At 68.1% G+C, this 111,279-nt stretch carries 103 protein-coding genes and 1 tRNA gene (1 of these 104 running past the window's edge); 48 read left to right on the top strand and 56 right to left on the bottom strand.

What is annotated here, in order from left to right:
* Nucleotides 1–198 precede the first annotated feature (198 nt).
* Nucleotides 199–274: transfer RNA gene (locus tag ODI_RS12435), tRNA-Ala, on the bottom strand.
* Nucleotides 275–431: 157 nt separating this feature from the next.
* On the opposite strand from ODI_RS12435, the gene ODI_RS12430 reads away from it, so the two are divergent.
* Nucleotides 432–1,622: a DUF418 domain-containing protein gene (locus ODI_RS12430; RefSeq protein WP_067758808.1), complete on the top strand. Its 1,191-nt coding sequence runs from the start codon at nucleotides 432–434 to the stop codon at nucleotides 1,620–1,622.
* Here the strand turns inward: ODI_RS12430 and xth are convergent.
* Together xth and ODI_RS22300 are read right to left on the bottom strand one after the other, a co-directional pair.
* On the bottom strand, nucleotides 1,619–2,398 hold the full coding sequence (xth, locus tag ODI_RS12425; protein WP_067758810.1) for an exodeoxyribonuclease III: 780 nt from the start codon (nucleotides 2,396–2,398) through the stop codon (nucleotides 1,619–1,621). The two genes, ODI_RS12430 and xth, sit on opposite strands and share 4 nt — an antisense overlap.
* Before the next feature lie 79 nt (nucleotides 2,399–2,477).
* A complete protein-coding gene (locus ODI_RS22300; RefSeq protein WP_157929755.1) occupies nucleotides 2,478–2,621 on the bottom strand; it encodes a hypothetical protein in 144 nt (47 codons plus the stop codon).
* Nucleotides 2,622–2,702: 81 nt separating this feature from the next.
* On the opposite strand from ODI_RS22300, the gene ODI_RS12420 reads away from it, so the two are divergent.
* Nucleotides 2,703–3,623 (top strand): TIGR04222 domain-containing membrane protein, encoded by a 921-nt coding sequence (locus ODI_RS12420; protein ID WP_067758812.1) that lies wholly within the window; start codon nucleotides 2,703–2,705, stop codon nucleotides 3,621–3,623.
* Nucleotides 3,616–4,773 (top strand): DUF692 domain-containing protein, encoded by a 1,158-nt coding sequence (locus tag ODI_RS12415; RefSeq protein WP_157929754.1) that lies wholly within the window; start codon nucleotides 3,616–3,618, stop codon nucleotides 4,771–4,773. Before ODI_RS12420 ends, ODI_RS12415 begins: the two co-directional genes overlap by 8 nt.
* A gap of 12 nt (nucleotides 4,774–4,785) precedes the next feature.
* Here ODI_RS12415 and ODI_RS12410 read toward each other — a convergent pair whose 3' ends face one another.
* The gene (locus ODI_RS12410) at nucleotides 4,786–5,544 is read right to left on the bottom strand and encodes an SDR family oxidoreductase (protein ID WP_067758819.1); all 759 of its coding nucleotides are present in this window, start codon (nucleotides 5,542–5,544) and stop codon (nucleotides 4,786–4,788) included.
* Between the two features lie 146 nt (nucleotides 5,545–5,690).
* Between ODI_RS12410 and ODI_RS12405 the strand changes: the two genes are divergently transcribed.
* The gene (locus ODI_RS12405; RefSeq protein WP_067758825.1) at nucleotides 5,691–6,608 is read left to right on the top strand and encodes a LysR family transcriptional regulator; all 918 of its coding nucleotides are present in this window, start codon (nucleotides 5,691–5,693) and stop codon (nucleotides 6,606–6,608) included.
* On the opposite strand, the gene ODI_RS12400 is transcribed toward ODI_RS12405, so the two are convergent.
* From ODI_RS12400 to ODI_RS12375, 6 genes are read right to left on the bottom strand one after another with little or no spacing between them, the layout of a single operon-like run.
* Nucleotides 6,605–8,218, bottom strand: coding sequence for a dipeptide ABC transporter ATP-binding protein (locus ODI_RS12400; protein WP_067758828.1), 1,614 nt, complete (start codon nucleotides 8,216–8,218; stop codon nucleotides 6,605–6,607). The two genes, ODI_RS12405 and ODI_RS12400, sit on opposite strands and share 4 nt — an antisense overlap.
* Nucleotides 8,215–9,057: an ABC transporter permease gene (locus ODI_RS12395; RefSeq protein ID WP_067758830.1), complete on the bottom strand. Its 843-nt coding sequence runs from the start codon at nucleotides 9,055–9,057 to the stop codon at nucleotides 8,215–8,217. Before ODI_RS12395 ends, ODI_RS12400 begins: the two co-directional genes overlap by 4 nt.
* A complete protein-coding gene (locus ODI_RS12390) occupies nucleotides 9,054–10,031 on the bottom strand; it encodes an ABC transporter permease (RefSeq protein WP_098020903.1) in 978 nt (325 codons plus the stop codon). Before ODI_RS12390 ends, ODI_RS12395 begins: the two co-directional genes overlap by 4 nt.
* Nucleotides 10,028–11,644 carry an ABC transporter substrate-binding protein gene (locus ODI_RS12385; protein ID WP_067758832.1) on the bottom strand — a complete coding sequence of 539 codons (1,617 nt, stop codon included), beginning with the start codon at nucleotides 11,642–11,644 and terminating at the stop codon, nucleotides 10,028–10,030. The genes ODI_RS12390 and ODI_RS12385 overlap by 4 nt, the downstream gene beginning before the upstream one ends.
* A 52-nt stretch (nucleotides 11,645–11,696) precedes the next feature.
* A complete protein-coding gene (locus ODI_RS12380) occupies nucleotides 11,697–12,725 on the bottom strand; it encodes a pyridoxamine 5'-phosphate oxidase family protein (protein ID WP_067758835.1) in 1,029 nt (342 codons plus the stop codon).
* The gene (locus ODI_RS12375) at nucleotides 12,712–14,964 is read right to left on the bottom strand and encodes a rhodanese-like domain-containing protein (protein ID WP_067758838.1); all 2,253 of its coding nucleotides are present in this window, start codon (nucleotides 14,962–14,964) and stop codon (nucleotides 12,712–12,714) included. Before ODI_RS12375 ends, ODI_RS12380 begins: the two co-directional genes overlap by 14 nt.
* Before the next feature lie 69 nt (nucleotides 14,965–15,033).
* Here ODI_RS12375 and ODI_RS12370 point away from each other — a divergent pair, with 69 nt between their 5' ends.
* Nucleotides 15,034–15,687, top strand: coding sequence for a TetR/AcrR family transcriptional regulator (locus tag ODI_RS12370; RefSeq protein WP_067758840.1), 654 nt, complete (start codon nucleotides 15,034–15,036; stop codon nucleotides 15,685–15,687).
* Between the two features lie 53 nt (nucleotides 15,688–15,740).
* On the opposite strand, the gene ODI_RS12365 is transcribed toward ODI_RS12370, so the two are convergent.
* From ODI_RS12365 to ODI_RS12315, 11 genes are all read right to left on the bottom strand, one after another.
* Nucleotides 15,741–16,730 (bottom strand): Bug family tripartite tricarboxylate transporter substrate binding protein, encoded by a 990-nt coding sequence (locus tag ODI_RS12365; protein WP_067758843.1) that lies wholly within the window; start codon nucleotides 16,728–16,730, stop codon nucleotides 15,741–15,743.
* 135 nt (nucleotides 16,731–16,865) lie between these two features.
* Nucleotides 16,866–17,606: a thioesterase II family protein gene (locus ODI_RS12360; RefSeq protein WP_067758846.1), complete on the bottom strand. Its 741-nt coding sequence runs from the start codon at nucleotides 17,604–17,606 to the stop codon at nucleotides 16,866–16,868.
* Nucleotides 17,607–17,648: 42 nt separating this feature from the next.
* Nucleotides 17,649–18,461 (bottom strand): hypothetical protein, encoded by an 813-nt coding sequence (locus ODI_RS12355; RefSeq protein ID WP_067758849.1) that lies wholly within the window; start codon nucleotides 18,459–18,461, stop codon nucleotides 17,649–17,651.
* Between the two features lie 12 nt (nucleotides 18,462–18,473).
* Entirely contained in the window at nucleotides 18,474–20,039 is a 1,566-nt protein-coding gene (locus ODI_RS12350) for an alanine racemase (protein WP_067758852.1), read from the bottom strand.
* Between the two features lie 11 nt (nucleotides 20,040–20,050).
* Nucleotides 20,051–21,427, bottom strand: a complete 1,377-nt coding sequence (locus tag ODI_RS12345) for a preATP grasp domain-containing protein (protein ID WP_067758855.1) — start codon at nucleotides 21,425–21,427, stop codon at nucleotides 20,051–20,053.
* Nucleotides 21,424–22,383, bottom strand: coding sequence for a 3-oxoacyl-[acyl-carrier-protein] synthase III C-terminal domain-containing protein (locus ODI_RS12340; RefSeq protein ID WP_067758858.1), 960 nt, complete (start codon nucleotides 22,381–22,383; stop codon nucleotides 21,424–21,426). Before ODI_RS12340 ends, ODI_RS12345 begins: the two co-directional genes overlap by 4 nt.
* A 19-nt stretch (nucleotides 22,384–22,402) precedes the next feature.
* Nucleotides 22,403–23,224, bottom strand: coding sequence for a class I SAM-dependent methyltransferase (locus tag ODI_RS12335; RefSeq protein ID WP_067758861.1), 822 nt, complete (start codon nucleotides 23,222–23,224; stop codon nucleotides 22,403–22,405).
* An 18-nt stretch (nucleotides 23,225–23,242) separates the two neighbouring features.
* Nucleotides 23,243–23,482 (bottom strand): phosphopantetheine-binding protein, encoded by a 240-nt coding sequence (locus ODI_RS12330; RefSeq protein WP_082985491.1) that lies wholly within the window; start codon nucleotides 23,480–23,482, stop codon nucleotides 23,243–23,245.
* 10 nt (nucleotides 23,483–23,492) lie between these two features.
* Nucleotides 23,493–23,900 (bottom strand): holo-ACP synthase, encoded by a 408-nt coding sequence (locus tag ODI_RS12325; RefSeq protein ID WP_067758864.1) that lies wholly within the window; start codon nucleotides 23,898–23,900, stop codon nucleotides 23,493–23,495.
* Nucleotides 23,901–23,927: 27 nt separating this feature from the next.
* Nucleotides 23,928–25,505 carry an amino acid adenylation domain-containing protein gene (locus tag ODI_RS12320; protein WP_067758867.1) on the bottom strand — a complete coding sequence of 526 codons (1,578 nt, stop codon included), beginning with the start codon at nucleotides 25,503–25,505 and terminating at the stop codon, nucleotides 23,928–23,930.
* A 103-nt stretch (nucleotides 25,506–25,608) separates the two neighbouring features.
* The gene (locus ODI_RS12315; RefSeq protein WP_067758871.1) at nucleotides 25,609–26,484 is read right to left on the bottom strand and encodes a diiron oxygenase; all 876 of its coding nucleotides are present in this window, start codon (nucleotides 26,482–26,484) and stop codon (nucleotides 25,609–25,611) included.
* A 288-nt stretch (nucleotides 26,485–26,772) separates the two neighbouring features.
* On the opposite strand from ODI_RS12315, the gene ODI_RS12310 reads away from it, so the two are divergent.
* Nucleotides 26,773–28,230 carry an MFS transporter gene (locus tag ODI_RS12310; protein WP_067758874.1) on the top strand — a complete coding sequence of 486 codons (1,458 nt, stop codon included), beginning with the start codon at nucleotides 26,773–26,775 and terminating at the stop codon, nucleotides 28,228–28,230.
* Nucleotides 28,231–28,253: 23 nt separating this feature from the next.
* Here the strand turns inward: ODI_RS12310 and ODI_RS12305 are convergent, their stop codons facing one another.
* On the bottom strand, nucleotides 28,254–28,823 hold the full coding sequence (locus tag ODI_RS12305; protein ID WP_067758877.1) for an MgtC/SapB family protein: 570 nt from the start codon (nucleotides 28,821–28,823) through the stop codon (nucleotides 28,254–28,256).
* 57 nt (nucleotides 28,824–28,880) lie between these two features.
* On the bottom strand, nucleotides 28,881–31,166 hold the full coding sequence (locus tag ODI_RS12300) for a heavy metal translocating P-type ATPase (RefSeq protein WP_067758880.1): 2,286 nt from the start codon (nucleotides 31,164–31,166) through the stop codon (nucleotides 28,881–28,883).
* Nucleotides 31,167–31,254: 88 nt separating this feature from the next.
* Between ODI_RS12300 and cadR the strand changes: the two genes are divergently transcribed.
* Nucleotides 31,255–31,689 carry a Cd(II)/Pb(II)-responsive transcriptional regulator gene (gene cadR, locus ODI_RS12295; RefSeq protein WP_067758883.1) on the top strand — a complete coding sequence of 145 codons (435 nt, stop codon included), beginning with the start codon at nucleotides 31,255–31,257 and terminating at the stop codon, nucleotides 31,687–31,689.
* Nucleotides 31,690–31,744: 55 nt separating this feature from the next.
* Complete coding sequence (locus tag ODI_RS12290) at nucleotides 31,745–32,335, top strand: nitroreductase family protein (protein WP_408635945.1); 591 nt, start codon at nucleotides 31,745–31,747, stop codon at nucleotides 32,333–32,335.
* A gap of 47 nt (nucleotides 32,336–32,382) precedes the next feature.
* On the opposite strand, the gene cueR is transcribed toward ODI_RS12290, so the two are convergent.
* Together cueR and ODI_RS12280 are read right to left on the bottom strand one after the other, a co-directional pair.
* Entirely contained in the window at nucleotides 32,383–32,823 is a 441-nt protein-coding gene (cueR, locus tag ODI_RS12285) for a Cu(I)-responsive transcriptional regulator (protein ID WP_067758888.1), read from the bottom strand.
* On the bottom strand, nucleotides 32,820–35,123 hold the full coding sequence (locus ODI_RS12280) for a heavy metal translocating P-type ATPase (RefSeq protein ID WP_067758892.1): 2,304 nt from the start codon (nucleotides 35,121–35,123) through the stop codon (nucleotides 32,820–32,822). The genes cueR and ODI_RS12280 overlap by 4 nt, the downstream gene beginning before the upstream one ends.
* Nucleotides 35,124–35,378: 255 nt before the next feature.
* On the opposite strand from ODI_RS12280, the gene ODI_RS12275 reads away from it, so the two are divergent.
* Nucleotides 35,379–35,594 (top strand): heavy-metal-associated domain-containing protein, encoded by a 216-nt coding sequence (locus ODI_RS12275; RefSeq protein ID WP_067758895.1) that lies wholly within the window; start codon nucleotides 35,379–35,381, stop codon nucleotides 35,592–35,594.
* Nucleotides 35,595–35,632: 38 nt separating this feature from the next.
* Nucleotides 35,633–37,066: a dihydrolipoyl dehydrogenase gene (locus tag ODI_RS12270; protein ID WP_067758897.1), complete on the top strand. Its 1,434-nt coding sequence runs from the start codon at nucleotides 35,633–35,635 to the stop codon at nucleotides 37,064–37,066.
* 39 nt (nucleotides 37,067–37,105) lie between these two features.
* Here the strand turns inward: ODI_RS12270 and ODI_RS12265 are convergent, their stop codons facing one another.
* The 6 genes from ODI_RS12265 to ODI_RS12240 all read right to left on the bottom strand — a co-directional run bounded on the left by ODI_RS12265 (nucleotide 37,106) and on the right by ODI_RS12240 (nucleotide 43,592).
* Entirely contained in the window at nucleotides 37,106–37,354 is a 249-nt protein-coding gene (locus tag ODI_RS12265; protein ID WP_067758900.1) for a GlsB/YeaQ/YmgE family stress response membrane protein, read from the bottom strand.
* Nucleotides 37,355–37,497: 143 nt separating this feature from the next.
* Nucleotides 37,498–38,112: an SCO family protein gene (locus ODI_RS12260; RefSeq protein ID WP_067758902.1), complete on the bottom strand. Its 615-nt coding sequence runs from the start codon at nucleotides 38,110–38,112 to the stop codon at nucleotides 37,498–37,500.
* Between the two features lie 47 nt (nucleotides 38,113–38,159).
* Entirely contained in the window at nucleotides 38,160–40,223 is a 2,064-nt protein-coding gene (locus ODI_RS12255) for a M3 family metallopeptidase (protein WP_067758905.1), read from the bottom strand.
* Between the two features lie 125 nt (nucleotides 40,224–40,348).
* Complete coding sequence (gene folD, locus ODI_RS12250; RefSeq protein ID WP_067750157.1) at nucleotides 40,349–41,218, bottom strand: bifunctional methylenetetrahydrofolate dehydrogenase/methenyltetrahydrofolate cyclohydrolase FolD; 870 nt, start codon at nucleotides 41,216–41,218, stop codon at nucleotides 40,349–40,351.
* Nucleotides 41,215–41,841 carry a response regulator transcription factor gene (locus tag ODI_RS12245; protein ID WP_067750159.1) on the bottom strand — a complete coding sequence of 209 codons (627 nt, stop codon included), beginning with the start codon at nucleotides 41,839–41,841 and terminating at the stop codon, nucleotides 41,215–41,217. The genes folD and ODI_RS12245 overlap by 4 nt, the downstream gene beginning before the upstream one ends.
* Nucleotides 41,838–43,592, bottom strand: a complete 1,755-nt coding sequence (locus ODI_RS12240) for a PAS domain-containing sensor histidine kinase (RefSeq protein WP_067750161.1) — start codon at nucleotides 43,590–43,592, stop codon at nucleotides 41,838–41,840. The genes ODI_RS12245 and ODI_RS12240 overlap by 4 nt, the downstream gene beginning before the upstream one ends.
* Before the next feature lie 309 nt (nucleotides 43,593–43,901).
* Between ODI_RS12240 and aceE the strand changes: the two genes are divergently transcribed.
* From aceE to glnQ, 7 genes are all read left to right on the top strand, one after another.
* The gene (aceE, locus tag ODI_RS12235; protein WP_067750163.1) at nucleotides 43,902–46,613 is read left to right on the top strand and encodes a pyruvate dehydrogenase (acetyl-transferring), homodimeric type; all 2,712 of its coding nucleotides are present in this window, start codon (nucleotides 43,902–43,904) and stop codon (nucleotides 46,611–46,613) included.
* Nucleotides 46,614–46,624: 11 nt separating this feature from the next.
* Nucleotides 46,625–48,322 carry a dihydrolipoyllysine-residue acetyltransferase gene (gene aceF / locus ODI_RS12230; protein WP_067750165.1) on the top strand — a complete coding sequence of 566 codons (1,698 nt, stop codon included), beginning with the start codon at nucleotides 46,625–46,627 and terminating at the stop codon, nucleotides 48,320–48,322.
* A gap of 12 nt (nucleotides 48,323–48,334) precedes the next feature.
* The gene (gene lpdA, locus ODI_RS12225) at nucleotides 48,335–50,119 is read left to right on the top strand and encodes a dihydrolipoyl dehydrogenase (protein WP_067750167.1); all 1,785 of its coding nucleotides are present in this window, start codon (nucleotides 48,335–48,337) and stop codon (nucleotides 50,117–50,119) included.
* Between the two features lie 73 nt (nucleotides 50,120–50,192).
* Complete coding sequence (locus ODI_RS12220) at nucleotides 50,193–51,413, top strand: DNA polymerase Y family protein (protein ID WP_067750318.1); 1,221 nt, start codon at nucleotides 50,193–50,195, stop codon at nucleotides 51,411–51,413.
* Between the two features lie 131 nt (nucleotides 51,414–51,544).
* A complete protein-coding gene (gene glnH, locus ODI_RS12215; RefSeq protein ID WP_067750319.1) occupies nucleotides 51,545–52,297 on the top strand; it encodes a glutamine ABC transporter substrate-binding protein GlnH in 753 nt (250 codons plus the stop codon).
* 178 nt (nucleotides 52,298–52,475) lie between these two features.
* Entirely contained in the window at nucleotides 52,476–53,132 is a 657-nt protein-coding gene (gene glnP, locus ODI_RS12210) for a glutamine ABC transporter permease GlnP (protein WP_067750169.1), read from the top strand.
* On the top strand, nucleotides 53,129–53,857 hold the full coding sequence (gene glnQ / locus ODI_RS12205; protein WP_067750171.1) for a glutamine ABC transporter ATP-binding protein GlnQ: 729 nt from the start codon (nucleotides 53,129–53,131) through the stop codon (nucleotides 53,855–53,857). The genes glnP and glnQ overlap by 4 nt, the downstream gene beginning before the upstream one ends.
* Before the next feature lie 61 nt (nucleotides 53,858–53,918).
* Here glnQ and ODI_RS12200 read toward each other — a convergent pair whose 3' ends face one another.
* The 6 genes from ODI_RS12200 to gmk all read right to left on the bottom strand — a co-directional run bounded on the left by ODI_RS12200 (nucleotide 53,919) and on the right by gmk (nucleotide 61,439).
* A complete protein-coding gene (locus ODI_RS12200; RefSeq protein ID WP_067750320.1) occupies nucleotides 53,919–56,351 on the bottom strand; it encodes a TonB-dependent receptor domain-containing protein in 2,433 nt (810 codons plus the stop codon).
* A 134-nt stretch (nucleotides 56,352–56,485) separates the two neighbouring features.
* Entirely contained in the window at nucleotides 56,486–57,499 is a 1,014-nt protein-coding gene (locus tag ODI_RS12195; RefSeq protein ID WP_067750173.1) for a FecR domain-containing protein, read from the bottom strand.
* Nucleotides 57,499–58,008: a sigma-70 family RNA polymerase sigma factor gene (locus tag ODI_RS12190; protein WP_067750175.1), complete on the bottom strand. Its 510-nt coding sequence runs from the start codon at nucleotides 58,006–58,008 to the stop codon at nucleotides 57,499–57,501. Before ODI_RS12190 ends, ODI_RS12195 begins: the two co-directional genes overlap by 1 nt.
* A gap of 130 nt (nucleotides 58,009–58,138) precedes the next feature.
* A complete protein-coding gene (locus ODI_RS12185) occupies nucleotides 58,139–60,430 on the bottom strand; it encodes a RelA/SpoT family protein (protein ID WP_067750177.1) in 2,292 nt (763 codons plus the stop codon).
* A 25-nt stretch (nucleotides 60,431–60,455) separates the two neighbouring features.
* Nucleotides 60,456–60,659, bottom strand: coding sequence for a DNA-directed RNA polymerase subunit omega (rpoZ, locus tag ODI_RS12180; RefSeq protein WP_067750179.1), 204 nt, complete (start codon nucleotides 60,657–60,659; stop codon nucleotides 60,456–60,458).
* A 105-nt stretch (nucleotides 60,660–60,764) separates the two neighbouring features.
* Nucleotides 60,765–61,439, bottom strand: coding sequence for a guanylate kinase (gene gmk, locus ODI_RS12175; protein WP_074046763.1), 675 nt, complete (start codon nucleotides 61,437–61,439; stop codon nucleotides 60,765–60,767).
* A gap of 91 nt (nucleotides 61,440–61,530) precedes the next feature.
* On the opposite strand from gmk, the gene ODI_RS12170 reads away from it, so the two are divergent.
* On the top strand, nucleotides 61,531–62,391 hold the full coding sequence (locus tag ODI_RS12170) for a sulfurtransferase (RefSeq protein WP_067750181.1): 861 nt from the start codon (nucleotides 61,531–61,533) through the stop codon (nucleotides 62,389–62,391).
* 170 nt (nucleotides 62,392–62,561) lie between these two features.
* Nucleotides 62,562–63,320 (top strand): SDR family oxidoreductase, encoded by a 759-nt coding sequence (locus ODI_RS12165; protein ID WP_067750183.1) that lies wholly within the window; start codon nucleotides 62,562–62,564, stop codon nucleotides 63,318–63,320.
* A gap of 74 nt (nucleotides 63,321–63,394) precedes the next feature.
* Here the strand turns inward: ODI_RS12165 and ODI_RS12160 are convergent, their stop codons facing one another.
* On the bottom strand, nucleotides 63,395–64,039 hold the full coding sequence (locus tag ODI_RS12160; RefSeq protein WP_082985167.1) for a C40 family peptidase: 645 nt from the start codon (nucleotides 64,037–64,039) through the stop codon (nucleotides 63,395–63,397).
* Between the two features lie 484 nt (nucleotides 64,040–64,523).
* Between ODI_RS12160 and ODI_RS12155 the strand changes: the two genes are divergently transcribed.
* The 5 genes from ODI_RS12155 (at nucleotide 64,524) to ODI_RS12135 (ending at nucleotide 68,458) form a co-directional block, all read left to right on the top strand.
* The gene (locus tag ODI_RS12155; RefSeq protein WP_162292300.1) at nucleotides 64,524–65,204 is read left to right on the top strand and encodes a TonB family protein; all 681 of its coding nucleotides are present in this window, start codon (nucleotides 64,524–64,526) and stop codon (nucleotides 65,202–65,204) included.
* 27 nt (nucleotides 65,205–65,231) lie between these two features.
* On the top strand, nucleotides 65,232–65,738 hold the full coding sequence (locus tag ODI_RS12150) for an RNA polymerase sigma factor (protein ID WP_067750187.1): 507 nt from the start codon (nucleotides 65,232–65,234) through the stop codon (nucleotides 65,736–65,738).
* A 136-nt stretch (nucleotides 65,739–65,874) separates the two neighbouring features.
* A complete protein-coding gene (locus tag ODI_RS12145; protein ID WP_067750189.1) occupies nucleotides 65,875–66,867 on the top strand; it encodes a FecR family protein in 993 nt (330 codons plus the stop codon).
* Between the two features lie 284 nt (nucleotides 66,868–67,151).
* On the top strand, nucleotides 67,152–67,787 hold the full coding sequence (locus tag ODI_RS12140) for a transposase (RefSeq protein WP_067750191.1): 636 nt from the start codon (nucleotides 67,152–67,154) through the stop codon (nucleotides 67,785–67,787).
* Between the two features lie 110 nt (nucleotides 67,788–67,897).
* Complete coding sequence (locus ODI_RS12135; RefSeq protein ID WP_067750193.1) at nucleotides 67,898–68,458, top strand: hypothetical protein; 561 nt, start codon at nucleotides 67,898–67,900, stop codon at nucleotides 68,456–68,458.
* Between the two features lie 86 nt (nucleotides 68,459–68,544).
* Here ODI_RS12135 and ODI_RS12130 read toward each other — a convergent pair whose 3' ends face one another.
* From ODI_RS12130 to ODI_RS12120, 3 genes are all read right to left on the bottom strand, one after another.
* Nucleotides 68,545–69,513 carry a Bug family tripartite tricarboxylate transporter substrate binding protein gene (locus tag ODI_RS12130; RefSeq protein ID WP_067750195.1) on the bottom strand — a complete coding sequence of 323 codons (969 nt, stop codon included), beginning with the start codon at nucleotides 69,511–69,513 and terminating at the stop codon, nucleotides 68,545–68,547.
* 73 nt (nucleotides 69,514–69,586) lie between these two features.
* The gene (locus ODI_RS12125; RefSeq protein ID WP_067750197.1) at nucleotides 69,587–69,964 is read right to left on the bottom strand and encodes an AtuA-related protein; all 378 of its coding nucleotides are present in this window, start codon (nucleotides 69,962–69,964) and stop codon (nucleotides 69,587–69,589) included.
* Nucleotides 69,965–69,993: 29 nt separating this feature from the next.
* Nucleotides 69,994–71,355, bottom strand: coding sequence for an acyclic terpene utilization AtuA family protein (locus tag ODI_RS12120; RefSeq protein WP_067750199.1), 1,362 nt, complete (start codon nucleotides 71,353–71,355; stop codon nucleotides 69,994–69,996).
* Nucleotides 71,356–71,478: 123 nt separating this feature from the next.
* Between ODI_RS12120 and ODI_RS12115 the strand changes: the two genes are divergently transcribed.
* The 5 genes from ODI_RS12115 (at nucleotide 71,479) to ODI_RS12095 (ending at nucleotide 76,804) form a co-directional block, all read left to right on the top strand.
* Nucleotides 71,479–72,396 carry a LysR family transcriptional regulator gene (locus ODI_RS12115; protein ID WP_067750201.1) on the top strand — a complete coding sequence of 306 codons (918 nt, stop codon included), beginning with the start codon at nucleotides 71,479–71,481 and terminating at the stop codon, nucleotides 72,394–72,396.
* A gap of 65 nt (nucleotides 72,397–72,461) precedes the next feature.
* A complete protein-coding gene (locus ODI_RS12110; RefSeq protein WP_067750203.1) occupies nucleotides 72,462–72,848 on the top strand; it encodes a Rid family detoxifying hydrolase in 387 nt (128 codons plus the stop codon).
* Nucleotides 72,849–72,876: 28 nt separating this feature from the next.
* The gene (recG, locus tag ODI_RS12105) at nucleotides 72,877–75,117 is read left to right on the top strand and encodes an ATP-dependent DNA helicase RecG (protein WP_231968042.1); all 2,241 of its coding nucleotides are present in this window, start codon (nucleotides 72,877–72,879) and stop codon (nucleotides 75,115–75,117) included.
* Between the two features lie 42 nt (nucleotides 75,118–75,159).
* Complete coding sequence (locus tag ODI_RS12100) at nucleotides 75,160–76,113, top strand: LysR substrate-binding domain-containing protein (RefSeq protein ID WP_067750205.1); 954 nt, start codon at nucleotides 75,160–75,162, stop codon at nucleotides 76,111–76,113.
* A gap of 169 nt (nucleotides 76,114–76,282) precedes the next feature.
* Complete coding sequence (locus ODI_RS12095) at nucleotides 76,283–76,804, top strand: Dps family protein (protein WP_067750324.1); 522 nt, start codon at nucleotides 76,283–76,285, stop codon at nucleotides 76,802–76,804.
* Nucleotides 76,805–76,903: 99 nt separating this feature from the next.
* On the opposite strand, the gene ODI_RS12090 is transcribed toward ODI_RS12095, so the two are convergent.
* Complete coding sequence (locus ODI_RS12090) at nucleotides 76,904–77,449, bottom strand: methylated-DNA--[protein]-cysteine S-methyltransferase (RefSeq protein WP_074046764.1); 546 nt, start codon at nucleotides 77,447–77,449, stop codon at nucleotides 76,904–76,906.
* A 140-nt stretch (nucleotides 77,450–77,589) separates the two neighbouring features.
* Between ODI_RS12090 and ODI_RS12085 the strand changes: the two genes are divergently transcribed.
* A complete protein-coding gene (locus ODI_RS12085; RefSeq protein WP_067750327.1) occupies nucleotides 77,590–79,071 on the top strand; it encodes a DNA-3-methyladenine glycosylase 2 family protein in 1,482 nt (493 codons plus the stop codon).
* A gap of 53 nt (nucleotides 79,072–79,124) precedes the next feature.
* Here the strand turns inward: ODI_RS12085 and cysW are convergent, their stop codons facing one another.
* From cysW to ODI_RS12065, 4 genes are all read right to left on the bottom strand, one after another.
* Entirely contained in the window at nucleotides 79,125–79,991 is an 867-nt protein-coding gene (cysW, locus tag ODI_RS12080; RefSeq protein WP_067750207.1) for a sulfate ABC transporter permease subunit CysW, read from the bottom strand.
* 43 nt (nucleotides 79,992–80,034) lie between these two features.
* A complete protein-coding gene (gene cysT / locus ODI_RS12075) occupies nucleotides 80,035–80,877 on the bottom strand; it encodes a sulfate ABC transporter permease subunit CysT (protein ID WP_067750209.1) in 843 nt (280 codons plus the stop codon).
* A 98-nt stretch (nucleotides 80,878–80,975) separates the two neighbouring features.
* Nucleotides 80,976–81,992, bottom strand: coding sequence for a thiosulfate ABC transporter substrate-binding protein CysP (gene cysP, locus ODI_RS12070; RefSeq protein WP_067750211.1), 1,017 nt, complete (start codon nucleotides 81,990–81,992; stop codon nucleotides 80,976–80,978).
* A 77-nt stretch (nucleotides 81,993–82,069) separates the two neighbouring features.
* Nucleotides 82,070–82,675, bottom strand: coding sequence for an RBBP9/YdeN family alpha/beta hydrolase (locus ODI_RS12065; RefSeq protein ID WP_067750213.1), 606 nt, complete (start codon nucleotides 82,673–82,675; stop codon nucleotides 82,070–82,072).
* A 214-nt stretch (nucleotides 82,676–82,889) separates the two neighbouring features.
* On the opposite strand from ODI_RS12065, the gene ODI_RS12060 reads away from it, so the two are divergent.
* Nucleotides 82,890–84,005, top strand: coding sequence for a branched-chain amino acid ABC transporter substrate-binding protein (locus ODI_RS12060; protein ID WP_067750215.1), 1,116 nt, complete (start codon nucleotides 82,890–82,892; stop codon nucleotides 84,003–84,005).
* A gap of 100 nt (nucleotides 84,006–84,105) precedes the next feature.
* Here ODI_RS12060 and ODI_RS12055 read toward each other — a convergent pair whose 3' ends face one another.
* The 4 genes from ODI_RS12055 to ugpB form a co-directional block, all read right to left on the bottom strand.
* Nucleotides 84,106–85,194 carry a sn-glycerol-3-phosphate import ATP-binding protein UgpC gene (locus ODI_RS12055; RefSeq protein ID WP_067750217.1) on the bottom strand — a complete coding sequence of 363 codons (1,089 nt, stop codon included), beginning with the start codon at nucleotides 85,192–85,194 and terminating at the stop codon, nucleotides 84,106–84,108.
* Between the two features lie 10 nt (nucleotides 85,195–85,204).
* Nucleotides 85,205–86,053 (bottom strand): sn-glycerol-3-phosphate ABC transporter permease UgpE, encoded by an 849-nt coding sequence (gene ugpE / locus ODI_RS12050; RefSeq protein ID WP_067750219.1) that lies wholly within the window; start codon nucleotides 86,051–86,053, stop codon nucleotides 85,205–85,207.
* 7 nt (nucleotides 86,054–86,060) lie between these two features.
* A complete protein-coding gene (ugpA, locus tag ODI_RS12045) occupies nucleotides 86,061–86,942 on the bottom strand; it encodes a sn-glycerol-3-phosphate ABC transporter permease UgpA (RefSeq protein ID WP_067750222.1) in 882 nt (293 codons plus the stop codon).
* 129 nt (nucleotides 86,943–87,071) lie between these two features.
* Nucleotides 87,072–88,385 (bottom strand): sn-glycerol-3-phosphate ABC transporter substrate-binding protein UgpB, encoded by a 1,314-nt coding sequence (ugpB, locus tag ODI_RS12040; RefSeq protein ID WP_162292313.1) that lies wholly within the window; start codon nucleotides 88,383–88,385, stop codon nucleotides 87,072–87,074.
* Between the two features lie 221 nt (nucleotides 88,386–88,606).
* Between ugpB and ubiA the strand changes: the two genes are divergently transcribed.
* The 6 genes from ubiA (at nucleotide 88,607) to ubiT (ending at nucleotide 93,464) form a co-directional block, all read left to right on the top strand.
* Nucleotides 88,607–89,470 (top strand): 4-hydroxybenzoate octaprenyltransferase, encoded by an 864-nt coding sequence (ubiA, locus tag ODI_RS12035; protein WP_098021006.1) that lies wholly within the window; start codon nucleotides 88,607–88,609, stop codon nucleotides 89,468–89,470.
* A gap of 76 nt (nucleotides 89,471–89,546) precedes the next feature.
* Nucleotides 89,547–90,434, top strand: coding sequence for a pyrroline-5-carboxylate reductase (gene proC / locus ODI_RS12030; RefSeq protein ID WP_067750230.1), 888 nt, complete (start codon nucleotides 89,547–89,549; stop codon nucleotides 90,432–90,434).
* A complete protein-coding gene (locus ODI_RS12025; RefSeq protein WP_067750232.1) occupies nucleotides 90,434–91,009 on the top strand; it encodes a VUT family protein in 576 nt (191 codons plus the stop codon). The genes proC and ODI_RS12025 overlap by 1 nt, the downstream gene beginning before the upstream one ends.
* A 112-nt stretch (nucleotides 91,010–91,121) precedes the next feature.
* A complete protein-coding gene (gene ubiU, locus ODI_RS12020; RefSeq protein ID WP_067750234.1) occupies nucleotides 91,122–92,138 on the top strand; it encodes a ubiquinone anaerobic biosynthesis protein UbiU in 1,017 nt (338 codons plus the stop codon).
* A 4-nt stretch (nucleotides 92,139–92,142) separates the two neighbouring features.
* Nucleotides 92,143–93,036, top strand: coding sequence for a U32 family peptidase (locus tag ODI_RS12015; protein WP_067750235.1), 894 nt, complete (start codon nucleotides 92,143–92,145; stop codon nucleotides 93,034–93,036).
* The gene (gene ubiT / locus ODI_RS12010; RefSeq protein ID WP_067750237.1) at nucleotides 93,033–93,464 is read left to right on the top strand and encodes a ubiquinone anaerobic biosynthesis accessory factor UbiT; all 432 of its coding nucleotides are present in this window, start codon (nucleotides 93,033–93,035) and stop codon (nucleotides 93,462–93,464) included. The genes ODI_RS12015 and ubiT overlap by 4 nt, the downstream gene beginning before the upstream one ends.
* Before the next feature lie 11 nt (nucleotides 93,465–93,475).
* Here ubiT and ODI_RS12005 read toward each other — a convergent pair whose 3' ends face one another.
* From ODI_RS12005 to ODI_RS12000, 3 genes are all read right to left on the bottom strand, one after another.
* Entirely contained in the window at nucleotides 93,476–94,216 is a 741-nt protein-coding gene (locus ODI_RS12005) for an anaerobic ribonucleoside-triphosphate reductase activating protein (protein ID WP_082985170.1), read from the bottom strand.
* A 13-nt stretch (nucleotides 94,217–94,229) separates the two neighbouring features.
* Nucleotides 94,230–94,406, bottom strand: coding sequence for an anaerobic ribonucleoside-triphosphate reductase (gene nrdD / locus ODI_RS22295; RefSeq protein ID WP_074046765.1), 177 nt, complete (start codon nucleotides 94,404–94,406; stop codon nucleotides 94,230–94,232).
* 85 nt (nucleotides 94,407–94,491) lie between these two features.
* Nucleotides 94,492–96,294, bottom strand: coding sequence for a ribonucleoside triphosphate reductase (locus ODI_RS12000; protein WP_067750239.1), 1,803 nt, complete (start codon nucleotides 96,292–96,294; stop codon nucleotides 94,492–94,494).
* Nucleotides 96,295–96,765: 471 nt separating this feature from the next.
* Here ODI_RS12000 and ODI_RS11995 point away from each other — a divergent pair, with 471 nt between their 5' ends.
* The 5 genes from ODI_RS11995 to ODI_RS11975 all read left to right on the top strand — a co-directional run bounded on the left by ODI_RS11995 (nucleotide 96,766) and on the right by ODI_RS11975 (nucleotide 101,689).
* Nucleotides 96,766–97,881 (top strand): high-affinity branched-chain amino acid ABC transporter substrate-binding protein, encoded by a 1,116-nt coding sequence (locus tag ODI_RS11995; RefSeq protein WP_067750241.1) that lies wholly within the window; start codon nucleotides 96,766–96,768, stop codon nucleotides 97,879–97,881.
* Nucleotides 97,882–98,071: 190 nt separating this feature from the next.
* Nucleotides 98,072–98,998, top strand: coding sequence for a high-affinity branched-chain amino acid ABC transporter permease LivH (gene livH / locus ODI_RS11990; RefSeq protein ID WP_067750243.1), 927 nt, complete (start codon nucleotides 98,072–98,074; stop codon nucleotides 98,996–98,998).
* Nucleotides 98,998–100,224, top strand: coding sequence for a high-affinity branched-chain amino acid ABC transporter permease LivM (locus ODI_RS11985; RefSeq protein ID WP_067750245.1), 1,227 nt, complete (start codon nucleotides 98,998–99,000; stop codon nucleotides 100,222–100,224). Before livH ends, ODI_RS11985 begins: the two co-directional genes overlap by 1 nt.
* On the top strand, nucleotides 100,221–100,988 hold the full coding sequence (gene livG / locus ODI_RS11980) for a high-affinity branched-chain amino acid ABC transporter ATP-binding protein LivG (RefSeq protein WP_067750247.1): 768 nt from the start codon (nucleotides 100,221–100,223) through the stop codon (nucleotides 100,986–100,988). Before ODI_RS11985 ends, livG begins: the two co-directional genes overlap by 4 nt.
* Nucleotides 100,988–101,689, top strand: a complete 702-nt coding sequence (locus ODI_RS11975; protein ID WP_067750249.1) for an ABC transporter ATP-binding protein — start codon at nucleotides 100,988–100,990, stop codon at nucleotides 101,687–101,689. The genes livG and ODI_RS11975 overlap by 1 nt, the downstream gene beginning before the upstream one ends.
* 61 nt (nucleotides 101,690–101,750) lie before the next feature.
* Here ODI_RS11975 and ODI_RS11970 read toward each other — a convergent pair whose 3' ends face one another.
* Nucleotides 101,751–102,458 (bottom strand): glutathione S-transferase, encoded by a 708-nt coding sequence (locus ODI_RS11970; RefSeq protein WP_067750251.1) that lies wholly within the window; start codon nucleotides 102,456–102,458, stop codon nucleotides 101,751–101,753.
* A gap of 143 nt (nucleotides 102,459–102,601) precedes the next feature.
* Between ODI_RS11970 and ODI_RS11965 the strand changes: the two genes are divergently transcribed.
* Nucleotides 102,602–103,747, top strand: a complete 1,146-nt coding sequence (locus ODI_RS11965) for a PQQ-dependent sugar dehydrogenase (RefSeq protein WP_082985171.1) — start codon at nucleotides 102,602–102,604, stop codon at nucleotides 103,745–103,747.
* Between the two features lie 14 nt (nucleotides 103,748–103,761).
* Here the strand turns inward: ODI_RS11965 and ODI_RS11960 are convergent, their stop codons facing one another.
* On the bottom strand, nucleotides 103,762–104,652 hold the full coding sequence (locus tag ODI_RS11960; RefSeq protein ID WP_067750252.1) for a DMT family transporter: 891 nt from the start codon (nucleotides 104,650–104,652) through the stop codon (nucleotides 103,762–103,764).
* A gap of 357 nt (nucleotides 104,653–105,009) precedes the next feature.
* Between ODI_RS11960 and nirB the strand changes: the two genes are divergently transcribed.
* The 5 genes from nirB to epsC all read left to right on the top strand — a co-directional run bounded on the left by nirB (nucleotide 105,010) and on the right by epsC (nucleotide 111,071).
* A complete protein-coding gene (gene nirB / locus ODI_RS11955) occupies nucleotides 105,010–107,565 on the top strand; it encodes a nitrite reductase large subunit NirB (RefSeq protein WP_067750254.1) in 2,556 nt (851 codons plus the stop codon).
* Nucleotides 107,565–107,909: a nitrite reductase small subunit NirD gene (nirD, locus tag ODI_RS11950; RefSeq protein WP_067750256.1), complete on the top strand. Its 345-nt coding sequence runs from the start codon at nucleotides 107,565–107,567 to the stop codon at nucleotides 107,907–107,909. The genes nirB and nirD overlap by 1 nt, the downstream gene beginning before the upstream one ends.
* 13 nt (nucleotides 107,910–107,922) lie before the next feature.
* Nucleotides 107,923–108,696, top strand: a complete 774-nt coding sequence (cobA, locus tag ODI_RS11945; RefSeq protein WP_067750258.1) for a uroporphyrinogen-III C-methyltransferase — start codon at nucleotides 107,923–107,925, stop codon at nucleotides 108,694–108,696.
* A gap of 6 nt (nucleotides 108,697–108,702) precedes the next feature.
* A complete protein-coding gene (locus ODI_RS11940) occupies nucleotides 108,703–109,977 on the top strand; it encodes a nitrate regulatory protein (protein WP_067750262.1) in 1,275 nt (424 codons plus the stop codon).
* Between the two features lie 146 nt (nucleotides 109,978–110,123).
* Nucleotides 110,124–111,071 (top strand): serine O-acetyltransferase EpsC, encoded by a 948-nt coding sequence (gene epsC, locus ODI_RS11935; RefSeq protein ID WP_067750264.1) that lies wholly within the window; start codon nucleotides 110,124–110,126, stop codon nucleotides 111,069–111,071.
* Between the two features lie 86 nt (nucleotides 111,072–111,157).
* Here epsC and ODI_RS11930 read toward each other — a convergent pair whose 3' ends face one another.
* Nucleotides 111,158–111,279: the 3' end of a metal ABC transporter substrate-binding protein gene (locus tag ODI_RS11930; RefSeq protein ID WP_067750266.1), read on the bottom strand. Its footprint extends 859 nt past the window's final position; only the last 122 of its 981 coding nucleotides appear in the window; the start codon falls outside the window, past its right edge — the gene reads right to left on this strand; it ends in the stop codon at nucleotides 111,158–111,160.

The raw sequence follows: 111,279 nt of genomic DNA, 5'->3' as shown, positions 1-111,279 counted from the left end.
GGCCGCGGGGAATGTCACAAATCTGGGCGTGATGTGACAGGGGCTCAGCGGGAAGGGGAGGCTTGCCATGCAGGGACGCGGCCCGGCGCCGGCCATTCCTGGCTGTCAGCGATGGAAATAATTGCGGGCACTGGCAGCGGGGATGGAAAAAACAAAGGCGCCGCATTGGCATGCGGCGCCTTTCGTTTTCTGGAATTTTGGTGGAGCGGAGGAGGATCGAACTCCCGACCTTCGCATTGCGAACGCGACGCTCTCCCAGCTGAGCTACCGCCCCAAAGAAGCGAGATTCTAGCAGATTTCCTGTCCCTGGAAAGCGGTCATTCCCCGCCGACTTCGCAAACGGCGCATGGCCGGCTGCGGTAGCCTTGCGGCTGCGCAAAGGCGTCACCTCACAGACGCCTGGTGGCTGACTTCCTGCGACACGGCGACACATGACTTCTGCTGACTCCCGTCTTCCCACACTCGATGTCCTGCGCGGCTTTGCCCTCTTCGGCATCCTGCAGGTCAACATCATGCTGTTCGCGTCGGCGTATTACGGCCTGTCGGGCAGCGACGACGTCCCGCCCTGGGGCGTGCTGGTGTCGCTGGTCTTCGAGTTCAAGTTCTACCTGCTGTTCTCCTTCCTGTTCGGCTATGGCGTGGCCTTGCAGCTTGCCAGCCGGCAGGCGCGCGGACTGGCGGGGCCGGGCGCGATGCCGCGCCGCCTCATTGGCTTGTTCGTGCTGGGCGTGGCGCACGGCGTGCTGCTGTATCCCGGAGACATCCTGACCACCTATGCCGTGCTGGGCGCGTTGTTATTGGCCGCGCATGCTTGGCCAACGCGCCGCCGGGTGGGGGGGGCGGTGGTGCTGACGCTGGCCAGCGCCGCGCTGTGGCTCGGCATCGCGGCGCTGGCGTGGCAGTTCCCGGACATCGGCAAGGACACGGCGGTGTTCGACGAGGCGGAGGCGGCGCTGGCGGCCTACCGCGGCACGCCGATGTCGGTCATCACACAGAACGTGGAAACCCTGGGAGAGATGGCGTGGGTCATCCTGCTGGTGCAGGGGCCTGGGGCGTTCGCGATGTTCCTGTTGGGAACGGTGGCCGCGGCGCGCGGGCTGCTGGCCAGCGAGGACGCCTGGCGGGCCTGGCTGCCGCGTGCCTGCCGGCTGGGCCTGGCGGTGGGACTGCCCGGCGCCGTGTTCTACGCCTATACGGCGCACTTCCTGTCCGCGTCCCCCTGGGTCAGCGTGGGCCTGGCGGTGGCAATGGTGACCGCGCCATGCCTGACGCTGGGCTGGTCGGGGCTGGTGCTGATCGCGCTGGATCGCGCGCGGGGCCATGCCTGGGCGTTGCGCTTGTCGGCGTTGATGACGGCGGCCGGCCGCATGTCGCTGACGAACTACCTGGCGCAATCGCTCGCCTGCGCGTTCATCTTCCACGCCTACGGGCTGGCGCTGATCGACCGCGTGCCCCTGGCGCTGGCGGGAGGCCTGGGGCTGCTGATCTATGGCGCGCAGATGCTGGCCAGCCGGTGGTGGCTGCAACGCTACCGCCACGGCCCCGTGGAGTGGCTGTTGCGCGCCTGGACCCACGGCCAGTTGCCGCCCTGGCGCCTGCCCGCCAAGGCGCAGGGGGATTAGAACGTCAGCGTTGCGATGACAGGGGTGTGATCCGACGGCTGCGTGTTGCCGCGCGGGCCCTTGTCGATGTCGCAGGCCGTGCACACCTCGCGCAGCGGGTCCGACAGCAGGATGTGGTCGATGCGCAGGCCCGCGTTGCGGCGGAAACCCATCATCCGGTAATCCCACCAGCTGAAGGACTTGGGCGGCTGCTCGAAGAGGCGGAAGGCGTCCGACAGGCCCAGGCCGATCAACTGCTTCAACGCGTCGCGCTCGGGCGGCGAGACATGCACGCCGCCTTCCCACTTGGCCGGGTCGTGCACGTCCTCGTCGGCGGGCGCGATGTTGTAGTCGCCCAGCACCGCCAGCCGCGGGTAACGCGCAAGCTCGCTTTTCAGCCAGTCGCGCAGGGCCAGGAACCATTCCAGCTTGTAGACGTACTTGTCGCTGTCCAGGGCCTGGCCGTTAGGGCAATAGACGCAGACGACGCGCACGGGGCCGGCCGGCGAGGGCAGGGTGGTGGCGATGACGCGGCGCTGGATATCGGTGTAGTTGCCGATGTCGCGCGTGACGTCCTCGCCCGGCTCGCGCGACAGGATGGCCACGCCGTTATAGGTTTTCTGGCCGGTCCAGACCGCGTGATAGCCGATGTCGGTGAAGGCCTGCTGCGGGAACTTGTCGTCGGTGAGCTTGAGCTCCTGCAGGCCCAGCGCATCGACGGGGTTGTCGCGCAGCCAGTCCAGCACCTGCGGCAGGCGCACATTCAGGGAGTTCACGTTCCAGGTGGCTAGTTTCACGGCAGATCTCGGATCGGTGTGCCGCGCGCGTGTCGGCGCGCGCACGAAAAAGAAGTGGGCGGATTGTACCGGCGGCCAGTCAGGGGCCCTGCACGTGATGCAGCCACCACGGCGCCAGCCAGGCAACCAGTCCGCCGATCACCGCCGCCATCAGGCACGTGCTGGCCGGCAGGCCCAGCCATGCCGTGACCAGTCCGCCCGCCAGCGCGTGCCCTCGTTGCATGCGGATACACCCTGGGCGGCAACAGGCCCCGGGGCTTCAGTAACATCCTCCCCGACGCGTTTGCCATCCTGGAGCCTTCCCTTGCCCGCCAATCCGCTACTCTGGCCCGGTCCCACTTTTCTGGCCGCCTACCTGATGCTGGCCGTATTGGTGGTGCTCGGATTTCGCGTCTGGCTGAAGGAAAGGATGGCAAGACGCGCGGATCCGGCCCTGGAAGGCACCTTGCTGTCCGATCCCTATGCGCTGGCTTACCTGCGCGGCGGCGCGCAGGAGGTCGTGCGTGTCGCGGCTTTCATGCTGCTGGATCGCGAACTGCTCAAGGTGGATGCGCAACGCAAGGTGGTGGCTGCTCCCTTTGCCGACACGAGCGGCTTGCGGGAGATAGAGCGTCAGGTGCTGGCGCGTTTCCAGACGCCGACCAGCATGTTCACGTTCCTGGCGCAGCAGGCCTGGGCCGAGGACGTATGCAAGGATTATCGCGAGGGGCTTGTCCGTAGCGGCATGCTGAATGGTCCTGATCCGACCGTCAGCGCGGTGTACTGGGGACTGGTGGTGGCAATGGTGGGCCTGGCAATCGTCAAGGTCGCGCATGCGCTGGCCGAAGGGCGCAGCAACGTGTTGTTCCTGTCGGGGGCCGCCATCCTGTTCTGGGTCTTCCTGCGGCCCTGGCGTCGGCGCATGACACCGCGTGGCACGCAGGCCCTGCAGGAGCAGCAGGTGCTGATGGCCGGCCTGCGACGCGGCTCGCCCAAGCGCATGCGCCGCAACAAGGACGACGTGGTCTGGGTGGCTTCCGTCTTTGGCCTGGCGGGCCTGACCGTCACGGCCTTTCCTGCATTGGCCTATCTGGGCTACACCAGCGCCCCCGCGGGAGCGGGTGGGGCAGGCGCGTCCTCGGGAGGCAGCACCAGTTCGACCGGCTGCGGCGGCGGCAGTGCCGACAGCGGCAGCAGCAGCGGCGGCAGCGGATGTGGAGGTTGCGGAGGCGGTGGGGGTGACTGAGACAGGCGTCTCGCCTTTGCCTCGCCGCCGCGCCGCGGCGATCGACCGCGTGGGCATGGGCTGGCGGCCGGCGCTGGCGGCGGGCATCCAGCAGCATCGTGCGCGCATCGACGTGCTGGAAGTGATTGCCGACGACTGGTTCGACGCGCCCGCCGGAGACGTGCGCGCGCTGGCGAGCCTGGCCGCGCGCGTGCCGGTGGTGCTGCATGCGGTGGGCCTGGGATTGGCCTCCGCCCATCCCGTGGACAGTACGCGGCTGGCAGACATGGCGAGGCTCGTCGAGGCCGTGCGGCCCCTGGCCTGGTCGGAACACCTGGCGTTCGTGCGGGCCGATGGCATCGAGATCGGGCACTTGGCCGCGCCACCGCGCACGGCGGCAACCGTGGCCGGCACGCTGGAGAATCTATCCCGCGCGCGTGCCGTGGTGGGCAGCCTGCCCTGGCTGGAGAACATTGCGTCGCTGGTGGCGCCGCCCGCCAGCAGCCTGCCCGAAGCGGACTGGGTAAGCGCCATCCTGGCGGGCTCGGGCGCCCGCCTGCTGCTGGACCTGCACAACCTGTACGCCAACGCGCTCAACGCGGGACGGGATCCGATCACCGACCTGGAGGCCTTGCCGCTGGATCGCGTGGCCTGCGTGCACGTATCGGGCGGACGCTGGGTGGACGCGCCGGGCGCCAGCACGCGGCGCCTGCTGGATGACCACCTGCATGATCCGCCCGAGGCCATGACGGCCTTGCTGGCACACTTGGCGGCGCTGACGCCGCAGCCGCTGACGGTAATCCTGGAGCGCGATGGCAGGTATCCGGACATGGCCGTACTGCTGGATCAACTGGATGCCTTGCGTGCGGCCCTGGCCAGCGGCAGGGCGCAGGGCAGGGCCGCAGCAGCCCCGCCGCCTGGTGCTGGCGGCATCGGCGTGGCGCCGGACCTGCAGGCCGGGCAACGCCTGGAGTCCCTGTTGGCACGCGTCTATGGCGGCCACACGGATTGCCAGGATTTCCTGCGCGATCCGCAGGCGGCCGCGCTGGCAGCAGGCTGCGCGCCCGCCGATGCCGAGCAGTTGATGCGCATCGATCGCGACGGCCTGCTGCACGCCGTGCACAGCTTCGGCCACAAGCGCGCGGCGCGCGCCAGGCCGGCCAATCACTGATCCTGCATCGGTTCAGGCGAAACCGCCGTTGGCGCGCAGCACTTGCGAATTGACCCAGGCGGCATCGGGGCCCAGCAGGAAACTGACCACGCGGGCGATGTCCTCCGGTTGGCCCAGGCGTTGCAGCGGCGGCAGCTTGCGCAGGTGTTCGACCTGCGCATCCGTCTTGCCGGTCATGAAGAGCGCGGTTTCCACGGGACCCGGGGCCACGGCATTGACCGTGATGCCGCGGCCGCGCAGTTCCTGCGCCAGCACGCGCACCAGGCCTTCGACGCCCGCCTTGGACGCGATGTAGGCGCCATACCCCGGCGGCGACAAGGCGATGACGCTGGTGGACACCGCGACGATGCGTGCGCCCTGCGTCAGGCGGCGGGCGGCTTCGGCCAGCACGAGATAGGCGCCGCGCAGGTTCGCCGCGATGGTGCGGTCGAAGACCTCAAGCGTGTCGGGCGAGATGGGCGCGTTCTGCATGACGCCCGCATTGTGGACGACGGCATGCACCGGCCCCAGCGTGGCGCTTGCTTCGTCGAACAGCCGGGCGACGTCCGCGGGCTGCGCGACATCGGCCGGGATCGCCACGGCACGGCGGCCCAGGGCCTGGATGGCGGCGACGGTCTCGTCGGCGTCGGCGGCTCCGGCGCGATAGTTGACGGTGACGTCATGCCCATCGGCCGCCAGGCGCAGCGCGATGTCACGGCCGATACCCCGCGAGGCGCCGGTGACGAGCGCATGGCGGGCGGTGGTCAGGGTCTGGTCTGCGTGGACTTGCATGGGAAATCTCCAACTCGAAAGTAGTGGCGGCCCGAATGGAATGCCGCCATGAAAACCATGGACGCATCATGGCAGTTGCAGCCAGCTGGATAAAGCCATGAAAATTGGCTTGATAATTCAATCCAGAACAACAATCAGGCCGGAACATGGACCGTCTCGATACCTTGCAACTCTTCGTGCGCATTGTCGAACTGGGCAGCTTCACGCTGGCCGCCCAGGCGCAAGGCATTCCCCGCGCCACGGCCACGCATGCCATCAAGGCGCTGGAAACCCGGCTGGGCGCACGCCTGCTGGCGCGCACCACGCGCCAGGTCCGGCCCACGCTGGATGGCCAGGCCTTCCACGCGCGCTGCCTGCGGGTGCTGCAGGAACTGGACGATGCCGAGTCGGCCTTGCGTGCCACGGCCGAAAGCCCGCGCGGCACCTTGCGCCTGGATTTGCACGGTGTGCACGCCACCCACATCATCCTGCCGCGCATCGGCGAATTCCACGCGCGGCATCCGCGCATCGAACTCGTCATCAGTTGCGGCGACCGCCTGGTCGACCTGGTGGGCGAGGGCATCGACTGCGTGGTGCGGGCCGGCCAGCCACGCGACTCCACGCTGGTGGCGCGGCGCCTGGCCAACATGCCCGAGATCCTGTGCGCCAGCCCCGATTACCTGGCGCGCCACGGCACGCCGCAGCATCCCGACGAACTGCCCGCGCACCAGGCGGTGGGCTTCTTCTCGCGCGGCAATGCCAGCCGCTATCCCTTTTCCGTGTGGCGGGATGGCGAAATCGCCACCTTCGAGGCCTCGGGCTGGATGAGCGTGAGCGATGCCCACAGCTACACCGAGGCCGCCTTGGCCGGCTGCGGCCTCATCCAGGTGCCGCATTTTCGCGTGGCGCCGTTCCTGGAGGCGGGCACGCTGGTGCAGGTGCTGCCCCAGTGGCGCTGCCCGGAACTGCCCGTTTCCGTCCTGTATCCCTTTCATCGTCAGCTGGTGCCGCGGCTGAGGGTGTTCGTGGACTGGTTGACTGAAATCTACGCGGCGCGTTTCGGCCTGCCCCGAGCCTCGGACTAGGCCGCCACCCGCTTGTCCAGGGTATCCATCCAGGCCCGGCCGGGAATCGCCCGCAATAACTCGCGGGTATAGGCATGCGCGGGATGCCGCAGGAGGGTCGATGCATCGCCCTGCTCGACGATCCTGCCCGATTGCATGACGGCGATGCGCTCGCACAGCCTGGCTGCCACCCGCAGGTCGTGGGTGATGAAGAGCAGCGCCAGGCCATGGCGCGACTTCAAGTCCTCCAGCAGGCGCAGGATCTGTGCCTGGGTCGAGACGTCCAGCGCCGATACCGGTTCGTCCGCGACCAGCAGGCGAGGGCGCAGGGCCAGGGCGCGGGCAATGGCGATGCGTTGGCGCTGGCCGCCCGAGAACTCATGGGGGTAGCGGGACCCGTGCCGCGCATCCAGGCCGACCTGCTCCAGCCAGGCGCTGGCTTCTGCGCGGGCTTGCGCGGCGGGGACGCCTTGCGCGACAGGGCCTTGCGCAATGGCGTCCCGTACCCGGTGCCGCGGATTGAGCGAGGCATAGGGATCCTGGAACACCATTTGCACGGCGCGCCGGTGGCCGCGCCAGGCCTGTGGCGTCCAGGGCAAGGGCGTGCCGTCCAGGTGCAGCGTGCCGGCGTCCGCGGGCGTCAGTCCGACCAGCACACGGCCCAGCGTCGATTTGCCCGAGCCGGACTCTCCAACGACACCCAGGCTCTCGCCCGGATGGATGGCCAGGCTGACGTCGTCCAGTGCCAGCACGGACCTGCCGGCCTGGCCGCCGTAGCGCTTGCGCAGCCCGATGGCTTGCGCGACGGTCCGCCCCCCCGGCGGGCGGACCGGACGTTCCGCGGGGCGCGGCAACGCGGCGATGAGGCTGCGCGTGTAGGCGTGGGCGGGCCGTGCGAGTATCGCCTGCGCCGGCCCGCTTTCCACGATTTCCCCGTGGCGCATCACCACGATGCTGTCCGCGATATCCGCGACCACGCCGAAGTCGTGCGTGATGAAAAGCACGCCGATGCCGCGGCTGTCGCGCAAGGCGCGGATCAAGGCCAGGATCCGTGCCTGCGTGGTCACGTCCAGCGCGGTGGTCGGCTCGTCGGCGATGAGGATGTCCGGTGCGCGGGCCAGCGCCATCGCGATCATCACCCGTTGGCGCTGGCCGCCCGACAGTTGGAAGGGATAGGCGGTGGCCAGCGCAGCGGGGTCGGGCAGCCCGACATCGTCAAACAGGGCAAGCACCCGCGCCCGGCGGGCGCGGGCATCCAGGCGCACGCCCTGTGGGCCTGGCAGCCGCAGCGCCTCCTCGACCTGGTCTCCGACGCGCAGCACGGGGTTCAGCGCGCTCATGGGCTCCTGGAAGACCATGCCCAGCGCGCGGCCGCGGACGGCCTGCCACTGGCGGTTGTCGAGGCCGGCCAGTTCGCGGCCGTGATGGCGGATGCTGCCCGCCGCCAGGCGCAGCGACTCGGCGGGCAGCAGGCCCATCAACGCCTGCGCCGTCAGGGACTTGCCCGAGCCCGACTCCCCCACGACGCAGACGATTTCGCCGCGTGCGATGGACAGCGAGATGTCCCTGACCAGCGGGGCGCCCGCAAGCGTCTGGATGCACAGGCCGTTGACCGCGAGCAGCGCCGTCATGCTGGGGCTCCTGCGCCGCCGCGGCGCGGATCCAGCGCATCATTGAGCGCCTCGCCCACGAGATTGAGCGCGAGCACCGTCAGCAGGATGGCAAGCCCTGGAAAGACGCTCATCCACCAGGCATCGCGCAAGACGCTGCGCGAGGCGCCGATCAGGTAGCCCCAGGTCATCGTGTCCGGATCGCCCAGTCCCAGGAAGCTCAGCGCGGACTCCAGCAGGATGGCGCTGGCCACCATCATCGAGCCGGACACGATGATGGGCGCCAGGGCGTTGGGCAGGATCTGCGTCAGGATGACGCGGCCGGCGGATTGGCCCGCCAGCACGGCTGCCTGGACGAACTCGCGCTGGCGCAGGCTGAGGAATTCCGCGCGCACCAGCCGCGCCAGGCCCGGCCATGTCACCAGCGCGATGGCGCCGGTCACGGTGCCGAGGCTGGGGGTGAGGACGGCGACCACCACCACGGCGAGCAGGAAGCCGGGGATGGTCTGGAACACCTCGATGAGACCCACGATGCAGTGGTCCAGCCTGCCGCCGTGGTAGCCGGCGAGCGCACCGAGCCCCACGCCCAGTGTCATCGCGACGCCGGCCGAGACGGCGCCCAGCAGCAGCGTGGCGCGCGTGCCGTGCACGATGCCGGCGGCGACGTCGCGCCCCAGCATGTCCGAGCCCAGCGGCAGGCCCGGCGACAAGGGCGGCAGGAAAGGCCCCTCCACCATGTCCCAGGGGTTGCCGGGATACAGCCAGCGGGCGGCCAGCGCCAGCAGCAGCACGCCCGCCAGCAGCACGAGTCCCGCCGCGCCGCCCGGGTGCCGTCTGGAAAGGGCAAGCATCATCGTCATGTCAGTTCGATACGGGGATCGGCCAGGGTATAGAGGAGATCGGTCAACAGGTTGATCAGCACGACGAGCACGGAGGCGATCAGGAAGACCCCCAGCAGCAGGTTGTAGTCGCGCTGCATCAGCGCTTCATAGGCAAGCCGGCCGATGCCCGGCCAGGCGTAGACCGTCTCCACGACCAGCGAGCCGCCCACCAGGTTGCCGGCCTGGATGCCGGCATAGGTGATGAGCGGCAGCAGCGCATTGCGCAGCACGTGGCGCCGGGCGATGTCGCGCTCCGGCAGGCCCTTTGCCCGGGCGGTGCGCACGAAGTCCAGGCGCCGCACCGACAGCACGGAGGCGCGCGTCAGCCTGGCATAGACGGCCATGTGGAACAGCCCGAGCGTCAAGGCCGGCAGCAGGAGGTGGCGGCCGACGTCCAGGACGCGGGCCCAGCCGGTGTACCCCGCGCCGACGGTCTCGTAGCCGAAGGCGGGCAGCCACTGCCATTGCACCGAGAACACCAGCACCGCCATCAGCCCGATCCAGAAGAGCGGCGTGGCATAGGCCAGCAGCGCCAGCGTCATGACGGCGTTGTCGGTCCAGCGCCCCGCGCGCGCCGCCGCCGCCAGGCCCAGTCCCACCCCTGCGGCCAGGGCGAAGAGATACGCCGTGACGGTCAGGAGCAAGGTGGCGGGCAGGTGCGCCAGGATGAGCGCCAGCACGGGCGCCTGCTGGCGGTGCGACACGCCGAGGTCGCCCTGGGCGAGGCCCCACAGGTAGCTGCCCAGCTGGGCGGGCAGCGGGCGGTCCAGCCCCAGGTCCTGGCGCAACTGGGCAAGGGTGCCGGCATCGACGGCGCCGGACTGGCCGGCCAGGATCAGCGCCGGGTCGCCGGGCGCCGCGCGCACCAGGAAGAAATTCAGCAGGGCGATGCACGCCAGCACCAGCATGCTCTTGGCGATGCGATGCCGCAGGACCTTGCCCATGCCGGTCATGGTTCGGCCAGCCACGCGTCGCCGTAGGTGCCGTTGGCGCCCAGGCCGGTCACGATGGCGTCGCGCACGCGCCGGTCCAGCAAGGTGGTGTAGCTGGTCTCGGCAAGCCAGAGCACCGGCACGTCCTCGACCAGGATCTTCTGGATGCGGGAATACAGCGCCTGGCGGCGGGCCTCGTCGTTGCTGCGGGCGGCTTCCTCGAACAACGCATCCACCTCGGGATTGTTGTAGTGGGACGTGTTGCTGTACATGACGCCCTTGCGGATGTTGCTGCCCAGATAGGTGCGCGCAACCCCGATCGCGGGGTCGCCATACTGGAAGACGCCATTGGCGTGCACGTCGTAGTCCCAGTTCGACACGCGCGATATCACGCCGCCGAGGTCCAGGTTCTCGATCTCGACCTTGATGCCGACCTGCGACAGGTTCTGCCGGATGACCTCCGCGATGCGGCGCTGGAGTTCCCCGAAAGGCGACGGGATGAACCCGATGGTGATCCGCACGCCGTTGGCATCGGGCTTCAGGCCGATTTCGTCGAGCAAGGCGATGGCGCGCTTGGGATCGTAGGCATAGCGGCGCACGTCCGGGTCGTAATAGCGGGTGTTGCGGTGGATCGGCCCGGTCGGGACGACACCGGTGCCGAACATGATCTTCTCGGTGATGAATTCCCGGTTGATGGCGTGGGCCAGCGCCTGCCGGAAGCGCTTGTCATCGAAGGGCTTGCGCTGGGCGTTGAGCTCCAGGAAGTGCATGGACGACCAGTATTCATAGCCCTTGCGGGTGCTGGCGATGTGGGGCAGCGCCGCCACCCGGGCCAGGTCGGCGGGCTCGATGTCCTGGCCCACGGCCTGTTGCACGGTGCCTTGTTCGAGGGCGAGCCGGCGCGAGGCCGCATCCGGGATGACGCGATAGGTGATGCCATCCAGGTAGGGCTTGCCGGCCTGCCAGTAGTGCTCGTTGCGCACGAGCTCGATGTAGGCGCCGCGTTCCCAGCGCTTGAACTTGAACGGCCCGGTGCCGATGGGGGTGGCATTGTTGGGGTTCTGGGCCAGCGGCACGTCCGTGTCGTACAGGTGGCGCGGATAGATGGCCCCGCCGCCCAGGTCGAAGGCATACAGGAAGGCGGCGTAGGGCGCCTTGAGCCGGAAGACCACGGTATTGGCGTCCGGCGCCTCCAGCGTGGCGACATTGGCCATCAGACCGCGGGTGCGGGCATTGCCCGCCAGGACCTTCTGGTACGAGAACACGACGTCGTCGGCGCTGAAGGGACGCCCGTCGTGCCACGTCACGCCGCGCTGCAGGTGGAAGGTATAGGTCAGCCCGTCGGGCGAGACCTCCCAGCTGCGGGCCAGGCTGGGCAAGGGCTTCAGGTCGAAGGAATAGGTGAGCAGGCTTTCGTAGATCTTGCTGGCGACCAGCTGCGTGGGCGAGGACTGCTGCAACGCCACGGTCAGGTTGGGCGGCTCGGGCTGGACGATGGCGGTCAGCACGCCGCCGCGCCGCGGCGTCTCCGCGGCCTGGGAGGGATGGGAAGGCAGGAGCGTCAGCAGGGCCAGGGCCAAGGTCAGGCCGTGCAGGGTGCGCGCCAGGCGCTGCGTCATTTGGAAAGGCATCATGGCGTATCTCGGGGCGAAGGAAAATCAGCGGGGAACAGGATCGCGCAAGGCGCTACAGGGTGGTGTCGCGGGTACTGGCACGGTCCAGCAGCAACCAATCGGGCGGCAGCACCCCGGGGCGCAGCACGGCCTGCCGGGGGGCCAGGTGCACGACGGCATTGCGCCGCAGTCCCTCGTCCAGGCCGGCCTGCGCCGGCGCGGCGGGCGGGGGCGAAAGGTCCAGCGTGGCCAGGCCTTGCAATTGCAGGACCGCGCCGGTTTCGAAATCGGGCACCAGCAAGGCGCAGCGTCCGTCCACCAGCAGGTTTCCCAGCGTATTGAAGTAGGCGTTGCCGGTGTATTCGGGCCAGCTCAGGCGGCCATGCGCCAGGTTGAGGAAGCCCGGCCGCCCGCCTCGATGGGAGACGTCCATCCCCGAGGCCACCCGGGCGGGATCGTCGTCACGCGCCTGGTAGCTGCTGGCGATGAAGAAGGTGTCCGCTCGCGCGAGGAGGGCGCGGACGGCGGGGTCCTCGACGCTCGTGGCGATGGCCGCGGGCGGCTCGGCAGGCCCCGCGAGGCTCGGGCTCGCGGCACCCCGTGGCGATGCGCCCACGCCGTCCGCGCGCGGCCAGATGTACTGAGGACAGTTGTTGTAGGCCTGGGCCACCGCCAGTACCGTGCCTGGCGGCCCGCCATGGGCCAGGCGTCCGTTCACGCGGATCCGCCGTCGCGCCGCCAGGTCTATCCCCAGCACGCCGACCGCGGCGCCCGGGACCAGGGCAGGCAGCAGCGGGTCGTCTTCGCACGGCCGTGCGCGGATATGCAGCGTCGAGGCGTCCCGCGCGTCGACGAAGCCGGCCTGGCCCAGCAGGGCCGATGCCCAGGGCCAGCCCTGTGCGTCGCTGGCGGCCAGCAGCACGTAGCGCAAGGTTTGAAGAAAGGCCTGGTGCGGCGGCGCCAGCGCGGGCTGGATGGCGCGCACGCCGTTCTCGGCCACGCGCGCACGCGCGCCAAAGTGCGCCTGCAGCAGGCGCTCGCCGGGGTGGAAGACCTCGCCGTCCACGGGCGAGGGGACGTCGGCTGCCTCAGGCCAGGGCATGCCGGTCTCCCGTTCCCGCCCCGGGCGGCGCAGGCGCGCGCGCGGGGTCCCAGTCATCGTCGCCGGCATCGGCCAGCTGCCTGGGCAGGTCGGCTTCCCACGCCACGTATTCGGCAAACGCCGCCGCGCGCGCGGCCGCGTCGCGCAGGGTGTGCGGGCCGCGCCAGGCATCCTCGGTCCCCGGCAGGCTGGCGCCCTCGCTTTCCCCTGGACGGCCTTCGCGCCGCCAGCGGCGATTCCCGCCCAGCAGGGCCAGGACATCGGCATGGCCAGCGTCGCGCAGTTCCGCGGCAAGGGATTGGGCATGCGCGCTGTCGTCCGCGCTGAGCACGATGCGCAGGCCCGCGCCGTGTCCTTGCGCCAACCACGCGCGCAGACTGCCCAGCGTGGCATGGCGGGCGCCGGCGATGTGCCAGTCCTGGTAGTGGATGCTGCGGCCGACATCGAAGACGGCCGCGCCGCCGGCCGCCAGGCCAGCGGCAAGCGCGGCCGGGCCGATCCAGGGCGCGGCCTGGTCGTTCACGCGGCGTAGCGGCGCGAAATCGGCGCCGGCCTGCAACAGCGCGCGGGCATCCGGCCGCAACAGGGCCACATCGTGCCGGGCCCAGGCGGCCAGCCAGGCTGCGACATAGGGCGCGCGCACGCCGTCCCAGTCAACCAGCACGATGCGCGCGTTGCGCGCGGCGACCTGCGCATCCAGGGTGTGCAGCAACTGGCCGCCCGGCGCGTTGCGCCAGCCCGGCAGGTGGCCGGCCTCGAACTCGTCCGGCTCGCGGATGTCCAGCCGGTGCACCGGCCGCCAGGGTTCGGCCAGCCACGCCGCCACCGTCTGGGCCGAGACATAGGGCACGCCCGCACGCAGGCGCACCACATCCGCACGCGCGCACTGCGGATAGCTGGACGTGGCAGGCAACGCGAGCGCCTCGTCCTGGCCCACCGCCAGCGTGCCGCCGCTGCGTTCCCAGTCCATGGTGCCGTTGCGCAGGGCATGGACGGAATGGGGAAGTCCGGTGGCCAGCAGCGTCTGCGCGGCGATCAGGCTGCGCGCGCGTCCCGCGCAATGCACCACCAGGATTTCGCCCGGTGCGAGCGCCAGTGCCGGCACGCTCAAGGCCAGCGTGCCGGTGGGACAGTTGACCGAGCCCGGGATCGAATAGCGCCGGTACTCCTCGTGCGGACGCACATCCAGCAGGCGCACAGGGCGGCCCTCGGCCTGCCAGCGGCGGAACGTGGGCACGTCCACCTCCGGGATGGACAGCGCCAGGCGCGACAGTTCGGCCAGCGCCTTGCCCGGCACGTGCACACCCTGGTAGAGCGCAAGGCCGGCGGCCTGCCAGGCCCGCGTGCCGCCGCGCAGCACCGAAACGTTCGTGTAGCCCTGCCTGACCAGCCGGGCCGCGGCGGCGTGGGCCAGGTCCTGCGCTTCGTCTTCGTCGGCCACGACGATCAGCGTGCCCGGCGCGGGCAGCAGCACGGGCGCCAGCCAGGGCAGGCGGCCCAGCGGTGCATTCGAGGCCTGCATCAGATGGCCGCGGGCGTAGGCGGCTTCGTCGCGGACGTCCAGGACGGCGACGGGCTCGACACCTTGCAGCCAGGTGCGCAGCGCCTGGACCGAGACGACGGGATGGCGGATCTGGGTCGGGACGGGAACCGGGACGGGCACGCCGCCTTCGGGGCCGTCGAACTTGACCCGGTCCACCATCCGCTCCTGGCTCAAGCCATAGAAATGCAGGTGCAGCGCGGGGGTGTCGCCGACGATCTCGGTGGTGTGATAGGCCTCGGGCGCCAAGGTCACGGCGTCGCCGGGGCCGACCGTGACCGCGGCCTGTTCCGACAAGATGTAGCGGCCTGCTTCCGGCGCGGGGTGGCGCTGGTAGACCACGTTGCGCTCCAGGCCCCGGATGCCGGCGATGACGGCCCAGGTCGTGTGGTCGTGCGGCAACTGCTTGCGGCCGGGCAGGCTGGCCGAGACGTACAGGGCATGGCCGCCGTCGGGGTCTTCCGCCAGGCGATAGAAGGTCGTGGTCCGGGTGGGATCGGTCGGGAAGTCGGCCGCGGGAAAGAGCTCGGTGCGCAAGGCCAGGCGGGTGAGCAGGCGGGCCACTTCCGCCAGGTCAGCGGGACGCCCGTCGGGCGCGCGCGGCAAGTGGCGGGTGGCGGCGATCAGGTCGCGCACGGCGTCGCCCCGGCGCAGGGACAGCGCGCTCGACGTCAGGGGGGTGTCGGAAATCGCGGACATGGAAAATAGGGCCTGCTATGATGAAAAAAAACGTACAGACGACCTTATTGAAGGTCAGGAACAGCCACCATGACGACTGAAGAAACCGACGGCCGCCGCCTGCGCGGCGACCGTTCGCGGGCGCACATCCTGGATCACGCCATCGCGATCGCCTCGGTCGAGGGCCTCGAGGGCATCACCATCGGCCGCCTGGCCACCGAGGCGGGCGTCAGCAAAGGCAATATCACCGTGCTGTTTGGCGACAAGGAGTCGCTGCAGATCGCCACCTTCCTGCGCGTCATGGAACGGTTCCGCGAGGCGGTGGTGCTGCCGGCCGCGGCCAGGCGCACGCCGCTGGACCGCCTGCTTGCCTGGATCGACAACTGGTTTGATTTCGTGGAAGCCCGGGTGCTGCCCGGCGGATGTTTCCTGAACGCGGTCAGCAGTGAATACCGGGCGCGTCCAGGCAAGATCCGCGACACGATCAACAGCTACCGGCACGCCGGGCTGGCGCGCCTGCGCGAATGGATAGAGGCCGCGAAGGAAGCCGGCCAGCTGCTGCCCGATACCGACGTGCAGGCGCTGGCGTTTTCGCTCCTGGCTTACCAGACCTCTGCCAACGTCGCCTCGCTGATGGGCGACGATGCGCTTTTCAAGACCGCGCGCCTGCTGTCTCGCCAGCGGGTGCTGGCGCAAGCCGTGGCCGCGCCCCGCGGCCGCAGGCGCAAGCCGGCCATCGCCTGAAGCGGGCCCGCGGGCCGTCGCCGGCTGGCCGGCCAGGGGGAGCGCCGGCCGCATCAAAGATCCTGGATGGCGCGGCTGGCGACAATCCCGCGCCAACGCGTTTCCTCGGCGCTGACCAGCGCGCCGAACTGCAGGGGGTCCTGCGGGAGTTCGGCATACATCTGGCGGTATTTCTGCTGCACCTGGGCATTCGCCAAGGCCTCCTGCGTGGCGCGCCGCAAGGCCTGCAGCACGTCCTCGGGGGTGCCTGCGCGCGCGAAGAGTCCCGACCACGGCGTGACCACGGCCTGCGGATAGCCCGCCTCGGCCAGCGTGGGGACCTCGGGAAGCTCCGCCAGCCGCTGGTTCGAAACCGTGGCCAGCACGCGCAGCTTGCCGCCCTGGACCTGCGGCAGCGCCAACTGCACGCTGAGGAAGGCGAAATCCAGCTGCCCGCCCAGCAGGTCCACGACATAAGGGGGCGAGCCCTTGTACGGCGCCACGATGGCCTCGATGCCCGCGTCCTTCAGGAACAGGCTCAGTCCCAGATGCACCGAGCTGCCGACGCCCGGATGCGGGGTGGCAAGCCGGCCGGGCGCCTTGCGGGCCGCGGCCACCAGGTCTTCCAGCGAACGCCACGGCGAGTCTTCGCGCACCACGATCACGTTGGGCGGCGCGCCGAAGCTCGCGATGGGCAGGAAGTCGCCGGTGGCGAAGCGCGTCTGCGTATCGATGAGGGGATTGAGCACCACGAACATGGCGCCCGACAGCAGGGTGTAGCCGTCGGCGGCGGCCTCCTTGGCGGCCAAGGCGCCGATCGTGCCGTTGCCGCCGGGCTTGCTGTCGACGATCACGGGCACGCCCCATTGCTCGGACAACTGGTCGGCCAGGATGCGGGTGGCGATGCCGTTGGGACCGCTGGTGAGATAGGGAAGGACGATGCGTACCGGCTTGGAGGGAAAGACCGGATTGGCGCGCGCCGGCCGGGGCAGGACGGCGGCGCCGAGCAGGCTGGCGGCACCCAGGGAAAGGATGCGGCGGCGGGTGGGCTGGAAGCGGATCATGTGCGCGGGACGGGAAGGGGACGGGCCCGGCGAATCGCCAGGTGTGACAATGTCCGACGATACTAATCTATACGCACGATTGTTTATGTATTGTTTTGGAATAAAAACATTGCCGGCCCGCACGCGCCGACGCCCCTAACGCAAGGCCCGCGCGACGGCATCCAGGTTCTGGTCGATGAAGAAATGCCCGCCCTGGAAGTGCAGCAGGTCGAAGGCGCCGGCGGCGTGGGCGCGCCAGGCCAATGCCGCCGCTTCGTCGACATAGGGATCGGCATCCGACAGCAGGAAGCGCAACGGCGCGCGCAGGGCGGCGTCGGGTGGCCGGTGGTAGGCCACGTTCATCGTGTAGTCGTTGCGCACCCCCGCGATCAGGGCGTCGCGGAACTTGGGGCTGCGCAGGACCTCTGCCGGCACCCCCGCGCCGGCCTCGATGTTGCGCAGGATCACCGCGTCGCTCAGCGGAAGGGTGAAGCCCAGCGAGACCGAGGGCGCCCGCCTGCCCGAGACGCACACGAGCCGGGGGACGTGCCCGACGGCCTCCAGCTGCAGCGCGGCTTCGAAGGCCACCGCCGCGCCCATGCTGTGTCCGTAGAGGGTCAGGGGTGGCCCCGCCAGCAGGCCCGCCTGCGCCAGGTCCTCCACGATGTCGGCGGCGAGGTCCTCGATGGCGTGAGGCTCGGCTTCCTGCTTGCGGTCGCCCTTGCCGGGATACTGGACGGCCAGGCCCGCCAGGGTCCCGTCCAGATGTTCGAGCAGGCGCCTGCCGCTGGCGGCCGCAGCGCCCGCGTGGGGAAAGAAGACAAGGGCGCCGGCGGCGGACGCGTGGAAGCCTGCCGGTCTCAGGGAGCGGCTGGCGAGCAGGGCAGGGTCTGTCATCGCGTCCTCGCGAAAGACGGGGTAAGGGCAGGCATCAATGGATCAGTGGGCGGCCGTGGCCGGCGAGGCCAGCACGGCCAGGTGATAGTCTCCCGAGCCGGGGTCCGCGTCGGCCACGAGCACGCGTCGCACCGGCGGATCCAGCGCCGCCAGCGCGCTCCACACACCCGTGGTGTATTGGTCTGGACGCGCCCGTGTCACCGGCACGCCCAGCCCTTCCCAGGGCAAGGCATGCCCCAGGATCACGTGTTCGGGCGCGTCGCCGGGCGCTTGCGCCAGGATCTCGCGCACCAGGCTTTCCAGCGTGGCGGCATCCGGCGCGCGGCGCACGTGCAAGGGCAGATGCCGTCCGCCACCGCCGCTGCCGGTCAGCAGCAGCACGCCGGTATCCGCGAGGTTGCCGGCATCGACGCCGGGGCGCGAGGCGGGCAGGGTGGCCTGTTCCAGGATGAAGATCGCGGCGTCGCGATAAGGCGACTGTCCGGCGTAGGCCGCGGCGATCCGCAAGGCCACGAAGGGCGCGGCGATGCCTGTCTGCGACACGCCCAGGCAGAGCGTCTGCGTGCCGTTGCCATGCAGCAGGTGGTCGATGTAGGGCGCGACCGCCGTGAAGGGCAGCAGGTCGGGCAGGGCCTGGGCCACCAGGATGAGTTGCGGCTGGCGGGGCAAGGCCTCGGCCAGCAGCGCGTCCGCCAGGTCCTGGTGGGTGTGGAAGCTGCCGCGCGCAAGCAGCGTTTCATCCACCTGGCGGCCGTGACGGCCCAGCAGGTCCTGGTAAAGCGATTGGTTGACGCCCAGCCAGTCCGGTCGTGGACGGGCGGGCAGGCGCACGTGTCGGGCATGGACGATCTGCATGACGGGCTCCTTTCAGCCGCGCTGCGTTTCGGGCAGGCGCGCCTCGACGTAGTTGGCGACGGCACCCAGCGTTTCCAGGTCCTGCGCGGTGAGCGCGTCGGGGTCGACATCGATGCCGAATTCGCTCTCCAGCGCCACGAGGACTTCGAGGATGGAGATGGAGTCCAGGTTCAGGTCGTCGAAGACGCGGGTGCGCTCCGAGACCTCGCCTGTCTCCTGGCCGGTGACGCGCGAGATGACGGCGCCTAGGGTGTGCACGATGGTGGATCGGGTCATGGAAGCCTCGTCAGGTAAGGAAGGAAGGGAAGCAAACGGGGTCGCCAGCCGCTGCGGCGCGAGCACGTCCCGCGGCGTGTCGCGGCGGCGCACCAGGTGCGAGTCGCCGTTGCGCAGCAGGACCTCCGCCGGGAAGCCGTGGCCGAGGAAAAGGCCGGGCGAGGCGGACGGGCCGTAGGCGCCTGATCGCAGCACGGCCAGGAGGTCGCCAGGTTCGGGATCGGGAAGGGGGACCTTCCTGGCCAGCACGTCGCTGGGCGTGCACAAGGGGCCGGCAACCGTGACGGGCACCGTGGCACGGTCGCCCGCCGGCGCCAGCGACACCAGCGGAAAATCCCTCTTCAGCACGTTGCCGACACCCACGGCGCTCAGGTGGTGGTTGGTGCCGCCGTCGACGACCGCGTACACCTGCCCGCGCGAGGGTTTCGCATAGCGCACCCGGGTCAGGAACGCGCCGCTTTCGGCGGTCAGGTAGCGCCCCTGCTCGGTGATGATGCGGGTGGCGCCCCGGCCAGCCAGGAAGTGCCTGACGGTGTCCGACAACGCGGGCAGCAGCGCCCGGATGTCCAGGTCGGTCTCGTTGTCGTAATAGGCCACGCCGAAGCCGCCGCCGATGCCCACGATGTCGGCGGCCAGCCCGGTGGCGGCCTCGTAGGCATGCACCAGTTCGAACACCCGCTGCGTATTGGCGACGATCTCGGTGTAGTCCAGGAAACGGGTGCCGAAGAACACGTGCAGGCCGCGCGGGCGCAGCCATTGCAAGGCGCGCAAGGTGGCGGCGCTGGCCAGCACGGTCTCTTCGTCGATGCCGAATTGCCTGGGCTTGCCGCCCATGGACAGGCCGCGATGCCGGGCGCTGGCGGCCGGGTTGACCCGCAGCAGGATGTCCAGCGGCTGGCGGGCCGCCGCGGCATGCCGTTCCAGCGCGGCCAGTTCCTGCAGCGACTCGACGATGACCGCCAGGGGCCGCGACGCCACGCAGGCCCGCAACTCCTCGTCGCTCTTGCCTGGGCCGAGGAAGATGGTGTCCCTTGCGGCCACGCCCGCCCAGCGTGCCGTTTCCAGCTCGGCCAGCGACGAGACCTCGGCGCCCGCGCCCTCCCGGCCCAGCAGCGCGCACACGCTGACGTTCGGGTTGGCCTTCAAGGAGTAGTAGATCTCGACCTCGGGCGGCAGGCCCGCCCGCAGCTGGCGATAGCGGGCCGCGATGGCGTCGCCGTCGTACACGTAGAGCGGCGTGCCGTACTGTTCGACCAGGGCCAGGTAGGCCTGCCGTTGGCCGGGCGCAAGCGTGAGGTCCATGTGCGTCTCCTTCAATGCAGGGCGGGTTGCGGCACGCGCAGGTCCGACAGCGCGCGGGCGACGGCGTCCTGCAGCGCGTCCAGGGCCGCCGGATCGCGGCCGAAGAACAGGGTGTACAGCCGGCCGGCCCGCGTGCCTGGCGCATCGCCGCCGGCATTGGCGGTGCCAAAGCAGGTGATGAACAGTCCCGCGCCGTTCTCCGGCAGGCGGCCCAAGGGGCCCAGCACGTCGAGCAGGTGCGCGAACGACAGCGGTGCGTTCCCGGCGGGGACCGCAAGCTGGCGGCCGACAGCCTGGCCATCCGGCGCCAGGAAACGCTGCAGGGCGCGCTCCTGGTAGCTGGACAGGTTCAGGCGCGCATTGATCTCCACCACTGGGCGGACGCGCCCCTGCGCGTCGATCAGCGCATCCATGCCGGCCACGCCGAAATAGCCATCGGCATGGAGGGCCGCGCCCAGCTTGAGCGCCGCGGATTCGATATCCCGGTGCTGGGCGCTTGTCAGTCCGGCTGGAATGAGGTGGCCTTGCGGCGCGCCATGGTGGATCAGGGCCCGCTTGACGAAGTCGAAACTGACCGAGCCGTTACGCGCGATGGTGACCTGATAGGTCAGGTCGGCCTGCTTGTCCAGGAACCGTTCGACCAGCAGGTGCACGGTGCCATTGCCCGTGCGCTCGGCGCGGCGAGCCACCATGGCCTGCAGCGCGCGCGCCGCGGCGGGATCGCGCAGGACCAGCAGGCCACGGCCGGACACGCCGTAGGCATCCTTGACGATCAGCGGGAACGGTCCGGCGCCGCCGTGCAGGATGGCGTGCGCCAACTCGTCCACGGTGTGGCAATTGACGCCGGGAATCTCGCGCAACCCCAGTCTGTGTGCCAGGTCCCGGCTGTATTGCTTGCTGTTGACCCGCACGCAAACCTGGGCCGGCGGGCCGGCCAGCGGCAGGCCGGTGGCCTGTGCCAGCGCCTCGATCCCGTCGGAGACCCCCATCGGGGCAAGGTGCAGTCCGGCCTGCGCAAGCGCGCGCAGGCTGGCCAGCGCGGCCGGCGATTGCAGGATGCTGGCGACGGGCCCGAGCCCGTCAGGATCGGGCACCACCAGTTCCTTCGCCACCGGCAGGCCCGCGCGCGCCAGGTAGTCCAGGAAGCCGGCGTCGGCCGGCACGCTGGTGATGACGACGTCGCCGGGCTCGGCCAGCAGGAAACCCTGTTCCTGCAGGCGCCGCACCACCGCTGAGCTTTGCGCGAGTCCCTGGCCGGGGATGCCGGTGTGGCCCACGGCCCAGTCGCGCTCGACCTCGAAATTGCAGAGCCAGACCAGGCGCGCCTGGCTGTCGCCCGTGAGCGCGCGGCGCAGCGCGGCGATGCGGGAAGCGGGGGATCGGGTCATGGCGCCGTGCCTCCATGGGTCAGCACCATGGCGCCGAAGGTCGCGCCCAGGCCGACGGACGCCACGACGTAATGCCGCCCCGGCGCGAGCCTGCCGGCGTCGCGCAGCGTGGTGTAGTTCACGAAGGCGTCCGAGGCGTAGCAATGGCTGGTGCGCGCGATGTTGTCGAGGAAGAAGCATTCGGGGGGCAGGCCGATCGTCTTGATGACCTGCTTCCAGCTGATGGCGTTGACGTTGTGCGGAATGACCAGCGCGATCTCGTCGAGCGACAGCCCCGCTTCGTCGACGGCCTGGCGGATGACGCTGGCCAGCGCTTCCGGATAGGCCGCGCCAAACCCCCGGATGCCGTCCTCGTCCAGCAGCAGGCCGGCCGCGTAGCCGCCGTGGGTATGCACGGCGAAGGCACGCACCACGTCGCCCACGCCATCCCGGGAGACGAGGCAGGCCGCGCCTGCCTCGGCCATGATGGCGCTGTGGGGAATCAGCTGGATCTGGCTGCTGTAGGCCTGCTCGCCCGTGACGATGAGCGCGTGCTGGCCGGGCGATCCCTCCGCGGCAAGCAGCTTGCCGGCCAGGTCGACCGCGCCCAGGCTGCTGACACATGCCTGCTGTCCCAGCGCGAACGCTTCGGCGTGGAACAGGCCCAGCCGGTCACGGATCTGGCGCGCCAGATCCACATCGGGAGGCGCCACGGTCTGCATGGTGTGGGCATAGATCACGTAGCGGATGCTGGCCCGCGTGGCTGCGTCCAGCGCCGCCAGCAGGCGCCGCGGCGCGGGCAGCACGAGATCGTGGATGTCCTGGTCCGGGTCGAAATGCAGCGCGTCCAGGCCGTAGATCTTGCGGAACACCGCGATCTCGGTGGGACGCAGGCCCAGGCGGCCGGCCACCGCGTCGATCTTGATCGGCTCGCCGGCCAGGTGGCTCTCCACGCGTTCGATGGTGACGGTGCTCATGGCTGTTCCCCGTGCCGCGTCACGCCCGTTGCGCCGTGATCAGCCAATTGCGGGGCACGCCTCGCAAGGCGCGCTCGGCGGGGGGATAGGGCCAGTATCCTTCGCCCGCGCCGGGTTCGCCCGGCTGCGCCACGCGCGTGGCCTGCCAGCCGTTGTCGCGCAGGAACGCCTCGGGGTCGTCGGTGCCGAATTGCCAGGGCGTCCCGTCGCCGCGCAGGGTCTTGAGAAAGGATTGCGTGATGGGATGCACCAGCAGGGAGCGGCTGATCATGTCCGTGACGAGCTGGCTGCCCGGCGTGGATTGCTCGGCCAGCACGCGCAACAGGGTGGCCGCCTGCTGCTCGGTCAGGAAGAAGAAGAGGCCTTCGGCCACCCACAGCGTGGGCCGCGCGGCGTCGAAGCCGGCGGCCTTCAGCCTGGGCACCCAGTCGCCGGCAAGATCGGCGCCCACGTCCACGGTCGGGATCAGCCGTTTGGCCGAGTGGGCCTGCAAGGCCTGGTTCTTGAAGGTGAACAGGTCCACGTGATCGACTTCATAGAGCGTGGCGCCCTCGGGCCACGCCAGGCGGTAGGCGCGCGTGTCCATGCCGCTGGCCACCAGCACCACCTGCTCGATGGGCTCCCTGGCAAGGATGGCCAGGATCGCGTCGTCGACGAAGCGCGTGCGCAAGGCGACGTACTCGGCCACGGCCGTGCCGTCATAGCGCGACAGCAGCTCGAACCCCTTTTCGCCGGCCAGCAGGCGGGCATAGTCATCACGGAAACGCGCGCCGTCGCCCCGCTCGGACTCCAGGGCCCGGGCGGCCGCGGTCCATTGGGCCGTGTAAGAGACTTTCTCCATGTCGATGCTCCTTGCCGCTCAGAAATAGGTCTGCGCGATGGCGCGCAGCGTCTTCAGCTTTTCGAGGTCGAGGTTCTCGGGATCGACCTCCTGGCCGCTCGCTTCGCTGATGATGTAGATGAACTCGACGAAAGAGAGGGAATCGACCAGCCTGGCCTCGATCAGGTCCAGGTCGTCCGTGATCTCGACGCCTTCCTTGTTGCGGGATTCGAGCCAATGCCTGAGCTGCTCGATGCCTTGGGTGTGCACTGTCGTCATGAATCGTCCTTCAGGGAGGGGTGGGGAAAACGGAAGGGCCTGCCAGGCAGAACGCCACGGCCACGGCATAGTCGTGCTCATGGGTCAGGCTGACGGTGATGTCCTCGCCGATGCAGGCCGCGCTGGCAAGGCGGCGCGCCCGCCCAAAGAGCGCCACGCACGGGGCTTCGCCGTGCCGTCCCTGAACGTGGATGTCACGCCAGGGCAGCGGATGGCCGCGGCTCTGGAATGTCTTGAAGACCGCCTCCTTGATGGCAAGACGGCCGGCCACCGACACTGCATCCAGCTGGCCGGCGCGCCGGCAGGCCTGGATTTCGTCGGGACGCAGCATGCGCGCGACCGTGCTGCCGAACGCGGTGGCGATCATGTCCTTGACGCGGGAGACACTGACGAGGTCGACGCCGATACGTGGGTACATGCGAATCTTCCTGGTGGCCGCGGGCGTTCAGGCGACGGTCGCGAGCAGGCTGTTCACGTCCACCTTGCCGTTGCCGTTGAGCGGGAAGGTCTCGCCGGCCCAGACGATGACGTCGGGCAGCATGTAGTGGGGCAGGGTCCGCGCCAGCTCGCGCAGGACCTCCCGGTCGTCCCGGGGTTCGCCGGTCAGGAACGCGACGAGCTTGCGCTGCTGGTCGGTGCTGACGGGATTGCGCGTGTAGCGCACGACGGCATTGGGCGAGCCCGGCAGCCTGCGGATCGCACGCTCGATCTCCTCGAGTTCCACGCGATAGCCGTTGACCTTGACCTGATGGTCGAGCCGTCCCAGGTAGTGCACGATCCCCGTCTCGTCTTCGCTCACGAGGTCGCCGGTGCGGTAATAGACGCGCCAGGCACCGTCGGCGCCGGCCTTCAGGACATGGGCCGCCTCGCTCTTGGCCGGATCATCGAGATAGCCCGGGAACTGCTGCGGACCGGCAATGCACAGTTCGCCCTCCTGGCCCGGCCCGGCGGGCGTGCCGTCCTCCTGCAGCACCAGGTGGACGTGGCCCGCATGCACCTGGCCGATCGGCACGATGGGCCTGCCCGTGGGCGCAGCCGGCAGGGGGGAGGGCAGGCGGTAGGTGAAGCAGCTGATCGTGAGTTCGGTCGGGCCGTACAGGTTCGCGATCACGGATTGCGGCGCAGCTTGCGCCCAGGCGTGGGCGGCGTCCCAGGTCAGGGCCTCGCCGCAGAACAGGCTGATGCGCAGCGTGGGGAAGCTGCCGGGCTTCAGCAGCCTGTTGCGCTGCAGGATCTGCACTGCCGAGGGCACCGAGAACCAGACCGTGATGCCATGGCGCTTGAGGTATTGATACGGCGTGGCGGCATCCAGCGCCGACGGCACGCAGAATGCGCCGCCATGCCGCCAGGGAACGAAGAGGTCGAACACCGACAGGTCGAACGTGAGTTCGAAGTTCTGCGTGTGGCGGTCCGTTGCCTGGAAGTCGAATTGCTCGCCCAGCACCGTCAGGTAGTGCAGCACGCTGGCATGGCTGATCGGCACGCCCTTGGGGCGGCCCGTGCTGCCCGAGGTGAAGAGGATGTAGGCCGGTTTGGCGGGCGGGGTGCCAGCCTGCGCGGCGGCAAGGGCGGGAGGCAGCCAGCCCGGGCGCGCATCGTCCTCCTCGGGCGCGTCTTCCAGGCTGTCCAGTTCGAGGGGCGTGACCCCGGCAGGCAGCTCGGCCAGCAGGGCCTGCAGGGCGGCGGCGCTGGAGCGCTGGTAGACCAGGGCGGCGGCACCGGACGCCGCCAGGATCGCGGCATTGCGCGCGGCCGGATACACCGGGCTGACGGGGACATAGGTGCCCCCGGCATACAGCGTGGCCAGGACCGAGACATAGCTCCCCAGGCTGCGATCGGCGAAGATCGCGATGCGCGCGCCATCGCCGGCGACCTGGTGCAGGGTACGCGCCAGCCAGCGGGCCTTGCGGGCGAGGTCCGCATAGCGCACGGCGCCGCCGGACAGGAAGATCGCTTCGCGATCCGGATGCAGGGAGGCGGTCTGTTCGAACAGGGCCGCGAGATTGCTGGCGTGCTGGGTCATGATGGATACCTCTCGTGACTGGGGAGTGGGCCAGCCGCCACGCGCGGTCCGGCAGGTAAGGGGTTGCCGCGCACGCGGCCGCCAGGCGGCCGACGGCGCCGCCTCAAAGGAAATTGCTGTCGCTGATGGCGCCGATGCTCTCGAAGTAGCGCGCGGTGCGCTTGAACCATTGCTCGTGGTGGGGCCTGCGCTGGGGCGCGTTGCGCAGGTAGTTGCGCGTCTGCGCGGCCGAGGGCGCATCCGGACTGAGATGCACCCCCGCGTCGGCATAGGCGTGCGGGTTGTACATGAGCCCGACGAAGTGCAGGAATATCCGCCGTATCGTCGCGTCGATGCGCGACTGGGTCTCGGGCCAGTCCTCGGCCTCGTCCCTGATGGACGTCAGGACGTCCTTGATGATGTCGCGGCCGAATTTCACGTGGCGCGACTCATCCAGGTGGTGCTGCAGGTTGATCTCCCGCACGATGTCCGGCACCGAGGCGTTCTCGCCGACCTTGCGGTTGTAGTAGTCCACGAACTCCTCGAAGATCAGCGTGGACGAGAACATGTACAGGTCGTCCAGCAGCGGCGGCGTGCCCGCCTGGTCTTCCTTGTAGGCCAGCGTCTTGTAGATCTTGCCGCCATAGTCCTGGCAGAAGCGGGCGAAGAACCACATGTGCGCGTTCTCCTCGGCCAGGAAAATGTGCATGTACTCGGTGTAGTCCGCATAGCGCCGGGCGTACATCTTGCGGCAGACGAACTCGAGGGCATCCTTGATGCCGTGCACATTGAGGCTGTAGAAGTTGATGGCTTCCCACTTGCTCAAGGCGATCAGCTGCTGTTCGCTCAGCGTGCCGTGCAGGTCCGTGCCGTAGGTGGTCAGCAGGCTCTCGTCGCACCACAGCCGGTCCTCGGCGACGCGCTCAGGCCAGTCGAAACGCGTATAGACGTCGTACTGGCGTTCCTTAGACAGCCTTATCAGTTTTTCCAGGTCAGGCATGCGAATCTCTCAAGCATGGGAAGGTCACGAACTGCGTGAGTGCAACTATAAATACGAACGTACTTTTAATTTTAGATTCTTTGACGATGTAATTATCGTGATGTTTTATAAGATGGCACTGTCATTGACACATAACCTCCCGAGATTTTCGACCTTCGTATAGGGCGGCGGCAGCCCGCGTCGGTACGCCACCGCCACGCCATGTCACGCAACGCCACCGTGCACAGCCGTTGACCGACCTTTCCTTGAATCAGTACGATCGTGCTTATTCATGGGCAAGGAGGCGGCATGGGCATTTCAGACACGACCCGCGCGGGCGGGGCAGGGCGGGTGCGCGGGGACAGGCGCTGGCTGGCATTGGCGGTGCTGCTGACAGGCAATTTCGTGACGATCCTGGACCTGTTCATCGTCAACGTCGCGATTCCCAGCCTGCGCGCCGACCTGGCCGCCAGCGACGCCCAGGTGCAGCTGGTGCTGGTGGGCTATGCCGCTGCCTACGGAATCTGCCTGCTCAATGGCGCCAGGCTGGGAGACCTCTATGGCCGTCGCAACATCTTCCTGGCGGGCATGGCGATCTTCACGCTGGCCTCCCTGCTGTGCGGGCTGAGCCCGACGCCCGCCTGGCTGATCGGCAGTCGCATCCTGCAGGGGGTGGGCGCAGCGCTCCTGATGCCCCAGGTGCTGGCCAGCTTGCGCTTGCTGTTCCAGGGGGATGAGCGCCGGAAAGCGTTCGGCATCCTGGGCGCGGTACAGGGCATCGCCGCATCGCTGTCGCAGATCGCGGGGGGCTGGCTCATCGAGCATGCGCCGGCGGGCATGAGCTGGCGCATGGTGTTCCTGATCAACCTGCCCATCGGCCTGCTGGCGATCTGGGGCGCGCTGGCTTTCGTCCCGCAGGCGGCGCCCGCGGGGACGAAGCGGCTCGACCTGCCGGGCGCGGTGCTGAGCGCATTGGGCGTGGCGCTGGTGCTGGTGCCCGTCATGCTGGGGCGCGAAGCCGGCTGGCCGGCATGGTCCTGGGGCTTGCCGCTGGTGGGCGCCGGCCTGCTGGCCGCCTTCTGGCGCTACGAGACCGTGCTGCCGCGCCGTGGCGCCGCACCCATGTTCGACGTGACCTTGTTCGGCCAGCCTGGTTTCCTGGCGGGTGTGACGGCCATGTTCCTGCTGTATTCGGCCATCAGTTCATTCTTCCTGTCCCTGACCCTGCTGCTGCAGGCCGGGCTGGGGCTGGCGCCGCTGGCGGCGGGGCTGGTTTTCACGCCATCGGCCATCGCCTTCTTTGCCGGGTCGCTTTGCGGGCCCAGGTTGGCACGCCTGCTCGGCCCGCGTGCCTTGCTGGCGGGCTCGGCCGCCTTCGTCGCGGGGCTGGCCCTGTCGGCCTATGTCGGCGCCCGCGCCCCGCAAGCGCTGGATTGGATGGTCGTGGGCATCGTCATCAATGGTTTCGGCCAGGGCGTCGTCATTCCGCTCGCGCTGAACTTGCTGCTCGGGCGCGTGCGGGACGAGCAGGCCGGCACGGCATCGGGCACGATCAGCACGCTGCAGACCGTGGGCACCGCCGTGGGCGTGACGGTGGTGGGCGTGCTGTTCTTCGCGGCGCTGGCGCAGTCACCCTCGGCGGATGCCGTCGCCCACGGCCAGGCGCTGGCGTTTGCCACGCGCTACAACCTGCTTGCCGGCCTGGCCAGCCTTGCCCTGTTCGCCTGGGCGCTGCGCGTGCCCAAGCCTGTGCCCGGCACGCGCTAGGCGCCGCGACGCCCGCTCGTCTGTCAGTCGTCTGGCGCGACGGCGGAGGCAGGTGGCTTGCCTTCGCTGGCCAGGCGCAGTTGCTGGCTGGTTTCGTGTTCCCGCTGGCGGCGGGCGATGCGGCGTTCCAGGCGATGCAGCACATCAAGGATGAAGAGCGCCAGCAGCGTGCTGGCAATCGCCAGGATCTCGCGGCCCATGCCGGCGGCGATGCCCACCGCTGCCGTCAGCCAGATGCTGGCGGCCGTCGTCAGGCCGCGTACCTCATGGCCCTGGGCCTGTGACTTGATGATGGCGCCGGCCCCCAGGAAGCCGATGCCGGCGATGATGCCCTGCAACACGCGGCTCTGGTCGCCGACGTTCATGCCGCTGAGCGTGGGGGCCAGCACGAAGAGCGCCGCGCCCAGCGCCACCAGCATGTGGGTGCGCAGGCCCGCCGACTTGCCCTGGCTTTCCCGTTCGTAGCCGATCAGGCCGCCCAGCAGCACGGCCACGGACAGGCGCACGATGATGCGCACGGTATCGCCCAGGTCGTTGAAGTCGGAGAACTCCTGCTGGAGCGTGTCCAGGATCAGGGACCAGGCATCATTCATGGCGAGGGGCCCATGGCGGGCTTCCGGCAGGCCCAGTCGGGCGATGAACGCAGCGTATCAGGAAACCCTGGCGCGCAGGAGCCGCAGGCCGTTGGCCACCACGATGAGGCTCGCACCCACATCGGCGAACACCGCCATCCACAAGGTGGCGTAGCCCGTCAGCGCCAGCACCATGAAAATCGCCTTCAAGCCCAGCGACAGCGCGATGTTCTGCACCAGCACGCTGTGCGTGGCGCGCGACAGCCGCACGAAGACGCCGATCTTGCGCAGGTCGTCGTCCATCAGGGCGACGTCGGCGGTCTCGATGGCCGTGCCGGAACCCGCCGCGCCCATGGCGAAGCCGATGTCCGCGGCGGCCAGCGCCGGGGCGTCGTTGATGCCGTCGCCCACCATGCCGATGCGGCCTTGTTCGCGCTTGAGGGTGACCGCGGCCAGCTTGTCCTCGGGCAGCAGTTCGCCGCGGGCTTCGTCGATGCCGACTTCGGCCGCGATCGCCGAAGCCGCGCCCTGGTTGTCGCCGGAAAGCATGAGGGTCCGGATGCCCAGGCCGTGCAGGTCGGCGATGGCCGCCACGCTGCTTTCCTTGACCGTGTCGGCCACGGCCGCCACCGCCAGCACGCGGGTGGCGCTGGCCACCGCGACGCTGGAGCGGCCCTGCGCCTCCCAGGCATCCAGGTGTGTGGACAGCGCGTCATCCAGCAGGCCTTGCTCGGCAAGCAGGCGCCGGTTGCCCAACACATACGGCTGGCCGTCGACGACGCCACGCACGCCACGGCCGGGCAGGGCGGCGAAATCCTCCACCGCCAGCAGCCTCAGGCCATCCGCATCGGCGGCATCCGCCAGCGCCTTGGAGACAGGATGGTCGGAGCGCGCGGCAAGGCTGGCCGCGATGCGGCGGGCCTGCTCCGCGTCCACGCCTTCCATTGCAGCGAAGTCGGTCTGGCGGGGCTTGCCGTGGGTCAGGGTGCCGGTCTTGTCCAGGGCCAGCCAGCGCAGTTGCCGTCCTTGCTCCAGATAGGCGCCGCCCTTGATCAGGATGCCGCGCCGCGAGGCAGCCGTCAGCCCGCTGACCACCGTGACGGGCGTGGAGATCACCAGCGCGCAAGGGCAGGCGATGATGAGCAGCGACAGCGCGCGATACAGCGCGTCCAGCCAGGCCACGCCGAAGAACAGCGGCTGGATGACGGCCATGGCGATGGCGATGGCCACGACGGCAGGGGTGTAGATGCGCGAGAAGCGGTCGATGAAGCGCTGCGTGGGCGCGCGGCTGCCTTGTGCCGATTCGACGGCATGGATGATGCGCGCCAGCGTGGTATTGGCCGCCGCCGCGGTGACACGGTATTCAAAGCCGCCGTAAGTGTTGACGGTGGCGGCATAGACCGCGTCGCCCACGGTCTTTTCCAGCGGCAGGCTTTCGCCGGTGATGGCGGATTGGTCGATGGCCGAGGCGCCGGCCTCGATCTCGCCGTCGGCGGCGATGCGCTCGCCGGGTTGCACGTGCACGCGATCGCCGACGTTCAGCGCGCTGGCGGGCACCTTGCGCCAGGTGCCATCCGCCTGCTGTACCGTGGCCGTCTGCGGCGCCAGGTCCAGCAGCTGCCGCACGGCATTGCGTGCGCGGTCCAGCGACCGCGCCTCGATCAGCTCGGCCACGTTGAAGAGCACCATGACCATGGCCGCCTCGGGCCACTGGCCGATCAGCACCGCGCCAGTCACGGCAATGCTCATCAAGGCGTTGATGTTCAGTTCGCCGTTGCGCACGGCGATCCAGCCCTTGCGATAGGTGTTCAGGCCGCAAGCCAGGATGGCGGCCAGCGACAGGGCGGCAATGAGCCAGGTGGGAGCGTCCGCGAAATGCGCGGCTTCGGATAGCGCGGCGAGGACGCCGGCGCCCGCCAGCATCCAGCGGCTCATGGCGCTGCCGGTGGCGGGCGGCGGCGCGGCGGTGCCGTCGGCAGGCACGGCTTCCATGCCCACCGATTTGATGGCCGCCACGATGGCGGGGCCGGCGCCATCGGCGTGCACCACGCTCAACTGGCGCTGCATCAGGTTGAACGCCAGGGCACGCACGCCGTCCAGCGACTTCAGCGCTCCGCGGATCAGCGTCTCTTCGGTCGGGCAGTCCATCTGGGCGATGCGGTAGCGGCTGAGCGTTTCGCCGGCAGCGGGCGCAGGCAGGGTGTCGTCGCGCGGCGCGGGCGCGGCCGATGCCGTGCCGCAGCAACGGCTTGCAGCCTTGGGTGCGCTGCCGCAAGCGTCGCCGGGCGCATGATCGTGGTCGTGACCATGCTCGTGATCGTGCGTGTGGGAAGGGGTCATGGCGGAGGTCTTCTGGCTGTCCATGGCGTCATTCCACACCTTGGAGTTACTATAGGGTCAACCCCCAGGGAACGATCCCTGGCTCCAAGATCGGCTATCCGAGGAGGCAAGCATGCGCATCGGAGAACTGGCCCAGGCGGCCGGCACCACCGTCGAAACCATCCGCTACTACGAGAAGGAAGGGCTGTTGCCCGAGCCCGACCGGGCCGAGAACAATTACCGCAGCTATGGCGCGGCGCACCTCGAACGACTGCGGCTGGTGCGCAACTGCCGCGCGCTGGACATGAGCCACGAGGAAATCCGCGCCATCCTGTCGCTGTCGGACGACCACGCCAGCGGCTGTGGCCGCATCAACGACCTTTTCGACGCCCACATCGCCCACGTCGATGCCCGCATCGCCGAACTCCATGACCTGAAATCGCAATTGGCGGCCTTGCGCCAGCGTTGCGCGCAGGCGCGCCCCGATACCGAGGACTGTGGCATCCTGCATGGCCTGTCGGCCATGCAGGCGGAAGAGCGCCCCGAGCGGCACACCCACCTGGGTTAGCGTGCCGTCCCGCAAGTTCGCCACGCTCCTGCCAACCGTTATTCACTCCGTTTCCATCATGACCGATACCCTTCACGCCCTGACCAGCCGCCGTTCCGCCAAATTCCTGCGTGGCCCCGGCCCCGACGCGCAGACTCTGCGCAAGATGTTCCAGGCCGCCGCATGCGCGCCCGACCATGGCGCGTTGCGCCCGTGGCGCTATGTCGTGATCGAAGGGCCGCAGGCCATCGGCCGCCTGGCCGACATGGCCATCGGCGCGGTGCGCGCCAGCGGCGATCCGCGCATGACGGATGAAAAGGAAAAGGCCGTGCGCCAGTGGCTGGCCGAGATTCCGCTGATCGTGGCGGTGGCACAGAAGATCGACCACGGCGGCCGCATCCCCGAGCAGGAGCAACTGCTTGCCGCGGGCGCCTCGGTGATGAACCTGCTGAACGCGGCGCATCTGTCGGGTTTCGGCGCATTCTGGAGCACCGGCCTGGGCACCTATGTGGAAGCGGTGCAGGAAGCCCTGGGCTTCGATGCGCTGGACCACAAGTTCCTGGGCTTCCTGGCCATCGGCACGCCCGCTGCCGACAGCGGTCCTGCCAAGCGTCCCGAACCCGAGAGCTTCGTGCGCGTGTGGACCGGCGAGGCCGTGGGCGCCTGAGACGCCGATGCCGGCGGCCTGGCCTGGCTCAGGTCCGGTACGCCGTCCTACAGGCCGCCCGGCCCGTGCACGCCGGTCGGGCGCGCGCCGCAGCAGTCCGGGCCGTTTTCCAGCGCGTCGATGATGGGGCAGTCGGGCCGGTCGTTGCCGTGGCAATGCTCGGCCAGGTGGCGCAGGGTCTCTGCCATCTGCTGCAAGGCTTCCGCTTTCTTCTCCAGCGCGCGCACCTGCTGGCGCGCAATGCGCTTCACGTCCGCGCTGGCGCGGCTGCGATCCTGCCACAGGGCCAGCAGCTCGCCCATCTGCTCGACCGAAAACCCCAGGTCGCGCGCGCGGCGCACGAAGCGCAGCGTGTGCACGTGCTGCGCCGTATAGACGCGATAGCCCGAGTCGGTGCGCGCCGGCAGGGGCAGCAAGCCCACCTGTTCGTAATAGCGGATCATCTTGGCCGAAATGCCCGATTGCTCAGCCGCTTTGCCGATGTTCATGGTTGCTCCCCGATCAGGTTCGCCGTGCCGCGTGCGTGCGCTTTCAGGCGCAGGGCATTGCCCACCACGAAGACGCTGGAGAGCGCCATGGCGCCCGCGGCGAAAACGGGCGTGAGCGTGATGCCGAAGGGCGCCGACAGCAGGCCGGCGGCCAGCGGAATCAGCGCGACGTTGTAGGCGAACGCCCAGAAGAGGTTCTGCCGGATATTGGCCATCGTGGCGCGCGACAGGGCGATGGCCTGCGGCACCTTGCGCAGGTCATCCGACATGAGCACCACCGATGCCGACTCCATGGCGATGTCCGTGCCGGTGCCCAGCGCGATGCCGACGTCGGCCGCGGCCAGCGCGGGCGCGTCATTGATGCCGTCGCCCACGAAGGCGACCTTCATGCCTTCCTTGCGCAGGGCCTCGATGGCGGCCACCTTGCCCTCGGGCAGCAGCTCGGCGCGGACGTCGTCGATGCCCAGCTGCTGCGCCACGGCCTGCGCGGTGTGGCGGTTGTCGCCCGTCATCATGACGGTGCGCACGCCCTCGGCGTGCAGCGCCGCGACGGCCTGGGCCGATTGCGGCAGGATGGGGTCGGTGACGCAGAAGAGAGCGGCCAGGCGACCGTCACGCGCCACATACAGTGGCGTGCCGCCTGACTCGCCCCAGCTTTCGGCCTGCGCGGCCCACGCGGCGGTGTCCACGCCTTCCTCCCGCATCAGCCGTTCACCGCCGGCGATGACGCGCACGCCATCCACCTGGGCTTCGACGCCTGCGCCGGTCAGCGCGCGGAATGCACGGGCCTCGGGCAAGGCCGCCATGCCTGCCTCGCTGGCCGCCTGACGGATGGCGTGGGCGATGGGGTGCTCCGAATGCGCCTGCACGGCGGCCAGCACGCCCAGCACTTCGCCGCGTGCCTGGCCGTCGACCTCGACCCAGTCGGTCAGCGCGGGCTTGCCGGCGGTCAGGGTGCCGGTCTTGTCGAAGGCGACGGCCTGCACGTCGCGCAGGCCTTGCAGGGCATCGCCTTGGCGGAAAAGAATCCCCAGCTCGGCGGCGCGGCCCGTGCCGACCATGATGGAGGTCGGCGTGGCCAGTCCCATGGCGCAGGGGCAGGCGATGATGAGCACGGTGACCGCGTGGACCAGCGCCGTGCCCAGCGCGGGCGAGGGGCCCAGCAGCAGCCAGGCCGACAGGGTGGCCAGCGCCACGCCGATGACGGCGGGCACGAACCAGCCCGTGATCCGGTCGACCAGCGCCTGAATGGGCAGGCGCGCGCCCTGGGCGGCCTCCACCAGGCGGATGATGCCCGCGAGCACCGTGTCGTCGCCCACCTGCGTGACGCGCAGGGTGAGGCTGCCGCTGCCGTTCTGCGTCCCGCCCGTCACGGCGTCGCCGGGGGCCTTCTCGACGGGAACGGGCTCGCCCGTGATCATGGCCTCGTTGACATAGGAACTGCCTTCCGAGACCTCGCCGTCGACGGGGATCTTCTCGCCGGGACGCACGCGCACCACGTCGCCCACGCGGATGGCTTCCAGCGGCACCTCGTGCATCTGGCCGTCGCGCAGCACCAATGCCGAACGTGCCTGCATGCCGATCAGCCGTTGCACCGCCGCGCCGGTGCGGCCCCGTGCGCGCGCCTCCAGCACACGGCCCAGCAGGATCAGCGTCACGATGACGGCCGCGGCCTCGAAGTAGATGTGTGCCGTGCCGTCGGGCAGCCATTGCGGCGCCAGCAGGGACACCATGGAATAGCCCCATGCGCTGCCGGCGCCCAGCGCCACCAGCGAGTTCATGTCGGGCGCGCGCTGCCAGAGCGCTGCCACGCCCAGTCGGAAGAAGGGCCAGCCGGGGCCGGCCAGCACCACTGTGGTCAGCACGGCCTGCAGTTGCTGGCTGCGCGCCTCGCCCAGCGTGGCATGGATCCAGTGGTGCAGCGTGGCGCTGGCATGCGCGCCCATCTCGAGCAGGAAGACGGGCAGGGTGAGGAGGGCGGCGATGAGGAAGGCACGCGTCAGGCGGCGGGTAGCCTGTTCGCGCTCGGCAGCCTGCGCCGCGTGCTGGCGCGCCGGGTCTTCCACCACGGTGGCGGTGTAACCCACGCGCTTGACCGCGTCGGCCAGGGCCTGTGCCGTCGCGCCCGGGCCATCCAGGGCCACGCGGGCGCGTTCGGTGGCCAGGTTGACCTGGGCCGCGGCCACGCCGGGCACGCCCGACAGCGCCTTTTCCACGCGGCGCACGCAGGCGGCGCAGGTCATGCCCGAGATCGCGAGATCCAGATGGCCGCCTGTTGGCGTGGGAGAGGGAGTATTCATGGCGTCTTCTCCAGACGGAAACGCATCGACGTGGGCAGTATCATCCTTCCCATTATGGCAAGGTCAACGGGGCCTTGTCCGAGCGCCGATGCCAGGCGGCGGGCTGGTCAGGTCCGGCGCGGGTTACAGACCTCTACGCTGGCTCACCATCCCTGGCTTGACCTTCCCACGACGGGCGGGTTTATCCTGGCGTTGCTTGCCAGTGCGTGGCGCATCCGCCCGCCGGGGCATCACAACAAGATAAGGAGTTTCGCCATGACCATCCGCTATCACGTTCCCGACATGAGCTGCGAACACTGCGTGAAGACCATCACCGAGGCCGTGCAGGCGGCCAGCACCGGGGTGCAGGTGAATGTGGACCTGGCGACCCAGACCGTCGCGGTGGTGGGCGCCACCGAGGGCGACCGCATCGAGGCGGCAATCCGCGAGGCCGGCTATTCGCCCAGCGAGATCGTGGAAGACCAGGCCTGACGGACAACCGTCCTCCAACGCGCGAAGGAACCCCTGACATGAAGAGACTGGACACCGATGTGGCCATCATCGGCGCGGGCTCGGCTGGCCTGTCGGCCTACCGTGCCGTGCGTAACGCGGGCAAGCGGGCCTTGCTGATCGAGGGCGGAGAGCACGGCACCACCTGCGCGCGGGTGGGCTGCATGCCCTCCAAGCTGCTGATCGCCGCCGCCGAGGCGGCGCATGCCGCGGCCCACACCGCCCCATTCGGCGTTCACGTCGACGGCACGATACGCATCGAAGGCCGCGAGGTCATGGCGCGCGTCAAGCGCGAGCGGGACCGCTTCGTGGGCTTCGTGCTGCGCAGCGTGGCGCAGATGCCCGACGAGGACAAGCTCACTGGCCACGCGCGCTTCGTCTCGCCCACGGTGCTGCGCGTGGACGATCACACCGAGGTGCATGCGCGCAGCGTCGTCATTGCCACAGGCTCCTCGCCCATCGTGCCCGAGCCCCTGAAGGCGCTGGGCGAGCTCGCCATCGTCAATGACGACGTGTTCGCGTGGGACGACCTGCCCAAGCGTGTCGCCGTGTTCGGCCCCGGCATCATCGGGGTGGAACTGGGACAGGCCTTGGCGCGCCTGGGCGTGACGGTGCGCATGTTCGGCAAGGGCGGCAGCCTGGCAGGCCTGGGCGACCCCGTCATCCGCGAGCAGGCGCTGGGCCTGATGCGCGAGAGCTTCTACCTCGACCCCAAGGCCGACGTGAAGGAAACGCGGCGCGATGGCGATGAGGTGGTGGTGCGCTATATCGACCTGGACGGCGTGGCGCAAACCGAGCGTTTCGACTTTGCGCTGGTGGCCACGGGCCGCAAGCCGAACCTGGACGGCCTGGATCTGGCTGCGGCGGGGCTGCCGCTGGATGATCGTGGCGTGCCGGTCTACGACACGAACACCTTGCGCATCGGCGACTCGCCCGTCTTCATTGCTGGCGACGCCAACCAGGATCTTCCCTTGCTGCACGAGGCCTCCGACGAAGGCAAGATCGCCGGCGGCAACGCCGCGCGCTATCCCGACGTTCAGCCCGGCGAGCGCCGGGCGCCGCTGGCCATCGTCTTCACCGATCCGCAGATCGCGCAGGCCGGCTGCCGCTACCGTGATCTGTCACCCGGCACCTTCGTGATCGGCGAGGTCGATTTCTCCGACCAGGGGCGCTCGCGCGTGATGCTGCGCAACGCCGGGCGGCTGCATGTGTATGCGGAGACCGCGACAGGGCGGTTTCTGGGCGCCGAGATGATCGCGCCCAGCGGCGAACACCTGGCCCATCTGCTGGCCTGGGCAAGGCAGCAGGAACTGACGGTGGCGCAGATGCTGCAGATGCCGTTCTATCACCCCGTCATCGAGGAAGGCCTGCGCACGGCCTTGCGCGATGCCCAGGCCAAGGTGAAATGCGCGGCGGACCCGCGTGACTGCCGAGAAGGCCCGCCGCAGGCCTGAAGCCACTCCTGATAGCCACCCCGGCCTCAGGCCATGACCTCAGCCAGCGCGGCGCAGCAGGCCCACGACGACCAGCAGGATGATCGCGCCAATCACGGAAGCGATCCATCCCGCCGGTTCGCCGGGTGCGTACCAGCCCATCTGCTGGCCCGCGAAGCCGGCCACCAGTGCCCCGGCAATGCCCAGCAGCGTGGTGAGGATGAAGCCCATCTTCTGCTCGCCGGGCAGGACTGCCCGGGCAATGAGGCCGACGATGAAGCCGACGATGATCATGATGAGAATGCTCATGCTGCTGCTCCTTGCTGTGCATGCGGGCGGCGCACGGATGTGCGCCGCTCACCGATGATAGCGGTGAGCGGCCCCGCGACGTGTGACAAAGTCTCTCGGAAGGGAAGCGCGCCCGGCATCTTCCGGCCAGGCACGAGGGCGTGTCAGGAGGTTTGCGCCAGCAATTGCCGCAGGTCGTGGGTCAGCGCCTCGACCGACTCGGAGTCCGAGGCCAGCAGGCGGGCACGGCCCCGATTGTCGAAGACGTAGATGCCCCGGCTGTGGCTGACTTCATAGACGTCGGCGTCATCGCCGGGCCGCGGCTTCTCGATCTCGAACGCCACGCGATAGCGGCGCGCCAGGTCCGCCACCTGGCGGGGCGTGCCGGTCAGCCCGACGGCGTTCGGGCTGAAGGCATCGACATACGCCTGCAGCACGTCAGGCGTGTCGCGGTGGGGGTCGACACTGATGAACAGGATGCGCACCTTCTCGGCCGCCTCGGGCCCCAGGCGCTGCATGACTTCGTTCAACTGCGCCATGGTGGTCGGACAGACGTCCGGGCAACTGGCGTAGCCGAAGAACATGAGCACCGTCTTGTCCTTCAGGTCCTTCTCGGTCAGGGTCTTGCCGCCCGCGGCCGACAGTGTGAAGGACAGGTTGGGCACGTGGCCCTTCACGTCATACAGCGACCATTCTTCCGAGTTCGGATTGCAGGCCGACAGCGTGGCCGCCGCCACGGCGGCGATCAGCAGGCGGGAAAGGCGGGACAGTCGCTTCATGGCCGGAATCCTGGGACGTGGTCAGTGCCGCATGAGGAGGCTGCCGCTCAGGCCGCCAGCATGCCGCTGTGACGCAGCAGGGCATCGATGGAAGGGTCGCGGCCGCGGAAGGCCTTGAAGGAATCCGCCGCCGGACGGGAGCCGCCCACCGCCAGCACTTCACGGCGAAAGCGCATGCCGGTGTCGGCGTCCAGCGTGCTGCCTGCGGTCTTGGCGGCCTCTTCGAAGGCGCTGTAAGCGTCGGCCGACAGCACCTCGGCCCACTTGTAGCTGTAATAGCCCGCGCCATAGCCGCCGGCGAACAGGTGCGAGAAGGCGTGGGGCAGGCGGTGCCACTCGGGCGGGAATACCACCGAGACCTCCTGGCGCACCTCGCCCAGCAGGCTCATGACCTGCGCGATGGAGACGCGCTCGGCCTTGCCATGCAGCAGGATGTCGAACAGCGAGAATTCCACCTGCCGCACCATCTGCATGCCGCTCTGGAAGTTGCGGGCCGCCACGAGCTTGTCGAACAGTGCGCGCGGCAGCGGCTCGCCGCTGTCGGCATGGGCGGACAGCACGCGCACCACGTCCCACTCCCAGCAGAAGTTCTCCATGAACTGCGAGGGCAGTTCGATGGCGTCCCATTCCACGCTTGCGAAGGCCGAGGCGCCGGGCTCGTCCACGTCCGACAGCAGCGCGTGCAGCGCGTGGCCGGTTTCATGGAAGAGGGTGATGACGTCGTCGTGCGTGAGCAGCGCGGGCTTGTCGCCCAGCGGCTGGGCGAAATTGCAGGTCAGGTAGACCACCGGCGTCTGGACGGCGCCGGCGATGGCGCGGCGGCTGCGCTCGCTGTCCACCCAGGCCCCGCCCTGCTTGCCCGAGCGGGCGTGCAGGTCGAGGTACAGGTGGCCCAGCGTGGCGCCCTCGGGCGTGGTGACGCGCACGCCGCGCACCGATTTGTGCCAGGACGAGACGGCCTGCTCTTCCAGGCGCACCTGGAACAGTTTCTCGATGACCGAGAAAAGGCCCGCCAGCACGGTGGGCTCGGTGAAATAACGCTTCACCTCGTCATCGGAATAGGCGTAGCGGGCTTCGCGCAGCCGTTCGGACGCAAAGGCCATGTCCCACGGGGCCAGTTCGTCCAGGCCCAGCTCCTTGGCGGCATAGGCGCGCAGTTCGGCCAGGTCCTGCTCCGCGTGCGGCCGCGCGCGGCGTGCCAGGTCACGCAGGAAGTCGGCCACTTCCTGGGGATCGCGCGCCATGCGCGTTTCCAGGCGCAGATTGGCGAAATCGGCGTAGCCCAGCAGCGCGGACTCCTCGGCGCGCAAGGCCAGCAACTCTTCGATGAGCGGCGAGTTGTCGTATTGCGCGTCGGCCTGCTCCGACGCGATGGTGCCGTAGGCGCGATACAGCGTCTCGCGCAGTTCGCGGCGGCGCGCGTATTGCATGACCGGCAGGTAGCAGGGCATCTTCAGCGTCAGCTTCCAGCCTTCCTTGCCGTCTTCCTTCGCCGCCGCGTGGGCCGCTTCCCGCACGTCCTGGGGCAGGCCGTCGAGTTCCGCCTCGTCCGTCACGATCAGCGACCACGCGTCCACGCTGTCCAGCACGTTCTCGGAGAATTTCTGCGACACCTGCGCTTCGCGGTCCGAGATCTCGGCGTAGCGCTCACGGGCCTCGCCCCGCAATTCGACGCCGCCCAGGCGGAAGTCGCGCAGGGCCAGTTCGACGATGCGCTGGCGCACCGCTGGCCAGGCGGCGAAGTCGGCCGAGGCGCCCAGGCGCTGGTATTGCCGGTACAGCCCTTCGTGCAGGCCGACCCAGGTCGAGAACTCGCTGACCTTGGGCAGCATCGCGTTATAGGCCTCGCGCAGGGCGGGCGTATTCACGACGGCATTCAAGTGGCCGGCCACCGACCACGCGCGCCACAGGCGCTCGGACGCGGTATCCAGCGGCTGCACCACGGCTTCCCAGGTGGCGGGCAATGCCGGATCGGCGGCATGCTCGACCGCGGCACGGGCTTGCACGAGCAGGGACTCGATGGCGGGGGCCACATGCTCGGGCGCGACGGCGGCGTAGTCGATCAGGTCGGCGACCGGGGCGAGCAGGGGATTGGCGCTGGGGAGGCTCATGGCGGGTTGCGGCAAGTGAGAGGTAAGGATGAGGTGGCGATCAGGCCCGCGATTTCAAGCCCGCGCTGCCGGGCTGGGCGGGTGGGAATCCGGCCGGGCAGCGTTGCCCCCGGCCGGATGGCGCGTCAGGCCTGCGCGGCAGCGCCTGCCAGGGCACGCTCGGCAGCCTCGATGGTGTTGACCAGCAGCATGGCGATGGTCATGGGGCCGACGCCGCCCGGAACGGGGGTGATGGCGCCGGCCACCAGCTTTGCCGAGGCGAAGTCCACGTCGCCGCACAGCTTGCCGTCCTCGCCGCGGTTGATGCCCACGTCGATGACCACGGCGCCGGGCTTGACCATGTCGCCGGTGACGATGCCGGCCTTGCCGGTGGCCACCACCAGCACGTCGGCGCGGCGGGTCTGGGCGCCCAGGTCGCGCGTCTTGGAGTTGCACAGCGTCACCGTGGCGCCGGCGGCCAGCAGCAGCATGGCCATGGGCTTGCCCACGATATTGCTGGCGCCGACGATCACGGCCTCGGCGCCGCGCAGCGGCACCTGCTCGGATTCGAGCATCTTCATGACGCCGTAAGGCGTGCACGGACGGAACAGCGGCTGGCCGGTCATGAGCAGGCCGGCGTTGCTGATGTGGAAGCCATCCACGTCCTTTTCAGGCGCGATGGTCTCGATGACGCGGTGCGCATCGATGTGGGCGGGCAGGGGCAGCTGCACGAGGATGCCGTGGATGGACGGGTCTTCGTTCAGCGCATTCACGCGCGCCAGCAGTTCTTCCTCGGTCATGGACGCGGGGAACTGCTCCAGGACCGAATGCATGCCCGCCTTCTCGCAGGCCTTGACCTTGTTGCGGACATAGACCTGGGAGGCGGCGTTCTCGCCCACCAGGACCACGGCCAGGCCAGGGGTGATGCCGCGGGCCGTGAGGCTGGCCGCGCGTTGGGCGACTTCCGCGCGGATCTGCTCGGACAGCGCCGCGCCGTCGATGATGCGCGCCGTCATGCGTGCGCCTCGGGTTTGGTCAATGCAACTTTCATCAAATCTGCAACCGTAGTGACTTCGAGTTTTTCCATGATGTTGGCGCGATGCGCCTCCACCGTCTTGATGCTGATGCCGAGGTCGTCGGCGATCTGCTTGTTCAGCCGGCCCGCGACGATGCGTTCCAGCACTTGCTGCTCGCGCGCGGTCAGGCGCGCCAGCATGGCGTCGTGGGTGCGCTGGGCATTGGCCTGCGTGACGCGCTGGTTGGCCTGCTCAAGCATGCGGGCAACGATCTCGCGCAGGTCGGATTCGTTGAAGGGCTTCTCCAGGAAGTCCACGGCGCCTTTCTTCATGGTCGACACCGCCATCGGCACGTCGCCGTGGCCGGTGATGAAGACGACGGGCAAGGGCGCCTTGCGGGCCAGCAGCTGCTCCTGGAGTTCCAGGCCGCTCATGCCGGGCATGCGCACGTCGGCGATCAGCACCCCGACCTGGTCGGCGTCGTATTCCGCCAGGAAGATCTCGGCATTGGCGTAGGCGCGCACCCGGTAGCCATTGGCTTCCAGCAGCCATCGCAGCGAATCGCGGACCGCTTCATCATCGTCCACGATGTAGACGGTACTCGCTTGGTGGGGCATGTTCATGCAGGCAACTCCTCGGACTTATCGCGTTGGATAGGCGCTTGTGGCGCGGCGCAAGGCAGGGTAAAGCGGAAAATGGTACCGCCGGTGGGATTGGCTTCGGCCCACAGGCGTCCGTGGTGGGACTCGATGATGGTGCGGCAAATGTTCAGCCCCATGCCCAGGCCTTCGGACTTGGTGCTGAAGAACGGCTCGAACAGGCGCTCGGGGTCGGCCAGGCCGTGGCCCGCGTCGATCACGGCGACTTCCAGCTGATTTTCCTGCTGCTGCACCACGACCCGCAAGGTGTCGACGGTGCTTTTTTCCATGGCTTCCAGGCCATTCTTGAGCAGGTTCAAGAGTACCTGCTCGATCAGGATCGGGTCGGCCAGCGCGTTCGGCAGGTCGGCCGGCACCTGCTGCGCGATGCTGATGCGGCGCTTGCGCGAGTCGATTTCCGCGAACGCGACGGCATTGTCCAGTATCTGGGTGATGGGCACCGATTGGCGGCGCGGTTCGCTGCGCTTCACGAATTCACGGATGCGGCTGATGATCTTGCCGGCGCGTTCGGCCTGCGATGCCGCTTTTTCCAGGGCGGGCAGCAGGCGCTCGGGATCGGCATTGCCGGACCGCAGCATGGCGACCGCGCCCATGCTGTAGTTGGCAATGGCCGTCAGCGGCTGGTTCAGCTCGTGCGCCAGCGAGGAGGCCATCTCGCCCATGGTGGTGAGGCGGCTGGTGAGCTGGATCTTCTCCTGCTGCACCCGCGATGCCTCTTCGTGCTTGCGGCGCTCGGTGATGTCGCGCGCCACCTGCAGGCGCACCCGGCGGCCGTCGGTCCAGGCCAGCATGCGGTGATGCACTTCGAACCAGCGTTGCACCGACGGCGCGAACACCTCCACCGACTCATCGGTGAAGCGGCCGCGCCGGCCGGCCAGCAGTTCCTCGTGGCCGTCGGTCTGGGCGCCGAAAACCCGGCGGTAGGTGCGGTTGGCGAACAGCAGCTCCAGGCCGTCCTGGGTGTCGGCGGTGACGGAAATGGCGTCATCCAGGCCTTCCAGCACCGTCATGAAGCGCTCGTGGGCGGCCGTCAGGGCCTCGCGGATGCGCTTGGGCTCGGTGATGTCGGTCATCGACGTCATCCAGCCAATCTGGTCGCCGTTCGGGTCGCGCAGCGGCGAGACATACATGCGGGCGGTGAAGCGCGAACCGTCGCGGCGCTGGGATTCGACCTCCAGGCCGCTGCTGGGCGCGTTGCCCGACATCAGCAGGTCGAGGGTGTGCTGGTGCTGCTCGTGGCGGCCCGGCACCCAATAAGGGAAGGGCGGGCTGCGGCCGATCAGGTCGGCCTCGTTCCAGCCGATCATGCGGCAGAAGGCCGGGTTCACATAGGCGATGCGGCCCTCCATGTCCAGCACGCGCATGCCGGTGGACATGGAGTTCTCCATGGCGCGCCGGAAGCTGGTTTCCGCCGCCTGGGCCGCCTCGGCCTCCGAGCGGTAGCGGGTATAGCGCCACAGGGCCAGCAGGCTGATCACGATCACGCAGGACAGCGCCAGCACCAGCCAGGTCAGGCGCTGCTGGCGCAACTCCTGGTCGATGGTGACGAACATGACGCTGTCGTCGCGGATGCGCTGCAGCCAGAAGAAGACGCCCATCACGCACAGGTACAGGACCAGCACGACCACGGGCGTCAGCCAGTACCAGCCGCGCCGGCGCAGGCGGGCGTGGTCGTGGAACTGCGTGGCGATATAGGACTTGGGAGGGCTGGCCATGTCAGGATGATGAAAGCAACGGCGCTATTCTAATTCGGGCGGAGAAGTCGCTGCCGTCGCCTTGCGCCACAGGGGGGTTCCACCCAGGAGAACCCTCCTGTATTTTCACATTATGAAAATACATCTCGCAAGGTGGAATATTGCTTGCCCGGCCTTGTCCACATTCCCTAGAATGCCGGGAGAAGTTGCCATACCCCTCTTGCCGTTAACTGAACAGATAATCACAGGGTCGGCCCGGCTGGATCGGGGGCTTGAGTCGCCTGGCGCAACATGCCCGGCACGGTCGCGAAACCCCACTGGAGACACAAGATGTCCTCTTTCGCCCTTAATGGTGGCGCGCAGTCTGCTGCCAACGACGAAGACACGCAAGAAACCCAGGAATGGCTGGAAGCCCTGTCCGCCGTCCTCGAAAACGAAGGTCCCGAGCGCGCCCACTACCTGCTTGAGCGCCTGATCGACGAGGCCCGCCGCTCGGGCGCGCACATTCCGTATTCGCCGAACACGGCCTACCTGAATACCATCCCGGCCGGCCTGGAGCCCGCCCATCCCGGCAACCTCGAACTCGAGGCCCGCATCCGCTCGTACGTTCGCTGGAACGCCATGGCCATGGTGGTCAAGGCCAACAAGCACAATCCGCCCGATGGCGGCGACCTGGGCGGCCACATCGCGTCGTTCGCCTCGCTGGCCACCATGATCGGCTGCGGCCAGAACCACTTCTGGCACGCCGAGTCCGAGGACCACGGCGGCGACCTGGTCTATTTCCAGGGCCACACCTCGCCGGGCATGTACGGCCGCGCCTACCTCGAAGGCCGCCTGACCGAAGAGCAACTGGACCATTTCCGCCAGGAAGTCGACGGCAAGGGCCTGTCCTCCTATCCGCATCCCAAGCTGATGCCGGAATTCTGGCAGTTCCCCACCGTGTCCATGGGCCTGGGCCCGCTGATGGCCATCTACCAGGCGCGCTTCCTGAAATACCTGCACGCCCGCGGCATCGCCGACACCAGCAAGCGCAAGGTCTGGGTGTTCTGCGGCGACGGCGAAATGGACGAGCCGGAATCGCTGGGCGCCATCAGCCTGGCTGCGCGCGAGAAGCTGGACAACCTGGTCTTCGTCATCAACTGCAACCTGCAGCGCCTCGACGGCCCGGTGCGCGGCAACGGCAAGATCATCCAGGAACTGGAAGGCGACTTCCGCGGCAGCGGCTGGAACGTCGTGAAGCTGATCTGGGGCGGCTACTGGGATCCCCTGCTGGCCCGCGACAAGGAAGGCATCCTGCGCCGCATCATGGAAGAGGCGGTCGACGGCGAATACCAGGCCTACAAGGCCAATGACGGCAAGTTCGTGCGCGAGAACTTCTTCGGCAAGCACCCCAAGCTGCTGGAAATGGTCGCCCGCATGAGCGACGACGACATCTGGCGCCTGAACCGCGGCGGCCACGATCCGCACAAGGTGTTTGCCGCCTTCGACGCGGCCACCAAGCATGAAGGCCAGCCCACCGTGATCCTGGCCAAGACCATCAAGGGCTACGGCCTGGGTCAGGTCGGCCAGGCCAAGAACCCCACCCACCAGCAGAAGAAGCTGGACGTGGAAGCGATCCGCGAATTCCGCGACCGCTTCAACATTCCCGTGCCGGACGACCAGCTGGAAAAGCTGCCGTACTTCAAGCCCGCCGAAGACTCGCCGGAAATGAAGTACCTGCACGAACGCCGCAAGGCCCTGGGCGGTTACCTGCCCGCGCGCCGCGTGAAGGCCGACGAGCAACTGAAGGCCCCCAAGCTGGAAGCCTTCAAGGCCGTGCTGGAACCCACCGCGGAAGGCCGCGAAATCTCGACCACGCAAGCCTTCGTGCGCGTGCTGAACCAGGTCCTGCGCGACAAGGACGTTGGTCCGCGCGTCGTGCCCATCCTGGCTGACGAATCGCGCACCTTCGGCATGGAAGGCCTGTTCCGCCAGATCGGCATCTATGCGCCGGAAGGCCAGAAGTACGTGCCGGTCGACAAGGACCAGGTCATGTACTACAAGGAAGCGGCCGACGGCCAGCTCCTGCAGGAAGGCATCAACGAAGCGGGCGCGTTCAGCTCGTGGATCGCGGCGGCCACGTCGTACTCCACGAACAACCGCATCATGGTGCCGTTCTTCATCTACTACTCCATGTTCGGCTTCCAGCGCGTGGGCGACCTGGCCTGGGCCGCCGGCGACATGCAGGCCCGCGGCTTCCTGCTGGGCGGCACCGCCGGCCGCACGACGCTGAACGGCGAAGGCCTGCAGCACGAAGACGGCCACAGCCACATCCTGGCCTCGACCATCCCGAACTGCGTGTCCTACGACCCGACCTTCGCGCACGAACTGGCCGTCATCATCCAGCACGGCATGAAGCGCATGGTCGAAGACCAGGAGAACGTGTACTACTACCTGACGGTGATGAACGAAAACTACCCGCAGCCTGGCCTGACCGCCGGCGACGAGGAAGGCATCATCCGGGGCATGTACAAGCTGAAGTCGCACGGCAAGGGCAAGCAGCGCGTCCAGCTGATGGGCTCGGGCACGATCCTGCGTGAAGTCATGGCCGCCCAGGAACTCCTGGAAGCCGACTGGGGCATCGCCTCGGACGTCTGGAGCGTCACCAGCTTCACCGAACTGCGCCGCGACGGCCTGGACGCAGAGCGCCACGCGCTGCTGCATCCGACCGACAAGAAGCAGCCCGTGCCCTACGTCACGCAGCAGCTGGAAAAGACCGAGGGCCCGATCATCGCGTCCACGGACTACATGAAGCTGTTCGCCGACCAGATCCGCCAGTTCATGCCCAAGGGCCGCGAATACCGTGTGCTGGGCACCGACGGTTTCGGCCGCTCGGACTTCCGCGCCAAGCTGCGCGAGCACTTCGAGGTTGACCGCCGCTTCGTCACCGTCGCCGCGCTGAAGGCGCTGGCCGACGAAGGCAAGCTGCCGCTGGAGAAAGTGGCCGAAGCCATCAAGAAGTACGGCATCGATCCCAAAAAAGCCAACCCGCAATACGCCTGAGGGTCCGAGACATGAGCAATACGGTGGAAATCAAAGTGCCGGACATCGGCGACTTCGACTCGGTGGAAGTGATCGAAGTGCTGGTGTCCGAAGGCGACACGATCCAGGCCGAACAGAGCCTGATCACGGTCGAGTCCGACAAGGCCTCCATGGAAATCCCCGCCTCCGAAGGCGGCGTGGTGAAGTCCATCAAGATCAAGGTCGGTGACAAGGTTGCCAAGGGCAGCGTCATCGTCGAGGTCGAGGCTGCCGCGGGCGGCAAGGCCGACGCCGCGCCGGCCAAGGAAGCCAAGGAAGCGCCTGCCACGGAAGACAGCAAGGCCTCGGCCGCGCCCAGGCAGGAAACCCAGGAAGCCAAGGCCGAGGCACCGGCCAAGGCCGCTTCGGGCGGCGTGGTCGACGTGGCCGTGCCGGACATCGGCGACTTCGACTCGGTCGAGGTCATCGAGGTGCTGGTCGCCGAAGGCGACAGCATCAAGGCCGAGCAAAGCCTGATCACCGTCGAGTCCGACAAGGCCTCGATGGAAATCCCGTCCTCGCACGCCGGCGTCCTGACGTCGCTGAAAGTGAAGGTGGGCGACAAGGTCGCGAAGGGCAGCATCATCGCCCAGGTCGAGGCCGCCGGTGATTCGGCGCCCGCCAAGGAAGCCCCCAAGGCCGCCAAGCCCGAGGCCGCCGCCGCGCCGGCCAAGGCCGATGCCGGCCGCGCCGAAGCCAGCGCGCCCGCGCCGGCCAAGGAAGCGCCCGCCCAGGCCCTGAAGGCCGACGTCGTGGACGATGCCAAGCAGCGCCTGGCGCATGCTTCGCCGTCGGTGCGCAAGTTCGCCCGCGAGCTTGGCGCCGACCTGAGCAAGGTCCAGGGCTCCGGTCCCAAGGGCCGCATCACGCAGGACGACGTGCGTGGCTACGTGAAGAAGGTGCTGGCAGGCCAGGGCGCTGGCGCCCCGGCCGCCGCCGGCGGCGCCGATGGCGCGGCCCTGGGCCTCTTGCCGTGGCCGAAGGTGGACTTCACCAAGTTCGGTCCGGTCGAAGCCAAGCCGCTGTCGCGCATCAAGAAGATCTCCGGCGCGAACCTGCACCGCAACTGGGTCATGATCCCGCACGTCACCAACAATGACGAAGCGGACATCACCGACCTGGAAGCGCTGCGCGTCACGCTGAACAAGGAGAACGAGAAGTCGGGCGTGAAGGTCACCATGCTGGCCTTCCTGATCAAGGCCGTCGTCGCGGCCCTGAAGAAATTCCCCGAGTTCAACGCCTCGCTGGACGGCGACAACCTGGTATTGAAGCAGTATTACCACATCGGTTTCGCCGCCGACACGCCGAATGGCCTGGTGGTGCCGGTCATCCGCGACGCCGACAAGAAGGGCGTGGCCGAACTGGCGCAACTGACGTCCGAACTGGCCAAGAAGGCCCGCGACGGCAAGCTGTCGCCCTCGGAAATGCAGGGCGGCTGCTTCTCGATCTCGTCGCTGGGCGGCATCGGCGGCACGCACTTCACGCCCATCATCAATGCGCCTGAAGTGGCCATCATGGGTGTGTCGCGCTCGTATCACAAGCCTGTCTGGAACGGCAAGGAATTCCAGCCGCGCCTGACGCTGCCGCTGTCGCTGTCCTATGACCACCGCGTCATCGACGGCGCCTCGGCCGCGCGCTTCAACGCCTATGTCGGCGCGCTGCTGGCGGACTTCCGCCGCATCGTGCTGTAAACGGGAGCGTTCATGAGCAATCTCACTGCAATCAAGGTTCCCGACATCGGCGATTTCGACTCGGTCGAAGTCATCGAGGTGCTGGTGGCCGAGGGCGACACGATCAAGGCCGAACAAAGCCTGATCACGGTCGAGTCGGACAAGGCCTCGATGGAAATCCCGGCGTCCGAGGGCGGCGTGGTCAAGTCGGTGAAGGTCAAGGTCGGCGACAAGGTGTCGCAGGGCAGCGTGGTCGTGGAAGTGGAAGCAGCGGCAGGCGCCGCCCAGCCCGCCGACGCACCCGCGAAGCCGGAGGGCAAGGCCGAAGCCAAGCCGCAAGCCAAGGCCGAGGCCAAGGCGGACGACAAGCCCGCGCCGAAGGCTGCCACGCACACGGGCGGGGCCGATGGCCAGTACGACGTGCTGGTGCTGGGCGCAGGCCCTGGCGGCTATTCGGCCGCCTTCCGCGCCGCCGACCTGGGGCTGTCCGTGGTGCTGGTCGAGCGTTACGCCACCCTGGGCGGCGTGTGCCTGAACGTGGGCTGCATTCCCTCCAAGGCGCTGCTGCACACCGCCGCGGTCATCGACGAGGCGCGCGCCCAGGCCGATCACGGCATCACCTTCGGCGAGCCCAAGATCGACCTGGACAAGCTGCGCGGCTTCAAGGACGGCGTGATCAGCAAGCTGACCGGCGGCCTGGCCGGCATGGCCCGGGCGCGCAAGGTCACGGTGGTGCAGGGCGTGGGGGAATTCCTCGACCCCAACCACCTGTCGGTCAAGGGCGATGACGGCAAGACCCAGACGCTGAAGTTCGCCAGCGCGATCATCGCGGCGGGCAGCCAGTCGGTGAAGCTGCCCTTCCTGCCCGACGACGAGCGCATCGTCGATTCGACCGGCGCGCTGAAGCTGAAGTCCATCCCCAAGAAGATGCTGATCATCGGCGGCGGCATCATCGGCCTGGAAATGGGCACGGTCTATTCCACGCTGGGCGCGCGCCTGGACGTGGTCGAGATGCTGCCCGGCCTGATGCAGGGCGCCGACCGCGACCTGGTCAAGGTCTGGCAGAAGATGAACGCCCCGCGCTTCGACAACATCATGCTCAACACCAAGACGGTGGGGGCCGAGGCGAAGAAGGACGGCATCTACGTCACGTTCGAAGGCGAAGGCGCGCCGAAAGAGCCCCAGCGCTACGACCTGGTGCTGCAGGCCGTGGGCCGCTCGCCCAATGGCAAGAAGATCGCCGCCGACAAGGCGGGCGTGCAGGTGACCGACCGCGGCTTCATCGAGGTCGATCGCCAGATGCGCACCAACGTGCCGCACATCTACGCCATCGGCGACATCGTCGGCCAGCCCATGCTCGCCCACAAGGCGGTGCATGAAGGCCACGTGGCGGCCGAAGTCATCGCCGGCCAGAAGAGCTTCTTCGACGCGCGCGTCATTCCCTCGGTGGCCTACACCGATCCGGAAGTGGCGTGGGTGGGCCTGACCGAGGACGAGGCCAAGAAGAACGGCATCAAGGTCGAGAAGGGCCTGTTCCCGTGGCAGGCCTCCGGCCGCGCCATCGCCAACGGCCGCGACGAAGGCTTCACCAAGCTGCTCTTCGACGCCGAGACGCATCGCATCCTGGGCGGCGGCATCGTCGGCACCCATGCGGGCGACCTCATCAGCGAAGTGGCGCTTGCCATCGAAATGGGCGCGGACATGGTGGATATCGGCAAGACCATCCACCCGCACCCGACGCTGGGCGAATCCGTGGGCCTGGCGGCGGAAGCCGCCGAAGGCGCCTGCACGGACCTGCCGCCCGTGCGCAAGAAGTAAGTCCCATCCGCCGCGCGTCCTTCGGGCCGCGCGGCGCGCCATCGTGACGCGCCGTCTCATTGCCCACCTGGACATGGATGCTTTCTATGCGTCCGTTGAGCTGCTGCGTTATCCCCACCTGAAAGGCCAGCCCGTCGTCATCGGCGGACGCGAGCGCGCGCCCGAGCAATTGCCCGATGGCAGCTGGCGCCACGCCTTGCTGAAGGACTACGCCGGCCGCGGCGTCGTGACGACCGCCACCTATGAGGCGCGCGCCTTCGGCGTGCACTCGGCCATGGGCATGATGAAGGCCGCCGCGCTGGCGCCTCAGGCCATCCTGCTGCCCGTCGATTTCGACCGCTACCGCCAGTATTCGCGCCGCTTCAAGGACGCCGTGCTCGCGCTCGCGCCGGTCATGGAGGATCGCGGCGTCGACGAGATCTATCTGGACCTCACCGATGTGCCAGGCGCGCAGGACGCGACGGCCGACGACCCGCTGGCGGGCGCCCGCGCGGTCGGGCAGGCGCTGCGCCAGCGGGTCCTGGCGGCCACCGGCCTGAGCTGTTCCATCGGCATCACGCCGAACAAGCTGCTGTCCAAGATCGCGTCCGAGCTCGACAAGCCCGGCGGATTGACCGTGCTGAGCCTGGCGGACCTGCCTGCGCGGATCTGGCCGCTGGCCGCGCGCAAGGTCAACGGCATCGGCCCCAAGCTGGCGCAGAAGCTGGAGGCGCTGGGCCTGAACACGGTGGGGGATATCGCGGCGGCCCAGGCCGACTGGCTGCGCGAAACCTTTGGCGAGAACACCGGCGGCTGGCTGCACCGGGTGGCGCATGGCCAGGATGACCGGCCCGTCGTCACTTTCAGCGAACCGAAGTCCATCAGCCGGGAAACCACCTTCGAGCGCGACCTGCATGCCGTGCGGGACAAGGCCGAGCTGGGCGCCATCTTCACCCGGCTGTGCACGCAGCTGGCGGCAGACCTCGCGCGCAAGGGCTATGTGAGCCGCACCATCGGCATCAAGCTGCGCTACGACGACTTCAAGATCGTCACGCGCGACCTGACCTTGTCCTTGCCCACGGCCGATGCCGCGAGGATCCGCCAGGCGGCGGGCCAGTGCCTGAAGCGCGTGCCCCTGTCGCGGCGCTTGCGTCTGCTGGGCGTCAGGGCAGGGGCCTTGCTGCGGGCGGATGATCCGGCGGCCTCGGCGCCCACGGCAACGGCAAGGCAGGCGGGAGACCCGCACACCTTGCCGCTGTTCGACGAGAACCAGTGGTCCGACATCCCGGCCCGGGATTTCCCTCGGAATCGCTAACAAGGCGCTACTTCCTGGGCGAGCCGCCTGGGGTAAGATCGGCATCGAGCCCGGCACACCCGAGCGATGCCGGACGAAAACAAGGGCCACAAGCCCCACAGGCCCGCCAACACTGCAAGGAGCCCTTCATGATGATCCATCGCAAGCTTGCCGCCCTCATGGCCGGCATGGCCCTCGGCGTGACCGCCCTGGCCCCCGCCGCGGCGCAGAACAAGGAACTCGTGGTCGCCACCGATACGGCATTCGTGCCCTTCGAGTTCAAGCAGGGCGACAAGTACGTCGGCTTCGACATCGACCTCTGGACTGCCATCGCACAGGAAATGGACGTGAAGTTCCGCTTCCAGCCCATGGACTTCAACGGCATCATCCCGGGCCTGCAGACCCGCAACATCGACGCCGCGCTGGCGGGCATCACGATCCGCGACGACCGCAAGAAGGTCATCGACTTCTCCGACCCCTATTACGAAAGCGGCCTGTCCATCCTGGTCAGCGACAAGAACACCGACATCAACGATGCCAAGTCGCTGTCGGGCAAGACCGTCGCGGTGAAGACCGGCACGGCCACGGTGGACTTCCTGCGCAAGGAAGTGCCCGATGCCAAGCTCAAGCTCTTCCCCAACATCGACAACGCCTATCTTGAACTGGCCACGGGCCGCGTCGATGCCGCCGTGCACGACACCCCCAACGTGCAGTACTACGCCAACAGCGCCGGCAAGGGCCGCGTGAAGGTCACCAGCGCGGTCAAGAGCGGCGACTTCTACGGCATCGCCTTCCCCAAGGGCAGCGACCTGGTGCCGAAGGTCAACAAGGCGCTCGCCACGTTGAAGGGCAACGGCAAGTACGACGAGATCTACGCCAAGTGGTTCGGCAAGCAGGCCAAGTGAAAGCCGGGTAAGCAAGGCCTGTTGACTGCCTTGCAGACGGCATGAATGCCATTGCCCGCCGGCCATCGGCGGGCAATGGCCCGGACCTGGCGCCGCGGCGCCGGACAGCCGGATAACGCCATGCTTTCCGGGCGGGCGGCCCTGCGCCGCGTCCGCCCAGTCCAACCAGGAGACGCATTTGGAATTCGACTGGACAGTCATCTCCGAAGCCATGCCCAGCCTCATCCAGGGCACCAAAATGACCGTCAAGATCACCCTCTGGGGTCTTTTCGGCGGCTTCATCCTCGGCGCGCTCGCGGGCGTCGCCCGGGCCTACGGGAACATCGTCCTGTCAGGCATCGCGCAGGTCTACGTCTCCATCATCCGCGGCACGCCCATCGTCGTGCAGGTGATGTTCATCTACTTCGCCTTGCCCCTGCTGGCAAATATCCGCGTCGATGCGGAGTGGGCGGCCATCGTCACGCTCATCATCAACTCGGGCGCCTACATCGCCGAGATCGTGCGCGGCGCGCTGCTGTCGGTGCACAAGGGCCTGAAGGAAGCCGGCCAGGCCATGGGCCTGCCGTTCCACAAGATCCTGCTGCACATCATCGGGCCGGTGGCCTTCCGCCGCATGATCCCGCCGCTGGGCAACCAGTGCATCATCAGCCTGAAGGACTCCTCGCTCTTCATCGTCATCGGCGTGGCCGAACTGACGCGCCAGGGCCAGGAAATCATGGCCAGCAACTTCCGCGCCGTGGAAATCTGGTCGGCCGTGGCCATCATCTACCTGATACTCACAGGCACCATCGCGCTGGTTCTGCGCCTGATCGAACGGAGGATGCGCATACTATGAGCATGGTCGAATTTCGCGACGTCACGAAGCGGTTCGGCGATAACGTCGTCCTGAACGGTGTCACCCTCGACATCGATGCGGGCGAGGTGGTCGTCGTGGTCGGCCCGTCCGGGTCGGGCAAGTCCACCTTCCTGCGCTGCATCAACGTGCTGGAAACCATCCAGGGCGGCGAGCTGCGCGTGGACGGCATCAGCGTGACAGGCACCCCCGAGCAGGTCCGGGAAATCCGCCGCGAGGCGGGCATGGTCTTCCAGCAGTTCAATCTGTTCCCGCAGATGACGGCGCTGGAGAACGTGATGTTCGGGCCGGTCCACACGCGCGGCATGCCGCGCGCCGAAGCGCGCCAGCAGGCGCAGGCGCTGCTGGCCAAGGTCGGACTGGCCGAACGCATGGACCACTATCCCAGCGAGCTTTCCGGCGGTCAGCAGCAGCGCGTGGCGATCGCCCGCGCGCTGGCCATCAAGCCCAAGCTGATGCTGTTCGATGAACCCACCTCGGCGCTGGATCCCGAACTGCGGCACGAAGTGCTGCAGGTCATGAAGACCCTGGCCGACGAAGGCATGACCATGATCGTGGTCACGCACGAGATGGAGTTCGCCCGCAAGGTGGGCAGCCGGCTGGTGTTCTTCGACGGTGGCAAGGTGGCGCATGATGGGCCGCCCACCGAACTGCTGGCGAATCCGCCCAGCCAGCGGCTGAAGGACTTCCTGCAGCACGTGGCCTGAGTCATCCAGGCTGTGGCGCGGCAACGGCCCCGGGCATCTGCGTGCCTGGGGCCGTTCTGCATCAGAACCTGAGTTTCAGATTCACGCCAACGCTGCGCTCGGCGCCCAGCTGGGCATAGGCCGGCTGCGCTTCGCGGTCGATGAAGGTGACGTAGCGCTTGTCGAACAGGTTCCTGGCGAACACGCTCACCTGCCAGCGATCCTGGCGGTATCCAAGCTGCGCGTTGACGATGACGCGCGAGCCGATCGTGTCCTGTGGCGGAATGCCGAAGCGGCCCTCGTAGCCCGAGGTGTACTTGGCGTCGGCGGCCAGGTAGAAACCGCCGGGCCACTGATACCGCCCGCCCAGGCCCACGCTCCACTCGGGGGCTTCGGGAAAGGCGCGGCCCGACAGGTCGCCGTAGCTGGCGTGGTTGAAACGCTGGAACCTGGTGTTCAGGTACCCCAGCGACGCGAACAGGGACAGCCGCTCATTGGCCTGGTAGGTGGGCTCGATTTCCAGGCCCCAGGTCCGTGACGAGGCCGCGTTGGCGGTCTCGCGATAGGACTGGTCCGCGGGATCGGGGCGGATCTCGATCTGCTGGTCCTTGTAGCGCGTCAGGAACAGGTTGGCGTTCAAGGACAGGCGTCCGTCCAGATAGCTGCCTTTGTAGTACAACTCGTAGTTCTGCGCGGTTTCCGGGTCGTAGTATTGGGCTTGGCCCGTGTTGTAGTTCACATAGAAGCCGCCCGTGCGGAACCCCTGCGTATAGGTGGCGCCCACCGTGTGGTCCGGCGTGATCGATTTCGACAGTCCCACTTTCGGCACGAAGTTGTACTCGTCGAAGTCGGCGCTGTTTTCGTAAGTGAAGGGCACGCCGCCATAAGGGTAGGTTTCGGCGTTGCGCTGCGCGGTGCGTTCGCGCAGGTAGTCCAGGCGGCCGCCCAGTGTCGCGCGCCAGGTGGGCAGGAATTCGTAGGTGGCTTCGCCGAACGCCGCCAGGTTGGTGGTTCGCCGGCGGAAGCTTTCGGCCAGTTGGAGGTGCGGCACCAGCGCCGCGCCGAAGGTGGAGTCATAGTCCTGGTAGCTGCCGAACACGCCCGCCACCCAGCTCCAGCGCTCGCCTTCGTAGTTCAGTCGCAACTCCTGCGTGAGCAGCCTGTCCTCGACTTCGCCGGAAAGGCCGTCGACCAGGCCAGCCGTGCCCGCGTCGACGGAGCGGCGCCGCGTCTTGCCCAGGTGGTTGCCCGTCTGCGAGGTCAGGCGCAGCGAGTCGTTGAAGTCATGGGTCAGTTCCAGGCCCAGGTTGTGCACGGTGGTCTGCCTGAACTCCGCGTAGGTCGGGAAGGCGTACCAGTCTCCACGCGCGTCACCGAAGCCGAAGTCCGCCCCTTCGCCGACCAGGCGCTCGTTGGGCCGGTCGTCCGAATAGGCGTAGCTCAGCACCGCCCTGGTGCTGGGCGCCGAGGCGGGCAGCAACAGCAGCTTGGCGCGCAGGTTGTTGCTGATCTCGGTCTTGAATCGGTCGTAGTTGGCGTATTGCCGATAGGTCGGATAGCTGACGGGCGTCTTCGCCCGCTCGACGGAACCGCTGATGCGCAGCGCCAGCTGGTCTTCCGAGAGCGGCGTGTTGAGCATGAAGGCCGTGCCCCAAAGGTCATGGTTGCCGCCCGTGCCGGACAGCTCGGCTTCCCGCTTGAAGGTGGGATCCTTGGTCTTGATGTACACCGCGCCCGCCGTCGCGGCGCGGCCGCTCAGGGTGGATTGCGGGCCGCGATAGACCTCGACCTGCTCCGCATCCCACAGATTGCGTGCGCCAAAGCGGGCGCTGTAGCGCGTTTGCAGCACGCCGTCGACATAGACCGAGCCCATGGGCGCGCCGGACGGCACGAAGCCTTCCGTGCTCATGCCTCGGATGACGAAGCCGGAATTCAGGAAGGCGGCGTCCATCACGTTCGCCAGCCGGCGGAAGCTGTCCTGGACCGTGGTGATCTGGCCAAGCGCGATGTCTTCGGCCTTGACGATGCCGACCGAGGCCGAGGAGTTGTTCAGCGCGGTGGTTTCGCGCGAGCCATACAGCGTGGCGGTGACCGTCACCGGCGCCAGCAAGTGGGGCGGCCCCAATTGGCCGACTGGCGCCGGCAGTGCCTGCAGGGAATAGCCCGCCGCGCCCATGTCGCGCAAGACATAGCCGCTGCCCGCGAGCAGTCGGTCAAACCCTTCCTTGATGGTGTATGAACCCTGCAGCCCGTCGCTGCCGCGCCCCGCCAGCAGTTGCGGGTCGAACGAGAGCGGCACGCCGGCGGTGGCGGCGAAACGTGCCAGCACATCGCCCAGCCTGCCGCCCGCAATGGCATAAGTGCGCCGCTCGTCGCCTTCCTGCACGGTGGCCGCCAGCAGGGGAGCGGGAAGGGTGAGCGCGCCCAGCCCCACGCCAAGCAGCGCGCCGGCCAGGGCCAGTACCGGGGCCCGGCGCGGGGGAGTGGTCTGGCGAGTCGTGTCCGTCGCGGACAAGTGCGCTGCGTGGCGTGCGCCCCGCGCCTGGAGATGCCGGCGTGCCGTCATGGTCTACCTTTGCCTTGAGAGTGAGAGGGTGGCGGCATTGATGCCGCCTTCCTCATGCACACCGGACAAGTGCCAGAAAGGTATCAGCGCGCGCCATTCGGGCGCCGGTCCGGCGCGCGCTCGACGGTGATCCAGTACGGCGGATATCCCCCAAGGCGCACCGGCAGGGTCTGGGACAGCAGCGAAAGGCTGCGCGGAATATCGTCCAAGGGAAAGGCGCCGGTGACGGCCAGATCTTCCACGGCCGGGTCACGGCGCAGCACGCCCCGGTGGTAGCGGCCCAGTTCGTCCAGCAACGTGCCCAGCCGCAAGTCCTGCGCCATCAGCATGCCCTGGCCCCAAAGCTGCGCGTTGGGGTCGGCCTCGCCGACGGGCGAAATGTCCCGCGCCGTGAAGCTCGCCTGTTCGCCAGCCCTCAACACCCTCGGATGGCCTTGGGCTGGACGCAGGGCCACCGCACCCGAGAACACGGACACCCGCGTTGCCCCGGCCATCTGCCTGACGGCGTAGTGCGTGCCCAGCGGGCGCAGGCTGCCCTGGGCCGTGCGCACTTCGAAGGGGGGCAGGGCGCGGCTGTCGGCATCCTGCGGGCTGGTCAGCAGGATTTCGCCGCTGCGCAGGGTCAGCACGCGCGCCGACGCGTCGAATGCGATATCGACGGCGCTACGGGTGTTCATGTGCAACAGCGTGCCATCGGCCAGGGTCACCGTCATGCGTTGCCCTGTTTCGGTCGAAAGGTCGGCGGTCCAGGTCTGCCAAGGCGCGCGCCGTGCGCCCAGCCACGCCAGGGGCGCCAGCAGCGAGATCAGCCCCAGGCCCATCGCCGCGCGCCGGCCGGGGCGTCGCAGGCGGGCGAGGGTGCCGCGCCCAAGCGGCGCGGGCACCTGGCCGAAAGTGCGCAGCAAGCCCTCGGCCCGCAGCCAGGCCGCCTCATGGGCAGGATCCAGAGCACGCCAGCGGGCCAGCCCGTCCCGGTCGGCCTGGCTGGCCTCGCCGGATTGCAGCCGCACCAGCCAGTCAGCAGCCTCGCCAAGGATGGCAGGGTCGATGGCGTGCGGCGTGGCCGCGCCCAGCGGCAGGGTTTCAGCGGCCGGCATCAGTCCAACGCCAGGCAGGCAAGGAAGGCATCGCGCATGTGCCGTTTCACCGTGATCAGCGACACGCCCATCCGCCTGGCGATCACGGCATACGTCAGGCCGTCGAGCTGGGCGAGCAGGAAGATTTCCCGCGTGCGGGCGGGCAGCCCGCGCAGCATGGCCTCGATGCGGCAGAGCGCCTGCAGGATCAGCAAGCGGCTCTCGGGCGACGGATGGCTGGCCTCGGGCAATTGCGACAACGCGTCGAGATACGCCCGCTCGACCTCCTGCCGCCGCCAATGGTCGACCACCAGGCCCTTGGCGATATGCGTGAGCAGGGCGCGTGGCTCGGGGCCGAGATCCGCCACCGGACGGCGGCCCGTCATCACGCGGATGAAGGTGTCATGGGCCAGGTCCGCGGCGTCCCAGGTGTTGCCCAGCCTGCGGCGCAGCCAGCCATGCAGCCAGCCGTGATGATCGCTGTAGAGGGCGTGTAGATGTTGCGAGTCGAGTGTGACACCCGGCACGATGCGGTCCTTGAGCGGAATCGGGGCAGGAAAGGAAGACAGCCCGGAATAATGAGAATTATTATTATTCTATGGGCTGCGATTTCGTTTCCGCAACCGATATTGCGGACAAGGAGCAAGGCCGGGCCGGAAACTAGCCCCGCACGCGCACGATCTTCTGCACGTGCGGCACACGCCGCACGGCACGGATGACGTGAGCCAGGTGCTTGCGGTTCTCGACCTGGATGGTCAGGTTCAGCGCCACCGTGGAGACGGCATCGTCATGCATGTTCACATGGACGATGTTGGCATCGGTGGCCGTGATTTCGGCGGCGATGCGGCCCAGCACGCCGCGCTCGTTGCGGGTGACGATGTCCAGGCGGGTGGAGAAGTGCTTGGCCGTGTTGGCATCCCAGGCCACCGCCACCCAGCGTTCCGGTTCGCGCGCGCGGTTGCGCTGCGCCACCGGGCAGTCTTCGGTGTGCACGACCAGGCCGTGGCCCAGGCGGATGCCGGCGATGATGCTGTCGCCCGGAATGGGGCCGCAGCAAGGCGCCAGCTGCACTGCCTGGCCCTCGTTGCCCTGGATGGTCATGGGCGCGGCGCGCGCCGCGGTGATTTCATCCACCGCGGCGGCCGTGGTGGCCACCAGCGGGTGCTCGGGCGCGAAACGGCGCGCGACGACCGCGGCCAGGCGCTTGCCCAGGCCGATGTCGGCCAGGATTTCGTCGCGCGAGCGCGCGCCCGTGCTGCGGGCCAGCTTGTCCCAGACCGGATCGTCGGCCGCGGGCAGGTCCAGCTTGATTTCCTGCAAGGCCTGCGACAACAGGCGCTCGCCGAAGCCGACGGACTCGGCGTACTTCACGGTGCGCAGGTAATGCCGGATTTCCGAGCGGGCACGGCCGGTGCGGACGTAGTTCAGCCATTGCGCGCTGGGGCGCGAGGCGGCCGACGTGATGATCTCGACGGTGTCGCCGCTGTTCAGCTCGGTGCGCAGCGGCTGGTATTCGTTGTTGATCTTCGCGGCCACGGCCTGGTGGCCCACGTCGGTGTGGATGGCGTAGGCGAAGTCCACGGGCGTGGCGCCACGCGGCAGCGAGATGATCTTGCCGCGCGGCGTGAAGACATAGACCGCGTCGGGGAAGAGGTCGACCTTGATGTATTCGAGGAACTCACCCGAATCACCCGTCTGGCTCTGGATGTCGAGCAGCGACTGCAGCCACTGGTGCGTGCGCTTCTGCAGATCATTGAGAGTGAGGTCGTCTTCCTTGTAGAGCCAGTGCGACGCGACGCCTTCCTCGGCGACGTGATGCATGTCGCGCGTGCGGAACTGGAACTCCACCGGCGTGCCATAGGGGCCGACCAGCGTGGTGTGCAGGGACTGGTAGCCATTGAGCTTGGGAATGGCGATGTAGTCCTTGAACTTGCCCGGCACGGGCCGGTACAGCTGGTGCAGCGTGCCCAGGGCCAGATAGCACTCGGGCAGCGTATGCACGATGACGCGAAAGCCGTAGATGTCCAGCACTTCCGAAAAGGACTTCTTCTGGTCGGCCATCTTGCGGTAGATGCCGTAGAGCGTCTTCTCGCGGCCGCTGACCTCGGCCTCGATGCCGGCGGCGGGCAGGGCGGCGCGCACGGCATCGGAAATCTTGCCGATGACCTCGCGGCGGTTGCCTCGGGCAGCCAGCACGGCGCGCTTGAGCACGCGGTAGCGGTTCGGGCACATGGCCTCGAAGCACAGGTCTTCCAGCTCGCGGAACAGCAGGTTCAGGCCCAGGCGGTGCGCGATGGGTGCATAGATGTCCAGGGTCTCGCGCGCGATGCGGCGGCGCTTTTCCGGCGAGACGGCATCGAGCGTGCGCATGTTGTGCACGCGATCGGCCAGCTTGATGAGGATGACGCGCACGTCGCGCGCCATGGCCAGGAGCATCTTGCGAAAGCTCTCGGCCTGCTGCTGCGCCTTGGAGGCGAAATCCAGGCGGTCGAGCTTGGACAGGCCGTCGACGAGTTCCGCCACTTCCGCCCCAAAACGCTCGGCCAGCTCGTGCTTGGCCACGTGCTGGTCTTCCATCACGTCGTGCAGCAGGGCGGCCATGAGCGCATGCGCGTCCAGCTTCCAGCCCGCACAGATCTCGGTGACGGCGATGGGGTGCGAAATGTAGGGCGCGCCGCTGGCGCGGAATTGGCCCAGGTGGGCCTGGTCGGAGAAGCGGTAGGCCTCGCGGACGCGGGCGACGTCTTTTTCGTCGAGATAATGCGAGATGATCTCGGTCAGGCCCGCCAGCGAAGCGATGGGCGCAGCCACCGGCGCCGTGGCGGTTTCAGCCGCCTCGGCGCCGGGTTTCTTGTCGGGGGATTTTTGCTTGCCGGTACGCCTGCCCAGGCGTGACCCGGCTTTCAGTGCGGCGAGCAGTCCGGAGGATGCGTTCCTGAATCCGAAAGCCATGAAGGAAAGCCGGCTGCGTGATGAATCAGGTGGGAACCTTGCGCAGCATTTCCAGGCCGGTGACGCCGGCGGCGATTTCGCGCAGGGCGGTCACCGTGGGCTTGTCCTTGCTGTCGACGCGCGCGGCGTGGCCCTGGGCCAGTTCACGGGCGCGATAGGTGGCGGCCAGCGTCAGGTTGAAGCGGTTGGGGATCTGTTGCAGGCAGTCTTCGACGGTGATACGGGCCATGGCAATTACCTGGAGAAAATGAGGTGAGAGGGGAGCAACGCAGCGCGCGGGCTCGGGCCTTGAGCTTGAACTTTAACGCGTGAACATCAACGCATGGGAATTCACTCAGGCCAAAGGCGTCGCCGAGGACTTTGCGCCAGCCTGGCTGACGCCCGGCGTGATGCTCAACTGCGAAAAGAGTTCGGGATGCCGCGCTGCTTGCGACAGGAATCGCAAACGCGTCGCTTGAACGATTTGTGAAAGCTCGTTCAATGCGACGCTAAATTCTTGATTAATAATAACATATTCGAATTCAGGCGCGTGGGCGATTTCGCCGCCCGCGGCCAGCAGGCGGCGGGCAATCACATGGCTGTCGTCCTGGCCGCGCTTCTGCAGGCGGCTTTCCAGCGCCTCGATGGAGGGCGGCAGGATGAAGATGCCGATGGCGGCAGGGTAATGGCCGCGCACCTGGCGCGCGCCTTGCCAGTCGATCTCGAGCAGCACGTCATGGCCTTCGGCCGTGGACGACTCGATGACATCCCGGGGCGTGCCATAGAAATTGCCGTGCACTTCGGCCCATTCCAGCAACTGGTTCCCGTCGCGCATGCGCTTGAACTGCTCGACGTCGACGAAACGATACTCGCGGCCATCCACTTCGCCGGGCCGCGGCGCGCGCGTGGTGCAGGAAATGGAGAGGCGGATGCTGGGATCGCGCTCGAGCAGCGCATTGACCAGGCTGGACTTGCCGGCCCCGCTGGGGGCGGCGACCATGAACACGTTACCGGCGCGTGCAGACGACATGGGAATTCGAGGAGATGAAGCGAAGGACGAAGAATAACAAAAATGGGGCGGCAGCCTTACACTGGCCTTCTCATATAAGGAGTGTCCCCGCATGCCGTACACCACGCTGATCCAGCCCGACGAACTCCAGTCCCTGCTGCAAGCCGATCCGGCCGCCGTGCTGGTCTGCGATTGCAGCTTCGACCTGACCGACCCGCAGGCAGGACGCCGCACGCATGACGCGGCCCACGTGCCGGGCGCGGTCTACGTCAGCCTGGACGACGTCCTGAGCACGGCCAAGACCGGCCGCAACGGCCGTCATCCGCTGCCCACCGTGGAAGAATTCGCGGCCCGCATGGCCGCCCTGGGCCTGGAGCCTGGCATGCAGGTCGTGGGGTATGACAATGCCGGCGGCATGTACGCCGCGCGCCTGTGGTGGATGCTGCGCTGGGCGGGGCATGAGGCCGTCGCGGTGCTGGATGGCGGCCTGGCCGCCTGGCGCGACGCGGGCTTTCCCGCCAGCGACCTGGCCACTCCCGCGCGCGCGGCGGGCCGTTACGCGCCGGCGCCCTCGCTTGTCAACCGCGTGGACTACGACACGCTGCGTGGCCATGTCGAAGCGGGTGATCGCCTGGTGATCGATGCGCGCGCCGCGGATCGCTTCCGCGGGGAAAACGAGACGCTGGACCCGGTGGGCGGACATATCCCGGGCGCGCGCAACAGGTTCTTCAAGGACAACCTTACGGACCAGGGGCGTTTCAAGTCGCCCGCGGCGCTGCGTGACGAGTTCGCCGCCATACTGGGCGACACGGCGCCGGCGCGCGTGGTGGCGCAATGCGGCTCGGGCGTCACTGCCTGCCACAACCTGCTTGCCATGGAAGTGGCCGGCCTGGGCGGCGCGACGCTGTATCCGGGCTCCTGGAGCGAATGGAGCGCCCAACCCGGCGCGCCCGTGGCTACCGGCACGGCCTGATCCCGCGCGCTTGCCTGGCGGCGCGACAGGTGCCTGCCGGGCGTCCCTGTTACTGCCGATCTCCGCACATGCAACCGTCTGTTCCCGGTGGATACGAACGTCCTTTTGGGTGCGTTGCGGCAAATTGGATGCGCTAGCATGCTGCCACCCCGGATCAATCAGGAGTCAGCATGGGTGTGCAGAACAAGGTAGCGGTGGTTACCGGCGCGGGAACAGGCATCGGTCGAGCGGTCGCCCTGGAACTGCTTGCCTGCGGTTACCGCGTGGCCTTGGCCGGACGCCGGCGCGAACAGCTTGAGCAAACCCGCACGGCGGCAGGCGACGACGCGCTGCGTGCGCTCGTCGTGCCGACCGATGTGACCAATGAGGAGTCCGTGCGCGGCCTGTTCGACCAGACGCAGCGCGAGTACGGCCGCGTCGACGTGCTGTTCAACAATGCCGGGCGCATGAGCCCCGAGCTGCCGGTGGACGAGATTCCCGTGGATGTCTGGCGTGAGATCGTCGACGTCAACCTCACCGGCATGTTCCTGTGCGCACGCGCCGCCATGCGCATCATGAAGGCGCAGGATCCGCAGGGCGGACGCATCATCAACAATGGCTCGATCTCGGCCCAGTCGCCGCGGCCGATGTCGGCGCCTTACGCCGCCACCAAGCACGCCATCACCGGCCTGACCAAGTCCATTTCGCTGGATGGCCGCGGCTACAACATCGCCTGCGGACAGATCGACATCGGCAACGCCGCCACGGACATGACCCAACCCATGGCCGACGGCATTCTCCAGGCCGATGGCTCCCGCAAGCAGGAATCCCGCATGGATGTCGCCCATGTGGCGCGCGCGGTGGCAACCATGTCCGACCTGCCGCTGGAAGCCAACGTGCAGTTCATCACCATCATGGCGACGACCATGCCCTTCGTGGGACGCGGCTGAACAGGACGTGAACGGGGCCTGGTCGGGCCCTTCAAGAAGAGGAAGAGTGTCCGCGCCCGCCCGGGCGCGGGGGATCAGCTCGCGCTGGCCAGCGTTTCCTGTTCCAGGTACCGGCGCCCGCCGGTATAGCGCTTGGCCCAGTAGCTGTTGCTGAGCTTGTCGACGCGAACCTTGGCGCCACGCGACGGCGCGTGGACGAACTTGCCTTCGCCGATATAGATGCCGACATGGGACGCCGGGTGGCGCATGGTGTTGAAGAACACCAGGTCGCCGGGTTGCAGCTGGGCGGTCTTCACCGGCTTGCCCAGCGTGCGCTGCTGGCGAGCGCGATGCGGCATATCGATGTCCGCAATCTTGGCGAAGACGAAACGCACCAGTCCGCTGCAGTCGAAACCGTCTTCGGGATTGTCGCCGCCCCAGGAATAGGGCGTGCCGATTTCGGCCAGCGAGGCCGTCACCACGCGTTCGCCCACCGTCTGCCTGGCATGGCGGCGCATCCAGGTTTCCAGCCTGACGGGCTTGGCCGACGGACGCTTGAGCGCGCTTTCGGTCGCCACGGACTGAGGCTTGAGCTCGATGCGGATCGGCGTGGGATCTTGCGGCGTGGCCTGGGCGGCGAGGGGCGCAGCGGCCAGCAGGAGCAGGGCAAGCAGTGCGCGGGGGCGCGGCACTGCCGAAAAAACGGAGGCGGGCGCGTGATGTCGTTGTGGCGGCGTCATTAGGCGTCGGGCAGGAAGCGGAGGGAGGCGCGGGCAACCGGGGCGGAACCACCCACCCGGCACGCGGCGCGCGTGCAAGTCAAATACCGGTAAAGAACGGGAAAAACGCAGCAGATTGTAGGGGATTATCACTTATCGTGCAGAGGGCATGAATTTATTACAGAAGATGACAACCGAATATGTGCAAATAAGCCCCCATTGAAGGGGGATCGCGCCGCCTGGGTTTCGCATGCATACTGGATCGCCCCGGCGCGCATCCGGCAAGTCGGCACGCCCGATCCGCGCCCATTGCGGCCCCTGAAATGGAGTGGTCACGTCATGCGCCCGCAATATGTGACAGGTAAGCTGGCTCGCTTGAAAAATGCGCCCAGATTTTCCCGTGCAAGGTGATCCAGGCAAGGCGGCTGCCTGTGGCAGCGCAATGCATCGCGTCTGGCCTGCGAGCGCTGGTTTTCCTTTGCAAGGCCATCGGGTCGCCTGGGCATTGGCCGCGTTCCTCGTCCTGTCCTGCGCGAGCCTGCCGACGGCCAGTTGGACGATGCCCGCGCCAGCCGAACAGGCCGACGCGAGCAATCACGCGAAGCGGGTGTTTGATTTCGATATCGCGGCGCAAACCTTGCAGGATGCGCTGGAGCAATACGGCGCCGTGACGGGCGTGTCCGTGGTGTATCTGGGCACGCTGGTCACAGGCAGGCGGTCCCAGGCAGTGTCGGGGCGCCTCGAGGCCGGAGAGGCCTTGCGGCGGCTGTTGGCGGGCTCGGGCCTGTCGGCCCGCTACACGAGCCAGAATGCGCTGGTGCTCGTGGGTGCGCCGCAATCCCCGCGCGGAGCCTCCACGCCGGCGGCTTCCCGGCCGGAAGCGGGAAGGTATCGTCAGTACTACGGCACGGTGCAGGGTGCCCTGCGGGCAGCGCTGTGCAGGGACCCCTTGCTGGCCAAGGAAGATTTCCGTGCCGCCCTGCAGTTCTGGGTGTCGGCCGCGGGAAGATTGGAGCGGATCCGCCTGCTCGATTCGACAGGCTTGCCCGCAAGAGATGACGCGTTGCTGAGGTCCCTGGAAAGAGCAGTGGTCGGTCCGCCGCCGCCAGGTTTCGAGCAGCCATTTACGATGATCATGTTGCCGCTTTCAGCGGGCAGGACGGCGAGTTGCGATGACGGTCGATGAAGGATCGCTGGATACGGGAGCGCGCGCATGAGCGATGGCCTCCTCGCGCTCAGGACTTTCCTGGTCTCGCGCTACGACGACCTCAAGGGCCGCCTGACGCGGCGCCTGGGCAGTGCCGACATGGCCGGCGATGCCCTGCAGGACACGTGGCTGCGCCTGAACAGCAAGGAGACCGGCGTCGGCGAGGTTTCCAGCCCGCAGTCCTATCTGTTGCGCATGGCTGTCAATATCGCCGTGGACCAGCAGCGCGCCAACAAGCACCTGCTCAATGCCGCCCAGATCGACGAATTGCTGGACCTGGAAGACGCGGGCGCCACGCCCGAAAGCATCGCCTTGACCCGGTCGGACTGCGACATCCTGACGCAGGCGATGGAGGCCATGCCGGCGCGCCGGCGCGCGATCCTCCTGGCGGTCCGCCTGGATGGCACGCCCCAGAACGAAATCGCCGAACGCCTGGGCATTTCCGTGCGGGTCGTGCAGCGCGAACTCAAGCGCGCCCATGAGCATTGCGCCGAAATGTTCAATGAGAAGTAACAACGTGGGCGGGTTTGCGAGATGAGTTTCGTCTCAATACTTGAAGAAGTCGGTGACGTTGCAGGCATCCCGGCGATGCATGCCGCCCCTTGCCCGCTCACCGCATCCGTCCATTGACTGCGAGCACACCTATCCTATGAGTACCCCCGACCGCTACGCGCGAGTCTTGGGATCCCTCGAGACCGAGGCCCATGCCTGGGTGCGTCTTCTGACATCCGGCGCGGCAACCGCCGACGACGCGGATGCCATGCGCCAGTGGTGCGCCCGCAGCGACCAGCACGCCGCCGCCTTCGCGCGCGCGCAGCGTGTCTGGCAGGCTATCGGTGTCGCAGGCGCCAGCGTGTCCAATCGCGATCCTCTGCCGGCCCGGCGTCCTGCCCGGGAGGCCGCGACACGGCCGATGCGCCGCCGTTTACTGGTCGGCGGCCTGGCCGCGGCAGGCGCGGGCGCCGTGGCCGTGGTGGCGCAGCCCATGCTCGGGCTTTCCCTGGGTGCGCTGGGCGCGGACTACAGCACGGGCACGGGCGAACAGCGCCACGTGGTGCTCGACAGCCAGGTCGAGCTCGACCTCAATACGCGCACGCGGGTCGCCGTGCGCGGCGAGGGAGCGGCCCGAGGCCGGTCCATTGAATTGCTCGACGGCGAGGCAGCCGTGGATACCGCCCGCAGCACCGGCGCGTTTGCCGTGCTGGCCGGGGCAGGGCGCACCGAAGCCCGTGCCGGCCAGGCGCGCTTCGAGGTCCGCCATCTGGCGGACCGTACCTGCGTGACCTGCCTGTCGGGCGAGGTCAGCGTCCGGCACAGCGCAGGGACCCTGGTACTGCGTGAGCGCGAGCAGGTGGAATACGACCGTGTGGCGCTGGGCGCCACCAGCGCGGTCGATATCGAAGCCGCCTCGGCATGGCGCGATGGCGTGCTGCTGTTCAGGCAAACCGCCCTGGTCGACGTCATCGACGAGATCAACCGTTACCGGCCCGGCAAGGTCGTCCTGCTGAAGCAGTCGGTCGCGCAATTGCCGCTCAGCGGCCGTTTCCGCATCGATGATCTCGATCAGGTCCTGCGGCAGATCAGCCTGGCTTTCCGGGTGGATGCCCGCAGCCTGCCGGGCAATATCGTCCTGCTCAGCTAAATCCTTTCAGTCTTGCACTGTCGCGCCAACGCGGAACCTGTGTTCCGCGTTGGCGTTTTCATTTGTCCGCGAATAATCAGGAACACGGCAAGGCTGCGTATTATCACGTAAGCTAAAAACGGACATGCGCACTGTTTGGACACTTAAGTTTCAGCGGATCCGCGGGTTTTATTGAACCCTGAATTTATTTTCTCCCGATTTTTTCTGATTAAGTGTTCGGGTTTTGTGCGTGAATCTCGTCTTAAGGTATCACCGATTGTATCGCTGCCATCGAGAGACAAATCATGAACCTCGGAACCACCGACCTGAAGAAGCAGCTTTCCAAACTCGCGGAGTCATCGTGGCAGCAGCCCGTCATGGTGTCGCGGTATGGCTCGCCCTGGATCTGGATCGTCTCCCACGACACCTGGCGCCGCCGGCTGGGCACCGCCGACCCAGTGTTGCCGGATCACCCGCTGATGGCCTTGCGCCAGCACGTGGACGCCGAATTGCAGCGCCGCGCCGCCGAGATACTGCGGCAGGCCAACGAGCGTTACCAGGCCCCGCCCAGCATCACCATGCTGCGGACGTTGATCCTGCAAGCCCTGTATGACATGGAAAGTCCCCAGGCGCTCCATGAGCAATTGGTCTACAACCTGCTGTTTCGCGATTTTGTCGGCGCGGATATCCGCGAGGTCACGCGTGATGTTTCGACTTTCGTCGAAACCCTGGCCGCCATGACCCGCGACGAGCAGGTAGTTTCCCTGCTGGAGGAAGTCCTGGCGCAAGCCCCTCTCGGCGCTGCTGCCGCGCAGTCGGGCATTTCCCCGGAATGCCGCCTGTTGGGGGTCTGGCGCGACCGTCTGGCGGTGAAGCAGCGCCGGGTATCGCCGCCGCCCGCGACCCGCGTCACCCCGCTTTTCCTGCACGCAGGGCAGTAATTCCCCATACCCGTGGGCGCGAGGGGCGCCCGCGATGGCGCGCAAGCAGGTAGCCAGGGCCAAGTGCCCCGGGCCCGCATGCCGCCCGCAGCAAGGCAGAGGAGATGGACATGTTGCAAACCGAGAAAGTGGGCATGAAGGAACTGGATCGCCATCTGGGCCGCATCCTGAAGACTGCCCAGCGTATGCCCGTGGCGGTGCATCGGCGCGGCGCGCCCTGGATCTGGCTGGTGACGCATGGCCGCTGGCGCCGTCCCGACCCGTGGACCGAGATGATTCCCGCAGGCCACCCGCTCTATGGCTTGCGCGAACACGTGGACGCACGCCTGGCGCGGGCGGCGGACCGCTACGCCGCGCTGCTGGGCGACACCTCGCCGCCCGGCGTGCTGGATCTCCTGCTGCGGGCGACGATCTACCGCACCATTCACCAGATCGAGGACGACCGCTATTTCCATGAGCAGTTGTCGTACCACGTGCTGTGCCGCTGGTTCGTGGGCTTGCCCGATGATTTCGGGGGGCTGGGGCGCTTCGTCCAGGACGCCGATGCCTTGCGTTATCACGAGGCCGCGCCCGCCGTCCTGGCGGAGTTGCTCGACGAGGCGCCACTGGATCGCTTTCCGGCCCGCCTTCGCCTGCTGCCGGGCAGCGTCGAGGCCGCCGCCGCGGCCTGATGCCGGGCGCGAGTCTCGACCGGACAACGTCAAAAGGGCGCCTGCATCACAGGCGCCCGCTTTGATGGGGCCGTCTCCTTCGGCGCTTATTCCGGCTGGATGCCCGCGCGGCGAATGATGTCACCCCACTTCCTGGACTCCTCGGCCTGGAAGGCAGCGAGCTCCTTGGGCGTGGACACGGCGGGGTCCGTGCCGGTCTGGCTGTAGAACTGCCTGGCAGCCTTGGATTCGGTCGCCTTGCTCAGCAGTTCGTGCAGCCGCGACACCACTTCTGGCGGCGTGCCGGCGGGCGCATAGGCCGCGAACCAATACCCCATTTCATAGCCGGGCACGCCCGACTCGGCGATGGTGGGCACGTCGGGAGCCAGCGGCGAGCGGTTGGGGCCGGTGACACCCAGGGCGCGCAGCTTGCCGGACGCCACTTGCGGCAGGCCGGTGGCCGTGTCGGTGATCATCGTGTCGATCTGGCCGCCGAGCAGGTCGGTGACCGCAAGCGGGTTGCTCTTGTAAGGCACGTGCAGCAGCTTGATGTTGGCCATCTGCTGCAGCAGTTCGCCGGCAATGCGGCTGCTGGAGCTGCCACTGCCGAAGCTGAGCTTGCCCGGCGCATTCTTGGCCATCGCAATGAACTCAGCCACCGTCCTGGCCTGCGATTTCGGATTCACCACCATGATCTGGCCGCCTTTGCCCAGCAGGGTCAGCGGCGCATAGTCCTTCACGGGGTCATAGGACAGGGACTTGTACAGGTGTTCATTGGCCGCGTGCGTGGTGTTGGTGGTGATGAGGATGGTGTAGCCATCGGGCGCGGCACGGGCCGCGGTCTGGGCACCGATCATGGCGCTGGCGCCCGGACGGTTCTCGATCACGACCGGCTGCTGGGTCTGCTCGGTCACGCCCTGGCCGATGGCGCGGCCGATCTGGTCCGTGGCGCTGCCTGCCGCGAAAGGCACGATGAAGGTGATGGGCTTGTTCGGAAAGTTCGACTGGGCGGCGGCCAGCGGCGCCAGGGTGCTCAGCGTCAGCAGGGCCAGCAGGCGGGGCAGGGGGTGTTTCATGGCGATGTCTCCTCGTTGTGTTTTGGGTATTGCCGCCAATGGCGGGTCTGGCGGTAAGGGGGAAAGGCAGCGTTCAATTGGCGCGCGCGGGGACGTCGGGCAGCGTGCGCGCCAGCTCGGCATCGACCTCCACCGGCATGTCCAGCAGCCAGAACGACAGGGTCTTGCCGTGGGTGTCGAGGTTCAACGCGTCATTGACGCCGCCGTCCAGCACGCCGTCCAGGACCAGGTTCATGGCGTGCAAGGTGGGCAGCAGATACCGCGTCACCGCGCGGGGGCGGCGGTGCGCGAACCACTCGGCGACGCGTTTTTCGGTGACCTGTTCGGCCAGGACGTGGTAGCAGGCGGGCGTCCAGGCGATCAGGCTGAGATTGGAGATGTCGCCCTTGTCGCCCGACCGGCCGTGGGCCAGGCGGTAGAGCGGAACGGTCACGGATGGCGTGGCGGTCATATCGGTTTTCCTTGCTTCGTGCGCGCGGCTCAAGCCTGCGCCGGATCCAGCATGCGCCAGCGGGCCTGCACGGCATCACGCGGCACGGTGCAGGAGACCATGTTCAGGCGCGGACGCAGCGAGGTGCGCACGCCGCCGCCGCCCGCGGGGCCGCAGGTGTACAGCGCGGTGACCTCGCGCAGGACGCGCTCGGCCTGTCCGCGCTCGGGGTGGCTTGCCGCCACGCGCAGGCGAACGTCGCGCGCAGCGCCATGGGGCTGCTGCAATGCCAAGGCGCCCGCGTCGTCGCCCATCACGCTCAGCACGCCGACGAGGTCGGTGCGCAACGTCAGGGCCGAACCGATGCGGCGGCGCACGATGTCGCCGGCCAGGCGTGCGCGGGCCTCGGCCTGCACGCCGGCATAGGAGATTTCCGCCTCGGCGAGCCAACCACCGAGGTGGCACACGTTCACTTTCAGTTCCCGCGGGCGCGCATGGCCGCGCACCTGCCGCACGGCGACCCGATCCGGACCCAGTTCCACGACCTCGGCCTGGCTGATGTCGGCGGTCACATCGGGCGTCAGGTAGCGGGCGGGATCATGGACCTCGTAGAGCAGTTGTTCCTTCACCGTGCGCGTGTCGACGCAGCCGCCGGTGCCTTGCGCCTTCGTGACCTCGAATTCGCCCTGGGCATCGATGCGCACGATGGGAAAGCCCGCGTCGTGGAGATCCGGCACGTCCTTCAGGCCGGGCACGCAGAAGTAGCCGCCCGTCACCTGCAAGCCGCATTCCAGGATGTGGCCTGCCATGGTGGCGCGGCCCAAGCGCTCCCAATCGTCCAACGCCCAGCCGAAGTGGGCGAGCGCGGGACCGACGGTGAGCGAGGGGTCGGCCACCCGGCCCGCGACCACGATCTGCGCGCCGGCGCGCAGGGCGTCGGCGATCTGTTCCGCGCCCAGATAGGCATTGGCGCTGGCGATGTCCACGCCGGCCAGTCGTCCGCCCAGCCGTTCACGCAGCAAGTCGCGCTGTTCCGGGCTGTCCAGGCCATCCCCTTCGACCACGGCCACCCGGGGGGCGGGCAGGCCTTGTTCCCGGGCCAGGGCAAGGATGCGGCGGGCAGCGGCGGCAGGATTGGCCGCGCCGAAATTGCTGACGATGGCGATGCCGTGGCGCAGGCAGCGGGCGAGGATCGGCGCCACCAGTTCGTCCAGCAGCGGCTCATAGCCGGCTTCAGGGTCCTGGCGGCGGGCAAGCTGCGCCAGGGCCAGCGTGCGTTCGGCCAGGGTTTCGAATATGAGGACGCCACCGCCCTGGGCGATCAGGGTGTCGACGACGGCGCTGCCGCCGTCGGTCCGGTCGCCCGAGAAGCCGGTGGCGCAACCGATGAATAGCGGGGGCTGCGAGGCCATGCCTGTGTCTCCAGTCGCATCGGCGCGGCCTTGACTGTCTGGCGCGCCTTGATCGAGGTCACTATAGGCAGCGCCCAGTCATCGGTAAAATAGAAAAAAAGTATTCATTGATACAGGAATCAAATGAATCTATCGACCCGGCAATTGCGCGCGTTCGTGGCCTTGGCGGACGAACGGCACTTCACGCGCGCCGCGGCGCGCTGCCACCTGACCCAGCCCGCGTTCAGCGCCATGATCCGCGGCATCGAGGACGATGCCGGCGTGAAGCTGTTCCACCGCAGCACGCGGCACGTCGAATTGACAGCGGAAGGCGCGGTGCTCGACGCGTCGGCGCGGCGCCTGCTGGCCGATTTCGACCTCGTCATGGCCGACCTGCAGGACCATGCCGCAAGGCGCCGGGGCCACGTCGCACTGGCGGCGCTGCCGTCCCTGGCCGCGGGCTGGTTGCCCGCGATCCTGGCCGACTTCAAGGGGGCCTATCCGGGCATCAGCCTGGACCTGCGCGATGCGCTGCTGGGCGGCTGCCTCGAGATGGTGCACAGCGGCCGGGTGGATTTCGCCGTGGCCGCGCGCGGGCCGGACATGAACGAGCTGGAAACCGTGCTGCTGCAAAGCGACCGCTATCACCTCGTCTGCCCGGCGGAACACCCGCTGGCGCAGCAGGCCAAGGTCCGCATGCAGGACGTGGTGCGCTGGCCGATGATCCAGCTGGCGCGCAACAGCAGCGTGCGCGTGTTGCTGGAGGATGCGCTGGGCGCGCAGTTGCCGCCGCCCGTGCTCGAAGTCGAACACCTGGCCACGGTTGCCGGATTGGTGATGGCGGGCCTGGGCGTGACAGTGGTGCCGGCCATGACGCTCTTCCATTTCCGCCGTCCCGAACTGGCGATCCGTCCGCTGGCCGGCAAAGGCCTGGCGCGCGCGCTGTACCTGATCAAGCGGGAAGGGCGCACCTTGTCGGTCGCGGCGGAAACGCTCTATCAGTTGCTGATGCAGCGGCGGGGCGAAATCGGCGCGCGCAACACGCCCGCTGGCCTTTCATAAAGGCCTATTGGTGTTTACACTGCGATAGTTGTTTTCACCAATCCGCCACTGACAGGATCCCGCCCATGAGCAAGACCATCATTCATACGGATGCCGCCCCGGCAGCCGTCGGCCCCTACTCGCAAGCCGTTGCCGTCACTGGCACGAAAACCGTCTACCTGTCGGGCCAGATCGGCCTGGAGCCCGGCACCGGCGAACTCGTGTCGGAAAACTTCGATGCCCAGGTGCGCCAGGCATTCGCCAACATGCAGGCGGTGATCGCCGAAGCGGGCGGCACCACCGCCAACATCGTCAAGCTGACGCTGTTCCTGACCGACCTCAGCAAATTCGCCGCCGCCAATGCGATCATGGCGGAAGTGATCCCCGAGCCGTACCCCGCGCGTTCCACCATCGGCGTGGCCAGCCTGCCCAAGGGCGCCCAGTTCGAGGTCGAGGCCATCCTGGTCCTGTGATCGACGTCGCGGCCGGCCAGCGGCAGCCATGAACGCGCGCGGTTCCCCGCCCAACGCGGCACGACGCGGCCAAGGCATGGCCGCGCCGGGGGCAAGCGCAGCCCAGGCCGCGGCCAAGCCGGGGCGCCCGGCATCGGGGCGTACGGCCTCGGGTGGCGTGGCGCCTGCCGCGCCCGCCAAGAAACCCGCCAGGAAGACGGCGGCGAAAACCGCGTCAACGGCGGCGGGCAAGCCCGCGCCGCGCTCCGACGTCGAGCGCCGCCTGCTTTCCCTGGGGCTGGAAACGCCCATCGATTTCGCGCTGCACGTACCGCTGCGTTTCGAGGACGAAACGCGCAATCTTCCCATTGCCTCCCTGCAGCCCGGCATGACGGCGCAGGTCGAAGGCGAGATCCTGCGCTCGGAGGTCATCCAGCGGCCCCGGCGCCAGTTGACCGCCGTCATCGCCGACGAGACCGGCGAGCTGGGCTTGCGCTGGTTGAATTTCTATCCCAGCCAGCAACGGCAGGTGACACCCGGCGCCCGGCTGCGCGCGCGCGGCGAGATCCGTGGCGGCCTTTTCGGCCGGGAAATCGTGCATCCGCGCATGACGCGCGCCGATGCGCCGATGCCTACCGCGCTGACGCCCGTCTATCCCAGCACGGAAGGCTTGCCCCAGTCCGTGCTGCGCAAGGCCGTGGCCCGCGCGCTGCAGCAAGTGGAACTGCGCGACACCTTGCCGCAAGCCGTGCTGGACCGCTATGGCCTGATGCCTTTCGAACCTGCCCTGCGGGCCTTGCACCAACCGCCTCCCGGGGGAGCGGACGACTTCCTGCACGAGCGCTCGGACCCTGCCTGGCAACGCATCAAGTTCGACGAACTGCTGGCCCAGCAGCTGTCGCTGGCGGCAGCCCGCGCTGCCCGCCGGGACAAGCGGGCAGAGACACTGCCGCTGGACACCCGGCGCCAAGGCCTGGTGCGCCGCCTGTACCAGGCCTTGCCGTTCCAGCTAACCGACGCGCAGATGCGCGTGGTGGAGGAAATTTCCGCCGACCTGTCGCGGAACTATCCCATGCACCGCCTGCTGCAAGGCGATGTCGGCAGCGGCAAGACGGTCGTGGCGGCGCTGGCCGCCGCCCAGGCCATCGCCTGTGGCGCCCAGGTCGCGCTCATGGCGCCCACCGAGATCCTGGCAGAGCAGCATTTCCGCAAGCTGGGCGACTGGCTGGCGCCGCTGGGCGTGACCGTGGCCTGGCTGACCGGCAGCCTGTCCCCCAGGCAGCGCCGCGCCGCCCTGGCTGCCGCGGCCGATGGCAGCGCGCAACTCATCGTCGGGACGCAGGCCATCATCCAGGAACACGTGGTTTTCCATCGACTGGGCCTGATGATCGTCGACGAGCAGCACCGTTTCGGCGTGGGCCAGCGGCTGGCGCTCAGCCGCAAGGGGGAGGGCGAGGGCGGGCCGCTTGCGCCTCACCAGTTGCACATGAGCGCCACGCCCATCCCGCGCACGCTGGCCATGACGTTCTTCGCCGACCTGGACGTCTCGGTCATCGATGCCTTGCCGCCGGGTCGCACGCCCATCGTCACCAAGCTCGTGGCGGAAAGCCGCCGCGACCAGGTGGTGGAACTGGTGGCGCAGGAGGTTCGCCAGGGCCGCCAGGCCTACTGGGTGTGCCCGCTGGTGGAAGAAAGCGAGGCCCTGCAATTGCAGACCGCCGTCGACACCTGTGAAACCTTGCGCCAGGTCCTGCCCGACCTGCGCATCGGCCTGGTCCACGGCAAGCTGCCGCAGGCCGAGAAGGCCCAGGTCATGAAGGATTTCCATGCCGCCGAGCTGGACCTGCTGGTGGCAACCACCGTCATCGAGGTCGGCGTGGATGTGCCGCGCGCCTCGCTCATGGTGATCGAGCATGCCGAGCGTTTCGGCCTGGCCCAGTTGCACCAGTTGCGCGGCCGGGTAGGGCGGGGCAGCGCGGAGTCCGTCTGCGTCCTGCTGTACCAGGCGCCGCTGGGCATGGTGGCGCGCGAGCGCCTGCGCGCCATGTTCGAGACCAACGACGGTTTCGAGATCGCCCGGCGCGACCTGGCCCAGCGGGGGCCGGGCGAATTCCTGGGCACGCGCCAGTCCGGCCTGGCCTTGCTGCGCTTTGCCGACATCGAAACCGATACCGAACTGGCCGAGCAGGCCCGGGAAGCCGCCGCGTGGCTGCGCCGTGACCACCCCGAGGTGGTGCAGGCGCACCTGACGCGCTGGCTGCGGGGCCGCGAGGACTTCCTGAGAACCTGAATTCGCCTTTCAGCGACCGGCACGCCCGGGACAGAGACCGCCATGACATTGACCGAACTCAAATACATCGTCGCCGTTGCCCGGGAACGGCACTTCGGCCGCGCGGCCGAAGCCTGCTTCGTCAGCCAGCCCACGCTGTCGGTCGCCATCCGCAAGCTGGAAGACGAACTGGGCGTGACGCTGTTCGAGCGCGGCGGCAGCGAGGTCGGGGTGACACCGATAGGCCAGCGCATCGTCGTGCAGGCGCAGAAGGTGCTGGAGGAAAGCGCCAACCTGAAGGAGATCGCGCGCCAGGGCCACGACCCGCTGGCAGGGCCCTTGCGCGTGGGCGTCATCCACACCATCGGACCGTATCTGCTGCCACGGCTCGTGCCCGCGCAGATCGCCCGCACGCCGCAGATGCCGCTGCTGCTGCAGGAAAACTTCACCGTGCGGCTGGTGGAGCTGCTGCGCCAGGGCGAGATCGATTGCGCCATCATGGCCTTGCCCCTGCCCGAGGCGGGGCTGGTGGTGCGGCCGCTCTATGACGAGCCGTTCATGGTCGCCGTCCCGAAATCCCACCAATGGGCGAAGGAAGAGACCATCGATGCGCAGGCCTTGAAGCAGGAAACGATGCTGCTGCTGGGCAGCGGCCACTGTTTTCGCGACCAGGTGTTGGAAGTGTGTCCGGAGCTTTCGCGCTTCTCGGCCGCCAATGACGGCATCCAGCGCACGTTCGAGGGCTCTTCGCTGGAGACCATCCGGCACATGGTGGCGGCGGGCATCGGGGTCACGGTGCTGCCCATGACCTCGGTGCCCAGGCACGTGGATCCGGAAGGGCTGCTGCGCTACATCCCGTTCAGGAAGCCCGTTCCCGACCGGCGGGTGGTGCTGGCCTGGCGCAAGAGTTTCCCGCGCCTGGCCGCCATCGAGGCCCTGTCGCAGGCCGTGTTCGAGTGCGGCCTGGAAAACGTGACGATGCTGGATACGGAAGAGGCGGCGCGGCAAAGCGACTGACAAGAACGCGCTGCGTTCGAACAAAGATTTGCAAATCGCCGATCGCGCCCATCAGTATTATTCATCGGCTTGTTTCGTGGCGGTGGTATCCTCGACAGACCGCATCGATCCACAGGAGAAGAACGTGGCAAAAGCGACGAAGTCAGTCAAAAGCGCCGTCAAGGGCGCAGTGAAAACCAAAGCCCCCGCCAAGACCAAGGCTCCAAAGAGCGACCAATCGGTGCCGCACATCGACATCGGCATCACCGACAGCGCCCGCGCTGCCGTGGCGGCCGAGCTGTCGAAGACCCTGGCCGACTCCTACACGCTGTACCTGATGACGCACAACTTCCATTGGAACGTCACGGGTCCGCTCTTCAACACGCTGCACGCGATGTTCATGACGCAGTACACCGAAGAGTGGAATGCGCTGGACGACATCGCCGAGCGCATCCGCGCGCTGGGCCACTATGCGCCCGGCACCTATCGCGAATACGCGCAGTTGTCGTCGATCGCCGAGCCCACCAACATTCCGGATGCCCTGGAAATGGTGCGCCTGCTGGTCAAGGGCAACGAGGCTGTCGCCAAGACCGCCCGCGCCGCCTTCGAGAAGGCCGACGCCGCCAACGACCAGCCTACGGCCGACCTGCTGACGCAGCGCCTGGACGTGCACGAGAAGAACGCCTGGATGCTGCGCAGCCTGCTGCAGTAATCCTGCCGGTCCGGGCCGCCGCGTTGCGGCCCGATCGTGCCGGCGCGCTTGTCGCGCCGGGAAAAACCGCCTTGGGGCATGCTGCCCCGGGCGGTTTTTTCATGCCGCGCGCATCGCCTGGCCGCGTGCCCGCCAGCCGGCCTCGTGCGCCAGCAGCCAGCGCTTGCGCGCCAGCCCGCCGGCATAGCCGGTGAGGGAGCGGTTGGCGCCAATCACGCGGTGGCAGGGCACCACCACGCCGACAGGATTCGCGCCATTGGCCAGGCCCACCGCGCGGACGGCCTGGGGCCGGCCGATCTCGCGGGCCAATTCTCCATAGCTGCGGGTTTCGCCTGCGGGAATGTCGCGCAGGGCAGCCCAGACGGCGCGCTGGAATGCCGTGCCCCCGGTCGCGACGGGAATGCGAGTGAGCGCCGCCAGGTCACCTTCAAAGTACTGCTGCAGCGATAGCCGGACCGGGGAAGGCGAGGCGCGCTCGCGGACCACGACGGCCTGCCGCGGATATTGCCGCCGCAGCAGGCGGTGCATGCGATCTTCGTAGTCGTGCCAGTCCAGCGCACGCAGTTGCCCGGACTCGTCGATGAGCAGCAGCATTTCACCCAGGGGAGTGTGGAAGCGATCGAGCAGGAAAGTGAGCTCGGACATGGTGGGTCTCCGATAAGCCAGTTGCCACTGTAATGCCGTCAGACCGGCGCCGCTGGCGGTTTCCGGACAGGCATGTGGGGCCTGCATCGGTGTCCGAAAACCGCTAGCAGGCGGTTTCGGCCAGCGTTAGCATGGGCACCATGGACCTTGACCACGACGCCTGCTACCGCGCTGTCTCGGCGCGCGACGCCCGCTACGACGGGCAGTTCTTCACCGCGGTGAAGACCACCGGCATCTATTGCCGCCCGGTCTGTCCCGCCCGCACCCCGCTGTCGCGCAACGTCATGTTCTTTCCCACGGCCGCCGCCGCACAGGAAGCGGGCTTCCATCCCTGCCTGCGCTGCCGACCGGAAACGGCGCCGCAATTGGCCGCTGCGGTGGGCGGCCCCCTGGGCGACCGGGCCAGCGGGGATCCCGCCGGCGCCGCCATCGTGGCGCGCGCGCTGAGCCTGATCGAGCATGGCGCGCTGGACGAAGGCAGCCTGGACACGCTGGCCGCCCGGCTCGGCGTCAGCGACAGGCAGCTGCGCCGGCATTTCCGCGCGCAGGTCGGCGCGTCGCCGGTTGCGGTCGCGCAGACGCGCCGCGTGCTGCTGGCCAAGCAATTGATCCACGAAACCCAGCTGCCGATGGCCGAGATCGCCTTCGCGGCCGGCTTCGGCAGCATCCGCCGCTTCAACGAGAGCTTCCAGGCGCTGTTCGACCGTCCGCCCAGCGCGCTGCGCCGCTCCGGCAAGCCCGAGGTGCCCGCCGGGCCGCGTGGCGAGATCTCCCTGTTGCTGCGCTACCGGCCGCCTTACGACTGGCCGGCCATGCTGCATTTCCTGCGGGTGCGGGCAATCGCCGGCATGGAGGTGGCGGGCGACACCCACTATGCACGCAGCATCTGCCTGGATGGGGTGCACGGCACGGTACGGGTCGAACCCGGCGGCGACAGCGCCTTGCGGGTCACCGTGCGCTTCCCGGCGCTGGATGCCTTGCCCGTGATCATCGCCAGGCTGCGGCGCGTGTTCGACCTGGCCAGCGATCCCCTGGCGATCGGCGCGCAGTTATCGCAGGACCCTTTGCTGGCCCCGCTGGTGCAGGCGCGGCCAGGACTGCGCCTGCCCGGCGCCTGGGATGGCTTCGAACTGGCCATGCGTGCCGTGCTGGGCCAGCAGATCACCGTGGCCGGTGCGGTCAGGCTGGGTGCCAAGCTCGTGCAGGGATATGGCGCGCCGATGGCGCAAGCGGAAGACGGTCTCACGCACGTGTTTCCGCTGCCCGAGGTGCTGGCCCCCGCGCAGTTGGCCTCGCTGGGCATGCCGGGCAGCCGGGCGGCCACGCTGTCGGCGGTGGCCGCGGCGGCACTGGCGGATCCCCAGGCGTTCGCGCCGCAAGGCAGCCTGGAGGCCGCCGTGGCGCGGCTACGGGAGATCAAGGGCATCGGCGAGTGGACGGCGCAATACATCGCGCTGCGGCAGTTGCGCGAGCCGGATGCGTTTCCGGCAGCGGACATCGGGCTCATCCGTGCGATGGAAAAGCTGGACGGGCAGGCCTGGACCGCGAAGATGCTGCTGGCGCACGCCGAGCGCTGGCGGCCTTGGCGCGCCTACGCGGCGCAATACCTGTGGACGGTATGAAAGAAAAGGGCGCTTGATGAAAGCGCCCCTTGCCGTGCGATCCGCCAACGCCCTCAGTGGCGCAGCCCCAGCCGCTCCTGGCGGCGCTCCATGATGGTCTTCACCACCAGCGTGACCAGCGCCATGCAGGCCAACAGCGCCGCGGCGGTAAAGGCCGCAACCGTCTTGTTGTCGTCGTTCAGCTGCTCGATGAGCAACGGCAGGGTCAGCGTCTTGCCGCGGATGGCGCCCGACACGACCGAGACGGCGCCGAACTCGCCCACGGCTCGGGCATTGGTGATGACCACGCCATACAGCAGGCCCCACTTGATGTTGGGCAACGTGATGAGGCGGAAGATCTGCCAGCCGCTTGCGCCCAGGGTGAGTGCGGCGTATTCCTCTTCGCTGCCTTGCGCCTGCATCAGCGGAATCAGGATGCGCGCCACGAAGGGCGAGGTGACGAACACCGTCACCATGATGATGCCGGGCCACGCGAACATCAGCTGGATGTCGCGCGCATAGAACCACGCGCCCACCGTGCTTTCCAGGCCATAGACCACCAGGTAGCACAGGCCTGCCACCACCGGCGAGGTGGCGTAGGGAATGTCGATGAGCGTGAGCAGCAGCTTGCGCCCGCGGAAGGAGTAGCGCGTGACGCACCAGGCCAGCAGCACGCCGAAGATGACGTTGATGGGCACGGTGATGAGCGCCGCCAGCAAGGTAAGGCCGATGGCGTGCTGCATGTCGCTGTCGGCCAGATTCGCCATCAGCATCTCCCAGCCGCCCGACAGGGCGCGGGCGAAGATGAGCGCCAGCGGCATCACCAGCAGCAGGAAGGCGGCGGTGACGGCCAGGCCGATCAGCGTCCATTGGCGCCAGCCTCGTGGGCGGCCCGGCCCGGCGGCGCGGCCGGTGGGCACGTTAAGCGTGGGGCCGCTCATGCGTATGGCTCCGGCGGGTATCCAGGAAGACGGCGCATCATCATCACAGCGCTCCGGCGCGCTGCCACGGCAGCATGCGGCCCTGCAGCACCTGCAGGAGGAAGAGCAGCAGCAGCGAGGCAATCAGCACCACGCTGGCGATGGCCGAGGCGGCCGGGTAGTCGTATTCGGACAGGCGCACGAAGATCATCAGCGAGGTGATCTCGGTCTTGAAGGGCATGTTGCCGGCGATCATGACGACCGCGCCAAACTCACCCAGGCTGCGGATGAAGGCCTGCGAGGCGCCGGTGAAGATGGCCGGCACCAGCGCGGGCAGCAGCACCCGCCAGATGGTCTGCATGTCGGTGGCGCCCAGCGTGTGGGCGGCTTCCTCGTATTCCGTGCCCAGGTCGGCCAGCACCGGCTGCACCGAGCGCACGACGAAGGGCAGGCTGGTGAAGGTCATGGCCACGACCAGGCCCGGGAAGGCATAGGCCACCTTCCAGCCAAAGGGGGCCAGCCACTGGCCGATCCAGCCGCCGGGCGACAGCAGCAGCGACAGCGTCAGGCCGGCCACGGCCGTGGGCAGCGCGAAAGGCAGGTCCACCAGCGCATCCAGGAAGCGGCGGCCGGGGAAGGCGTAGCGCACCAGCACCCAGGCCAGCAGCATGCCGATCACCGTGGCCAGGAACGTCGAGATGGCCGCCCCCGTCAGCGTCACGCGGTAGCTGGCCAGCACGCGCGGATCGGTGATGGCGCGCCAGTATTGCGCCCAGGTCATGTCGCTGACGTACAGGAACAGGGCCGCGATCGGCACCAGGATGACCAGCGACAGGAAGAGCACGCTGACGCCAAAGCTCAGGCCGAAGCCGGGCAGGGTCGGGTGACGGGTGAAGAATTTCGGCATGGCCGGCAGGATACACGGGAAAAAGCCGGTTGCCCCTGATGGACAACCGGCGTTCGGCCCCGCCCGCGCCGCGGGCAGGAGGTGGGCGGTCGACCCGCTTAGCGGCCCTTGGCCAGCAGCTCGTCCAGCACGCCACCCGACGCGAAGTGCTTCTTGGTGATGTCATCCCACGAACCCAGCACGGCCTGCGGGTTGATGAGCTTGATCTTGGGGAAGCGGGCTTCGTTGGCCTTCGCCACCTCGGCGTCGTGGACGCGGTAGTTGTAGCCGGCCAGCAGCGCCTGGATCTCGGGCGAGTACTGGTATTGCAGGAAGGCTTCGGCCAGCTTGCGGGTCTTCTTCTCGTCGACGACCTTGTCGACCACGGCCACCGGGAATTCGGCCAGCACGCTGACGGGCGGGACCACGACTTCGAAGCCCTGGGCCTTGAACTCGTCGCCCTTGGCAATGTTGTTGACCTCGGATTCGAAGGTCAGCACGGCATCGCCCTGGTTGTTCTGGGCGAAGGCGACGGTGGCGCCTCGGCCGCCCGTGGGGAAGCTCTCGACGTTGCGCAGCAGCTTGCCGACGAATTCCTTGACCTTGGCTTCATCGCCGTTGAACTTCTCGTTGGCATAGAGCCAGGCGCCCAGGTAGGTGTAGCGGGCGTTGCCGGAGGTCTTGGGGTTCGGGAACACGACCTTCACGTCGTCGCGGACCAGGTCATCCCAGGTCTTGATGTTCTTGGGATTGCCCTTGCGCACCAGGAAGGCGATGGTGCTGTAGTAGGGCGAGCTGGCGTTGGGGAAGCGCTTCTGCCAGTCCTTGGCGACCAGGCCGCGGTTGGCCAGGATGTCCACGTCGGGCACCTGGTTGAAGGTGACGGTGTCGGCCTTCAGGCCTTGCAGGATGGCCTGGGCCTGCTTGGACGTGCCGCCGAAGGACTGCTCGATGGTGATGGTTTCGCCGGTCGTCTTCTTCCAGTGGTCGACGAACTTCGGGTTGATCTCGGTGAAGAGTTCGCGGGCGATGTCGTACGAGGTGTTCAGCAGCGTCTGCTGGGCCAGGGCGGCGGGCGCGGCGGCGGCCAGGGTGGCGGTGGTGGCGGCAAGTGCCAGGAGGCGTTGGAGTTTCATGTTCTCGGTATTTCCAGGTGAAGCCGCCGGAAGGCGGAGGGCAAGACGATGAAAAGGATCTGGGGAAGGGTGGTGCGTCAGCTGGCGCGGCTGCCCGTGGATTCGGGGATGGGTGGAATCCGTTCGGCGGGCGGGGTCACGCGCCACAGGGCGCGCCGGCGCAGCGCGGCCAGCAGCTTCAAGCCTTGCGGCCAGTCGCCGTGGCCGGAATCGGTATTGATGTGGCCCGCCTGTGGCACCACGACCAGGCGGCTGCCCCAGGCGTGGGCAAAACCGCGGGCCCGTTCCAGGCGGCAATAGGGATCGTTGTCGCTGGCCACCACGACGCTCTGGAAGGGCAAGGGCTGGTCGGGCACCGGCCCGAAAGCGCGCAGTACGTCCGGCGCGTCGGGACGCTCGACGTCGGCCGGGGCTACCAGCAGGGCGCCCGCCACCCGGGTGCGCAAGGCCACGGGCAGGCGCGCGGCGGCCAGGCAACCGAGGCTGTGCGCCACCAGCAGGGTGGGGCAGGTGGCGGCGTCCACCGCCTGGGCCACCGCGGCGGTCCACAGGGCGGGGTCGGGGTTTTCCCAGTCGTGCTGCGTCACCCGGACGGCGTGGGGCAGTGTGGCTTGCCAGCGGCTTTGCCAGTGCTCGGGGCCGGAGTTCTTCCAGCCGGGGACGATGATCGCTTGGAATCGCATGGAGAGGATGATGCCGCCGCGTCTTCCTAACCCAAACTAATAATTTCCCCTTTGCATATACGAAATTTGGAATATGGGAGGCGGTCCAGGCCACCAAGGGTGATCGTGTATTCTTTCCCCTCTGCCGCTAGGCCACCTCAGAGCGGCCGGCCGCCTGCCCCGCGGGGGACAGGCAAGGCAGCATTATTCCTATTCCCCATCAAGGAGACCTCTCATGACTATCGCGAACCGCCTGCTGCCCCTGGCCGTCGCACTGGGTATGACCTTCGCGTCCGCCGCCCACGCCGACGCCATCAAGATCGCCGTCGTCGGCCCCATGACAGGTGCTTTGACGCAATATGGGGACATGGTCAAGGAAGGCGTCTCCACGGCTGTCGAGCGTATCAACGCCGCCGGCGGGGTCGACGGCAAGAAGATCGAGGTCGTCCTGATCGATGACGGCTGTGAACCCAAGCAAGGCCCGGTCGCCGCCAACCGCGTCGTGAACGACGGCATCGGCTTCGTGGTGGGCCACGTCTGCTCGGGCGCCACCATCGCGGCCGCCGACATCTACAACAACGAGGGCGTGGTCATGGTGACCCCCTCGGCCACCGCGCCCGCGCTGACCGACGGCAAGAACCACGAGTTCATCTTCCGCACCATCGGGCGCGACGACCAGCAGGGCCCGGCCGCCGCCCGCTACATCATCGACAAGATCAAGCCCGCCAAGGTCGCCGTGCTGCACGACAAGCAGTCCTATGGCCAGGGCATCGCCACCGCCGTGCGCAGCACCCTGCAGGAAGCCAAGATCGAGGTGCCGGTGTTCGAAGGCATCAACGCCGGCGACAGCGATTATTCGGCCGTCATCACCAAGCTGAAGTCCGCGGGCGTCGAGTTCGTGTACTTCGGCGGCTACCACCCCGAAGCCGGCCTGCTGCTGCGCCAGGCCGCCGAGCAGGGCCTGAAGGCCCGCTTCATGGGGCCGGAAGGCACGGGCAACCCCGACATCAACGCCATCGCCGGCAACGCCGTGGAAGGCTTCCTGGTCACGCTGCCTGCCGATTTCTCGGCCAACCCGGACAACGCCGCGCTGACCAAGGCCTTCACCGACAAGAAGCGCAATCCCGCCGGCGCCTTCCAGATGACGGCCTACACGGCCACCCAGGTCATCGCCGACGGCATCAAGGGCGCGAAGTCGACCGATCCGGTCAAGGTGGCGAAGTACCTGCACGCCAACAGCTTCGACACGCCGGTGGGCAAGGTGGAATGGACGCCGCAGGGCGACCTGAAGAACTTCGAGTTCGACGTCTTCACCTGGCACAAGGACGGCAGCAAGACCGTCGCCAAGTAAGGCGCAGCACGTCAACTGAAAAGGCCCCCGGGATGCCGCCGCGCTGGCGGTGTCCCGGGGGCCTTGCCGCATCCGGCGGGGCCATGGCGCCCGGCCGACCTCAGGCCTCGATACGCCGGCCTGATTGCAGGTCGAACCAGTGCAGCGGGTGGCGGCCATCCTCCAGGCCGATTTCCACGACGTCGCCCACCTGGTTCTGCGCCTCGGCCGTCAGCCGCGTATTGCAGCGCACGACGAGACGGGTGGCGCCGAAATGGCCGTGCAGCAGTTGCTCGGAACCCAGCGTCTCCACCATCTCGACGGTCATGCCGACGCCGTGGCCGTTCATGACCAGGTGCTCGGGCCGGGTGCCCAGCACGACTTCCTGGCCGCGCACGGCCTGCGGCACCGCGCCTGGCGCGATGTGCAGCGGGATGCCGTCGGGCGTCTGGATGCCCCCCTGCCTGCCGACCTGGACGGTCATGAGGTTCATGGGCGGCGCGCCGATGAAGCTGGCGACGAAAGTCGACGCCGGACGCTCGAAAACCTCGGCGGGCGTGCCGATCTGTTCCACGCGGCCCTGGTTCATGACGATCATGCGCTGGGCCAGCGTCATGGCCTCGACCTGGTCGTGCGTGACGTACAGGCTGGTGGTGGCCAGGCGCCGGTGCAGCTTCTGGATTTCCAGGCGCATCTGCACGCGCAGCTTGGCGTCCAGGTTGGAGAGCGGCTCATCGAACAGGAACACGCGCGGCTCGCGCACGATGGCGCGGCCCATGGCCACCCGCTGGCGCTGCCCACCCGACAGGTGGCGCGGCCGGCGCGTGAGCAGCGGCGTCAGTTCCAGGGTTTGCGCCACCGCCTCCACGCGCTCGCGGATCGCGTCGCGGCGCATGCCGCGGATGCGCAGGCCATAGGCCATGTTGTCGTAGACGGACATGTGCGGATAAAGCGCATAGTTCTGGAACACCATCGCGATGTCGCGCTCGGCCGGCTCCAGTTCGTTGATGACCTCCTCGTCGATGAGGATCTCGCCAGCGCTCACGCTTTCCAGGCCCGCCACCATGCGCAGCAGCGTGGACTTGCCGCAGCCGCTGGGGCCGACGATGACGATGAACTCGCCATCGGCGATTTCCATGTTGACGCCGTGGATGGCCGTGACGCCACCCGGATAGGTCTTGCTGGTCTTGCGAAAACTCAGGCTTGCCATCAGGAGTCTCTTATTTTTCCGTGTCCACCAGGCCCTTGACGAACCACTTCTGCATCAGGACCACGACGAGCGCCGGCGGCAGCGTGGCCAGGATGGCCGTGGCCATGACGATGTTCCACTCGGTGAGGCCGTCGCCGCCGCTGATCATCCGCTTGATGCCGATGACGATGGGGTACATGTCTTCCTGGGTGGTGGCCAGCAGCGGCCAGAGGTACTGGTTCCAGCCATAGATGAACTGGATGACGAAGAGCGCCGCGATGCTGGTGCGCGACAGCGGCAGCAGGATGTCGAGGAAGAAGCGCATGGGACCGGCGCCGTCGATGCGCGAGGCGTCGACCAGTTCGTCGGGCACCGTCATGAAGAACTGCCGGAACAGGAAGGTGGCCGTGGCCGAGGCCACCAGCGGCAAGGTCAGGCCCGCATAGGTGTTCAGCAGGCCCAGGTTGGCCACCACGGCATAGGTGGGCACGATGCGGACCTCCACGGGCAGCATCAACGTCACGAAGATCATCCAGAAGAAGACCTGGCGCAAGGGGAACCGGAAGTAGACGACGGCGAAGGCCGACAGCAGCGAGATGACGATCTTGCCGATGGCGATGCCCAGCGCGGTGACCAGGCTGACCCACATCATGCGTGCCACGGGCGGACTTGCCGTGCCGCTCGTGCCTGCAAGCAGCGCCTGGGTGTAGTTCTCGATGAAATGCGTGCCAGGCAGCAGCGACATGGGCGCGGCGGCAACCTCCTGCGCGGTCTGCGTGGAGGCCACGAAGGTCACGTAAAGCGGAAAGGCGACCACGGCCAGGCCTGCCAGGAGCACGGCGTGGGCGAAGACATCCAGCCAGCGGCGGCGTTCGATCATGGCGGGCCTAGTAATGGACCTTGCGGTCGATATAGCGGAACTGCACCACCGTCAGCACGATGACGATGGCCATCAGCACCACCGACTGCGCCGCCGACGATCCCAGGTTCAGGCCTCGGAAACCATCGGCATAGACCTTGTAGACCAGCACCGCCGTCGCCGTGCCCGGACCGCCTTGCGTGGTGGTGTCGATGACGGCGAAGGTGTCGAAGAAGGCATAGATGATGTTGACCACCAGCAGGAAGAAGGTGGTGGGCGACAGCAGGGGGAAAACGATGGTCCGGAAGCGGCGCAAGGGGCCTGCGCCATCGATGGCGGCGGCTTCGATCAGGGAGCGTGGAATGGCCTGCAGCCCGGCCAGGAAGAAGATGAAGTTGTAGGAGATCTGCTTCCAGACCGCTGCCACGATGACCAGCGTCATGGCGTGGCTGGCATCCAGCCTGGGATTCCAGGCCACGCCGATCTTGTGCAGCGCGACGGCCAGGACGCCGACGGCGGGCGAGAACAGGAACAGCCACAGCACGCCGACGACGGCGGGGGCCACGGCGTACGGCCAGATGAGCAAGGTCTTGTAGACGCCCGCGCCGCGCACCACGCGGTCGGCCATGACGGCCAGCAGCAGCGACAGGGACAGCGCCAGCCCCGCCACCATGACCGAGAAATAGGCGGTGACGCGGAAGGAGTCGAGGTAGTCCCGGTTGCCGAAGAGGTCGGTGAAGTTGTCGAGGCCGACGAACTGGGAGGACAGGCCGAAGACGTCCTCGATGCGCAGCGATTGCCACAGCGCCTGGCCCGAGGGCCAGAAGAAGAAGATCAGGGTGACGGCCAACTGCGGCGCCAGCAGCAGATAGGGCAGGACCTTGTGGCCGTAGCGGGCGCGTTTATCCATGTACCGGCAAGGAAGGGAAGGGATCCGGCCTCGCGGCGCGGCGCGCCGCGCGGGGCCGGATCCTCGGCAAGTGTAGTCCGGCCCCGTATTTTTCGCCGGCGCGCCGCGAGGCGCCGGCTGGGCCCGTGCCTAGCGCGCGCTCTTCTCGAAACGCTCGAGCAGCTCGTTGCCGCGCTTGACGATGTTCTCCAGGCCGGTCTTCGCTTCCGACTTGCCCGAGAACACGCGTTCCATTTCGGCCTCGGCGATCTCGCGGATCTGCGGCAGGTAGCCCAGGCGCACGCCGCGCGACTGCGCCGTCGTTTCCACGTTCAGCTGCGTCACGGCGACGTCGGTGCCAGGGTTCTTTTCATAGAAACCGGCCTTGCGCGTGGCTTCGAAGGCGGCCTTGGTGACCGGCACGTAGCCCGTCTGCTGGTGCCAGCGGGCGGCGATCTCGGGGCTGGCCAGGAACTTGAAGAACTGGGTCACGCCCTTGTAGATCTCGGGCGACTTGTCGGCGAAGACCCACAGCGAGGCGCCGCCGATGATGGTGTTCTGGGGCGCGCCCTGCACGCCTTCGTAATAGGGCAGGGTGGAGATGCCGAGTTCGAACTTGCCGTTCTTCAGGATATTGGCGCGGCTGGCGCTGGAGCCCGTGAACATCGCGCACTTGCCCGAGACGAAGAGGGCGTTGGGATCGTCGCCACGGCCGCCATAGGTGAAGAGGCCTTCCTTGGCCATCGCGGCCAGGTTGGCGACGTGGCGGACGTGCAGGTCGGAATCGACGGACAGGCGGGCGTTCAGGCCGCCGAAGCCGTTGGACTCGGTGGCGTAGGGCACGTTGTGCCAGGCCGAGAACGTCTCCAGCTGGACCCACGAGGGCCAGCCGGTGGTGTAGCCGCAATCCTGGCCCGCTGCCTTCAGCTTCCTGCCGGCCTCGGCCAGCGCCTGCCAGGTCTTGGGCGGCTGTTCGGGGTCCAGCCCTGCCTTCTTGAACGCGTCCTTGTTGTAGTAGAGGACGGGCGTCGAGCTATTGAACGGCATGGAGATCAGTTCGCCATCGGCCGAGGAGTAATAGCCTGCCACCGCGCTCACGAAGATCGACGGGTCGATCGGGTCACCGGCTTCCTTGGCCATCTGCTGGACGGGCTTGATCGCGCCCTTGGCCTGCATCATGGTGGCGGTGCCGACCTCGAAGACCTGCAGGATGTCGGGCGCGTTGCCGGCGCGGAAGGCGGCGATGCCGGCGTTCATGGACTCGCCATAGGTGCCTTTGTAGACCGGCTTGATTGCGTAATGGGTCTGGCGCTTGTTGAACTCGGCGGCCAGTTCGTTCACGCGCTCGCCCAGCGCGCCTTCCATCGAATGCCAGAACTGGATGTCGGTGGCGGCAAGGGCGGGGGAGGCCACGGCAGTGAACAGGGTGGCGAGGCTGAGGGTGGCGAGGCGATGGCGCATGATGTCTCCGTGGGCTTCGAACGCGTGACGCCTCGACCAGCAGGATCGGGCGCCGTTGCAAGCCAGCTTATCGTATTGTTTGTGACGGTCATGTGACATGGGAATGTCGCACCCGTGCGAGCATCGGTCAATGCCGCGTCCCCTTTTGCGCGCGCAGCAGGCCGGACGCCTGAACGCGGGCGCCGTCGCTGGTATCCTTGCACCCCATGCATACCCTGGCTTTCCTGCGGCAGCGCCTGCCGCTGTACTTCCTGCTTGTCCGCGCGGACAAGCCCATCGGCATCCTGCTGCTGCTGTGGCCCACGCTGTGGGCGATGTGGGCGGCGGGCGAGGGCAGCCCCGCGTGGCACGTCGTGGTGATCTTCACGCTGGGCACCGCGCTGATGCGCTCGGCCGGCTGCGCCATCAACGACTATTTCGACCGCGATTTCGACCTGCACGTGCAGCGCACCGAAAAACGCGTGCTGACCTCGGGCAAGATCCGTCCGGGCGAAGCGCTGGCGGTGGCCATCGTGCTGGCCCTGGTGTCCTTCCTGCTGGTGCTGCCGCTGAACGCGCTGACCATCCAGCTGGCCTTCGTGGGCGCCTTCCTGGCGGCGTCGTATCCGCTCATGAAGCGCTTCTTCGCCATTCCCCAGGCCTACCTGGGCATCGCCTTCGGCTTCGGCATTCCCATGGGTTTCGCGGCGCTGCAGGGCAGCATCCCGGCCGCCGCCTGGCTCATGCTGCTGGCCAACATCTGCTGGTCCATTGCCTATGACACCGAGTACGCCATGGTGGACAAGCCCGACGACCTGAAGCTGGGCCTGCGCACCTCGGCCATCACCTTCGGCAGCTGGGACGTGGCGATGATCGGCGTGTTCTATGCCGCCACCGTGGGTTTGCTGGGCGTGGCAGGCGCCATGCTGGGCTATGGCTGGCCCTATGCCCTGGGCCTGCTGGGCGCCGCGGGCATCGCCATCACGCACCTGCGCTGGATCCGGCACCGCGACCCGCGAGCGTGCTTCCGCGCTTTCCTGCACAATACCTGGTTCGGTTTTGCCGTCTTCGCGGGCATCTTCGCCCAGACGGTGTTTTTCCGGCATTGAGTTTCCGGCATTGAGTTTCCGACACACATTCCGGCACCGTATCCCTCCACAGGGAACCCACGAGGAATCCACGCACATGGCCACGACCCAGCATACGCTTTCCATTGCCTTCATCGGCGGCGGCAACATGGCCGCGGCGCTGGCGGCCGGGCTTGCCGGCAGGCTTTGCCCGGCCTCGGCCATCCACGTGCTGGAAATCAATGAAAGCGCGCATGATCCCTGGCTTGCCAAGGGCATGACGGTCTCGGCCCGTCCCGACGACGCGCTGGCCGGCCGCAAGGTGTGGGTCTACGCCGTCAAGCCGCAGCAGTTGCAGGAGGCCGTGGCCGCCACCCGTGCCTGGCTGGACGACGACACGCTGGTGCTGAGCGTGGCCGCCGGCATCCGCAGCGACACGCTGGCCGCCTGGCTGGGCACGCCCGATGCGCCCTGGCAACGCCTGGTGCGCTGCATGCCCAACACCCCAGCCTTGGTGGGCGCCGGCGCCACGGGCTTGGCGGCGCTGCCTGGCGCCACGGCCCAGGACCGCGACCTGGCCCAGTCCATCCTGGGCTCCGTCGGCCTGACGGTCTGGGTGGCCGACGACGCCGCGCTCGATGCCGTGACGGCCTTGTCGGGCAGCGGGCCGGCCTATGTCTTCCTGTTCCTCGAATCGCTCATCCAGGGCGCCCAGGCGCTGGGGCTGGACGCCAGGCAGGCCCGCCAACTGGCCTTGGCCACGCTGGACGGCGCCACGCAACTGGCCGCGGAGTCCACCGAATCGCCGGCAGTGCTGCGTGAGCGCGTGACGTCCAAGGGGGGCACCACCGCCGCCGCGCTGGCCGTGTTTGCCCAGGCGCAACTGCCCCAGACCGTGGCGCACGCCATGGCCGCGGCAGCCCAGCGGGGCAGGGAGCTGGGCGACGAATTCGGCGGCGCCGCCGGATCGGCCGCCAAGGAAGGCAGCCAGGCAGGCCGCAAGTAATGCAGCACGCACCGTCGCCCTCGCGTTTCGCCCCGCTGCCGCCTGCTGCCTTCGCGCTGGCGGTGCTGGCCATGGGCATCATCGTGGTGGGCTCGAACTTCCTCGTGCAGTTTCCCATCAACGACTGGCTGACCTGGGGCGCGCTGACCTATCCGGTCGCCTTCCTGGTCACGGACCTGCTGAACCGGCGCTACGGTCCGGCGGCCGCGCGCCGCGTGGCCTGGATCGGCTTCGCGCTGGCGCTGGGCGCCTCGGTCTTCGTGGCCTCGCCGCGCATTGCGCTGGCCTCGGGCGTGGCCTATCTTTGCGCCCAGATGCTGGACATCCATGTCTTCGACAAGCTGCGCGAAGGCCGCTGGTGGCGGGCGCCGCTGGTTTCCGGCGCGCTGGCCGCCACGCTGGACACCTCGCTGTTCTTCGGCATCGCCTTCGCGGCCACCGGCGCACCCTGGATCACCTGGCTGCTGGGCGACCTGATGGTCAAGCTGGCCGTCAACGCCGGGCTGCTGGCCCCGTTCCGCGCGCTGATGTGGAACATCGCAAGACCGGCGGACGCCGGCCATGTACGAGGTTGACCCCCGAGGTTGACCCCCGGGGCTGAAACCCCTGCGGCCGTCAGGGTCGCAACATCGCATTCATTGCGCTTGGGCAAGGCGGCCATCGCGGCCGGCTTGCATACTGCCCCGCATGAATGCGAACCCACATGCCATGGAACTGGTTGCCCCCGCGGGCAGCCTTGCCGCCCTGAAGGCCGCCCTGCACGCAGGCGCCGACGCCGTCTACCTGGGGCTGCGCAACGCCACCAACGCGCGCAATTTCGCGGGCCTGAACTTCACCGAAGCCGATATCCGGGCCGGCGTGGCGCTGGCCCGCCAGATGGGGCGCAAGGTGCTCTTCGCCATCAACACCTTTGCGCAGGCCGGCCGTAACGCCGCCTGGCGCGAGGCGGTGGATGCGGCGCACGACTGGGGCGCCGACGCCGTCATCATGGCGGATGCCGGCCTCATGGCCTATGCGCGCGACCGTTATCCCGACCTGCGGCTGCATCTTTCCGTGCAGGGATCGGCCACCCATGCCGATGCAATCGCGCTGATGCACGAGCAGTTCGGCATCCAGCGCGTCGTGCTGCCGCGCGTGCTGACAGTGGCCGAAATCGGCCGCATCGTCGAGGCCGTGCCGGTCGAGATCGAGGTGTTCGGCTTCGGCAGCCTGTGCGTGATGGCCGAAGGCCGCTGCCTGCTGTCTTCCTATGCCACGGGTGACTCGCCCAACAACAAGGGCGTCTGTTCGCCGGCGCACGCGGTGCGCTGGACCGAGCAGGCCGGCCATCTGGAAGCACGCCTGAACGGCATCCTGATCGACAGCTATGCGCCGGGTGAACCCGCAGGCTATCCCACGCTGTGCAAGGGACGTTTCGAGGTGGATGGCGAGGCTGATCACGTGCTGGAAGAGCCCGCCAGCCTCAATGCCGTGGGCCTGCTGCCGCGCCTGGCGGAAATGGGCGTGGCCGCCATCAAGATCGAGGGCCGCCAGCGCAGCCCCGCCTATGTCTCGCAGGTCGTCGCCACGTTGCGCGCGGCCATCGACAGCGCCTGCGCGGCGCCTTCGCGCTTTGCCGCCAGGCCCGAATGGATGTCCGCGCTGGCCCGCCATGCCGAAGGCACGCAGGTGACCCAAGGCGCCTTCGACCGTCCCTGGAAATGACGCCATGAGCTACCGCATCACGCTGGGCCCCTTGCTGTATTACTGGAGCCGCCAGGAAACGCTGAATTTCTACGCCGAGGCGGCCGACAGCGCCGTCGACGAGATCTGCGTGGGCGAGACCGTCTGCAGCCGCCGTCATGAACTGAAGGCGGCCGATTGGCTGGACCTGGCCGCCGACCTGCGCACCGCGGGAAAATCCGTGCGGCTGGTGACGCGCACGCTGGTGGAGACCGCGGGCGAAGGCCAGGCCGTGCGCCGCCTCTGCGGCGAGGAGGGCTATGGCTTCGAGGCGGGGGAAACAGGGGCCGTGCGGCACCTGCGGGGACGCGCCTTCATCGCCGGTCCGCACATGAACGCCTATAACGGCCCCACGCTGCACTGGCTGGCGTCGCTGGGCGCGACGGGTTTCGTCGCGCCGCTGGAAATGGACCGCGAGACGCTGGCGCTGCTGCTGGCCGAGCGTCCCGCGGGCATGCAGGCCGAAGTGATGGTGTGGGGCCGCATGCCGCTGGCCTTTTCGGCGCGCTGCTTCACCGCCCGGCACTTCCGCCTGAAGAAGGACGAGTGCGCGTATCGCTGCAGCGAGCATCCCGACGGCCTGATGCTGCGCACCCGCGACGCCACGGACTTCCTGGCGATCAACGGCGTGCAGACGCAGTCGGCGGCCTGCCTGGACCTGCTGGACCAGGCCACGGAACTGGCCGCGATGGGCGTGGACGCCTTGCGGATCAGCCCGCACAGCCAGGGCACCTGGGACGCTGTCTCGGTGCTGTCCGAGCAGCGCCAGGGCAGGGCTTGCGGCCCCGTGTCGCCGCCCGCGGGCATCGCGCGCTGCAACGGCTATTGGTTTGGCCAGCCAGGCATCGTCTGGCACACCCCCGACGAGGAACACGCATGAGTCTGTCCTTCACGCCCCCGGCATGGTTGGCCAAGGTCGGCCGCCGACTGCCTTGCGGCCTGGTATCCCTGCATGGCGTGGCCGGGCTGGAACTGGCCCGCAAGCTGGCGGGGCTAACGCCGCCCGCCGAGCTGAACGGCCACGCGTACGCCATCACGGTCAGCGACCTGGGCCTGCGGCATGTCTTCCGCTGCGAGCACGGCCGTTTCCGCCCGGTGTTCCAGGCAGGCGCGGACGTCTCGCTGTCGCTCACCGCTACGCTGTCGGACTTCATCGCGCTGGGGCAGGGCACCCTCGACGCGGATACGCTGTTCTTCCAGCGCCGCCTGATGATCTCGGGCGACACGGAACTGGGGCTGATCGTGAAGAACTGGCTGGACGCCTCGCAGCGTCCGGCCTGGCTGGCGCGCCTGTTCGGCCAGGCCTGACGTTCCTCGCACTAACGCTCCTCGAACGTCAGGAACAGGCTTTCCAGGCGCTGCCGCGTGGCCTCGGCCAGCGGCGCCGCCGCCAGCGCCTCCGGCGAGGAACGATAGTGCTGCACGGCGTAATGGCGCACGCCTTGTTCCGCCAGCGTCTCGGCCAGCGCCAGCAAGGCCGGCTCCGGCAGCCACGACGGGCTCCAGGTCGTGCGGCACTCGAACGCCACGCCGTGCGCCAGCAGGGCGGCCAGGCTCTGGCGCACCGGTGCGTGGCTGCGCGCACGGCCGGTCAGGGCGTCATAGCCCTCGGCATCGGTCTTGATATCCAGGCCGACCCAGGACACGCCGGGCAGCATCTCGGCCAGGCGGTCGGGATAGATGCCCGCCGTGTGCAAGGCCACGGCAAAGCCCATGTCGCGCACCTGTGCCGCCAGCGCGGGCAAGGTGGGTTCGGACAGCGGCTCGCCGCCGCAGAACACCACGCCGTCCAGCAGGCCGCGCCGGCGCGCCAGGAAGTTCAGCACCTCGTCCCAGTCCAGCTCGCGGACCCGCTGTTGCAAGCCCGGGTTGTGGCAATAATGGCAGCGCCAGGGGCAGCCCGCCACGAACACCACCGCGCTCAGCTTGCCCGGCCAGTCCACGCTGGAATAGCGGGTCAGCCCGCCCAGGGCCGGCGTGCGCGGCCCCAGGCGGCCATGCGCCGGGATCAGCCGATGCTCGGTGGGGCAGTGGGCGGCGTGATGCGCGTGGGCGGACATGGCTGCCCCCTTCTCAGCGCTTGACGGCCGAGGGTTCCGTGAAGAAACGGCGCTCGTTGAATTCGCCCTGCTTGCCGGTGTTGAAGGAGCTGACGGGACGGTGATAGCCCATGACGCGGGTCCAGACTTCGCAGCGCGTGCGCTGGCTGTCGTCGCGGGTGGCCGAGGAAGGAGTGAGGGAGGTTTGCATGAGACGTGCTCCGGAAAGATCGGGCGCAAGGCCCGGGATGCCGGCCCCGGCAGCATTGCCCGGCCGGCCTGGCTCGTGAAGGGGCCTAGACGGCTTCGGCCGGCTCGGCCTGGGAAGCGCTCGCGGCCTGGCCGGCCTTCGCCTGCAGTGCCGCATCGCACTTGGGGCAGAACTCGTGGCGGCCAGACAGATAGCCGTGCGTCGGGCAGATGGAGAAGGTCGGCGTGACGGTGATGTAGGGCAGCCGGAAGTTCTCCAGCGCGCGCCGCACCAGCGTCTTGCAGGCCTCGGCCGTGGAGACGGCCTCGTTCATGTACAGGTGCAGCACCGTGCCGCCCGTGTACTTGCCCTGCAGCGTTTCCTGCAGGGCAAGCGCTTCGAAGGGATCGTCGGTGTGGCCGGCGGGCAGCTGGCTGGAGTTCGTGTAATAGGGCTGGCTGGCCGTGCCGGCCTGCAGGATGTCCGGATAGCGCTTGCGGTCCTCGCGGGCGAAGCGATAGGTCGTGCCCTCGGCGGGCGTGGCCTCCAGGTTGTACAGGTGCCCGGTCTGTTCCTGGAACGCGGTCATGCGCGCCCGCACATGGTCCAGCACCCGGACCGCCATGGCGTGGCCGGCGGCGGTGGTCACGTCCTCGCGGTCGCCGGTGAAGTTGCGGATCATCTCGTTGATGCCGTTCACTCCCAGCGTGCTGAAGTGGTTGCGCAAGGTGCCCAGATAGCGCCGGGTATAGGGATACAAGCCTTGGTCGATATGGTGCTGCACCACCTCGCGCTTGGTTTCCAGCGTGTCGCGGCCCAGTTCCAGCAGGCGGTCCAGGCGGGCGAAGAGACCGGCCTCGTCGCCGGCGAACACATGGCCCAGGCGGGCGCAATTGATCGTGACCACGCCGATGGACCCCGTCTGCTCGGCCGAGCCGAAAAGGCCGTTGCCGCGCTTGAGCAGTTCGCGCAGGTCCAGCTGCAGGCGGCAGCACATGGAGCGCACCATGTGCGGTTCCAGGTCCGAGTTCAGGAAGTTCTGGAAGTAGGGCAGGCCGTAGCGCGCCGTCATTTCGAACAGCAGCTGGGTGTTGGGATGGTCCCAGTCGAAATCCGGCGTGATGTTGTAGGTGGGGATGGGAAACGTGAAGGCGCGGCCGCGCGCATCGCCCGCCATCATCACCTCGATGTAGGCGCGGTTGATCATGTCCATTTCCGCCTGCAGCGCGCCATAGGAATAGGGCATTTCCTCGCCGCCGATGTACGGGACCTGGTCGCGCAGGTCGGGCGGGCAGGTCCAGTCGAAGGTGAGGTTGGTGAACGGCGTCTGGGTGCCCCAGCGGCTGGGCACGTTCAGGTTGTAGATGAGCTCCTGCATCATCTGCCGCACCTCGCGGTAGGACATCCGGTCCTGCCGCACGAAGGGCGCCATGTAGGTGTCGAAGGAGCTGAAGGCCTGCGCGCCGGCCCATTCGTTCTGCAGGGTGCCCAGGAAGTTGACGATCTGCCCGATGGCCGCCGACATATGTCGCGGCGGCGTGGCCTCGACCTTGCCCGGCACGCCGTTGAAGCCTTCGGTCAGCAGCGTGCGCAGCGACCAGCCGGCGCAATAGCCGCTCAGCATGTCCAGGTCATGGATGTGGAAGGAGCCGTCGCGGTGGGCGTTGCCCGCCTCGGGCGTGTAGACCTCGTTGAGCCAGTAGTTGGCGGTGACCTTGCCCGCGACGTTCAGGATCAGGCCGCCCAGGCTGTAGCCCTGGTTGGCGTTGGCGTTGATGCGCCAGTCCCGGCGCGACAGGTATTCCTCCATGGCGTGGGCCACGTCCACCTGCGCGCCGGGCAGGGGCAGGGCAGGAGCGGCGTGCGTCGGGCAGCAGGAGGGCTGCGCGAGGGCGGTGCTTGGCGACATGGCGATACCTCATCTAGTGGTTTTTAGCCATCCTACCCCCATATATTGTGTTTTTGTGCGCTGAGACGCTGGCATTTGAGGTCGCGCAAATCCGCCAGGCGGATGGCCGGCGCGTGCAGGGCACGGAAAGATCCCGGGACGCAATTACTTGAAGGTTGGAACATCGTGCCCGCTCCTGGCGCGGCGACCGCGCCGTTTTGGTGCAAAGTCGCCGGGAACTGACCCGTTATGGCGCGCAACGGCATCGAAAAGACGTTACGAGGCCTTACGGAGCGATATGGCACGCTTATTGCGGATGGTTTCCATATTGGGGAATCCACGCAGTGACAGCGTATGTCCTGACTCTCAGAATACGCGCCACGTTCGTGTTCCCCAAGACTGGTGATCCCTGTTGTCCGGGACGAACCCCGGGCTCGCACGAGTCCCGGGAGACACCCGGACGACCCTTATCCTCTGCTGGAGACCCCAAGCATGAAGCTGCTACAGCGCCTGACCCCCATCACGTTCGCCATCGGTGCCATGGCACTGGCCGGCGCCGTCCACGCCGCCGACTCGATCAAGATCGGCATCCCCCAGCCGATGACCGGTCCCAATACCCAATACGGTGACCAGATCCAGGCAGGCGCGCTGACCGCCATCGAGACCCTCAATGCCAAGGGCGGCGTCAAGGGCAAGAAGCTCGAACCCATCCTGATCGACGACGGCTGCGAGCCCAAGCAGGCCGTGCCCGCCGCCAACCGCGTGGTCAACTCCGGCGCCAAGTTCGCCGTGGCCCACGCCTGCTCGGGCGTGACCGTGCCGGCCGTGAACGTCTACGAATCCGAAGGGATCGTGGCCATCACCCCGGGCGCGACCTCGCCCCTGGTGACCGACACGACCAAGCCGCACTTCTTCTTCCGCACCATCGGCCGCGACGACCAGCAAGGCCCGTTCGCCGCCGGCTACATCGCCAAGACGCTCAAGCCCGCCAAGGTCGCCGTGCTGCACGACAAGCAGACCTACGGCTCGGGCGTGGCCACGCAGGTGCGTGACGCCCTGAAGAAGGAAGGCGTCAACATCGTGATGTTCGAAGGCATCAACGTCGGCGACAGCGACTACTCGGCCGTGGTCACCAAGCTGAAGTCGGCCGGCGTCGACCTGGTCTATTTCGGCGGCTACCACCCCGAACTGGGCCTGCTGCTGCGCCAGTCGCGTGAACAGGGCCTGAACGTCCAGTACATGGGTCCGGAAGGCACCGCCAACCAGGATCTGGTCGCCATCGCCGGTCCGGCCATCGACGGCCTGCTGGTCACGCTGCCCGCCGACTTCACCAAGCGCCCCGGCAACGAGGGCATCGTGAAGGCCTTCCACGACGCCAAGCGCGATCCGGACGGCGCCTTCCAGATGCCGGCCTACGCCGCGGTGGAACTGATCGCCAAGGGCATCGAAGCCGTGGGCGAGGACCCCGCCAAGGTGGCGGATTACCTGCACGCCAACAGCTTCGACACGTCCATCGGCAAGGTAGAATTCGACGCCAAGGGTGACCTGAAGAACTTCGAATTCGCCGTCTACAAGTGGGACAAGGCGGGCAAGAAGACCCAGCTCTGATCCCCAAGGATTCGCACCGGCGCGGGGCCGGTGCGGTCGATTACCCTGCATGCCCTGGATTCCGGCTCCGGCGAACCATACCGGGGCCGGTTCCGTTTTCCGCCGGGCCGGCCCCTGGCGCAAGACTCCACAACCGGGAGTCCCTTGCGCCAGGGACGCGGCGTAGGGCATTTATCTGGAGCCCGGCACTATGTCCGACCTCATCCCCCAATTGACCCAGCAGCTGTTCAACGGCTTGTCCCTGGGCGCGATCTATGCGCTGATCGCCATCGGCTACACGATGGTCTACGGCATCATCGGCATGATCAATTTCGCACACGGCGAGATCTACATGATCGGCGCCTACGTCGGCCTGGTCACCCTGACCGCCATCGGCACGCAGAGCGGCATGCCGCTGCCGCTGATGATCGCGGCCATGATCGTCGTCGCCATGGCGGTGACCGGCATCTATGGCTTCTCCACCGAAAGGGTGGCCTATCGCCCGGTGCGCGCCAGCCCGCGGCTGGTGGCGCTCATCTCGGCCATCGGCATGTCCATCTTCCTGCAGAACTGGGTGGCACTCGGGCAGGGCGCGCGTGACATGGCCGTGCCTTCGCTGATCTCGGGCGCCGCGCAGTTCCACATGGGCACCGATTTCGACGTGACCGTCCCGTATTCGCGCCTGCTCATCATCCTGGTGACGGTGGCGCTGATGATCGCGCTCACGCTCTTCATCAAGTATTCCCGCATGGGCCGCGCCTCGCGCGCCTGCTCGCAGGACATGCGCATGGCCAACCTGCTGGGGATCGACACCAACCGCGTCATCTCCTTCACCTTCGTGCTGGGCGCCGTCATGGCCGCCGTGGGCGGGGTGCTGATCGCGGTCACCATCGGCAAGCTCAATCCCTTCATCGGCTTCATCGCCGGCATCAAGGCCTTCACGGCGGCGGTGCTGGGCGGCATCGGCAGCATTCCCGGCGCCATGCTGGGCGGCGTGCTGCTGGGCCTGGCCGAAACCTTCGCCGCGGCCTACATCTCGTCGCAGTACAAGGACATCGTCGCCTTCAGCCTGCTGGTGCTGATCCTCCTGTTCCGTCCCACGGGGCTCCTGGGCAAACCCGAAGTGGAAAAAGTCTGATGGCGAACACTGTCAAACCCGCATTCATTGCCGCGCTGCTCACTGCGGTCCTGGTGGCGCCCGTGTTCGGGCTCCAGCTGCTGCGCCAGGGCGTCACGACCTACCTCGAAGCCCGCTGGGACCTGATCGCGCTGTCGGCCGGCATCGTCTTCGTCTTCCAGCTCGTGCGTCCGACGCTGGCCCGCGGCCTGTCCGGCATCAAGCTGCCGACGCTGCCTGCCTCGCCCACGCGCGGCAGGCAGCCGCTGATGCTGCTGATCCTGCTCATCGCCGTGGTCTGGCCGTTCTTCGGCGGCCGCAGCGAAGTCGATATCGCCACGCTGGTGCTCATCTACGTCATGCTCGGCCTGGGGCTGAACATCGTCGTGGGCTTCGCCGGCCTGCTCGACCTGGGCTTCGTGGGCTTCTACGCCGTGGGCGCCTACACCTATGCGCTGCTGTACCACTGGGCTGGCTGGGGTTTCTGGGAGGCGCTGCCGTTCTCGGGCGCCATGGCCGCGCTGTTCGGCTTCGTGCTGGGCTTCCCGGTGCTGCGCCTGCGCGGTGACTACCTGGCCATCGTCACGCTGGGCTTCGGCGAAATCATCCGCCTGCTGCTCATCAACCTGAACCAGTGGACGGGCGGTCCGGACGGCATTTCCGGCATTCCCAAGCCCACGGTGCTGGGCATGGAAATGGTGCGCCGTTCGCGCGACCCCGAGGCCGTGACCTTCCACGACTTCTTCGGGCTGACCTTCAACAACCAGCACATGGTCATTTATCTTTACCTGATGGCATTGCTGCTGGCCTTGATCACGCTGTTCGTCTCGACACGGCTCATCCGGATGCCGGTGGGCCGGGCATGGGAGGCGCTGCGCGAGGATGAGATCGCGTGCCGCTCCCTGGGCCTGAATCCCACCCGCATCAAGCTCTCCGCGTTCACGCTGGGCGCCATGTTCGCGGGTTTCGGCGGCGCCTTCTTCGCGGCGCGCCAGGGGCTGGTCAATCCGGAGTCCTTTACGTTCATCGAGTCCGCGCTCATCCTCGCCATCGTGGTGCTGGGCGGCATGGGCTCGCAGGTAGGCGTGATCCTGGCCGCCGTCGTGCTGACGGTGCTGCCCGAGCTCGCGCGCGAATTCGCCGAATACCGCATGCTGCTGTTCGGCCTGGTCATGGTGTTGATGATGATGTGGAGACCGCAAGGGCTGTTGCCCATGAAGCGCCCGCACGTGGAGTTGCGCAAATGAGCGATTCCCTGCTGCAAGTATCCGGACTGTCGATGCGCTTCGGCGGCCTGCTGGCCGTCGACTCGGTCGCCTTCGACGTCAAGCGCGACGAGGTCTTCGCCATCATCGGCCCCAACGGGGCCGGCAAGACCACGGTGTTCAACTGCGTGGGCGGTTTCTACAAGCCCACCGCGGGCGATGTCGTGATGGACGGCAAGCCCATCAATGGCCTGCCCAGCCACAAGGTGGCGCAGCACGGCCTGGTGCGCACCTTCCAGAACGTGCGGCTGTTCAAGCAGCTGACCGTGCTGGAAAACCTGCTGGTCGCCCAGCACACGCAGGTGGAGAACCGCCTGCTGCCCGGACTGCTGAAGCTGAAGTCCTATCGCAAGTCGGAGGCCGACGCGCTCGATCGTTCGGCCCAGTGGCTGGACTTCATGGGGCTGCGCGAGTTCGCCAATCGTGAAGCCGGCAACCTGCCTTACGGGCACCAGCGCCGCCTGGAAATCGCCCGCTGCATGATCACCAAGCCGCGCCTGCTCATGCTGGACGAGCCGGCCGCCGGCCTGAATCCGCAGGAAAAGCGCGAGCTGCAAGGCCTGATCGACACGCTGCGCCGCGATTTCGGCGTGGCGGTGCTGCTCATCGAGCACGATATGGGCCTGGTCATGGGCGTGTCCGACCGCATCCTGGTCATGGAACACGGCAAGCCCATCACCACCGGCAAGCCGGACGACGTGCGCAACGACCCCCGGGTCATCAAGGCCTATCTGGGGGAAGAGTGATGCTGAAACTGGAAAACGTCAGTACTTTCTATGGCGCCATCCAGGCGTTGGACAACGTCTCGGTCGAGGTCAACGAAGGCGAGATCGTCACGCTGATCGGCGCCAACGGCGCGGGCAAGACGACGCTGCTCATGACGGCCTGCGGCTCGCCGCGGGCCAGGACCGGCACCATCTCGTTCCTGGGCAAGGACATCACCCAGCTGCCCACGCACGAGATCATGCGCAGCGGCATCGCCATTTCGCCGGAAGGCCGCCGCGTCTTCCCCGACCTGACCGTGGCCGAGAACCTGATGATGGGCGGCTTCTTCGCGGACAAGCATGCGATGCAGGAGGGCCTGGCCCACGTGTACACGCTGTTCCCGCGCCTGAAGGAGCGCGCCAGCCAGCGCGCCGGCACCATGTCGGGCGGCGAGCAGCAGATGCTGGCCATCGGCCGCGCGCTGATGTCCAAGCCCCGCCTGCTGCTGCTGGACGAGCCCACCCTGGGGCTGGCGCCGCTCATCATTGCGCAGATCTTCGACATCATCCGCACCATCCGCGCGGAAGGCGTCACGGTGTTCCTGGTCGAGCAGAACGCCAACAAGGCGCTGGGCGTGGCCGACCGCGGCTACGTGCTGGAAAACGGCCGCGTGGTGCTGGCCGATACCGGTCCCAACCTGCTGGCCAACGCCGACGTGCGCAAGGCCTACCTGGGCGCCTGACCCGGGCAGCCCCTGCAACGCGCCGGTCCCGCCCCGCGACAGGGCGGGCCGGCGCGTTCTTTCATTCGGCGTCCAGTTCGGGATAGTGTCGGAAGATGCCGTCCCCATAGGGCAGGCGGCGTTCGCTGGCGAAATAGTCGCGCAGGGCAGGCAATTGCGCGACGCGCAGGTGCAGGGCCATCAGCCTCGGATAGCGCGAGGCCAGCGTGCTCATGCGGCGCGGGAAGGCATGCAGCAGGCCGTCCACGACGTGGTGCAGCGACAGGTCGGCATAGGTCCAGCCCTTGGCGGTCAGCCAGCCGCTTTCCCCATCCAGAAGGCCCTCGAAGTAGCCCAGGAACTTCGGCATGCGGGATTGCCGGAAGTCGTCGGCCCGCCGCAAGGCCTCCTCTTTCTGCGCTTCGTAGTACAGGCCAGCCGCGATGGGGTGGTGGACGTCGTGCGCCTCGGCCACCAGGTCCGCGAGGGTCAGTTGCACCTGGTTGATCCACAGCCGGCCGGCGGTGTCGGCGGGCGCCAGGCCATGCTTCTCGCCCAGGAACAGCAGGATGTTGGCCGTCTGTGCCAGCGTCATGCCATCGGCGACCAGATAGGGCGGGGCGAAAGGCGGATCCGGCCGGCGGGCCTGCAGGTCCTCGATGAGGCTGGAGGAATCGCCACCGCTCTCGCGGGCGCGATCCACGTAGTCGATGCCGCCGGCCTCCAGGGCCAGGCGGACGAACTCGCCGCGGCCGGGGATGCCGTCCCAGTACCAGAAGTCATAGGCCATGAAGCGCTCCTTTGGAGGGGGGACCAACCCCGGTTGTAGCGCCGCCCGGATTTCAACGTCTTTACGCAATGTTTCGGCACGCAGCGGGAACCGTATGCGTAAATGCAACTCACAAGGACTCACTCGCAGGGAGTTACAACAACATGATCGCCATCAACCGACGTCATCTCACGCTTTCCCTCGCCGTCCTTGGCGCGGCCGGCGCCTCGCTGGCCACGCTGCAAGACGCCCAGGCCGCCAACGCCGCACCCGCCGTGCAGGAGCTGGCCACCGGCCTGAACCACCCCTGGGGCATGGTCTTCCTGCCCGACGGCCAGGGCGCCCTCATCACCGAACGCGCGGGCGACCTGCGCCTGTGGCAGGACGGCAAGGGCGTGTCCCAGCCGCTGCGCGGCGTGCCCAAGGTGCATTCCCAGGGGCAGGGCGGCCTGCTGGACGTGGCGCTGTCACCGGACTTCGCCCAGGACCGCATGGTCTACCTGTCGTACTCGGAAGCGGGGGATGGCCGCGCCGGCACGGCGGTGGGCCGCGGCAAGCTGGCCGAGGACAACGCCAGCCTGCAGGACTTCACCGTGATCTTTCGCCAGGCGCCCAAGCTGTCCAACGGCCAGCATTTCGGCTCGCGCCTGGTGTTCGACCGCGACGGCATGCTCTTCATCACGCTGGGCGACAACGGCCAGCGGCCCACGGCGCAGGACCTGGACAAGCTGCAGGGCAAGACCGTGCGCCTGAATGCCGATGGTAGCGTGCCCAAGGACAATCCCTTCGTGGGCGAGGACGGCGCGCGGCCCGAAATCTGGTCCTATGGTCACCGCAACGCCCAGGGCATGGCGCTGCATCCCCGGACGGGCGCCGTCTGGCTGAACGAGCACGGCGCGCAGGGCGGCGACGAGATCAACATTCCGAAGGCGGGCGCCAACTATGGCTGGCCGCTGGCCACGCACGGGGTGAACTATGGCGGCGCGCCGATCCCCGAGGCCAAGGGCAAGCGCGTGCCCGGCACCGAGCAGCCGGATTTCGTGTGGGAACAGTCGCCCGCCGTGAGCGGCATGGCCTTCTATGAACATGCGCGCTTCCCGGCCTGGCAGGGGTCGATCTTCGTGGGCGCGCTGAAGGACCAGAGCCTGATCCGCCTGACGCAGGAAGGCGGCAAGATCGTGGAGCAGGAACGGCTGCTGAAGGATCGCGGCGAGCGTATCCGCGACGTGCGCCAGGGGCCGGACGGCAGCCTGTATGTGTTGACCGACAGCAGCGACGGCAAGCTGCTGCGCGTGGGCCTGCGGGAATGACGGGCTAGGGCCTGTTACTTCGCGCGGCGGGATTCGCGCAAGGCGATATAGATCCCGCTGCCCGCGATCAACGCGGCGCCGATATAGGCCCAGGTGTCGGGCAGTTCGCGCCAGAACAGCCAGCCGAACAGCGTGGCCCACAGCAGGCCCGTGTAGTCGAAGGGCGCCACGACCGAGGCGGGCGCGATGCGAAAGCCCTGGGTGATCAGCGTGAGGCCCAGCGTGCTGCACAGCGCGATCCCCAGCAGGCCGGGCAGGTGCTCGGCCTGCACCGGGGTCCAATACCAGGGCTGCCAAGGCAGGCTGATGACGGCCTGCGCCGCGGCGATGTAGAAGGTCGTGGTCAACATGCTTTCCTGCGCGCCGATGCGGCGCGCGCTGACCATCATCACCGCGTAGCCCACGGCGCCCGCCAGGGGCAGCAAGGCCGCCGGCTGGAAACCCGCCATGCCGGGCCGCACCACCACCAGCACGCCCAGGAAGCCCGCCAGCACGGCGATCCAGCCGCGCAGGTCGACGTCTTCGCGCAGCACCAGCACCGACAGCAGCGTCACGAAAAGCGGCGCGGCGAAGATGATGGCCGTGGCTTCCACCAGGGGCAGCAGGGTCAGGCTGAAGTAGAAGCCGCAGGCACTGGCGACGTTGATGGCGCCGCGCATCGCGTGGATGCCCAGGTGGCGGGTGCGCAGCGCCCGGCGACCACCCATCCAGACCACCAGCAAGGCCACCACCGGCAGCGCGAAGGCGCCGCGCAGGAACAGCAGCTGGATGGGGGCATACGCCTCGCCCAGCCACTTCGCAAGGCTGTCGCTCATGCTGAGGCTGCAGATGCCCGCGACGACGCAGAGGATGCCTGCGGCGGAGCGGGAGGGCGAGGAGGGGGCGGTGGAAGCGTCGGACATCATTCGGGGGCACAACGGCAGGCAGGGCGGATGACACAAGGGCGCGCAGGCAGGCGCGCCGAAAAAACGAAAGGCAGGCCCGCCCAAAGGATGGCCCACCGCTGTCTAGCCTAACAGAACGGCAGGCAGGCATGCCCCATGCTGGTGCGCAACGCCCTCTGGCGTGCACCAACGGGAGGATAACGGCCCCGGCAGGCCTACCGTCCTGTCTGGCTGGCAAGTCTGGCACGCGACTTGCTTGTCAGTTCATGCCCGCGCAAGGACGCGCGGCACATCCCTCACGGAGCAGTACCCGGCAAAGGCGCCCAGACCCACGTGGTCCAGGGCGCCTTTCGCGTTTTGAAGGCAGCAGGAGCAAGCATGCAACGTCCATCCCCCTCCGAGATCCGGGACCTCGTCATCGTCGGCAACGGCATGGTGGGCCACCACTGCGTCGAACAGCTGGTGGCCGCCGGGGCCCTGGCGCAATGGCGCATCCACGTCTATGGCGAGGAGGCGCATCGCGCCTATGACCGCGTCCACCTGTCCGAATACTTCTCGGGCCGCGACGCCGGATCATTGGCGCTGGGCGAGGCCGCGCTGTATGAACAGGACGGCGTGTCCCTGCACCTGGACGCGCCGGTGCTGGGGCTGGACCGCAAGCGCCGCGTGGTCTACACGCAGGCAGGCGAACAGCGCTATGACGCGCTGGTGCTGGCCACGGGCTCCTATCCCTTCGTGCCGGTCATCGAAGGCGCCGAGGACGCGGCGCGGCTGGTCTATCGCACGCTGGACGACCTGGACGTGATCCGCGCCGCCGCCGCCCAGGCCCGACGCGGCGTCGTGGTGGGGGGAGGATTGCTGGGGCTGGAGGCCGCCAACGCCTTGAAGTCGCTGGGCCTGGAGGCGCACGTGGTCGAGTTCGCGCCGCGGCTCATGCCCGTGCAGCTGGACGAGCTGGGCGGCGAGGCGCTGAAGGCGCGCATCGAATCACTGGGCGTGGGCGTGCACCTGTCGCGCGCCACCCAGTCCATCAGCGCGGGCGAAACCTATCGCTACCGCATGAACTTCGCCGACGGCGAGCACCTGGAAACCGACCTCATCGTGTTCTCGGCGGGCATCCGCGCGCAGGACAGCCTGGCGCGCGCCAGCGGCCTGACGATCGGCCCGCGCGGCGGCGTCGTGGTGGACGACGATTGCCGCAGCAGCGATGCCGACATCTACGCCATCGGAGAATGCGCGGCCTGGCAGGGCACCTGTTTCGGGCTGGTGGCGCCGGGCTACCAGATGGCGCGCACCGTCGCCGCGCAACTCTGTGCGCAAGCCGCCCAGCCTTTCGCGGGCGCCGACATGTCGACCAAGCTGAAGCTGCTGGGCGTGGACGTGGGTTCGCTGGGCGACGCGCATGGCGCGACCCGCGATGCGCGCAGCTATCGCTACATCGACGAGGCCGGGGCCAGCTATCGCCGCCTGGTGGTCTCGGGCGACGGCAAGCGCGTGCTGGGCGCGGTGCTGGTGGGCGACAACAGCTATTACGACACCTTGCTGCAGTACGTGCAGAACGGCATTGCGCCGCCGGCCGACCCGGCCAGCCTGATCCTGCCGGCCAGCGGCGACGCGCCGGCGCTGGGCGTCGATGCCTTGCCGGCCACGGCCACGATCTGCTCGTGCCACAACGTGAGCAAGGGCGCGATCAGCGCGGCCATCGACGGCGGTTGCGCCGACCTGGCGCAGGTGAAGGCCTGCACCAAGGCCGCCACGGGTTGCGGCGGCTGCACGGCGCTGCTGAAGAACGTGGTCGAACACGCGTTGACCGCGCGCGGCGTGGCCGTGGACAAGAGCCTGTGCGAGCACTTCGCGTACACGCGGCGCGAGCTCTACGACATCGTGCGCGTCGAGGGCATCGAGCGCTTCGACGAACTGCTGGCCCGGCACGGCCGTGGCTCGGTGGGCTGCGACATCTGCAAGCCCGCGGTGGGCTCCATCCTGGCCTCGTGCTGGAACCGGCCGATCCAGGACCCGCTGCTGGTGCCGCTGCAGGACACCAACGACACCTTCATGGCGAACATGCAGAAGAACGGCACCTATTCGGTGGTGCCGCGCATCCCGGCGGGCGAGGTGACGCCCGAGGGACTGATCGTGATCGGGGAGATCGCGCGCACATATGCGCTGTACGTGAAGATCACCGGCGGCCAGCGCATCGATCTTTTCGGTGCGCAGCTGCACCAGTTGCCGGACATCTGGGCCGAGCTGATCGCCGCCGGCTTCGAGACCGGCCATGCCTATGGCAAGTCGACCCGCACCGTGAAGTCCTGCGTGGGCAGCACCTGGTGCCGCTACGGCGTGCAGGACAGCGTGCGGATGGCACTGGACCTGGAGCATCGTTACAAGGGCCTACGCGCGCCGCACAAGCTGAAGTTCGCGGTCTCCGGCTGCACCCGCGAATGCGCCGAGGCCCAGAGCAAGGACATCGGCGTCATCGCCACCGAAAGCGGCTGGAACCTGTACGTGTGCGGCAACGGCGGCATGCGGCCGCGCCATGCCGAGCTGTTCGCCACGGACCTGGACGACCGCAAGTTGATCCAATATATCGACCGCCTGCTGATGTTCTACATCCGCACCGCGGACAAGCTGCAGCGCACCTCGGTCTGGCGCGAGTCGCTGGAGGGCGGCCTGGACTACCTGAAGGCCGTGGTGATCGAGGACAGCCTGGGCCTGGCCGCCGAGCTGGAGGCGCAGATGCAGCAGGTGGTCGACCGCTATGAATGCGAATGGGCCAATGCGCTGGCGGATCCGGAGAAACTCAAGCGCTTCCGCACCTTCGTGAACGCCCAGGGCGGCGATCCCGACATCCGCATGGAGGACGAGCGCGGCCAGCCGCGACCGGCAAGGCCCGCGGCCCTGCGCGAGATCGCCATCGTCGAGGAGGTGCTGTGATGGCGGCGCCTGACGAGTCCCGAGCCTGGCGCACCGTGTGCCGCCGCGCCGATCTGGTGGCCGAGTCCGGCGTCGTGGCGCTGGTCGATGGCGAACAGGTCGCGATCTTCCACGTGCCCGGCGACGAAACAGAGGTCTATGCCGTGTCCAACCACGACCCGTTCTCGGGCGTCAACGTCATCGGCCGCGGCATCGTGGGCCGCCTGGGCGGTGAGCTGGTGGTGGCCTCGCCGCTCTACAAGCAGCATTTCCGCCTGCGCGATGGCGTCTGCCTGGAGGATGCCGGCCAGCGCCTGCGCACCTGGGAGGCGCGGCTGCACGGCGACGTCGTGGAACTGGCTTGAAGAGGAGGGCGCCATGACGCATGTGAAGCCTGGCCAGCCCCATCCTCCCGTGCGCCTGATCGGCGCCGGGCCGGGCGATCCGGAACTGCTGACGCTGAAGGCCGTGCGCGCGCTCGGCGAGGCCGAGGTCGTGCTGGTCGACGACCTGGTCAATCCGGAGATCCTGGCCCATTGCCCGCAGGCCCGCCTCGTGCGCGTGGGCAAGCGCGGCGGCTGCCGGTCCACGCCGCAGGACTTCATCCAGCGGCTGATGCTGCGCTATGCCCGGCAGGGCAGGCGGGTGGCCCGCCTGAAGGGCGGCGACCCCTGTGTGTTCGGACGCGGCGGGGAAGAGCAGCAATGGCTGGCTCGCCATGGCGTGGCCTGCGAGATCATCAACGGCATCACGTCCGGACTGGCCGCTGCCACGGACTGCGGCATTCCGCTGACCCTGCGCGGCGTGGCGCGCGCGGTCACCCTGGTCACCGCGCACACCGAAGACGATTCCGCGCCGGATTGGAAGGCCCTGGCGGCCAGCGGCGCGACGCTGGTCGTCTACATGGGCGTCGCCACCTTGCCCGCCACGCGAGGGCATCTGCTGGCCGCGGGCATGGCGCCCGCCACGCCGGTGGCGATGATCGAACGGGCCTCGCTACCCGCGCAGCGGCATTGCGTGAGCAGCCTGGCGGCCATGGAAGACGACGCGCGCGCCTTCGGCCTGCGCAGCCCGGCGGTGCTGGTGATCGGTGACGTCGCGGCCTGGGCCAGGGCGCAGGAAACGAGGGCGGACCTGCGCGCCAGCGCCTGACACGCGATGAACGAGCACACCCTGCCCGACGCCTTGCGTTACCTCATTGCCGCCAGGCGCGCCGAGACGACCGGCCTCGAGGCGCTGGCGCACGTCTGCACGCTGGTCACGCAGGCGGGTGAACTGGTGCACGCCCTGCAGAAAGAGCGCGGCTATTCGAACGTCTATCTGGCGGCCGAGCACGCGTCCGCCCGCGAAACGCTGCTGGCGTATGCCGCCGATGCCGACGTGCAGGCGCGGGCGCTCAGGCAGGGCCTGGAACGGCTGGATCCCGCCGCGCAGGCAACCGCCGACAAGGCCAGGCTGCTGACCCGCGTGGCCTATGTGCTCTATCGCCTGGACGAACTGCCCGCCTTGCGCCGCCGCGTGCTGGCGCGCGACCTGGACATCGAGACCTCGCTGGCGCACTACACGCGGCTGATCAACGGACTGCTGGGACTGGTCTTCGACGCGGCCGACACCGCCTTGGACCCCGAGGTGACGCGGGCGCTGGTGGCGCTCTTCAACCTGATGCAGGGCAAGGAACTGGCCGGCCAGGAGCGCGCCTGTGGCGTGCGCGGTTTTGCCGCGGGCCATTTCACGGCGCCGCAGCATGCCCAGCTGGCGCAACTGATCGACGGCCAGGACCGTTGCTTCGAGGCCTTCCTGGCCCACGCCCAGCCGCCGCAACAGGCAGCCTGGGCTGCACTGGCGGCATGTGAGGCCGAGCTGCGCCAGTTGCGCGGCATGGCTGCCCGCACGTCGCCCGACGCGCGCGTGGATGCCGCCTTGGCGCAGATCTGGTTCGACGTCCAGACCGCCCGCATCGACGGCATGCGCGCGGTCGAGGCCGAGCTGTCCGCCGCCTTGCCGGCCCTGTGCCAGGCACGCATCGCCCGCGCGCATGATGACCTGGACAATCATCGTCGGCTCGCTCGCCAGTTGGCGGAGCCGGCGGCGGCATCGGCGGTGCTTTTCACCGTGCAGGGCAACGCCCTGGATGCGGGCGCGCCCGACCTGGCCGGCCCGATGTTGTCGCCCCAGTTGTCCCGTTCGCTGCTGGACCTCGTGCAGGCCCAGGCGCAACGCCTGCAGGCCTTGTCCGACGCACTGGCGGGCGCCCGCAGCAGCCTGGATGCGCGCAAGCATATCGAGCAGGCCAAGCAACTGCTGATGGCCCACCACACGCTCAGCGAAGCGGCAGCCCACGACAAGCTGCGCAAGGCGGCCATGAGTCGGGGCCTGAAGCTGGAAGAATTTGCCCGCCAGGTGCTGGCGGCGGGCGCGGGCGGCCAGGCCTGAACGCGGATGACCCGCAGGCGGCCGCCCAAAGACCCTGACGCCAACGCAGCCTGCGCCGGCATATTGCCGCGCGGCCCGGTAATATGACAGGCTGCCTGGACCGACCGTCCGGGCCGAGACCGACCGGAATACAGGAGCAGGGCAGCATGAGCGAATGCAGGGTCAACGGCACTCCCCAGAACTGGGGCTTGAGCCAGATCGTCAACGGACTGCGGGATGCGCGGATGGAGTGGCGCGCGCACAGCGGGCGCATGCGCGCCTCGGGCGAGCGCGAGTTTCCCTCGGTGGCGCAGGTGCGCTGCGCGGTCGAGCTGCTCTGTGGCGCGCTGTTTCCCATGCGCCTGGGCCCCATCGACCTGCGCGAGGAGAACGAAGACGCCTATGTGCAACTGACACTGGCCAAGGCGCTGGACCAGTTGTCGCACCAGGTGCGCCTGGAGCTGGGCTACGGCGCCCGGCACTCGGCCGTGGCGCCGGAAACCATCGCGGCCCAGGCCCGTGAACTGGTCAGCGCCTTCGCGGCCGCCTTGCCGCGCGTGCGGGTCATGCTGGACACCGACGTCATCGCGGCCTACCAGGGCGATCCCGCCGCGCGCAGCGTGGACGAGGTGCTGCTGTGCTATCCGGGCGTCATCGCGGTCATCCACCATCGCCTGGCGCACGAGCTCTACAAGCTGGGCGCGCCGCTGGTCGCCCGCATCGTGGCGGAGATCGCCCACGCCGACACCGGCATCGACATCCACCCGGGCGCGACCATCGGCGCCAGCTTCTTCATCGACCACGGCACGGGCGTGGTGATCGGCGAAACCACCATCATCGGTGAGCGCGTGCGCCTGTACCAGGCGGTCACGCTGGGCGCCAAGCGCTTCCCCGCCAGCGAGAACGGCGAATTGAAGAAAGGGCTGCCGCGCCACCCCATCCTGGAAGACGACGTGGTCATCTACGCCGGCGCCACCATCCTGGGCCGCATCACCGTGGGACGCGCCTCCGTCATCGGCGGCAATGTCTGGCTGACGAATTCGGTTCCGGCGCACAGCAGCGTCACGCAGGCCTCGCTCATCAGCGACGGCGCCACGCAGGACAACGGCGCATAAGGCAACGGCGCATCCTGGGATGCGCCGTCGGGGCCTTGAGGGCCTGAGGGAACGCGCAGGGCAGGGCTTTTGCCCGCCCCGCGGAATCAGGGCGCGAGCGTCTTGATCAGCAGGTCCGCATTGCCTTCCAGCTCTGCCACGGGGTCCGTGCCGTCGGTGGCCAGCACGATGGCCTTGGCGCCACCGGCCTCGATGGCCTCGCGCAGCG

It is taken from the genome of Orrella dioscoreae (assembly GCF_900089455.2).
Classification (GTDB): Bacteria; Pseudomonadota; Gammaproteobacteria; order Burkholderiales; family Burkholderiaceae_B; genus Orrella; species Orrella dioscoreae.
The sequence above is the reverse complement of the archived record's forward strand: the minus strand, read 5'-3'. Positions and strand labels throughout refer to the sequence as shown.

What these genes read in the sequence shown, in the direction of transcription:
- ODI_RS12430 (WP_067758808.1), top strand. Translation starts at nt 432, where the DNA reads ATGACTTCTGCTGACTCCCGTCTTCCCACACTCGATGTCCTGCGCGGC.
- ODI_RS22300 (WP_157929755.1), bottom strand. Translation starts at nt 2,621, where the DNA reads ATGCAACGAGGGCACGCGCTGGCGGGCGGACTGGTCACGGCATGGCTG.
- ODI_RS12410 (WP_067758819.1), bottom strand. Translation starts at nt 5,544, where the DNA reads ATGCAAGTCCACGCAGACCAGACCCTGACCACCGCCCGCCATGCGCTC.
- ODI_RS12405 (WP_067758825.1), top strand. Translation starts at nt 5,691, where the DNA reads ATGGACCGTCTCGATACCTTGCAACTCTTCGTGCGCATTGTCGAACTG.
- ODI_RS12400 (WP_067758828.1), bottom strand. Translation starts at nt 8,218, where the DNA reads ATGACGGCGCTGCTCGCGGTCAACGGCCTGTGCATCCAGACGCTTGCG.
- ODI_RS12395 (WP_067758830.1), bottom strand. Translation starts at nt 9,057, where the DNA reads ATGACGATGATGCTTGCCCTTTCCAGACGGCACCCGGGCGGCGCGGCG.
- ODI_RS12390 (WP_098020903.1), bottom strand. Translation starts at nt 10,031, where the DNA reads ATGACCGGCATGGGCAAGGTCCTGCGGCATCGCATCGCCAAGAGCATG.
- ODI_RS12385 (WP_067758832.1), bottom strand. Translation starts at nt 11,644, where the DNA reads ATGATGCCTTTCCAAATGACGCAGCGCCTGGCGCGCACCCTGCACGGC.
- ODI_RS12380 (WP_067758835.1), bottom strand. Translation starts at nt 12,725, where the DNA reads ATGCCCTGGCCTGAGGCAGCCGACGTCCCCTCGCCCGTGGACGGCGAG.
- ODI_RS12375 (WP_067758838.1), bottom strand. Translation starts at nt 14,964, where the DNA reads ATGTCCGCGATTTCCGACACCCCCCTGACGTCGAGCGCGCTGTCCCTG.
- ODI_RS12370 (WP_067758840.1), top strand. Translation starts at nt 15,034, where the DNA reads ATGACGACTGAAGAAACCGACGGCCGCCGCCTGCGCGGCGACCGTTCG.
- ODI_RS12365 (WP_067758843.1), bottom strand. Translation starts at nt 16,730, where the DNA reads ATGATCCGCTTCCAGCCCACCCGCCGCCGCATCCTTTCCCTGGGTGCC.
- ODI_RS12360 (WP_067758846.1), bottom strand. Translation starts at nt 17,606, where the DNA reads ATGACAGACCCTGCCCTGCTCGCCAGCCGCTCCCTGAGACCGGCAGGC.
- ODI_RS12355 (WP_067758849.1), bottom strand. Translation starts at nt 18,461, where the DNA reads ATGCAGATCGTCCATGCCCGACACGTGCGCCTGCCCGCCCGTCCACGA.
- ODI_RS12350 (WP_067758852.1), bottom strand. Translation starts at nt 20,039, where the DNA reads ATGGACCTCACGCTTGCGCCCGGCCAACGGCAGGCCTACCTGGCCCTG.
- ODI_RS12345 (WP_067758855.1), bottom strand. Translation starts at nt 21,427, where the DNA reads ATGACCCGATCCCCCGCTTCCCGCATCGCCGCGCTGCGCCGCGCGCTC.
- ODI_RS12340 (WP_067758858.1), bottom strand. Translation starts at nt 22,383, where the DNA reads ATGAGCACCGTCACCATCGAACGCGTGGAGAGCCACCTGGCCGGCGAG.
- ODI_RS12335 (WP_067758861.1), bottom strand. Translation starts at nt 23,224, where the DNA reads ATGGAGAAAGTCTCTTACACGGCCCAATGGACCGCGGCCGCCCGGGCC.
- ODI_RS12330 (WP_082985491.1), bottom strand. Translation starts at nt 23,482, where the DNA reads ATGACGACAGTGCACACCCAAGGCATCGAGCAGCTCAGGCATTGGCTC.
- ODI_RS12325 (WP_067758864.1), bottom strand. Translation starts at nt 23,900, where the DNA reads ATGTACCCACGTATCGGCGTCGACCTCGTCAGTGTCTCCCGCGTCAAG.
- ODI_RS12320 (WP_067758867.1), bottom strand. Translation starts at nt 25,505, where the DNA reads ATGACCCAGCACGCCAGCAATCTCGCGGCCCTGTTCGAACAGACCGCC.
- ODI_RS12315 (WP_067758871.1), bottom strand. Translation starts at nt 26,484, where the DNA reads ATGCCTGACCTGGAAAAACTGATAAGGCTGTCTAAGGAACGCCAGTAC.
- ODI_RS12310 (WP_067758874.1), top strand. Translation starts at nt 26,773, where the DNA reads ATGGGCATTTCAGACACGACCCGCGCGGGCGGGGCAGGGCGGGTGCGC.
- ODI_RS12305 (WP_067758877.1), bottom strand. Translation starts at nt 28,823, where the DNA reads ATGAATGATGCCTGGTCCCTGATCCTGGACACGCTCCAGCAGGAGTTC.
- ODI_RS12300 (WP_067758880.1), bottom strand. Translation starts at nt 31,166, where the DNA reads ATGGACAGCCAGAAGACCTCCGCCATGACCCCTTCCCACACGCACGAT.
- cadR (WP_067758883.1), top strand. Translation starts at nt 31,255, where the DNA reads ATGCGCATCGGAGAACTGGCCCAGGCGGCCGGCACCACCGTCGAAACC.
- cueR (WP_067758888.1), bottom strand. Translation starts at nt 32,823, where the DNA reads ATGAACATCGGCAAAGCGGCTGAGCAATCGGGCATTTCGGCCAAGATG.
- ODI_RS12280 (WP_067758892.1), bottom strand. Translation starts at nt 35,123, where the DNA reads ATGAATACTCCCTCTCCCACGCCAACAGGCGGCCATCTGGATCTCGCG.
- ODI_RS12275 (WP_067758895.1), top strand. Translation starts at nt 35,379, where the DNA reads ATGACCATCCGCTATCACGTTCCCGACATGAGCTGCGAACACTGCGTG.
- ODI_RS12270 (WP_067758897.1), top strand. Translation starts at nt 35,633, where the DNA reads ATGAAGAGACTGGACACCGATGTGGCCATCATCGGCGCGGGCTCGGCT.
- ODI_RS12265 (WP_067758900.1), bottom strand. Translation starts at nt 37,354, where the DNA reads ATGAGCATTCTCATCATGATCATCGTCGGCTTCATCGTCGGCCTCATT.
- ODI_RS12260 (WP_067758902.1), bottom strand. Translation starts at nt 38,112, where the DNA reads ATGAAGCGACTGTCCCGCCTTTCCCGCCTGCTGATCGCCGCCGTGGCG.
- ODI_RS12255 (WP_067758905.1), bottom strand. Translation starts at nt 40,223, where the DNA reads ATGAGCCTCCCCAGCGCCAATCCCCTGCTCGCCCCGGTCGCCGACCTG.
- folD (WP_067750157.1), bottom strand. Translation starts at nt 41,218, where the DNA reads ATGACGGCGCGCATCATCGACGGCGCGGCGCTGTCCGAGCAGATCCGC.
- ODI_RS12245 (WP_067750159.1), bottom strand. Translation starts at nt 41,841, where the DNA reads ATGAACATGCCCCACCAAGCGAGTACCGTCTACATCGTGGACGATGAT.
- ODI_RS12240 (WP_067750161.1), bottom strand. Translation starts at nt 43,592, where the DNA reads ATGGCCAGCCCTCCCAAGTCCTATATCGCCACGCAGTTCCACGACCAC.
- aceE (WP_067750163.1), top strand. Translation starts at nt 43,902, where the DNA reads ATGTCCTCTTTCGCCCTTAATGGTGGCGCGCAGTCTGCTGCCAACGAC.
- aceF (WP_067750165.1), top strand. Translation starts at nt 46,625, where the DNA reads ATGAGCAATACGGTGGAAATCAAAGTGCCGGACATCGGCGACTTCGAC.
- lpdA (WP_067750167.1), top strand. Translation starts at nt 48,335, where the DNA reads ATGAGCAATCTCACTGCAATCAAGGTTCCCGACATCGGCGATTTCGAC.
- ODI_RS12220 (WP_067750318.1), top strand. Translation starts at nt 50,193, where the DNA reads ATGGATGCTTTCTATGCGTCCGTTGAGCTGCTGCGTTATCCCCACCTG.
- glnH (WP_067750319.1), top strand. Translation starts at nt 51,545, where the DNA reads ATGATCCATCGCAAGCTTGCCGCCCTCATGGCCGGCATGGCCCTCGGC.
- glnQ (WP_067750171.1), top strand. Translation starts at nt 53,129, where the DNA reads ATGAGCATGGTCGAATTTCGCGACGTCACGAAGCGGTTCGGCGATAAC.
- ODI_RS12195 (WP_067750173.1), bottom strand. Translation starts at nt 57,499, where the DNA reads ATGCCGGCCGCTGAAACCCTGCCGCTGGGCGCGGCCACGCCGCACGCC.
- ODI_RS12185 (WP_067750177.1), bottom strand. Translation starts at nt 60,430, where the DNA reads ATGGCTTTCGGATTCAGGAACGCATCCTCCGGACTGCTCGCCGCACTG.
- rpoZ (WP_067750179.1), bottom strand. Translation starts at nt 60,659, where the DNA reads ATGGCCCGTATCACCGTCGAAGACTGCCTGCAACAGATCCCCAACCGC.
- gmk (WP_074046763.1), bottom strand. Translation starts at nt 61,439, where the DNA reads ATGTCGTCTGCACGCGCCGGTAACGTGTTCATGGTCGCCGCCCCCAGC.
- ODI_RS12170 (WP_067750181.1), top strand. Translation starts at nt 61,531, where the DNA reads ATGCCGTACACCACGCTGATCCAGCCCGACGAACTCCAGTCCCTGCTG.
- ODI_RS12165 (WP_067750183.1), top strand. Translation starts at nt 62,562, where the DNA reads ATGGGTGTGCAGAACAAGGTAGCGGTGGTTACCGGCGCGGGAACAGGC.
- ODI_RS12160 (WP_082985167.1), bottom strand. Translation starts at nt 64,039, where the DNA reads ATGACGCCGCCACAACGACATCACGCGCCCGCCTCCGTTTTTTCGGCA.
- ODI_RS12150 (WP_067750187.1), top strand. Translation starts at nt 65,232, where the DNA reads ATGAGCGATGGCCTCCTCGCGCTCAGGACTTTCCTGGTCTCGCGCTAC.
- ODI_RS12145 (WP_067750189.1), top strand. Translation starts at nt 65,875, where the DNA reads ATGAGTACCCCCGACCGCTACGCGCGAGTCTTGGGATCCCTCGAGACC.
- ODI_RS12140 (WP_067750191.1), top strand. Translation starts at nt 67,152, where the DNA reads ATGAACCTCGGAACCACCGACCTGAAGAAGCAGCTTTCCAAACTCGCG.
- ODI_RS12135 (WP_067750193.1), top strand. Translation starts at nt 67,898, where the DNA reads ATGTTGCAAACCGAGAAAGTGGGCATGAAGGAACTGGATCGCCATCTG.
- ODI_RS12130 (WP_067750195.1), bottom strand. Translation starts at nt 69,513, where the DNA reads ATGAAACACCCCCTGCCCCGCCTGCTGGCCCTGCTGACGCTGAGCACC.
- ODI_RS12125 (WP_067750197.1), bottom strand. Translation starts at nt 69,964, where the DNA reads ATGACCGCCACGCCATCCGTGACCGTTCCGCTCTACCGCCTGGCCCAC.
- ODI_RS12120 (WP_067750199.1), bottom strand. Translation starts at nt 71,355, where the DNA reads ATGGCCTCGCAGCCCCCGCTATTCATCGGTTGCGCCACCGGCTTCTCG.
- ODI_RS12115 (WP_067750201.1), top strand. Translation starts at nt 71,479, where the DNA reads ATGAATCTATCGACCCGGCAATTGCGCGCGTTCGTGGCCTTGGCGGAC.
- ODI_RS12110 (WP_067750203.1), top strand. Translation starts at nt 72,462, where the DNA reads ATGAGCAAGACCATCATTCATACGGATGCCGCCCCGGCAGCCGTCGGC.
- recG (WP_231968042.1), top strand. Translation starts at nt 72,877, where the DNA reads ATGAACGCGCGCGGTTCCCCGCCCAACGCGGCACGACGCGGCCAAGGC.
- ODI_RS12100 (WP_067750205.1), top strand. Translation starts at nt 75,160, where the DNA reads ATGACATTGACCGAACTCAAATACATCGTCGCCGTTGCCCGGGAACGG.
- ODI_RS12090 (WP_074046764.1), bottom strand. Translation starts at nt 77,449, where the DNA reads ATGTCCGAGCTCACTTTCCTGCTCGATCGCTTCCACACTCCCCTGGGT.
- ODI_RS12085 (WP_067750327.1), top strand. Translation starts at nt 77,590, where the DNA reads ATGGACCTTGACCACGACGCCTGCTACCGCGCTGTCTCGGCGCGCGAC.
- cysW (WP_067750207.1), bottom strand. Translation starts at nt 79,991, where the DNA reads ATGAGCGGCCCCACGCTTAACGTGCCCACCGGCCGCGCCGCCGGGCCG.
- cysT (WP_067750209.1), bottom strand. Translation starts at nt 80,877, where the DNA reads ATGCCGAAATTCTTCACCCGTCACCCGACCCTGCCCGGCTTCGGCCTG.
- cysP (WP_067750211.1), bottom strand. Translation starts at nt 81,992, where the DNA reads ATGAAACTCCAACGCCTCCTGGCACTTGCCGCCACCACCGCCACCCTG.
- ODI_RS12065 (WP_067750213.1), bottom strand. Translation starts at nt 82,675, where the DNA reads ATGCGATTCCAAGCGATCATCGTCCCCGGCTGGAAGAACTCCGGCCCC.
- ODI_RS12060 (WP_067750215.1), top strand. Translation starts at nt 82,890, where the DNA reads ATGACTATCGCGAACCGCCTGCTGCCCCTGGCCGTCGCACTGGGTATG.
- ODI_RS12055 (WP_067750217.1), bottom strand. Translation starts at nt 85,194, where the DNA reads ATGGCAAGCCTGAGTTTTCGCAAGACCAGCAAGACCTATCCGGGTGGC.
- ugpE (WP_067750219.1), bottom strand. Translation starts at nt 86,053, where the DNA reads ATGATCGAACGCCGCCGCTGGCTGGATGTCTTCGCCCACGCCGTGCTC.
- ugpA (WP_067750222.1), bottom strand. Translation starts at nt 86,942, where the DNA reads ATGGATAAACGCGCCCGCTACGGCCACAAGGTCCTGCCCTATCTGCTG.
- proC (WP_067750230.1), top strand. Translation starts at nt 89,547, where the DNA reads ATGGCCACGACCCAGCATACGCTTTCCATTGCCTTCATCGGCGGCGGC.
- ODI_RS12025 (WP_067750232.1), top strand. Translation starts at nt 90,434, where the DNA reads ATGCAGCACGCACCGTCGCCCTCGCGTTTCGCCCCGCTGCCGCCTGCT.
- ubiU (WP_067750234.1), top strand. Translation starts at nt 91,122, where the DNA reads ATGAATGCGAACCCACATGCCATGGAACTGGTTGCCCCCGCGGGCAGC.
- ODI_RS12015 (WP_067750235.1), top strand. Translation starts at nt 92,143, where the DNA reads ATGAGCTACCGCATCACGCTGGGCCCCTTGCTGTATTACTGGAGCCGC.
- ubiT (WP_067750237.1), top strand. Translation starts at nt 93,033, where the DNA reads ATGAGTCTGTCCTTCACGCCCCCGGCATGGTTGGCCAAGGTCGGCCGC.
- ODI_RS12005 (WP_082985170.1), bottom strand. Translation starts at nt 94,216, where the DNA reads ATGTCCGCCCACGCGCATCACGCCGCCCACTGCCCCACCGAGCATCGG.
- nrdD (WP_074046765.1), bottom strand. Translation starts at nt 94,406, where the DNA reads ATGCAAACCTCCCTCACTCCTTCCTCGGCCACCCGCGACGACAGCCAG.
- ODI_RS12000 (WP_067750239.1), bottom strand. Translation starts at nt 96,294, where the DNA reads ATGTCGCCAAGCACCGCCCTCGCGCAGCCCTCCTGCTGCCCGACGCAC.
- ODI_RS11995 (WP_067750241.1), top strand. Translation starts at nt 96,766, where the DNA reads ATGAAGCTGCTACAGCGCCTGACCCCCATCACGTTCGCCATCGGTGCC.
- livH (WP_067750243.1), top strand. Translation starts at nt 98,072, where the DNA reads ATGTCCGACCTCATCCCCCAATTGACCCAGCAGCTGTTCAACGGCTTG.
- ODI_RS11985 (WP_067750245.1), top strand. Translation starts at nt 98,998, where the DNA reads ATGGCGAACACTGTCAAACCCGCATTCATTGCCGCGCTGCTCACTGCG.
- livG (WP_067750247.1), top strand. Translation starts at nt 100,221, where the DNA reads ATGAGCGATTCCCTGCTGCAAGTATCCGGACTGTCGATGCGCTTCGGC.
- ODI_RS11975 (WP_067750249.1), top strand. Translation starts at nt 100,988, where the DNA reads ATGCTGAAACTGGAAAACGTCAGTACTTTCTATGGCGCCATCCAGGCG.
- ODI_RS11970 (WP_067750251.1), bottom strand. Translation starts at nt 102,458, where the DNA reads ATGGCCTATGACTTCTGGTACTGGGACGGCATCCCCGGCCGCGGCGAG.
- ODI_RS11965 (WP_082985171.1), top strand. Translation starts at nt 102,602, where the DNA reads ATGATCGCCATCAACCGACGTCATCTCACGCTTTCCCTCGCCGTCCTT.
- ODI_RS11960 (WP_067750252.1), bottom strand. Translation starts at nt 104,652, where the DNA reads ATGATGTCCGACGCTTCCACCGCCCCCTCCTCGCCCTCCCGCTCCGCC.
- nirB (WP_067750254.1), top strand. Translation starts at nt 105,010, where the DNA reads ATGCAACGTCCATCCCCCTCCGAGATCCGGGACCTCGTCATCGTCGGC.
- nirD (WP_067750256.1), top strand. Translation starts at nt 107,565, where the DNA reads ATGGCGGCGCCTGACGAGTCCCGAGCCTGGCGCACCGTGTGCCGCCGC.
- cobA (WP_067750258.1), top strand. Translation starts at nt 107,923, where the DNA reads ATGACGCATGTGAAGCCTGGCCAGCCCCATCCTCCCGTGCGCCTGATC.
- ODI_RS11940 (WP_067750262.1), top strand. Translation starts at nt 108,703, where the DNA reads ATGAACGAGCACACCCTGCCCGACGCCTTGCGTTACCTCATTGCCGCC.
- epsC (WP_067750264.1), top strand. Translation starts at nt 110,124, where the DNA reads ATGAGCGAATGCAGGGTCAACGGCACTCCCCAGAACTGGGGCTTGAGC.